106 protein-coding genes and 1 other RNA gene (2 of these 107 only partly in view) are annotated in these 114,828 nt (G+C 62.0%); 62 read left to right on the top strand and 45 right to left on the bottom strand.

Features of this window, described 5'->3' with window-relative positions:
* The 12 genes from lapB to gyrA form a co-directional block, all read right to left on the bottom strand.
* Nucleotides 1–37, bottom strand: partial view of a lipopolysaccharide assembly protein LapB gene (gene lapB, locus AB3X86_RS15820; protein ID WP_368596658.1) — the 5' portion only. 1,139 nt of this gene lie to the left of the window's left edge; only the first 37 of its 1,176 coding nucleotides appear in the window; it begins with the start codon at nt 35–37; the stop codon falls past the left edge of the window.
* A gap of 71 nt (nt 38–108) precedes the next feature.
* Nucleotides 109–402: a lipopolysaccharide assembly LapA domain-containing protein gene (locus tag AB3X86_RS15815; RefSeq protein ID WP_013090140.1), complete on the bottom strand. Its 294-nt coding sequence runs from the start codon at nt 400–402 to the stop codon at nt 109–111.
* Nucleotides 403–701: 299 nt separating this feature from the next.
* Nucleotides 702–1,025, bottom strand: coding sequence for an integration host factor subunit beta (locus AB3X86_RS15810; protein ID WP_006050255.1), 324 nt, complete (start codon nt 1,023–1,025; stop codon nt 702–704).
* 21 nt (nt 1,026–1,046) lie between these two features.
* Complete coding sequence (rpsA, locus tag AB3X86_RS15805) at nt 1,047–2,780, bottom strand: 30S ribosomal protein S1 (protein ID WP_008921410.1); 1,734 nt, start codon at nt 2,778–2,780, stop codon at nt 1,047–1,049.
* 161 nt (nt 2,781–2,941) lie between these two features.
* Nucleotides 2,942–3,628 (bottom strand): (d)CMP kinase, encoded by a 687-nt coding sequence (cmk, locus tag AB3X86_RS15800; RefSeq protein WP_368596657.1) that lies wholly within the window; start codon nt 3,626–3,628, stop codon nt 2,942–2,944.
* Between the two features lie 46 nt (nt 3,629–3,674).
* Nucleotides 3,675–4,979, bottom strand: coding sequence for a 3-phosphoshikimate 1-carboxyvinyltransferase (gene aroA / locus AB3X86_RS15795; protein WP_368596656.1), 1,305 nt, complete (start codon nt 4,977–4,979; stop codon nt 3,675–3,677).
* Nucleotides 4,980–4,997: 18 nt separating this feature from the next.
* Nucleotides 4,998–5,939, bottom strand: coding sequence for a prephenate dehydrogenase (locus AB3X86_RS15790; RefSeq protein WP_368596655.1), 942 nt, complete (start codon nt 5,937–5,939; stop codon nt 4,998–5,000).
* Nucleotides 5,940–6,000: 61 nt separating this feature from the next.
* On the bottom strand, nt 6,001–7,122 hold the full coding sequence (gene hisC / locus AB3X86_RS15785) for a histidinol-phosphate transaminase (protein ID WP_368596654.1): 1,122 nt from the start codon (nt 7,120–7,122) through the stop codon (nt 6,001–6,003).
* Nucleotides 7,123–7,203: 81 nt separating this feature from the next.
* Nucleotides 7,204–8,283: a prephenate dehydratase gene (pheA, locus tag AB3X86_RS15780; RefSeq protein ID WP_176105379.1), complete on the bottom strand. Its 1,080-nt coding sequence runs from the start codon at nt 8,281–8,283 to the stop codon at nt 7,204–7,206.
* Between the two features lie 63 nt (nt 8,284–8,346).
* A complete protein-coding gene (gene serC, locus AB3X86_RS15775; RefSeq protein ID WP_176105378.1) occupies nt 8,347–9,429 on the bottom strand; it encodes a 3-phosphoserine/phosphohydroxythreonine transaminase in 1,083 nt (360 codons plus the stop codon).
* Nucleotides 9,430–9,635: 206 nt separating this feature from the next.
* Entirely contained in the window at nt 9,636–10,241 is a 606-nt protein-coding gene (locus tag AB3X86_RS15770) for a DUF2059 domain-containing protein (RefSeq protein WP_176105377.1), read from the bottom strand.
* A gap of 124 nt (nt 10,242–10,365) precedes the next feature.
* Complete coding sequence (gene gyrA / locus AB3X86_RS15765) at nt 10,366–12,993, bottom strand: DNA gyrase subunit A (protein WP_368596653.1); 2,628 nt, start codon at nt 12,991–12,993, stop codon at nt 10,366–10,368.
* Between the two features lie 476 nt (nt 12,994–13,469).
* Between gyrA and ompA the strand changes: the two genes are divergently transcribed.
* The 4 genes from ompA (at nt 13,470) to ssrA (ending at nt 16,259) form a co-directional block, all read left to right on the top strand.
* Nucleotides 13,470–14,117, top strand: coding sequence for an outer membrane protein OmpA (gene ompA / locus AB3X86_RS15760; protein WP_026228725.1), 648 nt, complete (start codon nt 13,470–13,472; stop codon nt 14,115–14,117).
* Between the two features lie 235 nt (nt 14,118–14,352).
* The gene (gene ubiG, locus AB3X86_RS15755) at nt 14,353–15,051 is read left to right on the top strand and encodes a bifunctional 2-polyprenyl-6-hydroxyphenol methylase/3-demethylubiquinol 3-O-methyltransferase UbiG (protein WP_368596652.1); all 699 of its coding nucleotides are present in this window, start codon (nt 14,353–14,355) and stop codon (nt 15,049–15,051) included.
* 37 nt (nt 15,052–15,088) lie between these two features.
* Nucleotides 15,089–15,802, top strand: a complete 714-nt coding sequence (gene gph, locus AB3X86_RS15750; protein WP_176124352.1) for a phosphoglycolate phosphatase — start codon at nt 15,089–15,091, stop codon at nt 15,800–15,802.
* A gap of 87 nt (nt 15,803–15,889) precedes the next feature.
* Nucleotides 15,890–16,259, top strand: a transfer-messenger RNA (tmRNA) gene (gene ssrA, locus AB3X86_RS15745).
* 433 nt (nt 16,260–16,692) lie between these two features.
* On the opposite strand, the gene AB3X86_RS15740 is transcribed toward ssrA, so the two are convergent.
* Nucleotides 16,693–16,974 (bottom strand): hypothetical protein, encoded by a 282-nt coding sequence (locus AB3X86_RS15740; protein WP_145956369.1) that lies wholly within the window; start codon nt 16,972–16,974, stop codon nt 16,693–16,695.
* A 157-nt stretch (nt 16,975–17,131) separates the two neighbouring features.
* Between AB3X86_RS15740 and AB3X86_RS15735 the strand changes: the two genes are divergently transcribed.
* Nucleotides 17,132–18,526, top strand: coding sequence for a hypothetical protein (locus tag AB3X86_RS15735; protein ID WP_368596651.1), 1,395 nt, complete (start codon nt 17,132–17,134; stop codon nt 18,524–18,526).
* A gap of 88 nt (nt 18,527–18,614) precedes the next feature.
* On the opposite strand, the gene AB3X86_RS15730 is transcribed toward AB3X86_RS15735, so the two are convergent.
* The 7 genes from AB3X86_RS15730 to AB3X86_RS15700 all read right to left on the bottom strand — a co-directional run bounded on the left by AB3X86_RS15730 (nt 18,615) and on the right by AB3X86_RS15700 (nt 23,698).
* Entirely contained in the window at nt 18,615–19,055 is a 441-nt protein-coding gene (locus AB3X86_RS15730; RefSeq protein ID WP_368596650.1) for a LacI family transcriptional regulator, read from the bottom strand.
* Nucleotides 19,052–20,416: a recombinase family protein gene (locus AB3X86_RS15725; RefSeq protein WP_368596649.1), complete on the bottom strand. Its 1,365-nt coding sequence runs from the start codon at nt 20,414–20,416 to the stop codon at nt 19,052–19,054. The genes AB3X86_RS15730 and AB3X86_RS15725 overlap by 4 nt, the downstream gene beginning before the upstream one ends.
* Entirely contained in the window at nt 20,413–20,910 is a 498-nt protein-coding gene (locus AB3X86_RS15720) for a DUF2924 domain-containing protein (RefSeq protein WP_368596648.1), read from the bottom strand. The genes AB3X86_RS15725 and AB3X86_RS15720 overlap by 4 nt, the downstream gene beginning before the upstream one ends.
* On the bottom strand, nt 20,907–21,125 hold the full coding sequence (locus AB3X86_RS15715; protein WP_368596647.1) for a hypothetical protein: 219 nt from the start codon (nt 21,123–21,125) through the stop codon (nt 20,907–20,909). Before AB3X86_RS15715 ends, AB3X86_RS15720 begins: the two co-directional genes overlap by 4 nt.
* A 126-nt stretch (nt 21,126–21,251) precedes the next feature.
* Nucleotides 21,252–22,466, bottom strand: coding sequence for a hypothetical protein (locus tag AB3X86_RS15710; RefSeq protein ID WP_368596646.1), 1,215 nt, complete (start codon nt 22,464–22,466; stop codon nt 21,252–21,254).
* A gap of 3 nt (nt 22,467–22,469) precedes the next feature.
* Complete coding sequence (locus AB3X86_RS15705; protein WP_368596645.1) at nt 22,470–23,381, bottom strand: ImmA/IrrE family metallo-endopeptidase; 912 nt, start codon at nt 23,379–23,381, stop codon at nt 22,470–22,472.
* On the bottom strand, nt 23,378–23,698 hold the full coding sequence (locus AB3X86_RS15700) for a helix-turn-helix domain-containing protein (protein WP_124661103.1): 321 nt from the start codon (nt 23,696–23,698) through the stop codon (nt 23,378–23,380). The genes AB3X86_RS15705 and AB3X86_RS15700 overlap by 4 nt, the downstream gene beginning before the upstream one ends.
* Nucleotides 23,699–23,902: 204 nt before the next feature.
* Here AB3X86_RS15700 and AB3X86_RS15695 point away from each other — a divergent pair, with 204 nt between their 5' ends.
* The 15 genes from AB3X86_RS15695 (at nt 23,903) to AB3X86_RS15625 (ending at nt 36,743) form a co-directional block, all read left to right on the top strand.
* Nucleotides 23,903–25,132 (top strand): hypothetical protein, encoded by a 1,230-nt coding sequence (locus AB3X86_RS15695; protein ID WP_368596644.1) that lies wholly within the window; start codon nt 23,903–23,905, stop codon nt 25,130–25,132.
* Nucleotides 25,095–26,096 (top strand): hypothetical protein, encoded by a 1,002-nt coding sequence (locus AB3X86_RS15690; protein WP_368596643.1) that lies wholly within the window; start codon nt 25,095–25,097, stop codon nt 26,094–26,096. Before AB3X86_RS15695 ends, AB3X86_RS15690 begins: the two co-directional genes overlap by 38 nt.
* A gap of 183 nt (nt 26,097–26,279) precedes the next feature.
* Nucleotides 26,280–26,498: a helix-turn-helix domain-containing protein gene (locus AB3X86_RS15685; protein ID WP_368596642.1), complete on the top strand. Its 219-nt coding sequence runs from the start codon at nt 26,280–26,282 to the stop codon at nt 26,496–26,498.
* A gap of 10 nt (nt 26,499–26,508) precedes the next feature.
* Nucleotides 26,509–26,994, top strand: a complete 486-nt coding sequence (locus AB3X86_RS15680) for a hypothetical protein (RefSeq protein ID WP_368596681.1) — start codon at nt 26,509–26,511, stop codon at nt 26,992–26,994.
* A 2-nt stretch (nt 26,995–26,996) separates the two neighbouring features.
* The gene (locus AB3X86_RS15675) at nt 26,997–27,749 is read left to right on the top strand and encodes a Bro-N domain-containing protein (RefSeq protein WP_368596641.1); all 753 of its coding nucleotides are present in this window, start codon (nt 26,997–26,999) and stop codon (nt 27,747–27,749) included.
* Entirely contained in the window at nt 27,749–28,570 is an 822-nt protein-coding gene (locus AB3X86_RS15670; RefSeq protein ID WP_368596640.1) for an ATP-binding protein, read from the top strand. The genes AB3X86_RS15675 and AB3X86_RS15670 overlap by 1 nt, the downstream gene beginning before the upstream one ends.
* A 2-nt stretch (nt 28,571–28,572) precedes the next feature.
* A complete protein-coding gene (locus AB3X86_RS15665) occupies nt 28,573–29,199 on the top strand; it encodes a hypothetical protein (protein WP_368596639.1) in 627 nt (208 codons plus the stop codon).
* A 14-nt stretch (nt 29,200–29,213) separates the two neighbouring features.
* On the top strand, nt 29,214–29,678 hold the full coding sequence (locus tag AB3X86_RS15660; RefSeq protein ID WP_368596638.1) for a DUF6511 domain-containing protein: 465 nt from the start codon (nt 29,214–29,216) through the stop codon (nt 29,676–29,678).
* Nucleotides 29,675–30,412, top strand: a complete 738-nt coding sequence (locus AB3X86_RS15655) for a hypothetical protein (RefSeq protein WP_368596637.1) — start codon at nt 29,675–29,677, stop codon at nt 30,410–30,412. The genes AB3X86_RS15660 and AB3X86_RS15655 overlap by 4 nt, the downstream gene beginning before the upstream one ends.
* A 22-nt stretch (nt 30,413–30,434) precedes the next feature.
* On the top strand, nt 30,435–32,711 hold the full coding sequence (locus AB3X86_RS15650; RefSeq protein ID WP_368596636.1) for a phage/plasmid primase, P4 family: 2,277 nt from the start codon (nt 30,435–30,437) through the stop codon (nt 32,709–32,711).
* A gap of 141 nt (nt 32,712–32,852) precedes the next feature.
* Entirely contained in the window at nt 32,853–33,317 is a 465-nt protein-coding gene (locus AB3X86_RS15645; RefSeq protein ID WP_368596635.1) for a crossover junction endodeoxyribonuclease RuvC, read from the top strand.
* Between the two features lies 1 nt (nt 33,318).
* Nucleotides 33,319–33,534: a hypothetical protein gene (locus tag AB3X86_RS15640; protein WP_368596634.1), complete on the top strand. Its 216-nt coding sequence runs from the start codon at nt 33,319–33,321 to the stop codon at nt 33,532–33,534.
* On the top strand, nt 33,527–33,910 hold the full coding sequence (locus tag AB3X86_RS15635; RefSeq protein WP_368596633.1) for a DUF6362 family protein: 384 nt from the start codon (nt 33,527–33,529) through the stop codon (nt 33,908–33,910). Before AB3X86_RS15640 ends, AB3X86_RS15635 begins: the two co-directional genes overlap by 8 nt.
* A 195-nt stretch (nt 33,911–34,105) precedes the next feature.
* Nucleotides 34,106–35,494, top strand: coding sequence for a site-specific DNA-methyltransferase (locus AB3X86_RS15630; RefSeq protein ID WP_368596632.1), 1,389 nt, complete (start codon nt 34,106–34,108; stop codon nt 35,492–35,494).
* On the top strand, nt 35,487–36,743 hold the full coding sequence (locus tag AB3X86_RS15625) for a site-specific DNA-methyltransferase (RefSeq protein WP_368596631.1): 1,257 nt from the start codon (nt 35,487–35,489) through the stop codon (nt 36,741–36,743). The genes AB3X86_RS15630 and AB3X86_RS15625 overlap by 8 nt, the downstream gene beginning before the upstream one ends.
* A gap of 15 nt (nt 36,744–36,758) precedes the next feature.
* Here AB3X86_RS15625 and AB3X86_RS15620 read toward each other — a convergent pair whose 3' ends face one another.
* Nucleotides 36,759–37,271 carry a DUF3489 domain-containing protein gene (locus AB3X86_RS15620; protein ID WP_368596630.1) on the bottom strand — a complete coding sequence of 171 codons (513 nt, stop codon included), beginning with the start codon at nt 37,269–37,271 and terminating at the stop codon, nt 36,759–36,761.
* A gap of 122 nt (nt 37,272–37,393) precedes the next feature.
* On the opposite strand from AB3X86_RS15620, the gene AB3X86_RS15615 reads away from it, so the two are divergent.
* The 15 genes from AB3X86_RS15615 (at nt 37,394) to AB3X86_RS15545 (ending at nt 47,973) form a co-directional block, all read left to right on the top strand.
* On the top strand, nt 37,394–37,729 hold the full coding sequence (locus tag AB3X86_RS15615; RefSeq protein ID WP_368596629.1) for an HNH endonuclease: 336 nt from the start codon (nt 37,394–37,396) through the stop codon (nt 37,727–37,729).
* 213 nt (nt 37,730–37,942) lie between these two features.
* Entirely contained in the window at nt 37,943–38,407 is a 465-nt protein-coding gene (locus AB3X86_RS15610) for a phage terminase small subunit P27 family (protein ID WP_185733376.1), read from the top strand.
* A complete protein-coding gene (locus tag AB3X86_RS15605; RefSeq protein ID WP_368596628.1) occupies nt 38,407–40,119 on the top strand; it encodes a terminase large subunit in 1,713 nt (570 codons plus the stop codon). The genes AB3X86_RS15610 and AB3X86_RS15605 overlap by 1 nt, the downstream gene beginning before the upstream one ends.
* Nucleotides 40,116–40,268 (top strand): hypothetical protein, encoded by a 153-nt coding sequence (locus tag AB3X86_RS15600; RefSeq protein WP_368596627.1) that lies wholly within the window; start codon nt 40,116–40,118, stop codon nt 40,266–40,268. The genes AB3X86_RS15605 and AB3X86_RS15600 overlap by 4 nt, the downstream gene beginning before the upstream one ends.
* 15 nt (nt 40,269–40,283) lie before the next feature.
* Nucleotides 40,284–41,555, top strand: a complete 1,272-nt coding sequence (locus AB3X86_RS15595) for a phage portal protein (protein WP_368596680.1) — start codon at nt 40,284–40,286, stop codon at nt 41,553–41,555.
* Nucleotides 41,552–42,535, top strand: a complete 984-nt coding sequence (locus AB3X86_RS15590; protein ID WP_368596626.1) for a S49 family peptidase — start codon at nt 41,552–41,554, stop codon at nt 42,533–42,535. The genes AB3X86_RS15595 and AB3X86_RS15590 overlap by 4 nt, the downstream gene beginning before the upstream one ends.
* Nucleotides 42,536–42,609: 74 nt before the next feature.
* The gene (locus tag AB3X86_RS15585) at nt 42,610–43,908 is read left to right on the top strand and encodes a phage major capsid protein (RefSeq protein ID WP_368596625.1); all 1,299 of its coding nucleotides are present in this window, start codon (nt 42,610–42,612) and stop codon (nt 43,906–43,908) included.
* A gap of 18 nt (nt 43,909–43,926) precedes the next feature.
* Nucleotides 43,927–44,397, top strand: coding sequence for a hypothetical protein (locus tag AB3X86_RS15580; protein ID WP_368596624.1), 471 nt, complete (start codon nt 43,927–43,929; stop codon nt 44,395–44,397).
* A gap of 12 nt (nt 44,398–44,409) precedes the next feature.
* A complete protein-coding gene (locus AB3X86_RS15575) occupies nt 44,410–45,279 on the top strand; it encodes a phage head-tail connector protein (protein ID WP_368596623.1) in 870 nt (289 codons plus the stop codon).
* Nucleotides 45,280–45,289: 10 nt separating this feature from the next.
* Entirely contained in the window at nt 45,290–45,643 is a 354-nt protein-coding gene (locus AB3X86_RS15570; protein ID WP_368596622.1) for a phage head closure protein, read from the top strand.
* Nucleotides 45,636–46,196, top strand: a complete 561-nt coding sequence (locus AB3X86_RS15565; protein WP_368596621.1) for an HK97-gp10 family putative phage morphogenesis protein — start codon at nt 45,636–45,638, stop codon at nt 46,194–46,196. The genes AB3X86_RS15570 and AB3X86_RS15565 overlap by 8 nt, the downstream gene beginning before the upstream one ends.
* 9 nt (nt 46,197–46,205) lie before the next feature.
* Nucleotides 46,206–46,559: a DUF3168 domain-containing protein gene (locus AB3X86_RS15560; RefSeq protein WP_368596620.1), complete on the top strand. Its 354-nt coding sequence runs from the start codon at nt 46,206–46,208 to the stop codon at nt 46,557–46,559.
* A gap of 45 nt (nt 46,560–46,604) precedes the next feature.
* Complete coding sequence (locus AB3X86_RS15555) at nt 46,605–47,240, top strand: phage tail tube protein (RefSeq protein WP_368596619.1); 636 nt, start codon at nt 46,605–46,607, stop codon at nt 47,238–47,240.
* A gap of 38 nt (nt 47,241–47,278) precedes the next feature.
* Nucleotides 47,279–47,698 carry a hypothetical protein gene (locus tag AB3X86_RS15550; RefSeq protein ID WP_368596618.1) on the top strand — a complete coding sequence of 140 codons (420 nt, stop codon included), beginning with the start codon at nt 47,279–47,281 and terminating at the stop codon, nt 47,696–47,698.
* On the top strand, nt 47,695–47,973 hold the full coding sequence (locus tag AB3X86_RS15545; protein ID WP_368596617.1) for a hypothetical protein: 279 nt from the start codon (nt 47,695–47,697) through the stop codon (nt 47,971–47,973). The genes AB3X86_RS15550 and AB3X86_RS15545 overlap by 4 nt, the downstream gene beginning before the upstream one ends.
* A gap of 3 nt (nt 47,974–47,976) precedes the next feature.
* Here AB3X86_RS15545 and AB3X86_RS15540 read toward each other — a convergent pair whose 3' ends face one another.
* Nucleotides 47,977–48,246 (bottom strand): hypothetical protein, encoded by a 270-nt coding sequence (locus AB3X86_RS15540; RefSeq protein WP_368596682.1) that lies wholly within the window; start codon nt 48,244–48,246, stop codon nt 47,977–47,979.
* Here AB3X86_RS15540 and AB3X86_RS15535 point away from each other — a divergent pair.
* The 13 genes from AB3X86_RS15535 to AB3X86_RS15475 all read left to right on the top strand — a co-directional run bounded on the left by AB3X86_RS15535 (nt 48,148) and on the right by AB3X86_RS15475 (nt 67,772).
* Nucleotides 48,148–50,802, top strand: a complete 2,655-nt coding sequence (locus AB3X86_RS15535) for a phage tail length tape measure family protein (protein ID WP_368596679.1) — start codon at nt 48,148–48,150, stop codon at nt 50,800–50,802. The two genes, AB3X86_RS15540 and AB3X86_RS15535, sit on opposite strands and share 99 nt — an antisense overlap.
* 11 nt (nt 50,803–50,813) lie before the next feature.
* The gene (locus tag AB3X86_RS15530) at nt 50,814–51,437 is read left to right on the top strand and encodes a DUF2460 domain-containing protein (RefSeq protein ID WP_368596616.1); all 624 of its coding nucleotides are present in this window, start codon (nt 50,814–50,816) and stop codon (nt 51,435–51,437) included.
* A gap of 12 nt (nt 51,438–51,449) precedes the next feature.
* Nucleotides 51,450–52,532, top strand: coding sequence for a DUF2163 domain-containing protein (locus AB3X86_RS15525; RefSeq protein ID WP_368596615.1), 1,083 nt, complete (start codon nt 51,450–51,452; stop codon nt 52,530–52,532).
* Nucleotides 52,533–52,964 carry an NlpC/P60 family protein gene (locus tag AB3X86_RS15520; RefSeq protein ID WP_368596614.1) on the top strand — a complete coding sequence of 144 codons (432 nt, stop codon included), beginning with the start codon at nt 52,533–52,535 and terminating at the stop codon, nt 52,962–52,964.
* On the top strand, nt 52,965–56,108 hold the full coding sequence (locus AB3X86_RS15515) for a phage tail protein (RefSeq protein ID WP_368596613.1): 3,144 nt from the start codon (nt 52,965–52,967) through the stop codon (nt 56,106–56,108).
* 4 nt (nt 56,109–56,112) lie between these two features.
* A complete protein-coding gene (locus tag AB3X86_RS15510) occupies nt 56,113–57,501 on the top strand; it encodes a hypothetical protein (RefSeq protein WP_368596612.1) in 1,389 nt (462 codons plus the stop codon).
* A gap of 3 nt (nt 57,502–57,504) precedes the next feature.
* Complete coding sequence (locus AB3X86_RS15505; RefSeq protein WP_368596611.1) at nt 57,505–58,887, top strand: hypothetical protein; 1,383 nt, start codon at nt 57,505–57,507, stop codon at nt 58,885–58,887.
* 89 nt (nt 58,888–58,976) lie between these two features.
* Complete coding sequence (locus AB3X86_RS15500) at nt 58,977–59,162, top strand: hypothetical protein (RefSeq protein ID WP_172411512.1); 186 nt, start codon at nt 58,977–58,979, stop codon at nt 59,160–59,162.
* A 2-nt stretch (nt 59,163–59,164) separates the two neighbouring features.
* Complete coding sequence (locus AB3X86_RS15495; protein WP_368596610.1) at nt 59,165–59,668, top strand: glycoside hydrolase family 104 protein; 504 nt, start codon at nt 59,165–59,167, stop codon at nt 59,666–59,668.
* A gap of 38 nt (nt 59,669–59,706) precedes the next feature.
* Nucleotides 59,707–59,979: a hypothetical protein gene (locus AB3X86_RS15490; RefSeq protein WP_368596609.1), complete on the top strand. Its 273-nt coding sequence runs from the start codon at nt 59,707–59,709 to the stop codon at nt 59,977–59,979.
* 48 nt (nt 59,980–60,027) lie between these two features.
* On the top strand, nt 60,028–60,462 hold the full coding sequence (locus tag AB3X86_RS15485) for a hypothetical protein (RefSeq protein ID WP_368596608.1): 435 nt from the start codon (nt 60,028–60,030) through the stop codon (nt 60,460–60,462).
* Nucleotides 60,463–60,792: 330 nt separating this feature from the next.
* Nucleotides 60,793–63,861 (top strand): DISARM system SNF2-like helicase DrmD, encoded by a 3,069-nt coding sequence (drmD, locus tag AB3X86_RS15480; protein ID WP_368596607.1) that lies wholly within the window; start codon nt 60,793–60,795, stop codon nt 63,859–63,861.
* Complete coding sequence (locus AB3X86_RS15475; protein WP_368596606.1) at nt 63,861–67,772, top strand: DNA methyltransferase; 3,912 nt, start codon at nt 63,861–63,863, stop codon at nt 67,770–67,772. Before drmD ends, AB3X86_RS15475 begins: the two co-directional genes overlap by 1 nt.
* On the opposite strand, the gene drmC is transcribed toward AB3X86_RS15475, so the two are convergent.
* The 12 genes from drmC to AB3X86_RS15415 form a co-directional block, all read right to left on the bottom strand.
* Nucleotides 67,762–68,586 (bottom strand): DISARM system phospholipase D-like protein DrmC, encoded by an 825-nt coding sequence (gene drmC, locus AB3X86_RS15470; protein ID WP_368596605.1) that lies wholly within the window; start codon nt 68,584–68,586, stop codon nt 67,762–67,764. The two genes, AB3X86_RS15475 and drmC, sit on opposite strands and share 11 nt — an antisense overlap.
* 9 nt (nt 68,587–68,595) lie before the next feature.
* Complete coding sequence (gene drmB, locus AB3X86_RS15465; RefSeq protein WP_085546315.1) at nt 68,596–70,395, bottom strand: DUF1998 domain-containing protein; 1,800 nt, start codon at nt 70,393–70,395, stop codon at nt 68,596–68,598.
* A gap of 5 nt (nt 70,396–70,400) precedes the next feature.
* On the bottom strand, nt 70,401–73,832 hold the full coding sequence (gene drmA / locus AB3X86_RS15460) for a DISARM system helicase DrmA (protein ID WP_368596604.1): 3,432 nt from the start codon (nt 73,830–73,832) through the stop codon (nt 70,401–70,403).
* A complete protein-coding gene (locus AB3X86_RS15455; protein ID WP_085546314.1) occupies nt 73,825–75,048 on the bottom strand; it encodes a DNA cytosine methyltransferase in 1,224 nt (407 codons plus the stop codon). Before AB3X86_RS15455 ends, drmA begins: the two co-directional genes overlap by 8 nt.
* Before the next feature lie 20 nt (nt 75,049–75,068).
* Nucleotides 75,069–75,284: a helix-turn-helix transcriptional regulator gene (locus AB3X86_RS15450; protein WP_059538849.1), complete on the bottom strand. Its 216-nt coding sequence runs from the start codon at nt 75,282–75,284 to the stop codon at nt 75,069–75,071.
* A gap of 528 nt (nt 75,285–75,812) precedes the next feature.
* Nucleotides 75,813–76,694, bottom strand: coding sequence for a plasmid partitioning protein RepB C-terminal domain-containing protein (locus AB3X86_RS15445; protein WP_085546313.1), 882 nt, complete (start codon nt 76,692–76,694; stop codon nt 75,813–75,815).
* Nucleotides 76,691–77,593 carry a plasmid partitioning protein RepB C-terminal domain-containing protein gene (locus AB3X86_RS15440; protein WP_059671207.1) on the bottom strand — a complete coding sequence of 301 codons (903 nt, stop codon included), beginning with the start codon at nt 77,591–77,593 and terminating at the stop codon, nt 76,691–76,693. The genes AB3X86_RS15445 and AB3X86_RS15440 overlap by 4 nt, the downstream gene beginning before the upstream one ends.
* Nucleotides 77,590–79,155: a recombinase family protein gene (locus tag AB3X86_RS15435; protein ID WP_085546312.1), complete on the bottom strand. Its 1,566-nt coding sequence runs from the start codon at nt 79,153–79,155 to the stop codon at nt 77,590–77,592. The genes AB3X86_RS15440 and AB3X86_RS15435 overlap by 4 nt, the downstream gene beginning before the upstream one ends.
* A gap of 125 nt (nt 79,156–79,280) precedes the next feature.
* On the bottom strand, nt 79,281–79,727 hold the full coding sequence (locus tag AB3X86_RS15430; protein ID WP_368596603.1) for a hypothetical protein: 447 nt from the start codon (nt 79,725–79,727) through the stop codon (nt 79,281–79,283).
* A gap of 136 nt (nt 79,728–79,863) precedes the next feature.
* Entirely contained in the window at nt 79,864–80,172 is a 309-nt protein-coding gene (locus AB3X86_RS15425) for an AlpA family transcriptional regulator (protein ID WP_238326640.1), read from the bottom strand.
* Between the two features lie 666 nt (nt 80,173–80,838).
* The gene (locus tag AB3X86_RS15420; protein WP_368596602.1) at nt 80,839–81,105 is read right to left on the bottom strand and encodes a hypothetical protein; all 267 of its coding nucleotides are present in this window, start codon (nt 81,103–81,105) and stop codon (nt 80,839–80,841) included.
* Nucleotides 81,106–81,235: 130 nt separating this feature from the next.
* Nucleotides 81,236–82,315 carry a substrate-binding domain-containing protein gene (locus AB3X86_RS15415; RefSeq protein WP_368586787.1) on the bottom strand — a complete coding sequence of 360 codons (1,080 nt, stop codon included), beginning with the start codon at nt 82,313–82,315 and terminating at the stop codon, nt 81,236–81,238.
* Between the two features lie 134 nt (nt 82,316–82,449).
* Between AB3X86_RS15415 and AB3X86_RS15410 the strand changes: the two genes are divergently transcribed.
* From AB3X86_RS15410 to AB3X86_RS15395, 4 genes are read left to right on the top strand one after another with little or no spacing between them, the layout of a single operon-like run.
* The gene (locus tag AB3X86_RS15410) at nt 82,450–82,935 is read left to right on the top strand and encodes an NAD(P)H-dependent oxidoreductase subunit E (RefSeq protein WP_368596601.1); all 486 of its coding nucleotides are present in this window, start codon (nt 82,450–82,452) and stop codon (nt 82,933–82,935) included.
* Nucleotides 82,932–84,506 (top strand): formate dehydrogenase beta subunit, encoded by a 1,575-nt coding sequence (locus AB3X86_RS15405; protein WP_368596600.1) that lies wholly within the window; start codon nt 82,932–82,934, stop codon nt 84,504–84,506. Before AB3X86_RS15410 ends, AB3X86_RS15405 begins: the two co-directional genes overlap by 4 nt.
* A gap of 15 nt (nt 84,507–84,521) precedes the next feature.
* Nucleotides 84,522–87,488, top strand: coding sequence for a formate dehydrogenase subunit alpha (fdhF, locus tag AB3X86_RS15400; RefSeq protein WP_368596599.1), 2,967 nt, complete (start codon nt 84,522–84,524; stop codon nt 87,486–87,488).
* Nucleotides 87,489–87,496: 8 nt separating this feature from the next.
* The gene (locus AB3X86_RS15395; protein ID WP_176369260.1) at nt 87,497–87,751 is read left to right on the top strand and encodes a formate dehydrogenase subunit delta; all 255 of its coding nucleotides are present in this window, start codon (nt 87,497–87,499) and stop codon (nt 87,749–87,751) included.
* An 86-nt stretch (nt 87,752–87,837) separates the two neighbouring features.
* On the opposite strand, the gene AB3X86_RS15390 is transcribed toward AB3X86_RS15395, so the two are convergent.
* Nucleotides 87,838–89,532 carry an FAD-dependent monooxygenase gene (locus AB3X86_RS15390; protein WP_368596598.1) on the bottom strand — a complete coding sequence of 565 codons (1,695 nt, stop codon included), beginning with the start codon at nt 89,530–89,532 and terminating at the stop codon, nt 87,838–87,840.
* A gap of 189 nt (nt 89,533–89,721) precedes the next feature.
* Here AB3X86_RS15390 and AB3X86_RS15385 point away from each other — a divergent pair, with 189 nt between their 5' ends.
* Nucleotides 89,722–91,569: a tetratricopeptide repeat protein gene (locus AB3X86_RS15385; RefSeq protein WP_368596597.1), complete on the top strand. Its 1,848-nt coding sequence runs from the start codon at nt 89,722–89,724 to the stop codon at nt 91,567–91,569.
* 77 nt (nt 91,570–91,646) lie between these two features.
* On the opposite strand, the gene AB3X86_RS15380 is transcribed toward AB3X86_RS15385, so the two are convergent.
* Entirely contained in the window at nt 91,647–92,948 is a 1,302-nt protein-coding gene (locus AB3X86_RS15380) for an MFS transporter (RefSeq protein WP_184226321.1), read from the bottom strand.
* Between the two features lie 326 nt (nt 92,949–93,274).
* On the opposite strand from AB3X86_RS15380, the gene AB3X86_RS15375 reads away from it, so the two are divergent.
* Nucleotides 93,275–93,799, top strand: a complete 525-nt coding sequence (locus AB3X86_RS15375) for an N-acetyltransferase family protein (RefSeq protein ID WP_368596596.1) — start codon at nt 93,275–93,277, stop codon at nt 93,797–93,799.
* A gap of 180 nt (nt 93,800–93,979) precedes the next feature.
* Nucleotides 93,980–94,951, top strand: a complete 972-nt coding sequence (locus AB3X86_RS15370) for a hypothetical protein (protein WP_368596595.1) — start codon at nt 93,980–93,982, stop codon at nt 94,949–94,951.
* Nucleotides 94,952–94,980: 29 nt separating this feature from the next.
* Here AB3X86_RS15370 and AB3X86_RS15365 read toward each other — a convergent pair whose 3' ends face one another.
* Nucleotides 94,981–96,432, bottom strand: a complete 1,452-nt coding sequence (locus tag AB3X86_RS15365; RefSeq protein ID WP_368596594.1) for a gamma-glutamyl-gamma-aminobutyrate hydrolase family protein — start codon at nt 96,430–96,432, stop codon at nt 94,981–94,983.
* A gap of 127 nt (nt 96,433–96,559) precedes the next feature.
* Nucleotides 96,560–98,317, bottom strand: a complete 1,758-nt coding sequence (locus AB3X86_RS15360; RefSeq protein WP_368596593.1) for a cation:proton antiporter — start codon at nt 98,315–98,317, stop codon at nt 96,560–96,562.
* 213 nt (nt 98,318–98,530) lie between these two features.
* On the opposite strand from AB3X86_RS15360, the gene AB3X86_RS15355 reads away from it, so the two are divergent.
* The 7 genes from AB3X86_RS15355 to guaD all read left to right on the top strand — a co-directional run bounded on the left by AB3X86_RS15355 (nt 98,531) and on the right by guaD (nt 108,464).
* Nucleotides 98,531–99,907 (top strand): amidase, encoded by a 1,377-nt coding sequence (locus AB3X86_RS15355; protein ID WP_368596592.1) that lies wholly within the window; start codon nt 98,531–98,533, stop codon nt 99,905–99,907.
* A gap of 94 nt (nt 99,908–100,001) precedes the next feature.
* Complete coding sequence (locus AB3X86_RS15350; RefSeq protein ID WP_368596591.1) at nt 100,002–100,511, top strand: disulfide bond formation protein B; 510 nt, start codon at nt 100,002–100,004, stop codon at nt 100,509–100,511.
* A 321-nt stretch (nt 100,512–100,832) separates the two neighbouring features.
* Nucleotides 100,833–102,371 carry a xanthine dehydrogenase small subunit gene (gene xdhA / locus AB3X86_RS15345; protein ID WP_368596590.1) on the top strand — a complete coding sequence of 513 codons (1,539 nt, stop codon included), beginning with the start codon at nt 100,833–100,835 and terminating at the stop codon, nt 102,369–102,371.
* A complete protein-coding gene (gene xdhB / locus AB3X86_RS15340) occupies nt 102,371–104,860 on the top strand; it encodes a xanthine dehydrogenase molybdopterin binding subunit (RefSeq protein WP_368596589.1) in 2,490 nt (829 codons plus the stop codon). Before xdhA ends, xdhB begins: the two co-directional genes overlap by 1 nt.
* Nucleotides 104,841–105,857 carry a xanthine dehydrogenase accessory protein XdhC gene (gene xdhC / locus AB3X86_RS15335; RefSeq protein WP_368596588.1) on the top strand — a complete coding sequence of 339 codons (1,017 nt, stop codon included), beginning with the start codon at nt 104,841–104,843 and terminating at the stop codon, nt 105,855–105,857. Before xdhB ends, xdhC begins: the two co-directional genes overlap by 20 nt.
* 47 nt (nt 105,858–105,904) lie before the next feature.
* On the top strand, nt 105,905–106,966 hold the full coding sequence (locus AB3X86_RS15330) for an adenosine deaminase (protein WP_368596587.1): 1,062 nt from the start codon (nt 105,905–105,907) through the stop codon (nt 106,964–106,966).
* Nucleotides 106,967–107,099: 133 nt separating this feature from the next.
* Nucleotides 107,100–108,464, top strand: coding sequence for a guanine deaminase (gene guaD, locus AB3X86_RS15325; RefSeq protein ID WP_368596586.1), 1,365 nt, complete (start codon nt 107,100–107,102; stop codon nt 108,462–108,464).
* 23 nt (nt 108,465–108,487) lie between these two features.
* Here guaD and AB3X86_RS15320 read toward each other — a convergent pair whose 3' ends face one another.
* The 7 genes in view from AB3X86_RS15320 to AB3X86_RS15290 are tightly spaced (at most 5 nt apart) and all read right to left on the bottom strand, a layout consistent with a single transcriptional unit that may run on beyond the window.
* Nucleotides 108,488–109,732: an NAD(P)/FAD-dependent oxidoreductase gene (locus AB3X86_RS15320; RefSeq protein ID WP_368596585.1), complete on the bottom strand. Its 1,245-nt coding sequence runs from the start codon at nt 109,730–109,732 to the stop codon at nt 108,488–108,490.
* Nucleotides 109,729–111,009 (bottom strand): beta-ketoacyl synthase, encoded by a 1,281-nt coding sequence (locus tag AB3X86_RS15315; RefSeq protein ID WP_368596584.1) that lies wholly within the window; start codon nt 111,007–111,009, stop codon nt 109,729–109,731. The genes AB3X86_RS15320 and AB3X86_RS15315 overlap by 4 nt, the downstream gene beginning before the upstream one ends.
* Entirely contained in the window at nt 111,006–112,232 is a 1,227-nt protein-coding gene (locus AB3X86_RS15310) for a beta-ketoacyl-ACP synthase (protein ID WP_368596583.1), read from the bottom strand. Before AB3X86_RS15310 ends, AB3X86_RS15315 begins: the two co-directional genes overlap by 4 nt.
* A complete protein-coding gene (locus tag AB3X86_RS15305) occupies nt 112,232–112,957 on the bottom strand; it encodes a 3-ketoacyl-ACP reductase FabG2 (RefSeq protein WP_368596582.1) in 726 nt (241 codons plus the stop codon). Before AB3X86_RS15305 ends, AB3X86_RS15310 begins: the two co-directional genes overlap by 1 nt.
* Nucleotides 112,954–113,442 (bottom strand): hotdog family protein, encoded by a 489-nt coding sequence (locus tag AB3X86_RS15300; protein WP_368596581.1) that lies wholly within the window; start codon nt 113,440–113,442, stop codon nt 112,954–112,956. The genes AB3X86_RS15305 and AB3X86_RS15300 overlap by 4 nt, the downstream gene beginning before the upstream one ends.
* Before the next feature lie 5 nt (nt 113,443–113,447).
* Nucleotides 113,448–114,632: a beta-ketoacyl-[acyl-carrier-protein] synthase family protein gene (locus AB3X86_RS15295; protein WP_368596580.1), complete on the bottom strand. Its 1,185-nt coding sequence runs from the start codon at nt 114,630–114,632 to the stop codon at nt 113,448–113,450.
* On the bottom strand, nt 114,629–114,828 hold the 3' end of the coding sequence (locus tag AB3X86_RS15290; RefSeq protein WP_368596579.1) for an MMPL family transporter. The gene runs 2,332 nt beyond the window's last position; only the last 200 of its 2,532 coding nucleotides appear in the window; its start codon lies off the right edge, out of view — the gene reads right to left on this strand; it ends in the stop codon at nt 114,629–114,631. The genes AB3X86_RS15295 and AB3X86_RS15290 overlap by 4 nt, the downstream gene beginning before the upstream one ends.

The following is a 114,828-nucleotide window of genomic DNA, read 5'->3' as shown; positions in this document are numbered from 1 at the left end:
CGGGTACGACCAGCAGCCACCAGAAGTCTAGATCCATGCGATTAATGCAAATGTGCGGAAAAGCGAAAACGAAAAGCCACGCTCGGAGCGCGCGCGGCGCAAGACAGCTCAGATCAGCGGCGGCATCGGCGGCTGCTCTACCACGGCGGGAGTCTCGCGAGCCACGCGCAACTCGCGCCTGAGCCGGCCATTCTCCATGCGCAGACGCACGACGGCCGGCATCGCCGACACGAGCCCGGCGAGCAAGCCGATCACGAAAAACGCGAGGCCGATCAGAATCAGAGGCGCAGACCAGACGTAGCCGGCGAGGAAATTCAGCGTAGCGGGTTGCGTGTTGGAGAGCGCGAGCACGAGCAGCAGCACGAATACCAGCACACGGATCAGCCAGACGATAAATTTCATGAATATATCTCTTCACGGCAGTTGCGGGATGACGCCGGCTTGATGACGCGTCGCGCCACGGGGTTGCCCGCGCCGAAGTGACCCGTATTGTAATGGATGCCCTCGCGGCTGGGCAGCAAGTGGCGGGATGCCGGACTTACATGCAATTCGCGAAATGCAAAGGCCGCAGCGGAAGGCGCGACTTCTCAAATGATGGACGAAAAAAAAGCGCCCGAAGGCGCTTTTCCTGGTCTTTTGCCGACTGGCTTTGGCCGCTGACGCTAGCTATGCCACGCTGCAACACACACACAGCGGAGTCATTAAAGGTCGTCATCCGGCTCCTCGGCCTTCAGCGGCTCGCCCGCGCGACGATCCACCCGCTCGCGCAATTCCTTGCCCGGCTTGAAGTGCGGTACGTACTTCTCGGGTACCAGCACCTTCTCGCCCGACTTCGGATTGCGTCCGACGCGGGAGGGACGGCGGTTGAGGCCGAAGCTGCCGAAGCCACGAATTTCGATGCGATGACCTTTGGCAAGCGCCTCCGACATCGCATCAAGCATCGTCTTCACCGCGAAATCCGCATCCTTGAGAACAAGTTGCGGAAATCGCGTAGCCAGCTGGGCGACCAATTCCGATTTGGTCATACTGCAGCAGACCTCTCAGGCTTACTGGTTCTGGCCGTCGAGCTTGGCCTTCAGCAGCGCACCGAGGTTCGTCGTGCCGGTAGCGGCTGCACTCGAATCCGAAGCAGCGAGACCGCGGATGGCTTCCTGCTGCTCAGCCGAGTCCTTCGCCTTGATCGACAGGTTGATGCCGCGCGACTTGCGATCGATGTTGATGATCATAGCGTTGACTTTGTCGCCTTCCTTCAGCACATTGCGAGCGTCTTCCACGCGGTCTTGGGCGATTTCCGAAGCACGCAGGTAGCCTTCGACTTCGCCCGACAGCTGGACCACCGCACCCTTCGCGTCGACCGACTTGACGGTACCGTCGACGACCGAACCCTTGTCGTTCATTGCAACGTAGTTGCTGAACGGGTCACCTTCGAGCTGCTTGATACCCAGCGAAATACGTTCCTTCTCGACGTCGATGCCGAGAACGATCGCTTCCACTTCGTCGCCCTTCTTGTACTTGCGAACGGCTTCCTCGCCGGTTTCGCTCCACGACAGATCCGACAGGTGAACCAGACCGTCGATGCCGCCCGGCAGACCGATGAACACGCCAAAGTCGGTGATCGACTTGATGGCGCCGCTGATCTTGTCGCCCTTCTTGAAGTTGCGGCTGAAGTCGTCCCACGGGTTCGGCTTGCACTGCTTCATGCCAAGGCTGATACGACGGCGGTCTTCGTCGATTTCGAGAACCATCACTTCGACTTCGTCGCCCAGCTGGACAACCTTCGACGGAGCAACGTTCTTGTTGGTCCAGTCCATTTCCGACACGTGGACGAGGCCTTCGATGCCCGATTCCACTTCGACGAATGCGCCGTAGTCGGTGATGTTGGTGACCTTACCGAACAGACGCGTGCCCGACGGGTAACGGCGCGAGATGCCTTCCCACGGATCGTCGCCCAGTTGCTTGATACCGAGCGAAACGCGGTTCTTTTCCTGGTCGAACTTGAGGATCTTCGCGGTGACTTCCTGGCCAACCGACAGAACTTCGCTCGGGTGACGCACGCGACGCCATGCGATGTCGGTAATGTGCAGCAGGCCGTCGATGCCGCCGAGGTCCACGAACGCGCCGTAGTCGGTGATGTTCTTGACCACGCCTTCGACGATCGCGCCTTCCTTCAGCGTTTCGAGCAGCTTCGCGCGCTCCTCGCCTTGCGTTGCCTCGATGACAGCGCGGCGCGACAGCACGACGTTGTTACGCTTGCGGTCGAGCTTGATGACGCGGAATTCGAGGGTCTTGCCTTCGTACGGGGTCGTGTCCTTGACCGGACGCGTATCAACCAGCGAACCCGGCAGGAACGCGCGGATGCCGTTGACCATCACGGTCATACCGCCCTTGACCTTGCCCGTGATCGTGCCAGTCACGAGTTCATTGTTGTCCAGCGCCTTTTCCAGCGACAGCCACGAAGCCAGACGCTTCGCCTTGTCACGCGACAGGATGGTGTCGCCATAGCCGTTTTCCAGCGCGTCGATCGCGACGGAAACGAAGTCGCCCGCCTGCACTTCTACCTCGCCCGCGTCGTTCAGGAACTCTTCAAGCGGGATGTAGGCTTCGGACTTCAGACCAGCGTTCACGACCACGAAGTTGTGGTCGACACGCACGACTTCGGCGGAAATCACTTCGCCAGCGCGCATGTCCTGCTTGGTCAGCGACTCTTCGAACAGAGCCGCAAAAGATTCGGTATTCGGGGTAGAAGTTTGCAGGTCGGACATAAAAATCAAAGTTTGCATGGTCTTCGCAACGCCTGGCTCACCTGACCGGTCAGCAACTGCGGCAATACGCGAACGCCACGCGGGGTTAAAGGGTTAAAAACAACGCTTCGCGACCATTGCGAAGCACCTACCAACAACGGGACTGCCGCCGCTCGCCACTTCTGCGCGACCGTTTTCAATCACGCATGCGGGACCAGCGCTTCATACCATTGCACCACCTGCTCGACCGCCTGGTCGACCGACAATGCGGAGGTATCAAGCAGCTTTGCATCCGCCGCGGGCTTGAGCGGCGCGGCCGCGCGCTGACTGTCACGCTCGTCACGCTCACGCAAATCCCGGAGCAAGTCATCTATATTAGCAGAAAATCCTTTTTGGATCAATTGCTTATGCCGGCGCATCGCGCGGGCCTCGACGCTCGCGGTCATGAACACCTTCAGCGCGGCGTCCTGGAAGATCACGGTGCCCATGTCGCGGCCGTCGGCGACCAGTCCCGGTTCCTTGCGAAACGCCCGCTGGCGCGCCACCAGCGCGGTTCGCACCGGTGCGTGCACGGCGATCGCCGAAGCGCGGCTGCCTACTTCCTCGGCGCGGATTTCGGTCGATACATCGACCCCGTCAAGCTGCGCGAGCCCCTCGCGAAACGTGATATGGAGGTCATCGATCAGTTTGACAAGTGCGTCGATATCGTCCGCCGCAATGCCATAGCGCAGGCTCGCGAGCGCCGCGAGCCGATACAGCGCGCCGCTGTCGAGCAGGTGAAAGCCGAGGTTGGCGGCCACCATCGCGGCCACAGTGCCTTTGCCGGAGGCGCTAGGGCCGTCGATCGCAATGACGGGCGTCTGGTGAAAGGGACGGGTCGGTTTCATCTAAAAATGTCGCACATCGGGGATTCGCACGCGAATCCGGGTTGCATCAGGGTTGTGTGAGCGCCGTAAAGCGCTCGAAATAATCAGGGAACGTCTTGCCGACGCACTTCGGGTCGTTGATGCGGATCGGCACGCCGCCCAAACTCACGAGCGAGAAACACATCGCCATGCGGTGGTCGTCGTAGGTGTCGATCGCGGCATTCGGGAACAGCTTTTCGGGTGGCGTGACGACGAGGAAATCTTCGCCTTCCTGCACCTTCGCACCGACTTTGCGAAGCTCGGTCGCCATTGCGGCGATGCGGTCTGTTTCCTTCACGCGCCAGCTCGCGATGTTGCGCAGCGTGCTCGTGCCGTCCGCGAACAGCGCGGCGACTGCGATCGTCATCGCGGCATCGGGGATCAGGTTGAAGTCCATGTCGATCGGATCGAGCTTGCCGTGATCGTTGCCGACGCCACGCACTTCAATCCAGTCGTCGCCCATCTGAAGGTTCGCGCCCATCTTGATCAGCGCATCGGCAAATCCGACGTCGCCCTGGATGCTCGCGCGGCCCACGCCTTCGACTCTGAGCGGCCCGCCGCCGAGCGCGCCCGCGGCGAGGAAATACGACGCCGACGACGCATCCCCTTCCACCATGATCGTGCCCGGCGACTGATACCGCTTCCCGGCCGGCACCACGAACTGGTGCCAGCCGTGGCGCTCGACCTCGATTCCGAAGCGCGCCATCAGCTTGATCGTGATCTCGATGTACGGCTTCGAGATCAGCTCGCCGTCGACCTGCACGGTGGTGACGCCGCTCGCGGTGCGCAACAGCGGCAGCGTCATCAGCAGCGAGGTCAGGAACTGGCTCGACACGTCGCCGCGTACGCGGATCGGCGCGTCGGCCGTTATCTGGGCGGGACGGATGCGCAGTGGCGGATAGCCTTCGTTCTGCTCGTAGTCGATCTTCGCGCCGATCTGGCGCAGGCCGTCGACGAGATCGCCGATCGGCCGTTCATGCATGCGCGGCACGCCGTGAATGCGGTAGTCGCCGCCATTCACGGCGAGCGCCGCAGTCAGCGGGCGCACCGCCGTGCCCGCATTGCCGAGGAACAGGTCGGCCGTGCGCGCGGTGAACGCGCCGCGCGTGCCGGTCACGACGCAGGTGTCGCCGTCGCGCTTCAAACGTACGCCGAGCTTTTCGAGCGCGTCGAGCATCACGCGGGTGTCGTCGGAGTCGAGCAGGTTCGTGATCGTCGTCTCGCCTTCGGAGAGCGCGGCGAGCAGCAGCACACGGTTCGAGATGCTCTTCGAGCCGGGCAGACGAACCGTGCCGGACGCACGGGAAAAAGGTCCGAGATCGAGGAATTCCATGATGTGTCCAGTTTCCGGTTATTTCGACGCGTCGCCGCTGGCCACGCCAGCCGCGCGCTGCTCCTGCCACTGACTGCGTGCGACGCGCGAGCGCGCGAACACGGCTTCGAGCGCGGCGCCGTCGCCGGCTTCGATCGCCGTGCGCAGGCGCGCGAGTACCGCGGTGTACGCGTCGAGCTCGTCGAGCAGCGCCACGCGATTGGCGATACAGACGTCGCGCCACATCTCCGGACTCGACGCGGCGATGCGCGTGAAGTCGCGAAAACCGCCCGCCGCGAACGAGAACTTCAACGCAGCGTCGGGCGAATTGAGAATCTGCTCGACGAGCGCGAACGACAGCACGTGCGGCAGATGACTGACCGACGCGAACACGCAGTCGTGCTGCTGCGGCGTCATCTCCCGCACCAATGCGCCGGTGGCGCGCCACATCGCCGCGACGCGCTCTACCGCGTCCGGCGTATTCTCCGGCAGCGGGCACAGCACGACGTTGCGGTTCACGTACAGATCGGGCAACGCGGCATCGACCCCGCTCGACTCGCGACCGGCGATCGGATGGCCCGGCACGAACTGACCGATCCGGGCGCCGAGCGCCGCGCGGGCGGCGGCGACCACGTCGGATTTGGTGCTGCCCGCATCGGTGACGATCGTGTTGGCGTCGAGATGGGGCGCGATGCGCTCGAGTAGCGGCTGGGTCTGCGCGACCGGCGCCGCGAGCAGCACGAAGTCCGCGCCCGCGAGCGCGTCGCGCAGCGCGGCGTCGTCGGTGAGCGCCGCGGCGCCGTCGATCACACCAAGCGCCAACGCCCGTTCGCTCGACGCGGAGGTCCGTCCGAGCCCAACCACCGTGCGCGCCCCGCCAGCCTCGCCGCGTTCACGCAACGCGCGCGCGAGCGATCCGCCGATCAGGCCGACACCGAAAATCACCAGCTTGTTAAAAGAAAACGCGGCCACGTCGCTCACAAAATACGGACATTAAGCGCGCCACTCCTGGCGGTCGGCGCGCGGGGTCAAGGATCAAGGCTTACGCTGCGTCAGGCTCGGCAAGCGTCTTTTCGAGCGCCGCGAGGAACGCTTCGTTTTCCTCCGGCAAGCCGATCGTGATGCGCAGCCACTGCGGCAAGCCGTAGTTGTCGACCGGTCGCACGATCACGGCCTGCTTCAGCAGCGCGAGGTTCACCCGGGCGCCGGCTTTGTCGTCGCTGCCAACGCGCACGAGCACGAAGTTGCCTTCGGACGGCACGTATTCGAGGCCGAGCTTGTCGAACGCCTCCGTCAGAAGCGTATAGCCCTGCGCGTTCAGCGCCGCGCTTTTCTGCAGGAACGCGCTGTCGTTCAGTGCCGCGATCGCCGCGGCTTGCGCGAGCGTATTTACGTTAAACGGTTGACGCAGTCGATTCAGCAAATCGGTCAAGCCGGGCTGCGCGATCGCGAAGCCGATGCGCAAGCCCGCAAGCCCGAACGCCTTCGAGAACGTACGCGAAACCAGCAGGTTCGGATAGCGGCGCACCCAGTCAATCGAGTCATAGCGTTTGTCCGCCGACAGATACTCGGTGTACGCCTCGTCGAGCACGACGACCACGTGGCGCGGCACCTTGTCGAGAAAAGCCTCGAGCCTCGGGCCGTCGACGAACGTGCCGGTCGGATTGTTCGGATTCGCGACAAACACGAGACGCGTGTGGTCGTCGATTGCGGCGAGCATCGCGTCGAGGTCGTGACCATAGCGCACCGCCGGCACGGCGATGGCGCGCGCGCCGACGCCTTGCGTCGCGAGCGCATAGACCGCGAACGAATACTGCGAGAACACGACCGCCTGGCCCTTCTCGACGAACGCGTGCGCGGCGAGTTCGAGGATGTCGTTGCTGCCGTTGCCGAGCGTGATCCACTCAGCCGGCACACCGTAGCGCGCGGCGAGCGCCGCTTTCAGCTCGAAACCGTTCGAGTCCGGATAACGGCCGAGATCGGCAATCGCCTGCGCCATCGCGTGCTGCGCGGATTCCGGCATGCCGAGCGGATTCTCGTTCGATGCGAGCTTCACGATGCTCGCCTCGTCGAGACCGAACTCACGGGCCACTTCCGAAATTGGCTTGCCGGCGATGTACGGCGCGATCGCGCGCACATAGGAAGGGCCGAAAGACGCTGTCATGAAAATCTCCGAACGACGATGGATAGTGAAATCTGCGTTCGGGCAGCGCACGCGGCGCCGCCCGGACTGCGCTGCCAGCCCTTAGCGGGCGCGCGGATATGAGCCGAGTATTTTCAGGAACGCGGCCTTCTCGCCGAGACCGGCGAGCGCGGCAGCCACAGCCGGATCGTCGCGATGGCCTTCGACATCGATATAGAAGTAGTACTCCCACGTGCCGACGCGCGCCGGACGCGATTCGAAACGCGTCATCGACACACCGTGGCGAGCGAGCGGCTCGAGCAGCTTGACCATCGCGCCCGGTTCGTTCGCGACCGACACGATCAGCGAGGTCTGGTCGTAGCCGCTCGGACCGGTCGGCTCCTTGCCGATCATTACGAAGCGCGTGCGGTTGTGCGGATCATCCTGGATCAGCGCGTTGGTGACCTGCAGGCCGTAGTGGATCGCGGCGCGATCGCCGGCGATGGCCGCGACAGTCGGATCTTCGGCCGCCATCCGTGCAGCTTCGGCATTACTCGACACCGCCTGGCGCTCGAGATGCGGCGCATTGGTCGACAGCCAGCGCTGGCACTGCGCGAGCGCCTGCGCATGCGCGCATACGCGCGTGACGCCAGCGAGCCCGTTTTGCGTGAGCAGGTTGTGATGGATCGGCAATGCGAGTTCGCCGCCGATGGTCAGCTGGGTTTGCAGCAGCAGATCCAGCGTGCGCGACACCGCGCCTTCGGTCGAGTTCTCGACCGGCACGACGCCGTAGTCGGCGGCGCCCGCCTCGACCGAGCGGAATACTTCATCGATCGAGGGGCACGGCAGCCCTTCGATCGACTGACCGAAGTATTCGTGCATCGCCTGTTCGCTATAGGTGCCGACCGGCCCGAGATACGCGGCCTTGATGCTCTTTTCTAGCGCGCGGCTCGCGGCCATGATCTCGCGCCAGATCGCGCTGATGTGTTCGTCCGCGAGCGGCCCCGCGCTCATTTCCTGCAGGCGCGCGATCACCTGCATCTCGCGCTCGGGCCGGAACACCGGCGCGTTGAAATGCTTCTTGATCTCGCCCACTTCGAGCGCGACCGACGCGCGCTGGTTCAGGAGCGCGATCAGCTGCGCGTCGAGCGCGTCGATGCGATCGCGCAGAGGTTTGAGTCGTGTATTGAGTTCGTCGTCCATGCGTAAAACGGCTCTGCCGGGTAACTGCTGGAAAAGATGCGCACGCCTGCCGGTCAGTGTGACTCAGGCGCTGCGCTGTTCGAATTCCTTCATGTATTCGACAAGCGCTTTGACGCCTTCGAGCGGGACGGCGTTATAAATCGACGCCCGCATGCCGCCGACGGACTTGTGGCCCTTTAGCTGCACCAATCCCCGCGCTTTCGCGCCGGACAGGAAATCTTCGTTGCGCGACTCGTCGGCGAGGAAGAACGGTACGTTCATCCGCGAGCGCGAGCCACGTTCGACCTTGTTCAGATAGAAGCTGCTCGAGTCGATCGTGTCGTACAGCAGCTTCGATTTTTCGAGGTTGCGCGCCTCCATCGCCTGGAGGCCGCCCTGGTTCTTCAACCACTTGAACACGAGCCCGGCAATATAGATCGCATAGGTGGGCGGCGTGTTGTACATCGAGTTGTTCTCGGCGACGGTCTTCCATTCGAACGCCGATGGGCAAATCGGCATTGCGCGATCGAGCATGTCCTCACGCACGATCACGACCGTCACGCCCGCCATGCCGATATTCTTCTGCGCGCCGCCGAACAGCACGCCGTATTTGGCGATGTCCATCGGGCGCGAAAGGATGTGCGACGACGCGTCGGCCACGAGCGGAATATCGCCGAGGTCGGGAATCTCGAAGGTTTCAACGCCGTGAATGGTCTCGTTCGTGCACAAATGCACGTAAGCCGGATCGTCCGACAGTTGCCATTCCGCACGCGCCGGCGCGCGCGTGTAGCCCTCGGCCGTCTTGCCGGTCGCGGCAAGATGCACGCTGCCGTATTTTTCCGCTTCCTTGAACGATTTCTGCGACCACGAGCCGGTGACGACGAAATCCGCCCGCGGTTTCGAGCCGAGCAGGTTCATCGGCACGATCGCGTTCTCGCCGAGCCCGCCGCCCTGCAGGAAAAGGATGCGGTGACTTGCCGGCACTTGCAGCAACTCGCGCAGATCGGTCAGCGCTGCTTCGTGGATCGACATGAATTCCTTGCCGCGATGGCTCATTTCCATCACGCTCATACCACTACCTTGCCAGTTCAGCATCTCGTCGGCTGCCTGGCGCAGCACTTCTACGGGCATGGCCGCCGGGCCGGCGGAGAAATTAAAAACGCGCATGTGAGGTCCTGGAAGCGGGCTTGAAATAACGAAGTCGCGCGGGAATCGGCGAAAAGAACTGCGAAATGGCTCGCCGAAAAAGAAAATGGCCGTCTGCGCCAGTGCGCAAACGGCCATTATCGCATTGTCGCCGCCAACCCGCCACGCCGGGTGGCCCAACGGGCGCGGCGACAGGCCGGCTGATTAGCGCGGCCTGCGAGCGGAATTTACTTGGCAGCCGGCTTGACCGATGCGACTTCCTTGTCGGCCTGGTCACGCGTTGCCTTGATCGATTCCGGCATGTACTTCTGCATCAGACCATTCACGACGTCGCGGCCAACCTGGTCTTGCACCTGGATGAACTTGCGTCCGGTCGGGCTCTTGTAGAACGTGGTCAGGTCCTTGATTTCCGACACGCTGTAGTACTTCGCGTACGCATCGTACTGAGCTTGCATCGCGTCCTGACGGAAACCGTCAGTTGCGAAGACCTGACCTGCCGCGTCCACTAGCTTCGGCACCGCGTTCTTCTGCAGCGTCGGCACGGCGGCCTGCTTCTGCTTGTCCGTCATCGTCTTGTTCTCGGTCAGCGCGTCCGACAGGATTGCCGGCACGAGCTGCTTGGCCTGCATCTGCGCGCTATTGCCGATTGCGCCAACCAGCTTCTGCGCGTCGATGGCGTCGAGCAGGTCCTTGATGGCAGCTTGCTTGGCCGGATCAACCGGTGCTGCTGCGGCAGCCGGAGCTGCGGGCGCCTGGTTCTGCAGCGCTTGAGCCATGGCGAAGGTCGGCACGATGGCAGCCAGCAACATCAGTTGTTTGAATCGTTTTTGCATCATTACTCCCTAAGAGAAATTAACTTGAACCGCACGCCGCACGGGAAAGCGTACCGGCCTGATACGCGTTGACCCGCAGCGTAGCTTCAACGTATTAACTGAGACTGAAAGCCGCTGGCACGGATCAAGCCGCGCCGCCCTCACCGCCGTTATCACCTTCAGCGGAGCCGTCGGAATCGCTTTCCGACTCGCCCTCGGCCTCAGCTACCTGTTGCAGACCGGACAGCTTGGTCCCTTCGTCAAGGCTGATGAGTGTAACACCTTGCGTTGCGCGTCCCATTTCGCGAATTTCCGACACGCGCGTGCGAATCAGCACGCCCGTCGTGGTAATCAGCATGATCTGCGCTTCCGAATCCACTAGCGTCGCGGCAACGACCCTGCCATTGCGCTCCGACGTCTGGATCGCGATCATGCCCTTCGTGCCGCGGCCGTGACGCGTGTACTCGGCGATCGGGGTGCGCTTACCGAAGCCGTTCTCGGTTGCGGTGAGCACCGACTGCTGCTCATCGCCCGCCACCAGCAACGCGATCACGTTCTGGCCGTCCTCGAGCTGCATGCCGCGCACGCCGCGCGCCTCGCGGCCCATCGGACGCACGTCGTTTTCGTCAAAGCGCACTGCCTTGCCCGAATCAGAGAACAGCATCACGTCGTGCTGGCCATCGGTGATCGCGGCGCCGATCAGGTAATCACCCTCATCGAGACCGACCGCAATAATACCCTTGCGCAGCGGCCGGCTGAATGCCTCGAGCGGGGTCTTCTTTACCGTTCCTAACGCGGTTGCCATGAACACGAACTTGTCGGCCGAGAACTCCTTGACCGGCAGCACGACCGTGATCTTTTCGCCTTCCTGCAGCGGGAACATATTGACGATCGGCCGGCCGCGCGAATTGCGCGAGCCCTGCGGCACCTCGTAGACCTTGACCCAGTACACCCGGCCGCGATTCGAGAAGCACAGGATGTGGTCGTGCGTATTGGCGATGAACAGCGTGTCGATCCAGTCGTCTTCCTTCATGGAAGTGGCCTGCTTGCCACGACCACCGCGCTTCTGGGCCCGATATTCGGACAGCGGCTGCGATTTCACGTAGCCCGCGTGCGACATCGTCACGACCATTTCCTGCGGCGTGATCAGGTCTTCGGTGTTCAGTTCGGTCGCGTTCAACTCGATCTTCGAGCGACGCGCATCGCCGAATTCGGCCTTGATCGACGAGAGTTCGTCGACGATGATCGCCGAAATGCGTTCCGGGCGAGCCAGAATGTCCAGCAGGTCAGCGATCTGCGCCATCACATCGCGGTATTCGCCAATGATCTTGTCCTGCTCGAGACCGGTCAGGCGCTGCAGACGCATCTGCAGGATTTCCTGCGCCTGGGTATCGGACAAACGGTAGAGGCCATCGGCCTGCATGCCGAACGACGGGTTCAACCCCTCCGGACGATATGCATCGCGACCGCCCGCCGACGCGTTATCCGTCTCGGCGCGCGACAGCATTTCGCGCACGAGCGACGAATCCCACGAGCGCGACATCAGTTCCTGCTTGGCGATAGGCGGCGTCGGCGCGGCCTTGATGAGCGCGATGAATTCGTCGATGTTCGCGAGCGCAACCGCCAGACCTTCGAGCACATGGCCACGTTCGCGCGCCTTGCGCAGCTCGTAGACGGTGCGCCGCGTCAGCACTTCCCGGCGATGCGACAGGAAGCAGGTCAGCATTTCCTTCAGATTCAGCAGCTTCGGCTGGCCGTCGACGAGCGCGACCATGTTCATGCCGAACGTGTCCTGAAGCTGGGTCGCCTTGTACAGATTGTTCAGCACGACCTCGGGCACTTCGCCGCGCTTGAGCTCGATCACGACACGCATGCCGCTCTTGTCGGATTCATCGCGGATGTCGGAGATGCCTTCGAGCTTCTTCTCGTTGACGAGCTCGGCGATACGCTCGAGCAGCGAGCGCTTGTTCACCTGATACGGCAATTCGTCGACGATGATTGCCATGCGCTGGCCGCGGTCGATTTCCTCGAAGTGCGTCAGCGCGCGCATCACAACGCGGCCGCGACCGGTCCGATAGCCGTCGCGCACGCCGGCCACGCCGTAGATGATGCCGGCGGTCGGGAAGTCGGGGGCGGGGATGATCTCGATCAGCTCGTCGATCGTCGCTTCCGGGTTCTTCAGCAGATGCTGACACGCGTCGACGACTTCGTTGAGGTTGTGCGGCGGGATGTTGGTCGCCATGCCGACCGCGATGCCGGACGAGCCATTGATCAGCAGATTAGGGATGCGCGCGGGCAGGATGGCCGGTTCATTCTCGCTGCCGTCGTAGTTCGGCACGAAGTCGACCGTTTCCTTGTCGATGTCGGCCAGCAGTTCGTGGCCGATCTTCGCCATGCGGATTTCGGTGTAACGCATCGCCGCGGCGTTGTCGCCGTCGACCGAACCGAAGTTCCCCTGGCCGTCGACGAGCATGTAGCGCAGCGAGAAGTCCTGCGCCATCCGTACGATCGTGTCGTAGACAGCAGTGTCGCCGTGCGGATGGTATTTACCGATGACGTCGCCGACGATACGCGCCGACTTCTTGTAGGCGCGGTTCCAGTCGTTGTTCAGCTCATGCATCGCGTACAGCACGCGCCGGTGCACCGGCTTCAGGCCATCGCGGACATCGGGAAGCGCTCGCCCTACGATCACGCTCATCGCGTAATCGAGATACGAACGGCGCATTTCCTCCTCGAGGGAGATTGGCAGAGTCTCTTTGGCGAATTGATCCATTATCCGTATCTTTTACGTGCGAAGGCGGGGGTTCGCCGCAACTTCGCGTAAGCATTGCAGGCGCAACGCATCACGCGATTCTAACATGCCACGCATCCGCGCCCGACGCAGGTACGTATACATATTAGAGGGGCACCCGCCAACACCTCGCCGAACCCGCAATTTCAGGCTCACCAGGCTCGATTCCTGCGTAGGGCCAATTCCCCGCTCAGCCAGAGCCGGCGGACCGCTCAGACGAAAACATTTGTTGCGCATGCACCACATTTGGACGGGGATTTGAATGGGGGCAGATTTTTTTTTCGTCGGAGGGGAACGATATGGCAAAATGCCAACGCACAAAGAGTCAGACACTGCTCGAAGTCTATACAGCCGGTTTTTGTTCCGCACCAATGTTATACTTCGAGCAATGTATGACTGGTCATCCGTCAACAGGCTCGCAGTAAACCTGCGGTAATCTCAATTTCGAGAGGAGAAATATGAATAAACTTTCAAAGCTCGCGTTCATTGCAGCTACCGCAGTTATGGCTGCATCCGCCATGGCGCAGTCGGTGCCGGCGTCGCGACAAGCTACCAACGACAACTGGGTGAATGGTACTGGCGAATACGTGTGGATGAACGGCACGAACGAGCTTTGCTGGCGCGATGCATTCTGGACGCCCGCAACGGCTAACGCCAAGTGCGACGGCGCTCTGGTTGCTCAGGCTCCGACCCCGCCGGCACCGGTTGCTCCGGCTCCGGCAATCTCCAGCGAAAAGATTACGTATCAAGCTGATGCGCTGTTCGACTTCGACAAGGCAATCCTGAAGCCGGCTGGCAAGGAACGTCTGAGCGAACTGGCATCGAAGATCCAAGGCATCAACCTCGAAGTCGTCGTTGCTACGGGCCACACCGACCGCATCGGTTCGGACGCTTACAACGACCGTCTGTCGCTGCGTCGTGCTCAAGCTGTGAAGGCCTTCCTGGTCAGCAAGGGCGTCGAAGCCAACCGTATCTACACGGAAGGCAAGGGCCGCCGCAACCCGGTTACCACCGGTTGCAACCAGAAGAACCGCAAGCAACTCATCGCCTGCCTCGCACCGGACCGCCGCGTGGAAGTCGAAGTTGTCGGTACGCCGAAGCAGTAAGCTGGAAAATTACCGCAGTATCGAAAGCCCCGCTTCGGCGGGGCTTTTTTTATGTGCGGGTGCCGCAACGTGGCGTGATGCGCGGCGGAGGAACACCCCGTTCCGCTACTAGCGGCTCGCAGCACGGATTGGCAGCCGCTCGCTGGCGCGCTTTTGCCGCTCTTTCTCTTGCCCTATATACTCAGAGTTTATCCTCGAGCGTCCGCTCACCGCTTTCATCGAGGCAGCCTCCGCCATGACCAACGCCGATCCCCACGAACTACAGAAATTCAGCGACCTCGCGCATCGTTGGTGGGACCCGAACGCCGAATTCAAACCACTGCACGAACTGAATCCGATTCGCCTGCGCTGGATCGACGCGCACGCGCATCTCGCCGGCAAAAAGGTGCTCGATATCGGTTGCGGCGGCGGCATCCTGTCGGAATCGATGGCAGGCTTGGGCGCGCATGTTAAGGGCATCGACCTGTCGACGCAGGCACTCGGCGTCGCTGATCTTCACAGCCTTGAAAGCGGTGTAACTGTCGATTACGAAGAAATCGCGGCCGAGGCGCTGGCCGCGCGCGAACCGGGCTCCTATGACGTGGTCACCTGCATGGAAATGCTCGAGCACGTGCCCAGGCCGGCCGCGATCGTCGAGGCCTGCAAGAATCTCGTGAAGCCGGGCGGCTGGGTGTTTTTCTCCACACTGAACCGCAACATGAAGTCATATCTGTTCGCAGTAATCGGCGCCGAATACATCGCACGAATGCTGCCGAAGGGCACGCACGACTACGCGCGCTTCATCCGCCCGTCGGAACTCGCCGGCTTCGCGCGCGCCGCCGATCTGCGCACGGCCGACATCAAGGGCATCGTGTACAACCCGCTCAGCAAGCATTTCGCGCTGTCGCCCGACACGAGCGTCAACTACATGCTCGCCTGTCGCCGCGACGCCTGACCTGCCAGAACCCGATCCGCCGTATCCGAAACGAACAATGAGCGACCCGACTCCCCTGCCGCAACGCGAAGACAACGACGACACGCTCGGCTTTTGCCTCGCCGTGCTTTTCGACCTCGACGGCACGCTTGCCGACACGGCGCCCGACCTCGCGGCAGCCGTCAATAAAATGCGCCACGACCGGGGACTCGAGATGGTGCCGCTCGAGAAGTTGCGCCCGCTCGCCTCGGCCGGAGCGCGCGGACTGATCTGCGGCGCGTTCGGCATCGGGCCCGATCATCACGAATTCGCATCGATGCGCGAGGAGTTTCTCGCGAACTACGAAGCGGACCTGTGCATCGAGACGACGCTCTTTCCGGGCATCGCGGAAGTGCTCGACGAACTCGACGCGCGCGGCGTGCGCTGGGGCATCGTCACGAACAAGGTCGCGCGGCTCACCGAACCGCTCGTCGCGCAACTCGGGCTCGAGGAGCGCGCCGGCTGCGTGGTGAGCGGCGACACGACCCCACATTCGAAGCCGCACCCCGCGCCGCTGCTGCACGCGGCGCGTGAGCTGGACATCGCGCCGGAGCGCGTCGTTTATATCGGCGACGATCTGCGCGACGTGCAGGCCGGTTTTGCTGCCGGCATGAAGACCGTCGCCGCCGCGTACGGCTATTGCGGCAATGACATTCCGCCGTCACGGTGGCACGCGCAACACGTGGTGGAATCCACGGCCGAGTTGCAGACGCTGCTGCGCGACATTGTCTGACCAAGTCCGGCCAGCCAATGCGTGCGACGCGTGCCGTCGATCTATTGTAAAATCTCCTTTGGCTCATATATGTGAGCAACGAACCGCGGGGGCGACCTGGTTTCGACAGGGGTTGCGAAGCGGCTAGGGCATGTCGAGGACCCGTCACCTCGTTAATCAATGGGAAAAACGTAACTGCAAACGACGATACGTTCGCACTGGCAGCCTAAGGGCCGCCGTCCTCTGCCTAGTTCACTGACGGGCTAGTGTCGCAAGACCGGTAGCAATACCGACAGAGGTCATATACGTCAGTTAAGCCTTGGCGGCGTCACGACGTCCGGGTCGAAAATCTAGTGAATCGCCGCAGCGCAGCGTGTTCGTCCGCGTCGCTGCGGTTAAATCAAAAGACAGAACTAAACATGTAGAACTGGTCGTAGAGGACTTCTGGACGCGGGTTCGATTCCCGCCGCCTCCACCAATATTCGAACCCCAACCGCTCTCGGTTGGGGTTTTTTCTTGCCAGCTTGCCCCAGTCTCCGCGTGTTTGCGGGGATTCCTGCGAACGCCTGTGGACTTTGCCGGCCAGCCAGGCGGCCCGTTTCGGGCCACTTTCCACTCTCTCCCGGTCATTTCTCTCTACGGCTGCGCTCTCCCTGCCCCACAGGAAGTCCGCAAAGGCCGCGGGGCATTTCTTTGCAAATCAATGTGTTACGCGCGGACGAATCAAGCAGTTAATTTTCCAGCACTGGCGAATGAAAGGAGCTGAACCGCGCTTCAAGCGAAATTCAGACGTTGATCGGCAACGGAACGTCAGATTCGCCGGCTACCGACGGTCGTCGATATCGCAGTCGCGGCACCGCACGAAAGGCTGGGTGCCGCTTTCATCAGATAATTCAGAGTGAACTAAAGGGCTATTCGCGGCTGAAACCAGCTTCACTCAGGCACTCGTTCACGAGCGATTCCGCTTCCTTCGCTGCGCGAACGATGCTGATCTGATCGTTCTGGATCTTCGTCTTGACGCGCATGTACACGTTGTAGCTATCCCATGTTTCGCCAGCAGCATTCAGTTCTGCCTCAACGATCGCCCTAACGATCTGCGGGTCGCGATAGCGCTCGAGCAAACGATTGAAGGCCTTAGCTTCCAGCGCTTCCCCGGCAGTTCCGGAGACTGTTTTGACAACTTTGGTGAACATGATTTCTCTCCATTTCGATGAGTTGGACCAGCGCATGTGCGCCGTTGAGCATCTTGCATTCGACTAAAGCAGGTTAGTATCCCTGGATTGGAACCACCCAATCTCACCCTTGACAATGTCGACAATTTCAGAAACCGAGAGTGCGTCGATCGATCTGATGGATGCATACCTGCAGTTGCTGCTTACCGTCACATGGCAGCATGAGCAAGGCGACGGACTCGAACGCCTCGTCGAGCTGGCGGAATTGGTACGTCACAAAGTCGATGCGTGCGCAGATACTTTCGAATCGGATACCGAGCGGGCACTCGCTACCAACCAAATCCTAGATTCACTTCAGGACGCCAAGCGGCCGTCAGCGCCAACACGGCACCGGCATTCTTTGGGTGATTGGACATCGACCCCGGCAGGCGCTGATTTGCCGCGTCTGCACCGGGAAACCGAAGCGCCTTACTGGGTGGTCAGGCCCCTTGTGGCAGAGGCTAAACGCGACGTGGAAGCACGAGTACCACGACGCAACTTATCAAACCGCGTAAGCGGAACCATTCATGCGATTGGAAAAAAGGAGGGCTTCCCGTTTTATGTGCCAGCCTTGTCTGCTTGCATTGTGGATCTCGCCAGCCGACCTGGCCGTATTTCGGACAACGAAATGCGAACCGAAGTAGCACGCTATCAAGAGGTAGCGGAACGCTTGGCCGCAAACACAAAACTGATAGCACGGTCGCAAATCGTTGCTGAACTGCAGCCAGCCGCAGAGCAAATCCACCTTCAGATCGATCAGTGCTATTCGTGGGCCGATCTCGCTCGATACGCCGCGAAGGAAACCAGCCTGAAGGCTCTCGGCCTATACACGCAGTTGAACTTCTACGGTCTGGTCAAGGACGGGCACTTCTCTCCCGAAGCCGTAAAGACAAAGCTGATTCCAACCGCTGAGTTTCATCGGCACTTCAACCTATGGTTCGTCCGCGGTATGACGCTTTTATTGAACGGAGATGACCGCGAAACGAGAATCATGCGTCGTAGCATTGTCGACGCGGAGCGTGCAGATGTGCGCGTGTACGGCAAGCGCGTACAAGACTCGCTGGTGTTGCTCGTTCCCTGCGACGATGAAGCATTCGACATCGAGCGGCAACTGGCACTACTATTACTAAGGCTCAACTCGGTCCGGCGAAAACATAACATCGTCCCAGACAGGCCGGCCGAGTTTTTCGAAAGGCTGCCACAGAGTCTTCACCAACTTGTCGCCGATCATGGCATCCGACGCAAAGTCATCGGCACTAAAAAAACACTCCTGTTTTGCCTCGCGGGACTCATCGCCGAAAACGTGTACAAGTATCGGGGGCGACACGACACAGTGCTAGCTAACGGTAGGCGGCTCAAAACGCGTGAGGACGCCGACATGTATGTCGCAGGCTTGCTGAAGCAACATGGCTTTCAATACAGCGCGGAAACTCTGCGCAAGGGGCGCGCACGATTTCGCCGGGAATTTCTTGACCGTGTGCCGGTTATTTTCGGCCTCGATGAGCCTGTGCACTATGAGAACCCTGACCGGTGATGCGCTTACGTTGCTAGCGACCGCTCCGTCCGGGAAACGGCCGTCACTTATACCGGGCTGCATGAGACTGCCGTTAGGCCGCGGCTAGTCACTCCACGGCTCTGATTCGCTCTCGTTGCTGCTCCCACAGAGCGGGTGGATCGACGGCTAGATCGAACAGCGTGATGTGGTCCGGCAGTGCGTCATCAAGGACGGCTGCAACAATGTCGGGTGCTAGCGAGGTCAGGTTGACCATGCGGCTCACATAGCTGGGGTCGACGTTTTCGCGGGCAGCAATTTCCTTGAGCGACTGCACTTCGCCCGACGTCAGCATCCCCAGCCAGCGGTGACCTCGGGCCAACGCCAACTGCAGCGGCGTGGCCGTGGTGTTGTCCCAAGGTCGAGGTTTCATGGCTTCACCGCTGGGCAGCGTGACTAATTTGCGGCCGCTACGCCGCTTGATCCGGATCGGCACATACAAGGTCAGACGGCCGTCGCTTGCTTCTACGACGGTTGGCTCCCCTGCCTGCTGGATCGACATCTTACTCATGCCATGACCTCCTCGGCCCCACCATCGGTCGCCGGTCGCAATTCAAGGACCAGGCGCTCGATGCCGTTCGCGCGCAACCGCACTTCCAGATCATCGGGCGACACGATCACCTTCTCGACCAGCAATTTGACGATCCTGGTCTGCTCTGCCGGGAACAGCTGGTCCCAGATCGCATCGAGACGGGTCATCGCCACGGTGACCATGGCCTCGTCCAAGTTGGGGTCGAGTGCGATAGCCCGAGGCAGCATATCCCCGATCAGGCCCGGTGACCGAAGGATCGCCCGTAGTTGATCCAGCACCGCTGCCTCGAGTTCGGCCGCCGGCAAGGTAGGCAGACCCGACGCACCGGCATGCTCCTTTTTCTCGCGCTGAGGGACGTAGTAGCGATATCGACGCCCGTCTTTCTTCACGGTGGAAATTGGCGACAGCGCCCGGCCGTCGCTTCCGAACACCATACCCCTGAGCAGACAATGCACCTTTGCCAACTTCGCCCGTGTGGCGCTCGCGCGCGCACGACCATTGGTGGACAGGATTGCATGAACTCGGTCCCACAGCTCCCTATCGATGATCGACGGATGCTCTCCCGGATACCATTGGTCCCGATGGCGCAATTCCCCGAGGTAGGTACGGTTGTGCAGCAGTTTGTAGATCAGCGCCTTGTCGATCGGCCGCCCCTTACGGACTTTGCCATCCTGCGTGGTCCAGGCCTTCGACGTCACGCCATCGAGTCTCAACTCCTTGACCAAGAGGGTGCTCGATCCGATTTCGACGAAACGCCGAAAGATGTGGCGCACGAGTTTTGCCTCGCCGTCATTCAACACCAGTCGCCGATTCACGACGTCGTACCCGATGGGTGGAATACCGCCCATCCACATGCCCTTGCGTTTGCTGGCAGCGATTTTGTCGCGAATCCGCTCCCCGGTGACCTCGCGCTCGAACTGGGCGAAGGACAGCAGGATGTTCAGCATCAGTCGGCCCATCGAGGTCGTGGTGTTGAATTGCTGGGTGACCGAAACGAACGAGACGCCCTGACGCTCGAACACATCGACCATGCGGGCGAAGTCAGTCAAGCTGCGCGTCAGCCGGTCGATCTTGTAAACCACCACGATGTCGATCTTGCCCGCCTCGATGTCTGCCATCAACCGTTTGATCGCAGGACGGTCCATGTTCCCGCCCGAGTATGCCGGATCGTCGTAGTCATCGGCGACGGGAATCCAGCCCTCGGCACGCTGGCTCGCGATATAGGCGTGTCCCGCATCGCGCTGCGCATCGATCGAGTTGTACTCCTGGTCCAGCCCCTCGTCGGTAGATTTACGCGTGTAGACGGCACAGCGCAGGCGCCGTATCAGTGAATCGCTCATTTCCGCCCCCGCTGTTTCACACCCTTCCGCTTTCCCGGCTCCGTGAGACCAAAAAATACGGGACCTGACCAACGGGTCCCGGTAATTTCACGGGCAATCATCGATAGGCTCGGGTATAGCCGACCTTCAAACTCATATCGGTCGTCCGCAATGACCGTCACGCGATACTCGACCTTCTGGTATTCGCGAGTCAGCACCGTCCCCGCTGGCGGACGGAACGATCGCGCCTTCTTCGTGAGCTTGCCGGTTTCTACCAGATTGGCAATGCGGCGCTTGTTCCTCTCAAGCAGGTTTGGATCGACCTTGCGAAACTCGACTTCCTGCAGTCGGTAGGCAATGCGGCGCTCGAGAAACTGCCGGTTGTGCGTGGGCGTATCGCCCCCGATCAGTCTGCGCCAAAGCGCCTTGATTTCTGCCATGGGCAGATCAGGCAATCGGGCGATTTGCGCAGCCACCGACGCTGGCGTCGTGTATGCACGCGGGCTCGTACTCATCTGGACTCCGTATTTTTGTTGTTGACGGGGTCTGTATGAACGCGCTGGCGTCCAGATAAGGCAAGCTCAAACTCACTCTCCGGCAGGCGCTTCGTGGACTGTGAAAAATGGCTGACGCGCAGGCGCACAAGCCCGTTGGCCAGCAGCGACGCGACTTCGAGCCGGCGCTGCTCCGGGGTCATCCGTTCGGGGGAAATCTGGTTTATCTCGTGCATCGGTACCGGCCCTCTCCGTCAAACTCGCCTTGAAAGCGAAATTTTCCAGACGAACCGTCACCGACACCATGAGGGAGTTTCGTATGCGCGCATACGGATGCAGGCTATCGCAAAAACGCGACTGAATCAGACCGCGAGATGATGGGCCAGAACGGTCTTCATAAACTGATTGCCTGCGGGCGTAGAGGCCAGCAGATCCCGGATCTGGGTCTTGACCTGCCGAATATCCATGCCTTCCGTTGATGCGGCCTTCAGCACGGCAGAATACGCATCGAGTACATCGGTGCCCGTGATTTCATAACCATGGCCAAGCGAAATCCATCGCAATGAAGCAAGTCCGGCAGCAACCGCGAACCCAGGCTGAAGCTCGGCAAAATCTCTTGCTGCGCGCGCCAGTGTGCGCGGGGCGGTCGGGCTGCGCGTGACCAACTCGATGGCAACGTCGAACAGGCCAGCATCCTTCGCGGCGGCGAACCACTTGCCTTCAGCACCGGGAGTGCTGGCAACCAAGTCGCGCAGGATCTGCTCCGGCGGCATGTTCGGGTATTTTTTGGCGATGGCGCGAAAGGTGGCGAGATTGGTCGTGCCTTGATTGGCTTCGATCGCATAGCGTCGATATGCATCCTCCGCCATGCCCGACGACAACAGAAGGGCTTCGCAGGCTTCGGCAATCTGCCAGCTAGGGTCGTTCAAGCCGCGCGATTGCTCTGCATATCGAATCGCCTCCGCCTTCTTCCCCATCGCTGCGAGCGCCTTTACGCCCCATTGGCGGTAATGCCACCACTTGAACGGCGCCCGCTCCAGCAACGCGAGCAGTTGTTCATGGCGACCGGCGGCGTACAACGAAGCAAGGCATGCACCCGTCCCCTTGAAAAAACCGTGACCGGAGGATTGGGAACCCCAGACATGTTCGACCAGCGGCAAGAACTCATCGACCCACCGGGCAGCAATCTCTCGGGTGACGCACAATTCGCCCCAGTGCTCCCCGAGCGATTCGATGTAGGGCATCTCATCGTCCTGCAAAGCCTGCCACAGGCGTTCGACCCAACGCTGCCGAACGCACGCGTCGACATCCGCCTTCGCAATGATCGGCACCAGTGTTTCGATGGCCTTGTTGACCGCAGTGCCCAAGGCGCCCGAGGAACTATCGACCTGCTCCAGCGCGGGCGACAGCTTTTCGAGGAGCAGCACCGCCCCCTCGGCCGCAACCACTGGCTCCTTACGTGCGACCGCCTTGATTTCTGAAAGCGCTTCCTTGATACGCTGAATCGGCGTGTCGGATCGCCAGCCGAAGGCGTTGCGGCGGAAACGCGAACTGAACTGCCATTTGTACGCGCTCATGATCTACCGCACCGGGTACTGTCCGTTGCGGACGAACCGGTCGAAGCTGTCCTCCTCGGCCTCTTCATCATCGTGCCGGGGCCGTTGCCATTCCGCGTCGGGCAACGACAGCAGCGTCAACGTATAGTCGTACTGCCCTGCCACCCGGGTCATTTCGGTAACGGGCATGCTGGCAGGTTCATGTGGAAACCAGTGCTGCGCTCGGCCCGTCCGCTGATCGCCTGCTCTCCAGCCGTTATCGCTGTGGGCAAGCGCCTGACGAGGCAACTCGATGGTGTTCCTGCGCGTTGCAAAATATGCCCCCGATTTGAACGCCGCATCGTTCGATTTCGCCCATAGCATATGGTCGTCGCGACTGGCCACGAGCACGACACGCTTCTGCGCGATTTCGGTCCAGCGCAAAGCTGCCGCTGTCAGAGAAACACCGTAGCGATCAGCGCAGTGACCGAGCAGATCAAAGCTGACCGGCTGCCCGTCCACCTGTCGCCGGAAATCATCCAGCGGCATGAGCAGGGTCGAGGCGAAGACATCCGCCTCAGCCTCGATATCGCGCCCATTGTTGTCGCCCGTCTCAATGTCATCGGTGCCGCACTCAAAACGGTCCTGCTGATGGCGATGCAGCAGGTAGTGGGCAAATTCGTGAGCGACGGTGAAGCGCTTGCGCCCCTCCGATCGCACGGCGCTGTTATAGACGATGAGCCATTTCGACCGTGCCTTGTTCGCAGCCAGCATGCCTTCAAAATCATCCATGTCCTCGCCGACCACCTTGTCGATCGGCGAATCTGCGAAGCACTGCCGTGAATACTCCAGCGTCAGTTCATCGACCTTGACCGGAAAACGGTCCACGCCGAGCACGGCGTTCAGCATCGACGAAATCTGATTAGCTGCCGCCTTCGGCTTTTTCACAGCCGTCATTCGTCCTCCCAGGCATCCAGGATCTTGCGGATCTTTTTCTTGTCCGGCTCGGACATGCTCTTGTATTTGCGGAAGAAAGCCTCGTCGACCACTTCCTCGTCTGGAGTCGTCGTGGACTCGTTCAGCAGAAATTCCGTCGTCACATCGAGCACGGCTGCGATCTTCCCGATCTTCTCAGCCGACGGCTTCGGATCGTCCTTGTTTTCCAGCTCCCAGATATAGCTCTTGCTGGAATCGGTCAGCTCGGCCAGCTGCTCAAGGCTAAGCCTTTTTTCCTTGCGGCGCGCACGGATCTTGTCACCCAGAGGGGATGGCACTGAATTCTCCTGATCGTTCCGGTTTACCCAGAAAATGATACCACCCGACCGAACGAATTCGTAACTGCTTGACAAACCCCTCTCTGTCCCGAAATAATCATATCCGTTCGGTAAACCGAACGCCATCGGTCTGTACACCCCGATAAAAAACAGGGCCACACAGACCGAAGCCAGCCTGATCCACACGTTGAGAAAGGGGTAGCGATGAACGATGCAGAGAATCTGTCGAAATTGCTGGGCCATGTGACGCCGGCCGTGTTCCACGAATTCATGGTCGAAAAATTCGGCCTGGATTTGGTGGATCTGGATGACGACCAGACCAAGCGGGACCAGCGGGCGGCGATGGAAGCCGAACTGACGAGCCTCGATGTCGGGGAACGGCAGCAGATCGAGGAGGTCGCCGAACGCATCGTGTTGCTGTCCGATGGTCCTGGGCAGGACGTCATTGACGGGATCAGCCAGGACATCTTCGATGAACAGGACCAAGCGGCGTTTTCCGCAATCCGCAACCAATACGAACGCGCCATCTGGCTGTACCGCCATGCTCCGGCGCTTTTCGATGACGCGCTGAATGCCCGGCAGGCGGACGTATTCCGCCAAAGTGCTACCTGCTATTCGGGGTACTTGGCCCCCAAAGATCTCGCAGTGCTGGACGATGTGGAAGCGCGTCAGTCCTTCCACAATGCAGTGGCCGAGCAGCTTGGCTGTGCAGCGACAGACGTCGCCGTACAGGTGTTCAAGCGACTGCGCCCGGACACACAGACCGGCGAGGACATCGAGCTGTATCAGATCAGTGTCCACCACAACCGCCCGCCCGAAATCGTCGATTGCGTCCAGGACAGTGAACTGGTGCCGCAGGAGGTCGTGCGTGCCGTGTCCTCGCACGTCACCTACGAGCCGGCGAACGGTCACCTGGAAGTCCTGTCGAAAGACACCGACGGCCGTGAATCGCTGGCGCGCATCGCAGCAGACTCGTTGCTGCAGTCGCCGATCACCGGCGAGAAGGTCCCGCTCAAGCAATACGATTACCAGAGCCTGGCAGCGCGCCGGAATTTCGACATCTCCGGCGAAAACGTCGCATCAGTCAAAGTGATCGAGCTCGGCTATGCATCCGAAAACCACCGATCACTGTTGGTAAAAATTTGGGCAAAGGACACCGACGACATCTACACGGCCGCCCGCTCCCTGATCTCCCCGACCTTCGATTTCCGTGACCACCACCTCAATTACGCGAAGCTTTCCATTCGCATCAAGAAGGTCGGCACGGATCGCGCACGCACGATCACCATCATTCTGCGCGACGAGAATCGCTGCAATATCAAGACCAAACGCGAAAAAGATCGGGCGATGTGCGACCGCCTGCTGGCCAAGTGGCATCTCGTGAAGGAGATCGGTGATGCGGACGACGCCCCTGTCGACGCGCTCGCTGCTTGAGCTGCTCGCACTGTTCGAACAATCGAACCAGCCGATCCCCGACGCGGACGGGCAACGTCTGCAGGGCGTGCCCGGATGGAGCCTGTCGCGCACGACGGCCCTGTCCCGGCGTGATCTTGACACATGGACCGAGTGCATCGGATACGCCGGTGGCTACCCGGCTCCCTGCGGCGATGAAACTGTCATGGTCGATCTCGAGGAAGATGAACCCGGACGGTATCGCTATCGCTGTCCCGAAACCTTCCGCTCCAAATACGTGTCGGCTGATCTCGCGTCGGTTCATGCTGTTTCGGACACCAAGGTGTTGAACTATCTGGCGGACCTGCTGGGAATTCCACAGGCTCACCGTCGTGGCGTCACGACGCCTGCCATTGGTGGCACGCTCTGGAATCTCGGCAAGATGCGCATAGCCGACGCGCAGGTCGATGTATGGCTGACACGAGGACTGTCTTCATCCATCGATCAGGTCTTCGACCATTTCCGTGCTGCGTCGCTACCCGAACAGGGCTTGATCTTCACAACAGGCCAAGCCCTGCCCGACATCGTGCCTCCGCCCCGGAGCTACCGCATCGTTCCGATCTCCAACGTTCTAGTGGACTACGTGGTCAAGCCACAGGTCGACACCGACCTGATCCATCGCCTGCTGGTGGCCCCGACAGGCAGCAAGGAGGAAAAGTCGCTCCCGGTTCGCTTCGACCCGTACACCAATACGCTGGTCATCGCCACCAAGGCGGACAAGCCTTGGACAATCAAGGGTGCCAAGCAGGTCGCCGTGGTGAAGTATCTGGTCGAACAGTTCGAAAACGGCCGTACTCGCGTTTCTGCCGGTGACATTCTGGTTGCCGCTCACGGCTCACGGGAGGCAGCACGCGGCAAGCGCGTTCCGAGCATCTTCAGCAGCAACAACCAGTGGCTCGACTACCTTACACATGACGACGCCGGGTATGGCATCAAGCTGGAATAAACCGGCGCTGACATTCGACTTCACGCACAACCGCCTTCGGGCGGTTTTTTGCTTTCTGGGCCCAGCTTTTTCTTGCTCCGTCTGAGCCCGTACAGCGGCCCGTACATGTCGTTGGCTGACGCCCGTACATCCCGAATTCGAACATGACCTCACGTTTTCGCAACCACCCGAAAGGAGAAAAACGTGAGTATCAAACACCTCAATCAACGCGATCTGGCTGAACGCTGGGACGTTAGTGAAGCCACGCTTGAGCGCTGGCGCTCAGACGGTATCGGCCCGGTATTCCTGAAGTTGCAAGGCCGCGTGCTCTACCGCCTCGAGGATGTCGAATCGTTCGAGGCCGAGAGTCTGCGCAAGAGCACGTCCGAGCGCGCAGATGCTCAAACCGCCGTCGGTCAGTGAGGGGAAAGCCATGAGCGACATGACGATCCTCCCGGCCGATCTCATGGCCATGTCTGTGGCCCAGATCGCAGCCTTGCCTGCAGCCCAGAAAGCCGCAATTCATCGCAACGTGATCGATGCGAGCGAATGGATCAAGGCCACTCGCACGAAGTTTGACGCAGCGCTCGACGCTGCCTATGGCGAGCAGGCACGTAACGCACTGCGTGACTCCGGTCGTGATTACGGCACCACGCATGTGTCCGACGGTCCCCTGCGCATCACGTTCGAACTGCCACGTCGCGTGTCATGGGACCAGCAGCGTCTTTCCGAAATAGCCTCGCGTCTCACTGCTGCTGGTGAGCGCATTGAGGACTATCTCGACGTCGAGTTCTCGATCGCTGAATCGCGTTTCAACAACTGGCCACCGGCACTGCGCGAGCAGTACTCCCCTGCACGCACCACCAAACCCGGCAAGCCGGCGTTCCGCCTGGCCCTCATCGATGACATCGGAGCCTGAGCATGACGAACATTCTGCCGTTCGAATTTGAGTCCCATGCCGTGCGCGTCAACGTCGACGACGCAGGCCAGCCGTGGTTCAACGCCAACGATGTGTGCGCCGTGCTCGAGTTCGGCAATCCGCGCCAGGCTGTCGAATCGCACGTCGATGACGATGATGTCCAGAAATTGGACACCATCGATGCTATCGGTCGCACGCAACGTACCAACCACGTCAACGAGTCAGGGCTGTACGCCCTGATCATCGGCAGCACCAAGGACGCGGCAAAACGCTTCAAGCGCTGGGTCACGAGCGAGGTGCTGCCAGCGATCCGCAAGACCGGCAGCTACAACGCCGTCGCCAGCCTGCCCGCACCGACCCAGGACCGCGTGTCGTCGATCCTGCTGATCGGCGAGGCCGTGGCGAAGGTGCCTGGCGTCAAGGCCGGCATTGCGATGGCTGCAACGCTGACCTGTATCCACGAGAACACCGGTATCGCCGTCGAAACGCTGCGCCGCGCGTTGCCTGCTGCGGATACGCCCATCTGCTCGCTCAACGCCACGCAGGTTGGTCAGCTTCTGAGCATCTCGGCGAAAGCGGCGAACCAGCGCCTTGCGCGTCACGGTCTGCAGGCGCGCAATGACCGCGACGAGTGGGAACTGACCGTGGCGGGCGAGGCCTGGGCCGAGGCTATGCCCTACTCGCGCAACGGTCACTCCGGCTACCAGATTCTCTGGAATCCGGCTGTCGCCGAGCTGCTGAAGGAGGCTGCGTGATGGCTCTGCCCATTATCACAGCCGATCAGCGGCTTGCCGAACGTCAGGGCGTCAAGATCGCCGTGCTTGGCAAGAGCGGGATTGGCAAGACCAGCCTGCTGAGAACGCTGCCCGAGGCCTCGACGTTGTTCGTCGATCTCGAGGCCGGCGACCTCGCGGTACGCGACTGGCAGGGCGATTGCATGCGCCCGGCTACCTGGCCGGAATTCCGCGACCTCGTCGTGTTCCTCGCAGGCCCCAACCCGGCCCTGCCACCGGAGGTGCCGTTCTCGGACGCGCATTTCCGCCATGTATGCGAACGCTTCGGCGATCCGGCGCAGCTGGTCCGCTACGACACGTACTTCGTCGATAGCATCACGGTGCTCGCGCGCCTGGCACTGATCTGGGCCAGAACCCAGCCGCAGGCCGTGTCCGATCGCACGGGCAAGCCCGACATGCGTGGTGCCTATGGCCTGCTCGGCACCGAAATGCTCGCGGCACTGACCCACCTACAGCATGCGCGCGGCAAGAACGTCGTGTTCGTCGCGATTCTCGACGAGCGCGTCGACGATTTCAACCGCAAGGTGTTCGCCCCGCAAATCGAAGGCTCGAAGACTGCCGCCGAGCTGCCCGGCATCGTCGACGAGGTTGTCACGCTCGCCGAGATCAAGGCTGACGACGGCACAGCGTACCGCGCATTCGTCACCCACACGCTCAATCCCTACGGCTATCCGGCCAAGGATCGCTCTGGTCAGCTCGACCTGCTCGAGCCGCCCGATCTCCACGCACTGATCCGCAAATGCGCAGCCGCAGCTACCCAATCTACGACGACGAGGAAGTGATCATGTCCCAATGGAACGACTTCAACGATGCCGATGCACAGCACACTGGCTTTGAACTGATCCCGAAGGGTACCGTCGTGCCGGTTCGCATGACCATCAAACCCGGTGGCTACGATGATCCCGAGCAGGGCTGGACCGGCGGCTACGCGACCGAATCGTTCGAGACGGGCTCGGTCTACCTGGCCTGCGAGTTTGTCGTGACCGACGGCCCGTATGCCAAACGCAAGATGTGGACGAACATCGGCCTCCACTCCCGCAAGGGGCCGACCTGGGGGCAGATGGGGCGCAGCTTCATCCGGGCAATTCTCAACAGCGCTCGTCACGTCCATCCGCAGGACAACAGTCCGCAGGCATCGGCTGCTCGCCGTATCGAGAGTTTCGCCGATCTCGATGGCATCGAGTTCATCGTGCGCGTGGACGTCGAGAAGGATGCGCGCGGCGATGACCGCAACGTCGTACGCATGGCAGTCGAACCGGATCACGCCGATTACGCCGCGTTCACGAGCATTGCCACGAAGTCTCCCAGCTCTGGTGGCCAGTCGGGCGCGCCGGCACAGACCGCGCCGACTTTCCGTCCCGCGCCGACCACGACCCGACCGGCACCGGCGGGGAAACCTGCCTGGGCCTGACGCGGAGATCCTCAATGAAATGCTGGGTCTGCACCCGTCAGGCCCGGGGACTCACGCATGCCGATACCCGTCACGGTATCGGCAATCCCCGGCGCTACCCGATTGACTGGGCGTTCTGCTCGCGACGCTGCCAGGACACGTTCCATGCGCTGTACGGCACGAGGCTTCGTGCCCTGGACGACGGCGCAACCATTGCGGAGAACACAATGATTGATCCGACTGAAGTCGAACGCGCCGCAATGAAGCGGTGCCTCAAGGCGTTCGGCGAAGCTGCTGGTGAGATCGGTTTCGACAAACCCCTCGGCGCCTACGCCGAGGAAGAAGCCCTGCGCGTGATTTACGCGATCGTCACCTGCTGGACGGAACAGATGGTCTCGCACCACGAGGCGACGCGCCAGCCAGCTTTGCGTGGTACGACGCCTCCACTCGATCCGTTTGCCGACATGGCCGACGACCTGCCGTGGGAGGTCGCGCAATGATGGATTTCAACTCATCGTCCACCTTGTCGGATCGGATTATGGCGTTGATCGATTCCGGCATGCAGCGCACGAGCAAGCGCCAGGGTACCAGAACGTATCTCGGCGCCTCGCGTCTGGGAGCCGCTTGCGAACGCGCATTGCAATACGAGTACGAGCGTGCCGCCGTCGACCACGGTCGCGACGTGCCGGGCCGCATGCTGCGTATTTTCGAGCGTGGTCATGTGATGGAGGACCGCATGGCCGCGTGGTTGTGTGACGCTGGATTCGATCTGCGCACGCACAAGACCGATGGCGAGCAGTTCGGCTTCTCGGCACTCGATGGTCGGCTGCAGGGGCACATCGATGGTGTGCTCGTCGGCGGCCCCGACGACGTCAGCTATCCGGCGCTCTGGGAAAACAAGTGCCTCGGCGGCAAGTCGTGGCGTGAATTGCTCAAGCACCGGCTCGCCGTCGCCAAACCCATCTATGCCGCACAGGTCGCGCTCTATCAGGCCTATCTCGGTCTGCACGAGCATCCTGCCGTGTTCACCGCGATCAACGCCGACACGATGGACCTGTACATCGAGCTGGTTCCGTTTGATGCGGTGCTCGCCCAGCGCATGTCCGACCGTGCCGTGACAGTGATCGGCGCGAGCGATGCCAGCGAGCGACTGCCGCGCGGATTCAACGACCCCACTCACTTCGAATGCCGGATGTGTGCGTGGCAGGACCGCTGCTGGAACACACGGCCATGACCACAATCGGGGAGAACTCAAAATGATCGATTTCAACGACATCCCGTCCTCCGTACATGAGGACACGAACCGTGACGAAATCCGCGCGACATTGATTGCCCGTATCGAATCGGTCCTCACCGTCCTGTACCCGGCAGGCAAGCAGCGCCGGGGCCTGTTCCTTGTCGGTGACGTATTGGGTAGCCCGGGTGACAGCCTGGAAATAGTGCTCGCCGGAGAGAAGGCCGGATTGTGGACCGACCGCGCTACCGGTGACGGCGGCGACATCTTCGATCTGATCGCGGCATGGCTCGGTGTCAACGCTCACGTCGATTTCCCGCGCGTGCTGCAGGAGGCACGCGAGCTGATTGGACAGAGCGCCCTCACGCCGAAACGACGCACGAAAAAGGAAGCGCCGATCGACGATCTTGGCCCGGCCACGGCGAAGTGGGACTACCTTGATGCCAGTGGCCAGCTGATCGCTGTCGTCTACCGCTACGATCCACCGGGCCGGAAGAAGGAATTCCGGCCGTGGGATGCGAAGCGCCGCAAGATGGCCCCGCCCAATCCGCGCCCTCTCTACAACCAGCCGGGCATGGTCGCCGCCTCGCAGGTGGTCCTGGTCGAGGGCGAGAAATGCGCGCAGACGCTGATCAACGCAGGCATCGTCGCTACAACGGCGATGCACGGTGCGAACGCGCCCGTCGAGAAGACCGACTGGTCTCCACTCGCGGACAAGGCCGTGCTCATCTGGCCCGACCGCGACAAACCCGGCTGGGAATACGCCACGCAGGCAGCACAGGCCATCCTCACGGCAGGCGCAAAATCCTGCCACATCCTGTATCCGCCCGAGGAAGCATCAGAAGGATGGGATGCAGCGGATGCAGTGGCTGAGGGTTTCGATCTCGCAGCCTTTCTCGCCCACGCCCCGCGTGCCCAGATCTACAACATCGACGTCGAGCAGGAACCCGCCGTCGGCAGCGACGAATCCGTGTGGGGCACGGAAGACGCGCTGGCGCTGGCCTTCACCCGCCGTTACTACCGCGACTGGCGCTACGTGTCCGCATGGGGGCGCTGGATGATGTGGGATGGCCATCGCTGGCGCTCCGAAGACACGCTGGCCGCTACCGACCTGATCCGCAGCGTTTGCCGTCACACGGCCGTCCGTGCGGAAAACCCGAAGATTGCCGCCAGGCTCGCCAGTTCTGGCACGGTCGCTGGTGTCGAACGGCTGGCTCGATCGGATCGCCGGCATGCGGCCACCACCGGCGAATGGGACGCCGACCCGTGGCTGCTCAACACGCCAGGTGGCGTGGTCGATCTCACGACGGGCAGGCAACGTGCGCACGACCGCACCGACCGGATGACTCGGGTCACCACGGCGACCCCGGGTGGCGACTGTCCGACCTGGCGGCAGTTCCTCACCGAGGTCACTGGCGGGGATATCGATCTACAGGCCTATCTACAACGGACGGCGGGCTACGCGCTCACCGGTTCGACGCAGGAACACGCGCTGTTCTTCCTCTACGGCACGGGCGCGAACGGCAAGTCGGTGTTCGTCAACACACTGGCAACGATCCTCGGCGACTATGCCACCAACGCGCCGATGGACACATTCATGGAGACGCGCAACGACCGGCACCCGACCGATATGGCGAGCCTGCGTGGCGCACGCTTCGTGTCGGCCATCGAAACAGAACAGGGACGGCGCTGGGCCGAGTCGAAGATCAAGAACCTCACGGGTGGCGACAAGATCTCCGCGCGCTTCATGCGGCAGGACTTCTTCGAATTTCTTCCGCAGTTCAAGCTGTTCGTTGCCGGTAACCACAAGCCTGCGATCCGCAACATCGACGAAGCGATGAAGCGGCGGCTGCACCTGATCCCCTTCACGATCACCATACCGCCCGAGCGTCGCGACAAGCTGCTCCAGCAGAAGCTTCTCGCCGAGCGCGACGGCATCCTGGCGTGGACTGTTCAGGGCTGTCTGGACTGGCAACGCCTCGGGCGGCTTGATCCACCGCAACAGGTGAAGGATGCGACCGAGGAGTATTTCGAGGCCGAGGACGCACTAGGCCGCTGGCTCGACGAACGCTGTGTGCGCGAGGCCAACGCGAAGTCACTGACTGCGGAATTGTTCAACGACTGGAAGCAATGGGCCGAATGCGCCGGGGAGTTTGTTGGATCACAACGACGGTTTTCCGATCTGCTGATCACGCGTGGATGCGAGCAGTGGAAAAACGCCGCAGGTCTGCGCGGTTTCAGGGGCATCGACCTCAAGCACCCGCATACGCCCGCATACACCCCATACGCCGACAACTGAGTCGCCATTCGAGCATGCCGAACGGCGCAGCCGGCGCATTACAACGTAACTCTTATACGCGTGCGCGTGCGCGCGCACACGAAGATATTACGTTTTGCTCTGCCGGCTGCGCCGTTCCTCCCAACAGGAACGACTGCAATCATGATCACGACGATTCTCGCCCTCGATCTGGGCACGACCACCGGCTGGGCGCTGCGCCGGTTTGATGGCGGCATCACGAGCGGCGCGCAGCACTTCCGGCCGCAGCGCTTCGAGGGGGGTGGCATGCGCTTCCTGCGCTTTCGTCGCTGGCTCTCGGAACTGCACGGCAGCGCAGGGGATATTCACGCTGTGTACTTCGAGGAAGTGCGCCGTCATGCCGGTGTCGACGCAGCACATGCGTATGGCGGATTCCTCGCCGCGCTCTCGGCATGGTGCGAGCACCACCGTATCCCGTACCAGGGTGTGCCTGTGGGCACGATCAAGAAACACGCGACTGGCCGGGGCAATGCTAGCAAGGATGAAGTCATCGCCGCGATGCGCGCGCTCGGACATGCCGTGACCGACGACAACGAAGCCGATGCGCTGGCGTTGCTGCACTGGGCGGCTGACACGCAGGGGGACTGAGATGAAGATCCCGGTTCCGCACTCCCCGTCCTCGCTTGCCCGCCATCAACCCATGGCCGTGGATCTTGAAGCGACCAAGCGCGATGGCTGGCAGCAGCAACGCATCCTCGTCATCGCCGAGCATGACGAGCGGCTGGATTTCATCGAGCGTGAGTTCGTGCGCCGGATCGGCAACCGGCTCTATGGGCCGCCCGGCCACGGAGGTCGCCATGGCTGAGTGGAGCGTCGATGTTGTGGCAGCACGCTTTGTCGAGGCAGCGGAAACCAGCCACCGTCTGCCGCCCGTGCGTGTTCAGGGCTACTTCAACGTCTGGCCGGAATTTGTGCGGCGCGAATGGGAAGCACTCGCGAACGAAGATCGCGAGTACCGTCCGTTGCCGCCGTCGCCATCTGCGGTCGACCGGATGCTGGAAACGATGCGCTGGGTGCAGTGGCTCGAAGAGGAACAGCGGCATCTTGTCTGGATGCGTGCCGAACGGCATCGCTGGGACGACATCGCAAAGCGCTTCGGCTGCGTCGCGCGGACTGCCCAGCGCCGGTGGGATAACGCCATACAGCACATCGTCCAGCAACTCGATGCAGGGAATCAATAGAGGTTGACTGTCGTTCAGGTTTCCCTCGAACTCGTGCCAACAAATGCAAGGATCCCTCGCCCATCATAGGTGTCGCGTTTTGAGGATATTTCGCTAAGATTCCGGCTATGGTTGCGAGAGGTGGATCTCGCACCGCCTCCTCCTCTCTTGCCCGCGATGAGCCTCGCTCGCGCGGGTTTTTTATTTCCGCTCCCGATGCTGGCCCTTCAAATCGACTATCGTCCGATCGAGTCGCTGATCCCGTATGCCCGTAACGCGCGCACGCACAGCGATGAACAGATCGCGCAGATTGCGGCGAGCATCCGGGAATTCGGCTTCAACAACCCGGTGCTGGTCGATGGGCACCGCGGCGTCATCGCTGGCCACGGTCGCCTCCTCGCTGCGCGCCAGCTTGCGATGACCGAGGTGCCCGTGATCGAACTCGCGCACCTGTCCGAGACGCAGAAGCGTGCGTTCATCCTCGCGGAGAACAAACTCACGGAACGCGCGGGCTGGGATGGTGAGCTGCTGTCGCTCGAGCTGGCCGATCTGCAGGCGGCCGGGTTCGACCTCGATCTGACCGGCTTCGACGACAGCGAGATTGCGGAGCTGCTCGGGGACAGCGAATCCGAGTTGGTCGACGGCGACGACGCCGCTGACGATGTGCCGGAGGCACCGACCACGCCGGTCACTCGGGCTGGTGATGTCTGGCAGATCGGCACGCATCGGCTCACCTGCGGTGATGCCACCGATCCGACGGTCATCGCGACGCTGATGGGCGAGGATCGCGCGTCGTTGTGCTTCACCAGCCCGCCCTACGGCAGCCAGCGCGACTACACGAACACGATCGTCGATTGGGACGGCTTGATGCGCGGAGTGTTTGCCACGCTACCGCTGGCCACCGACGGCCAGGTGCTCGTCAATCTCGGCCTGATCCATCGCGACAACGAAGTTATCCCCTACTGGGACGGCTGGCTGCAGTGGATGCACGCATCCGGCTGGCGGCGCTTCGGCTGGTATGTGTGGGATCAGGGGCCGGGAATGCCCGGTGACTGGAACGGCCGCCTCGCACCGAGCTTCGAGTTCGTTTTCCATTTCAACCGCGAAGCACGGCGTCCGAACAAGATCGTACCGTGCAAGCACGCCGGCCAGGAATCGCATCTCCGTGCCGACGGTTCGTCCACCGCAATGCGCAAGAAGGATGGCGAGGTCGGCGGCTGGTCGCACGCCGGCGCGCCAACGCAGGACACCCGCATCCCAGACAGCGTGATCCGGATCATGCGTCACAAGGGCACGATCGGCGAAGGCATCGATCACCCGGCGGTGTTTCCCGTCGCGCTGCCTGAGCACGTGATGCTGGCGTTCTCCGATGCGAGCGACGTAGTGTTCGAGCCGTTCAATGGCTCCGGCACGTCCCTGCTCGCGGCGGAACGCACGCGCCGTCGCTGCCGTGCAGTCGAGATCGCACCCGAGTATGTGGATGTTGCGATCCGCCGCTTTCTGCAGCACTACCCGGACGCCGAGGTGACGCTGGCGAGTTCCGGACGATCCTTTGAGCAGGTCGAAGCTGAACGTGTCAACCTCGACGAGGTCGCCCATGCGTAACCCGGTCGCGGACGTCAAGATCGAGTTGCGACCGGTCGACGTGCTGATCCCGTATGCGCGGAACGCCAAGCAGCATTCCGATGCACAGGTGGCGCAGATCGCCGCGAGCATCATCGAGTTTGGCTGGGGTGCGCCGATCCTGGTCGATGGCCAGAACAACGTCATCGCCGGCCACGGTCGTCTGCTCGCGGCGCGCAAGCTCGGACTCACCGAAGTGCCGGTGGTGCCAATGACGCACCTGACCGACATCCAGCGTCGCGCGCTGATCCTGGCCGACAACAAGATCGGCGAGAACGCATCGTGGGACGATGAGCTGCTGGGTCTCGAACTTGCCGAGCTGAAAAATGCCGGCGTCGATCCCGCACTCACAGGCTTCAGTGCCGACGAGTGGGATGCGCTGATCGCCGGCGACGAGCCGGATCGCGCCGGACAGACCGATGAAGATGCGGTCCCGGAAATCGACGAGATCCCGGTGTCGCGCACCGGTGATATCTGGCTGCTTGGCGAGCACAAGCTGCTGTGTGGCGATGCCACGAAGGCTGAATCCTACCGTGCCCTGCTCGGCGACGAACTTGCCGACATGGCTTTCACGGATCCGCCGTACAACGTCAACTACGCGAACACCGCGAAGGACAAATTGCGTGGCAAGAATCGCCCGATCCTGAACGACAATCTCGGTGACGGCTTCGAGTCCTTCCTCACAGCCGCGTGCCAGAACCTGCTCGCGGTCACCAAGGGCGCCGTGTACATCGCGATGTCGTCGAGCGAGCTCGATTCATTGCAGTCGGCATTCCGTTCCGCCGGCGGTCGCTGGTCGACGTTCATCATCTGGGCCAAAAACACCTTCACGCTCGGCCGCGCTGACTACCAGCGTCAGTACGAGCCGATCCTCTACGGCTGGCGCGACGGTGCCGATCACTTCTGGTGCGGCGCACGCGATCAGGGCGATGTCTGGCAGATCAGAAAGCCCACGAAGAACGACCTGCATCCGACGATGAAGCCGGTCGAGTTGGTTGAACGCGCGGTGCGTAACAGCAGTAAGACGCGCGACATCGTGCTGGACCCGTTCGGTGGCTCGGGCACGACGCTGATCTCCTGCGAGAAATCGGGACGACGCGCGCGACTGATCGAACTCGATCCGAAGTACGTCGACGTGATCGTGCGCCGCTGGCAGGACTATACGGGCGCTGAAGCGACACACGCCCACGATGGGGCGCGCTTCGGTGAGATTTTGCAGGAGCGTCAGTGAGGCATTTCGGGGACATCAGTCGGCGATCCGGTAGATGCGTTCCTCGCCCTGCTTGTCGGATGTGACGTTGAGTCCGAGTTTCTTCTTGAGAGCGCCGGCCAGCGTGCCTCGCACCGTGTGGCTTTGCCAACTGGTCGCCTCGCAGATCTGCGCGATCGTGGCGCCTTCCGGTCGGCGCAGCATCGCGATCACTAGCGCCTGCTTGCTCTTCTCGCGCGTGCGACGCGGTGCCTTGATTCCCAGGTTTGCTTCGGCAGTTTCGACTGCGGTCTCCATCTCGGGGTCGGCAGGATCGACGGGCGCGACCAGTTCAGGGCGCGGTACCCCCAGCGCATCGTAACCCTCGGCAGCCACAAACCAGTCGGTTCCGTCGGTGGTGATCAAGGCGCGGTTCAACAGGCCGTCGATCACCTTCTTGCGAGCGCCGCCCTTGATGTTGTCGGGAAACCAGTCGATCTTGCCGCTGGTGTGGTTGATCGCGTAGGCGAGGATCGCATGTTGCGCGGGCGTCAGTTCGATGGTGCTCATGGTCGTACTCCTCTCGTGATGGATAACGACTCCATGAACACGCTGTTCAATCATGAAGCCAAGCGGAAGATGTGATGCCACGTGGAGCGCCGACGCCGTGCCGGTTCCCAGGATGCGCGGCTGTGCTTGCGACGCCCGGCTTCTGCGCCACACATCGTGGATGGACGCATCGCGATTACGGCCGCGCCCGGCGCACGTTCGATGCGGAGTTCGGCTTCTACAAGTCGATGGCCTGGCAGCAATGTCGCTCGGCTTATCTGCGATCGCATCCGCTGTGCGCGCACTGCTCGGCGCGTGGTCTGACCGTCGCCGCCCGTGTCGTGGATCACGTCGTGCCGATCAAGGATGGTGGTGCGCGCCTCGATTGGGCCAACCTGCAGTCGTTGTGCACGTCGTGCCATAACCGCAAGACCGCGAGGGAGACGGCTCAGCGCACCCGCTGTCGGACGACTTTCTGAAATCTGCGCCGTGCGCGCCTCACTGCCCGGCTGAACGAAACAGATGCCTGCGCGCAAACGGGCGCGACGTGTGGCGTTGTCGCAGTCCACGGCGGCAACGATGGCCCCCCCGGGGGGATCAGATCTCTGGCGCTTCCGGCCGCCGGATCGTGCGCGTGCCAGGATTTTCGCGCGTGCAAAATGAAAAACTTTTTTTGATGCTCGACGACCCCCATGGCCGGCCGTAAGCCGCTACCCGCTGCCGTCAAGAAGGTCAAAGGCACACTGCAGAAATGCCGGATCAATCCGCACGAGCCGCGCCCGACCGGGAAGCTCGGTGAGCCACCCGAGTACATGTCGGATACCGCCAAGGAAGCGTGGCGCTACGCGATCGAGAATGCGCCGCCGGGACTGCTCTCGTCGCTCGATGCCGCCGTGCTGGAACGCTGGGCCAACTGCGCCGGCCTCTATCGGGAGGCGCTGGCCAAGATCAATCGCGCTGGCGTGGCCGGCATGATCATCAAGACGCCGAGCGGCATCCTGCGTCGCTCGCCGCTGATGGACGTGATTCGCGATCTCGCGCTCGAGATGAAAAGCTACGAATCAGAAATGGGCTTCACCCCTGCTTCGCGCTCGCGGGTACAGATTGCACAGGAGCCGACGAGCGCGCACGATCCGTGGTCGGAGATCGCCGGCTGATGGCAACGTCAAGCTACGCGATGACTGCCCGACGGTATGCCGAGGCCGTCGTAGCGGGCAACGTCCCCGCGTGCCGCTGGGTCAAGCTCGCCTGCCAGCGGCAACTGAATGATCTGGCTCGCTTCAAGGGTAAGAGCAGTCCCTATCGGTTCAATCCGAAGCTCGCCGACAAGTCCGGCAAACCGTTTGCGCCCGCAGATAACCTGTGCGCGTTCATCGAGCGGCTGCCTCACGTCAAGGGGCCGCTCGCCGGTGAGCCAATCACACTGGAGCCGTGGCAGGTGTTCATCGTGACCACCGTGTTCGGCTGGGTGCATGCCGACGGTCGGAGGCGTTTCCGGCGCTCATACATTGAAGTGCCGCGCGGCAACGCCAAATCGACGCTGTCGTCCGCAGTGGGCCTGTACATGCTCGCGGCCGACGGCGAAGGCGGCGCAGAGGTGTATTCGCTGGCGACGACACGCGACCAGGCGCGCATCGTGTTTGGCGACGCACAGACGATGGCCCGGCGAAGCGCCGGGTTCCGTTCGCGCTTTGGTGTCGCCGTCGGTGCGCACAACATGAATGTGCTGGCGTCCGGCTCCAAGTTCGAAGCGCTTTCCGCCGAGGGTTCCACGCTCGACGGCCTGAACATCCACTTCGGCTGCGTCGATGAACTGCACGCGCATAAGACGCGCACCGTCTATGACGTGGTCGAAACGGGAACCGGAAAACGGAACAACTCGCTGCTGTGGGTGATCACGACGGCGGGCAGCAACCGTGCCGGCATCTGCTACGAGATCCGCACCTTCGTCACGAAGCTGCTCGAGGGCGTGTTCGAAGACGACAGCCAGTTCGGCATCGTGTACGGCCTCGACGACGGCGACGACTGGACGACCGAGGAAGCGCTGATCAAGGCGAATCCGAACTGGGGCATTTCGGTCCAGCCCGAGGTGCTGGTGCCGCTGCAGGCCAAGGCCATGCAATTGCCGAGCGCGGTCAACAACTTCAAGACCAAGCACCTCAACGAGTGGGTCAACGCCGACACCGCGTGGATGGATATGCGGGCGTGGGACCGATGTTCCGATGCTGCACTCGATCTCGATACGTTTGCCGGACAGCCCTGCTGGATCGGACTCGACCTCGCGAGCAAGACGGATATCGCCGCGCTAATGTTGTTGTTCACGCATCCGGAGATCGAAGGCGGATACACCATCTTCGGTCGTTACTACCTGCCCGAGGACACCGTGATGGCGACCAGCAACAGCCAGTACGCGGGCTGGATGCGTAATGGCCGGCTCACCGTCACGCCCGGCAACGTGATCGATTTCGGCTGGATCGAGGCCGACCTGATCGAAATGTCGAGCCGCTTTCAGGTACAGGGCGTGGCATTCGACCCGTTCCAGGCGACGCAACTGTCCACGCGAATGCTGGCTGAGGGTCTGCCGATGATCGAGGTGCGCCCCACCGTGCTGAATTTCTCCGAGCCGATGAAGGCACTGGAAGCACTCGTGCTACAGGGCAAGCTCGTCCACGACGGCGATCCGGTATTGAGCTGGATGGCGAGCAACGTGGTCGCTCACCTCGACGCAAAGGACAACATCTACCCGCGCAAGGAGCGTCCGGAGAACAAGATCGACGGCATTGTCGCGCTGATCATGGCGCTATCGCGCGCGCTCGTCGGTGACGGCACCCCGAAGATGCCCGACGACTACACCTTGATGATCGTATGAGCCCGCTGACCTACAACGCTTCCCTGCTGACCGGTATTGCCCTGATCGGCTCGGGCCTGGCGCTTATCAGCATTCCGGCGGCGCTGGTAGCGGTTGGCACGCTTGTGCTCGCGTTCACGGTGTTCGGCGCACTTATCGCGAGGAACTGATCCGTGCTGCTATCGATGCGCCTGAACGCGGACACCGGTGACCGGTCTCCGTGGGGCGATTTCTGGTTCTCGCCGGTGCCGTTTCGGGGCACGCCGCACTCGGTCAACGCCGATGCGGCAATGCGGCTCACGGCCGTATTCGCCTGCGTGCGTGTGCTCGCCGAATCCGTCTCAACACTGCCGTTCATGCTGTACCGCGAGCGACATGATGGACGGAAGACGCCGTTGCGCAACCACTGGCTTTACCGGCTGCTCGCCGTAAGGCCCAATGATTTCCAGAATCCGCTGGAATTCCGGGAGATGCTGCAGGGACACTGCACACTGCGCGGCAATGCATTCGCGCAGATCGTCTCGAACAGCCGGGGCGAAGTAACAGACCTGCTGCCGCTGCATCCGGATCGTGTGACGATCGAACTGCTGTCCGATACGCAGTGGCGCTACCGGTATTCGCGCCGTGACGGCAGCGAGATCGTGCTCGCACGAAGCGAAGTGTTCCACCTGCGCGGCCTGTCGCCGGACGGCATCGTCGGCTACAACCCGATTACGGCCGCACGCGAGGCAGTTGCCGGTGGACTCGCCGCGCAGGACTACGGTATGCGTTTTTTCATGAACGACGCGACGCCGGGTGGCTGGATCGAGATGCCGAATGCGTTCCCGTCCGACGAGAAGCGCCGTGAATTCCGCGAGGCATGGCAGCGGCAGCAGACCGGCCGCAACCGGCACAAGACGGCCATCCTCGAGTTCGGCATGAAGTACCACGAACTCGGCCTCAAGAACGAGGACATCCAGTTCATCGAAACGCGCAAATTCTCCGTCTCCGAGATCGCGCGCCTCTTCCGCATCCCGCCGCACATGATCGGCGACCTGGACAAGGCAACCTTTTCGAACATCGAGCAGCAGTCGCTTGAGTTCGTAATCCACACCCTGCGTCCGTGGCTCGTGCGCTGGGAAGAAGCGATCCGCTACTACTTCCTCGGCGAGGACGAGGGTCTCAACGTCGAGTTCCCGGTCACGGCACTGCTGCGCGGCGATGCGCAGGCGCGGGCCATGTACTACCACAACGGGATTCTAGATGGCTGGCTGACGCGTAACGAGGCACGCCGCATGGAATCGCTTGATCCGCTCGACGGGCTCGACGAGCCGCTTCGACCGCTCAATATGGTCGAGGAAAGCGATGCCAGCGATCCGGATGCTGTGGGTGTTTCACAGTCCCCGGCGCAGTCATCTCCCGGCGAACATGACGATGACCCAGACGATGAATCCGACGATGGCGGGAATAACGAATGAAGCATGCGCTCCTCATCTCTGAATTTCTCTCGACGCCATGGGCCGTCATGCCCGAACGGCTGTCGGCGTTTGCCGGCGTCATCGCGCGCTGGTCGCTCGGCGGCGTCGCCGATGCCGACACGATGGCACAGGTCCGGGCTGATGCCGCTACCGTGGCGGCACGGCGTGGCACAAGCGCACGAGCAGGCAACGGCTCGATCGCCGTGCTCCCGATGTACGGCGTCGTTACGCAGCGCGGAAACATGGCAGAAGACATCTCCGGCCCTGGTTCGATGAGCACGCAGCTATTCGTGCAGACCCTGCGCTCGACGCTCGCGGATGACTCTATCGACGCGATCCTGATCGATGTCGATTCGCCAGGTGGCAGCGTCTACGGCGTGCAGGAACTGGCCGACGAGATCTACCAGGCACGTGGGCAGAAGCCGGTTGTCGCAATCGCGAACAGTCTCGCCGCAAGTGCCGCGTACTGGCTCGGGAGTGCCGCGAGCGAGTTCTATGTAACGCCTGGCGGCGAGGTTGGATCGATTGGCGTGTGGTCGGCGCACGAGGACTGGTCAAAGGCGCTGGCAGATTCCGGCGTCACCACCACGCTCATCTCCGCTGGCAAATACAAGACCGAAGGCAACCCGTACGGTCCGCTTTCCGCCGATGCGCAGGCGTTCATGCAAAGCCGGGTCGACGATTACTACGGCGCATTCACGAAGGCCGTAGCCCGCAATCGTGGCGTACCGGTTGCAACTGTGCGCGATGGCATGGGTCAGGGGCGCGTGCTCGGCGCACAGGCCGCAAAAGACGCGGGCATGGTCGATGACATTGCCACCTTCGATGACGTGATCCGGCGCATGTCAAAAAACCTACGCCAGTCTGCGAAGGCAAAGGCAGCCGATTTTCCGGCTGCTCCTCAGGCCCAGCCCGCAGTCACCGAAGGCACGGGACGCATCGCGTGCCGTCGGCGTCTCCTCGATCTGATCGGCACGTAATCCCAACCCGTCTCATCTCTCGACCTCGCTGCAACTCTCATTGCAGTGAGGTTTTTTCATTTCTGGAGCCTGTTATGAGCAAAACCCTCCGCACCCTGCAGCAGCGCAAGGCTGCACTGGTGGCCGACGCGCGCAAGCTGGTCGACGCCGCCCACGCCGAAGATCGTGACCTGAACGAAGCCGAAGCGACGCAGTACGACACGCTGATGGCATCGATCCAGTCCACGCAGCGCCAGATCGAGCGCGAGGAAGCGCTGATCGAGGCCGAACGCACCGCAGGTGTGACGATTCCCGAGGGGGCACGCATCAGCGTGTCAGAGAACGTCGAGCAGGATCCGAAGCGCGGCTTCCAGACGCTCGGCGAGTTCGCCCGCTCGGTGCATATGGCCACCGTCAACCCGATGCGCGCCGACGACCGGCTTCGGTTCGGCGGCATTGGCGCGGTCGCACCGACCACCTACGGCGGCGAAGGCTCGGGGCCGGATGGCGGCTTTCTGATTCCGCCAGAGTTTTCGCGCGACATCTTTACGCTGTCGCTGGGCGAGGATGCTCTGCTGCCGTACACCGACGACTACGACATCGAGGGTAACTCGATGGTGTTCCCGAAAGATGAGACCACACCATGGGGTACCGACGGGATCCGCGCGTACTGGCAGGCCGAGGCCAACACCGGCACGGCGACCAAGCCCAAGCTGTCGGCCACGACGCAGTTCCTGCACAAGATGATGGCGCTCGTGCCGCTGACCGATGAACTCATCGCGGACGGCCCAGCCCTCGGCCAGTATCTGAACCGCAAGATCGGCGACTCGATCCGCTGGAAGACCAACGATTCGCTGCTGTTCGGCGCCGGCAACGGGATGCCGATCGGCGCACTACAGGGCAATGCGGCGATCGTGGTTTCGAAGGACTCGGGTCAGGCCACGCAAACGCTGACCATCTCGAACCTCTCGAAGATGATATCGCGTTTGCCGCCGGGCTCGTTCGGTCGCGCGATCTGGCTGGTGAACAACGATGTACTGCCCGCGCTCTTCACGCTCACGCTCGGCAACTACCCGATATACCTGCCAATCTCGGCCGGTGCCCAGGAATCGCCCTACGGGATGCTGCTCGGCCGTCCGGTTTTCGTCTCGCAGCACGCGAAGAGCTTCTCGTCGCAGGGAGACGTGATCCTGCTCGACATGTCGTACTACCGCACCATCAAGAAGGCCTCGGGCATCGAGACGGCGACGTCGATGCACCTCTATTTCGACGCGGATGCGATGGCGTTTCGCACGGTGTTTCGTCTGGACGGTCAGCCGACCATCGTCAATCCGATCAAGCCCGCGAATGGGACGAACAATCTGTCGCCGTTCATTCAGTTGGCTGCTCGCTAATCTCTCGAGGACCCGATCATGTTGCCCAATCTGAAACCGACTGATTTTGAAGCGCTGCTGACCTCGGTGGATCCCGCTAATCAGCCTGCCGGCACGGTCGCCACGGCCTGGATCCCGGTGCAGAATTTCCACACGTTCCTCGCCCTCATCGGCACCGGGACAATGGGCACGAATGCCACGCTCGACGCCAAAATCCGCCAGGCACAGGATGCGAGCGGCACGGGCGCGAAGGATCTGCCCGGAAAGGTAATTGCCACGATTCAGGCAGCATCCGGCGCGAACGTGCAAGCGCTTATCAACTTCCGCAGCGGCGACGTCGATACGAACAACGGATACGCGTTCGTCCAACTGTCGCTGACGGTCGGCACGGCGGCGTCGTTTGTCGCCGCGTACCTGTTCGGCGTCGGCGGCCGCTTCGATCCGCCGGTGGATGCGTCAGCTGCGATTCCGGTCAATCTCGGCGACGCGAGCGTCGTGCAGATCATCTGACAGCGTTAGCTGATGCCTGAGATCCTGCTGCAACGGCCAGTCGGCGAGCCCGTTGATCTGGCCGAGGCAAAGCTGCACCTGCGCGTGACCGACGATGCGCAGGATTCGCTCATCGCCACGCTCGTGATGACGGCGCGGATTGCCGCCGAGACGATCACGCGCCAGCAGCTGCTCCACGCACGCTATCAGCTCGTGCTGGACCGGTTCCCGATGGCGGGCGTTGGCACGCCGCTGCCGTTCGAGCATGTGATCAACTATCCGGCCTTTGCGATCGTGCTCCCTCACGCGCCGCTCGTCGATGTTGTCTCGATCAACTATCTCGACATGAACGGCACGCCCCAGACGATGGATCCGGCCGACTACGTGGTCAACTCGGCGCTGATGCCCGCGATCATCACGCCCGGATTCGGAAAGATCTGGGCGATCCCGCTGCCACAGATCGGCGCGGTCACCGTGACCTATGACGCCGGCTACATGTCGGTGTGCACGATATCGGGCAGTCTCCCCTCGACGCAGATTCAGGTACGTGGACCCGTCACGTGGGCCGTCGGCAATACCGTCCGGTTCTTCAATTCGGGCGGAGCACTGCCGACGCCATTACAGGTTGAGGTCCCGTACACGGTGACGGCTGCAAACGCGGGCCTCTATGCCCTGCAGGATCCCGGCGGCAACCCGGTCACCCTGTCGGACGCAGGCAGCGGCACGAGTTATGTCTATGGTGGTCCGGAGCCGGTGCCCGAGGGCATTCGCAACTGGATCCTGCTGCGCACTGGCTCGCTGTACGAGAACCGCGAGGAAGTGGCCATCCTCAACCGGGGCAAGGTCGAGGAACTGCCGTTCGTGGCTGGTCTGCTCGATCCCTACCGGATGTCGCTGCCATGATGAGGTTGCCGTGACCACGCAGATGCGTGCGGGGCAGCTGAACCGCCTGGTGGCCGTCCAGCAACGCAGCACGGCCCGGGACAGTTTTGGTCAGCAGGTCGAGATGTGGACGACCATCAAATCGGTCTATGCGTACATCGAGGCGCTGAGCGGCAGCGAGCGTGCCGCCGCGCAATCGATCTCAACGGATGTCTCCCACCGTTTCACGCTCCGGTACGACGCGATCTTTGCTGATCCTCGCGTCGTAGCCACATACCGCATCGTCTACGCCAGCCGAATCTTCGACATCAATGCTGCGCTGAACATCGATGAATCTAACCGGACCGTCGAACTGCTCGCGAGCGAGGGACTGACGAATGGCTGAACTCCGCTGCATCAAGGGGCTGGACGAGTTTGCCAAGGCGCTCGAGCAGCTGCCCCGAAATATCGGTCGCAACGTGCTACGCGGCGCGGTCAATGCAGGCGCCACCGTGCTGCGCCAGCAGGCGGTCGTGTTTGCGCCGGTCTACGAGGGTGACGACCCGCGTCAGGATCCCGGACGCATCCGGCGCGCGATCTACCAGAAGCAGATCCCCGAGCGCTCGAACGATCTGTTGCAGGTGTTCTACGTCGGCGTGCGGCGCGGCCGGAAGAACCAGGTCAAGGTTGTGCGCGGTCGGGTCACGAATCTCGACGCCTACTACTGGACGTGGCTCGAGTTCGGCCACGCGTATGTTCCGCCGCGCCCGAAGGGCATGACGCTGAAGGCACATCGGACGGCCATGAAGGCCGCACCCGGCGCAATCTGGGTCGAGCCCCGCTCGTTCATGCGGCCGGCGTTCGCCTTAGCGAAGGACCAGGCGATTCAAGCCATGATCGACTACCTCGAGACCCGCATTCCAAAGGAAGCGGCAAACCTCGGTCTGTTGATGAAGTAACTGCGTGAAATGACCACGATCCAGGAGCAGGTCGCGGCACTGCTGCAACCCCTTTCCGCCGGTGGAGCCTCACCCCAGGTGCAACTGCAGGACAACACCTACCCGTACATCGTCTACCGGCGCCTCGCGAGTCCGGTCTGCAACACGCTTTCCGGCAACGGCTCACCACCGATCAACAACACGCTCTTCGAGATCTCCTCCTGGGGCTACACGTATGCCGATGCCGTAGCGACCGCTTCGGCCGTGGCCGCTGCGTTCCAGTCGTGGAGCATCCAGAACGTCCTGCAGCATGAGCAGGACCTGTACGAATCCGACGTCAAGGCTTTCCGTGTCGTGCAGACGTTTTCCGTCTGGCACGACTGACCTGCTTCTGCTTCCTCTGTTTTCCTTCTCTCTGGAGTCACATCCATGACCTCGACTGCCATTTCGTCGCAGGGCTCGTCGTTTGCCGTGTCGGGCGGCACCGGCGCCGCCGTCAGTATCACCGGAATCATTCTCGGCTACCCCACCATCATTGAGGCGACCGCGCACGGTTTCACGAACGGCGACGTGGTGTCGTTCGCCGGCGTCGGCGGCGAGACGGGTCTCAACGGCCAGTCACTCGTCGTGACCAACGTGACGCCGAATACGTTCGCCGTCAACTACAACTCGACGGGCGGAGCATCGTGGACCTCAGGGGGCACGGCCGCACCCGTTGCCTGGACGCCGATCGGCAACTTCAAGACCATCAAGGGATTTGACGGCAAGACCTCGAAGCTCGACGCAACGAACCTGGCGTCGCTCGCAAAGGAATACCGCGCGGGTCTGCAGGATCCGGGCAACTTCAGCTTTGACGTCGATATCGACCTCGCCGATGCTGGCCAGCTTGCACTACAGACGCTCAAGGCGAGCAGCGCGCTCGCGAATTACCGGCTCACGCTGCCCAACGGCCACACCGCGACCTTCACCGCATTCGTCGAATCGTTCCCCTGGGATGGCGGTGTGGACAAGCTGCTGACAGCCACTGTCAATCTGATCATCACCGGGCCGATCACGATTGCATGATCTCCGGTTGCTTTCTGTCACCTCACCACGGAATTGCCATGTCCACGATCCTGAACCGTGCGGCCATCCTTGCCGCCAATGACCTCGCAACCGTCACCGTCGACGTATCCGAATGGGGCGGCGCCGTCATCATTCGTTCGATGACGGGCACGCAACGCGACGCCTATGAAACCAGCCTCATGACGAAGGATGACTCGGGTCGGTACACGATCGATACCGAGAACATGCGCGCGAAGCTCGTGATCTTCACGGCGGTCGATGAAACCGGCACACCGCTCTTCACTTTGGACGACCTGCCTGCGCTCGCAAGCAAGAACGCCGCCGTGATCGAGCGCCTGTTCGTCGCCGCGCAGCGCATCAACGGCCTGTCGAAGGACGCCGTGGCGGACGCGGAAAAAAACTCGTTGAGCGGCCAGCCCGACGCTTCTGCTTCCGGCTCGCCGCAGCCCTCGGCATGACAGTTCGGCAACTGCTGGCCAATCTCGACAGCAGTGAACTGACCGAATGGATGGCTTTCGAGCGCCTTGAGGCCATCGGCGAAGCCCGCTCCGACCTGCGCGCCGGCATCATCGCCGCTGCCGTCGGCAATCACGGCAACCGGATCCTGCCCAAACCCTACCGGGCGAGCGATTTCATGCCCTACCTGCCCCGCGCCGAGGAGAAACCGATCTTCTTCGAAGACCCCGAGAAGCAGTCCGCCACGATCCTGAAACTGGTATTCAACCGCGAGTAGTCTTTAACCATGTCGCTCGGCTCCCTCGTTCTCGAACTGCAGGGCAATGTCGCTCGCACGCAGGAAGACATGGGGCGCCTGCAGCAGATCGTCGAGTCTGCGATGCGCCGCATCGATGCGGCCGCCTCCCGTACCTCCGACAACATCCAGGGCCTCGCCACCGCTGGGCGTGCGATCCAGCGCGTACAGGGCGCTGAAGAAGCCGCAGCCAGCATCGACCGGGTTGGTCACGCGTCGGTCGGCGCACGCCGCGAGATGTTGGTGCTCGCTCACGAACTGGCGACCGGCAACTTCAAGCGCGCGGCGGGTTCACTGATGGTGCTGGGCGAGCGCATCGACATCATGTCGAAGCTCGCCTCGCCAGCCGGCCTCGCGATTGCGGGTCTGGCCGCTGCTGTCGCCGGTTTCGCAGCCATGGCGATCAAGGGCGCGATGGAGTCGGCCGCGTTTGCGCACTCGATCATGCTGACCAGCAACTACGCGGGCCAAACCGAGGCGAGCTATAACCGGCTGTCGCGCAGCGTGGCCGATGCCACTGGCGCCACAATTGGCAATGCGCGCGAGGTCACGCAGGCACTGATTTCATCGGGGCGCGTCAGTTCCGGCGCCCTTGAGTCCGTGGCACTGGCTGCCAACCGGCTGCAGGTCATGACTGGCCTGAGCGCGCAAGAGATTGTCCGTCAGTTCTCCGGAATGTCAGACGGCGTCCTGAAATGGGCACTCGAGGCGAACAAGCAGTATCACTTCGTCGACGGCGCGCTGTACGATCACGTCAAGGCGCTCGAGCAGGCCGGCCAGCAGGAAAAGGCGATGGAGGTTGCTTCGACCGCACTCTACCAGCACCTTCGCAGTGCCGCGACGGAGAACCTCGGGTATATCGAGCGCGCCTGGCGCGGGGTGAAATCCGCGATCAGCGATGCCGCCGACGCGCTGATGTCAGTCGGTCGCGCCGAAACGGCAGCGGAAACGGCGGCGCGCATCAATCGCACGCTCGCTGCGAAGCGCTCGGGGCAGACCGACACATCCTATGCACTTGGCGTTGGCGAGGGACTCGGCGGGCTTGAAGCGGGCGGGAGTTACGACGACCTGACTCGCCAACAGTCGGCGGCCACATCACTCGCGCGTCGCCAGCAGGATGCGGCGTCACTGGCGGCCTACAAGGCGCACACCGATGAGATGGTCGTCGCGGCGAAGACGCGCTGGGACGAGCTCGCGAAGGCGCACAAGGTCGGCGCGGAACGCCTGAAGGAAGAACTCGACGAAGCCGCTCGTGTCGGCCAGCAGGCCAGGGCCTCGCCCACCGACATCGCCGCGATGCAGGAGCGTATTCGCAAGGAATACAGCCACGGCACCGGTGGCGCAGGGTTGGACAAGGCCAATCTCGATGCACAAACCCAGCCGCTTCAGGAACAGATCACCGCGCAGGCCCGGCTGCTGCAGAATAGGCAGAAACAGCTGGAACTCGCGTACCGCGATGACCACCTCAGCGCGCAGGCGTACTACGACCAGTCGAAAGCGGCGATCGAGCAGTACAACGCTCAGATCCGTACGCTCTATGACCAGCAGATCGCGATCGTCGAGAGCGCGGCAAAGCGTGTGGTCGATGCACGGACCCGCGTCACGCTGACGAACCGGGCAAACGCGCTGCGCAACGACGAACAGCAGGCGCTCCTGCAGTCGTCGGAGCGATTGTCAGAACTGACCGAGAGGCAGACCGAGGATACGCGTAAATACCGGGACGAGGTTGAGAAGCTGAACTCGGAACTCGGCAAGCTCGAACGTGATCCGGGGCGGACGGCGGGTGCCGACTTCGATCGTGAGCATGGTCATCTGCAGCGGCAAGCCACGCTTGCCGGCGATACCGACACGCTTGCCACGCTCGCGCAAGCGCGCAACGCAGCGGTCGCCCAGGCGCAGATGAATTCGCTGAAACAGGAAGCCGAGCAGATCACCCAGCGGCTCACGCTCGCGGAGAAGGAGCTGGCCCTCGCACAGGAAACCGGAGAGAAAGGTGCTGTGGCCGGCATGATCGAACTCGGCCAGCTACGCCAACAGGCCGCGCAGCAGCTCGCACAGATCCAGCAGCAGATGCAGGGCATCGCCTCAAACTCGGGCCTTCCACAACTTGATCTTCAGGCGCAGCAATTCGGCCTGCAAGTCCAGCAACTGTCTGCATCGAGCAACGTGCTCGGCAAGTCGATCACCGACGTCTTCGCCAACTCGTTCGCAAATATGCTCGATAACACGATCACCCGGACAAAGACGCTGCGGCAGGAATTCCTCGATATGGCCAACAGCATTGAGCAGGCCATCACGCGGATCATTGCGCAGGATCTGACGAACCAGTTGTTCGGAATTGGTTCGGGCTCCGGTTCCGGAAGTGGTTCGGGCGGGTGGCTGGGTCAGCTATTCAGCTGGGGCATGGGACTGCTCGGGCTGACGGGCGGCAGTGCGATGTCGTTCTCGACCGATGTCATGCCCTCGGGCCTGATGGGATTGACGCCGGATTTCAGTGTCGGAGCAGATGATATCGGAAGCCTGCTGACCTACCCGTTTCATATGGCCTCCGGCGGCGATACGTCGCCCGGTGGCCTCTACGAGGTCAACGAGAAAGGCCCGGAGCTGCTGACCGTCGCAAACCGCACGTTCCTGATGATGGGCAATCAGGGCGGTACGGTTACGCCGGGTGGTTCGTCTGGTCCCTCGCGCAGTGGCCACACGTTCAACCTTAACATCGCGGTGCCGCCAGGCACCACGCGTCAGACCGCGCAACAACAGGCGCAGGCCATCATGCGGCAGGCGAACATCGCGATGGCCCGCAACGGTTGAATCTCCCATAGATGACCACGTTTCTCGAATCTCCCCGCTTTCCGGACAACATTGCTTTCGGTGCCACGGTGGGCCCCACGTACCTGACCGTCGTCAATCAGGTCTACAGCGGGCGCGACGCGCGCATTCCGGCCTGGACGCAGGCGCGCATCCAGTTCGAGGTCGGACGCCGGGCGATGAACGCCGCCGACACCGCAACACTTGATGCGTTCTTCCGAACGGTCAAGGGCCGTGCGTACGGCTTTCGCATCAAGGACTGGACCGACTTCACGGACGGTGGCGTCGGCGCACTGGTTGCGACCGCAACGAGTGGCGTCTACCAGATGACGAAGCTGTATGCGAACGGCGCGCTCACGGAATTGCGGCTGATCCAGAAACCAGTTGCGGGCAGCGTGCAGATTTTCAAATCCGGCGTGCCCCTCACGACCGGCGTCACGCTGGACACGACCACGGGGCTGATGACGATCACGCCGCCACCGACAGGCTCGCCCACGCTCACATGGATCGGGCAGTTCGATGTGCCTGTGCGCTTCGATGTCGACCAGATGAAGAAGCAGATCATGGACCGCAATGGAGCGCTCGGCGATCTGCTGGTCGACTGGGGCTCGATACCACTGATAGAGATCCGCCCGTAATTCGGCATCTTCATGCGTTCGATTCCCGCCGCCCTCCTCGCCACGCTGCAGGCCGAGGTGCAGACCGTCTGCACGCTCTGGAAAATCACCCGAACCGACGGACAGGTGTTCACATTCACCGATCTCGACCAGTCTGTCACCTGCGGCGGACTCACGTATCAGTCTGCGGGCGGTTACACCCATTCGCAGATCGACAGCACGAGCGACCTCTCGACCTCGAACCTCGAGGTTCAGGCCGTGTTTGACAATTCGGCCATCACGCAGGCCTCGCTCGAGTCCGGACAGTGGGATTTCGCGCAGGTGACCTGCATGCTGGTCGACTACACAAACCCGTCGGCGGGTGCCATGACACTGGCAAGCGGCACGCTCGGTCAGGTGACGATCACGAACGGCGCTTACCAGGTCGAAATGCGCGGGGTGGCCCAACCAATGCAGCAGGAACAGGGGGACGTGTACAGCCCGACCTGCCGCGCGCAGCTGGGCGACGCCAAGTGCATGGTCGATCTGACGTCGCTCACCTTCAACGGCACGGTCGCGAGCGTGAACAGCGCGATCAGCTGGAGCGATCCGGGCCTCACGCAGACCGGGCCGGTCGTCGCCTATACGGATACGACCGGTCACAAGATCCCGACGCGCTCTCCGTTCACGGTCCAGGTCGTGCCACCGAATGGTGGTGCATTCGTCTCGACGATCTCGGTCGTCGATTCGTATGGCAGCTCGTATAGCGTCGGCAACGGGTCCGGGCAGTACACGGTCAATGCTTCCGGCCTCTACACATTCAACAGCGCACAGGCCGGCGGCGAGATCTTCATCAGCTACAACTACACGGTCGGGTATTTCGCGTTCGGCAAGGTCAAGTGGCTGACCGGCCAGAACGTGGGCTTCGTCATGGAGGTCAAGGCGTTCGCGCCGGGCGTCGTCACGCTCGCGATGGCGATGCCGTCTTCGGTGGCGGTCGGCGACACATACACGATCACGGCGGGCTGCGACAAGCAGCTTGGCACCTGCTACGCGCGTTACAACAACATCGTCCATTTCCGTGGCGAGCCCTATATCCCCGGCCCCGACCTCCTGCTCTCGCCTCAAGGGAACTGAATGGAAGGTGATGCAGTGGTGACCATCACGCGCGAGCAGTTCGTCGTCGAAGCCCGCGACTGGCTCGGCACGCCGTACCAGCATCAGGGACGCTTGAAGGGCACCGCCTGCGACTGCATTGGTCTTGTGATCGGTGTGACGCGCGCAGTCGGCCTCGATGTGCCAGATGCCCCGGATTACGGGCGCCGCCCTGACGGACGGCTGCGTGGAACACTCGAAGCGCATCTATCGCGGGTTCCGCTTGCAGATGCGCAAGGCGGCGACGTGCTGCTGTTCGCGTGGCACGCGACGCCGATCCATGTGGCGATACTGACCGACCCGGATCACTTCATCCACGCATATCTGCCGAACCGGTGCGTGGTCGAATCGCGTCTCGATGAGAAAACCCGGCGCAACGTGATCGCGGCTTACTGCATCCCTGGAGTCGTCTGAATGGGCCAGCTTGTCCTGTCCGCTGCCGGCGCCGTGGTTGGTGGTGCGGCTGGATTTCTGATCGGCGGTCCTGCCGGCATCGCAGAAGGGGCGGAACTCGGCTGGATGGCGGGCGGCATCGCTGGCGGCCTGCTGTTTCGCCAGAAGGGACCGCAGCCCGCTGATATCCGCATACAGGACAGCGCTTATGGCAAGCCGATCCCGCTCGCCTATGGCATCTACCGGATCGCCGGCAACATCATCTGGGCCGGCCAGCCTTACGTCGCCAGCAGCGGCGGTAAAGGGGCGGGTGGCAAGGGGCCGCAGCAGCAGAAAGTATCCATGTCGTTCGCCGTCGGCCTGTGTGCGGGTCCGATTACGGCCGTGCGGCGCATCTGGGCCAACGGCAAGCTGATCTACGACGTGTCCAATCCGTCGAATTTCCAGGCGATCAGTGGTTCGAACCAGATGGTGACGAATTTCACCGTCTACCCCGGCGACGAAAACCAGCTGCCCGATCCGGTGATGCAGGCCGCGCTCGGCGTGAACAACACGCCCGCGTACCGGGGACTGGCGTATGTCGTGTTCAATGAGCTGGATCTCTCGCGGTGGGGAAACTATCTGCCGTCGCTCTCATTTGAGGTCATCACGGCACCGGCCGCGCTCGCCACTTCCAACTCGGCCTCGACATACAAGTACTCGACCTCGCTCGGAACGTTCTTCATGGCGCCATGCCTGTCGGCCTCGGGCGGCATCGCGATGGGCTACGGGTACTACTTCGGCTACAACGGCGTGACGGTTGCGAACCTGAGCGCCTATGGTGCCGTCCAGACGCAGCTGATTCCCTGGAGCGGCAACCGGGGGGGCATCAACATGCCGCTCGGCTACAGCGACGTGCCGGGCATCTATACCTGGCCCGGGTGGCTGCATCCGGACGGCTCGTATGACGACATGAGCCTGACGGGCAGCATGGACCTCGGGTTTGGCGGCGATGAGGCCTGCTTCTGGCGCAACGGTGCCGACCTCTTCCTGAGCTCGTTCTATACGACGAGCGGCCGCCCGATTTACCGGTGCGACCTGTCGCAGCAGGGGTTGATCGTCGCGCAGAGTACCCAACTGGGCGAATGGCACATCCTCGGCGGCTCGGCCACGCATGTCTATGCATTCGACGACCTGACCGGACATCTGTTCCAGTTCGACCGCGATACGCTAGCCGTCACCGCGACCTATACCGGCATCAATTTCAATGCGAACACCGGGTATGTGCTGACGGACGACTACATTTACACGGTCGGCGACAACCTCGCCGTGTCGCTGTTCCGGCCATCGCAGAACACCTACACGGTACTCGGTTATGCCCCGTTCGGCGTCTCGACGATGGTGGCCATCAACGAGAATTTCTTCGTGTTTGCCTCGGGTGCGAACCTCAGCAGCATCTCGCTCGGTTACATGTGGATTTCGCAGGGGCAGACTTTCACGACGGTCGGCAATGCCGTCGCCGACCTGTGCAGTCGAGCAGGCCTGGCAGCGTCGCAGGTCGATGTCTCGCAGCTTACCGACGTGATGAACGGCTACTGCGTGACGAACCATTCGACCACGCGCAGCAACCTCGGACCGCTCATGTCCACGTACTTCTTCGATGCGTGCGATTCGGGCGGCGTGATCCGGTTCGTGAAGCGTGGCGCACAACCGGTCGGGACCTTCCTGTACGCCGATCTCGGTGCCTCGCCAAATCTGGGCGACACAGCAAACACGACGCCGGTCACCGAGACGATCGCGCAGGAGGTCGATCTGCCTCGTTCGATGCAGCTGACTTACCCGGAACTCGGAGACGACTACAACCCGAACACACAGCGCGCGATGCGCGCATACACGAACTCGAACCGCGACACCGTCATGCAGGTGCCGATCGTGCTCGCGGGTTCCGATGCGCTTGCGCGTACCCAGGCGATGTTATGGGCGGCATGGGTTGGCCGAAAGACCTTTCAGTTCACGACAGGCCTCGCTTACCTGCAGTACGAGCCGGGCGACGTGATGACACTGCAGGGCGCGAATGGCGAGAGCTGGACGGTGCGCATCACGCGTTGCCAGTATGACGGACAAGGGTCGCTCCTCTGGGCCGCCGCGCTCGAGGAACCCGATATCTATCCAGGCAGCTCCTACACGACGCAGGGCGGCGCAGCGCTTGGCTTTGCCAGCCAGCAGATCGATTACAGCGGGCCGACCATCCTCTCGGTGCTCGACATTCCGCCGCTGCGCGATGCGGACAGCACACCGGGCGTCTACATTGCCGCGTGCGGGATGGCTTCCTCGTGGCCCGGTGCGGCGATCGACCTGTCGCGCGATGACGTGACGTTCACACAGTTCGCGCAGATCACCCATGCGTCCGTCATGGGCTACGCGGCTGGTGCCCTGTCGTCGTTCGGCGGCGGCAACCTCCCGGACGAAATCAACACGGTCAGTATCGTGCTCTATGAAGGGGCGCTCGCTTCGTGCAGCTATGCAGATTTCCTCGCCGGCGCCAATGCGGCGTGGCTGGGTGGCGAAATCCTGTTTTTCCGCAACGCGACGCAGACGGCGGCCAACACCTGGACGTTGTCCGGTCTGTTGCGGGGGCGCGGTGGCACGGAAGCCGCCATGACGACCCACGCCGCTGGCGAGCGCTTCGTGCTGCTCGATCATGCTGCGGTCATATCCATGCCGATCCAGACCACGGATTTCGGCTCGATGCTCTACTTCGAGACGTTTCTGCTTAACCTGTTCTCGGGCTCGCCCGGCGCGCAGGTCAGTCTCATGCCAAAGAATGGTCGGGTCATGCCTCTCTCGCCGGTGTATTTCACGGCCGCGCACGGCAGCGCGTCGAGTACCTCCGACATCTCGCTGTCATGGATCCGACGCGCCCGCGTGCGCGCCCAGTGGCTCGACGGCGCCGATGTTCCGCTCGATGAGTCGGCCGAGAACTACACACTCACGATCCTGAACGGCTCGACCGTGGTTCGGACCGTCACGGTTGCCGGCAATGGTGCGGGCGGCACCTGGACGTATAGCGCAGCCAATATCACGGCAGACGGCATCTCAACGGGCGCGACGATCACCTTCCGCGTGCAGCAGAACAGCGATCAGGGCGTGCTGGGCACCTCTGCCACGACGACCATCACGAGGTAACCCGATGTCCAACAGCACAACGCTGCTCGACACCATCGCGACAAATCAGGCGGCCAAGGAAGTGATCGCCAATGCCCTATTCGATGCGGCCAGTCCCGCGATGATCTGGGGCCGGCGCGCGAGCACGACGAGCGGCCTGACCTGGGGCTACTATGGCGGCACGTATATGGTCGGTACGACCGCCAATGCGATCACGAACGGCACCGTCACGCTCACCGCGAGCACGGCCAACTACGTGTATGCGAGCGCCACGACCGGCGCCGTGTCGGTGAACACTACGGGTTTCCCCGCCGGGTCGATTCCCCTCTACCAGATCGTGACCAGTTCGACCGGCATCTCCAGCTACACGGACTGCCGCAGCTACCAGCCCAGCGCGATCGCGGGCACCGTGCGTAGCGCGACGAGCGAAGGCAGCGGAATACCCATCCTGGATGCGGCGAATTCGACCGCGCAGACACTCGCGTTCAAGTCACTGATCGGCGGCGCCGGTGTCACCGTCACCGACGGCGGATCAAACGGGCTCACAATCAGCACGAGCGGTACGAGCGGCACCGTCACGGGCGGCAGCAACGAAGGCAGTGGGGTCGGCGTGCTCGACACTGCCTCCACTACGTCGAGCAACCTCGCGTTCAAGACACTGGTCGCCGGCAGCGGCATCACGATCACCGATAATGGATCCGCCGGCATCGCAATCGGCGCAAACGCGGCCGCTGCCGTTGCGCCGGCGATCCAGCAGAACGGGACGACGGTCGTCAGCGCGGCGACGCAGCTCAATTTCCAGGGGGCGCAGGTCACGAATTCTGCCGGATCGCAGGCGCAGATCGCGCTGTTCTCGGGTTTCGGCACGCCAGATCAACCGCCGAACCTGTCGAATTTCACGTGGGTCAACCAGGGCAGCGCCACCGCGCTGCAGGAACCCTGGGGTATCAGCCTGTCCACGCCGAAAGCAGGCAGTGAAAACTGCGCGTGCCTGGTCGTGGCCGCGCCTTCGACGCCTTATCAGGTCGTCGCCCGCATGCGCGCGTTTCCGGCCAGCTCCAGCTACATCAAGTGCGGACTCGTCTGGCGCAACAGTTCAAGCGGCCTGCTGCAGGTCGCAGGCCTGCTGTATCAGAGCGGATTCCAGTACGGCATTGGCAACTTCAACAGCCCGACCTCGTGGAACGGATTTCAGGGCTCGCAGTACGCGATGACCTTCTGGCCGGACTGGCACCGGATCCGTGACGACGGGACGAACCGGTATTACGACGTGTCGCCGGATGGTGTCACGTGGGTCAACATGTATTCGTTTTCGCGCACGACGTTTCTCACGCCGGACCAGGTGGGATTCTTCGCCGATCCAAACGGGCAGGCCGTCGGCCTGTCGCTGTTCTCGTGGTACGCCGGAGCATAAGGCATGTCGAACAGCTCGACCCTGCTCGATACGCTATCCGCGGCTTCCTCGACAAAGGAGGCGACGCTCAACGCGCTGTTTGATGCCGCCAGCCCACTGATGTTGTGGGGCCGGCGTGCGGCAACGACGAGCGGCCTTGTCTGGGGCTACTACGGCGGCAGCTATGCGAACCCGGCGGGCGTCATGCAATCGGTACCCGACGGAACCCTGGCGCTTGCCGCGAGTGCGACGAACTATATCTTTGCGGACCCAGTGACGGGCGCCGTCAGCACCAACACGACGGGCTTTCCGGCTACCTCGTTCCCGCTGTATCAGGTCGTGACCGGCACATTGACGGCGTCGAGCTACACGGACATGCGCAGTTACCAGCCGAACGCGATCAGCGGGTCTCTACGCGGCGGCGTGAACGAAGGAGGCGGCGCCGGCCTGATCGATACATCGTCATCCACGGCTGCGAGTCTCGCCGTGAAAACGCTGGCCGCAGCTGGGAATTTCTCGATCACGGACAACGGCGCAGGAAGCCTGGTGCTGAACTGTCCCGGTGGCACGGTCACCGGGGCATCGAATGAAGGCAGTGGTGCTCCGATTCTCGACATAGCAAATTCGACCGCGCAATCACTCGCCTTCAAGTCGCTCTCGGGTGGCGCGAACCTGCAGGTCATCGAAGGCGGCAAGCTCGGAGCTGGGCTGTCTCTTGTCGGCACGCTCAGCGCGGTTGAACAGGGCGGCATCATCAAGGCCGTGGCGCCGGGGGCGCTGAATTTCACGAACGCAAGCGTGACAGCGACGGGATCAGGCGCGACGATCACACCGAATTCATCACACGGCGCGACGGACACCGTGCCGCAATTGTCCGGCTTCACACTGCGTAATCAGGGGGCGACGGGCGCCATTGCGACGCAGTATCCGTGGGGCATTGGCATTGTCACTCCGCATTCAAGCAGCGCGCAGGCATTCGTCCTCACGCAGCCGATACCATCTGGGACCTTTCAGGTGGCGATGCGCTTGCGCGCTGCTCCACTGAATGCCAACTACGGTTGTGTTGGGCCGTGCCTTTACGACAGCGCGAGCGGAAAGCTGAAACTCTTTGAGCTCGCGTATCAGAACCAGCTCGGCTACTGGGTCGGCAACTTCAGCAATTTCTCGTCGTGGGGCGGCAACCCTTTCTCCACGAATCTCGGTGCCGTTCCGGAATGGATGCGAATCCGTAGCGACGCGACGAACTGGTATTACGAAGTGTCGGGCGACGGTTCATCGTGGCAATCGCTTTTCAGCGAGGCGATCAACTCATTTCTCACGCCCGATTCGTGCGGGTTCTATGCATTCCAGCCGCAGGTGGCCCCCGATCTCGCGTTAGCTGTCTTTTCCTATTACTGCGGCCCTTAGGCTGAACCTGGCCTCGCAGGCATCCGTCGCCGCCCTCCGGGGCGGTTTTTCATTTCTGGAGCATGCCCATGAACGGCAATGATCACGTCATGGAATCGATCAAGGTGTCGATCGCGTGGGTTGGCGGCCTGATCGGCACGCTGTTGGGCCAAGTCGCGGCGTACCTGACGCTCTCGAACGTTGTGCTGTCGGCCACCCTCGTCTACACAGTTCTTCAGATTTTCATCCTGGCGCGCGACAAGATTTTTCGCCGCCGCACAAGCACGGAGGATTGACCATGCCCGTCATCACCGCACAGCAGGCCGGCGGCCCCAACCGGACTGCGTTTCTCGACATGATTGCGTGGAGCGAAGGAACATCGCGCATCCCCGAATCCGACGACGGCTATCGCGTGCTCGTCGGCGCGACGCCGGACAAGCCGCTGACGTTTTCCAGCTACTTAATGCACCCCGACATCCTCAACTCCACGTTCAATTCGACCGCCGCCGGCCGGTACCAGCTGCTCTATCGCTACTGGCTCGCGTATCGGCAGCAGTTGAAGTTGCCGGATTTTTCGCCGCTCTCGCAAGACCGGATCGCGCTGCAGCAGATTCGCGAGAAAGGTGCGCTGCCTTTCATCGACGTTGGCAATTTCACGAAGGCGGTCCAAATCTGCTCTGGCATCTGGGCCAGCCTGCCCGGCAACGACTACGGGCAGCACGTCAACACGATCGCCGCATTGCAGACCGCCTACGTCAATGCGGGTGGCGCAATTCTGCACGGGGCAACCAACCTCGCGTAATCCGTTCGATTTTCACCACTACGACCAAGGAGTCGACCATGAATCAAGTCTCGTCCCTCGTCACCGGCGGAACGACCATCACGGCTACCACGCTCGCGCCCATGCTGCAGTGGCTGCTGGCTGGATGCCCATTGCCCATTCCGGAAAGCCTGCCGTATTTGGTTGCGGCGCTGATCGTGACCGGCGTACATGCGATCGGAAACTGGTGGGCGAGCTATCAGGCCGCGAAGACCGATGCGCCCACACCTGCGGTAGAGCCTGCTACCCCAGCTCCGACTGTGGCCCCTGCCCCGGCCACCCCGCAGGCGTAATTCCCCCGTTGTTTTCCTCCCGCCGCGTTCGCGGCAATCTCCACGAAGGTGTCCATCATGAAGAAACTGCTTCTCGCGGCGGGTCTTGCCACGCCCATTGCATTCGTTGCCTGCACGACAGCACAACAGCAACCGGCAACGACGATTGCGACCACGTTTCAGACCCGTGTCGAACAGGCCTGTGCCGTGGTTCAGCCGGAGCTGAATAGTCTGGCGGCGCTTGCATCCGACGGCAACACGTTGCTTGCCCCGCAAGCATCGGCACTTGCCGCGCTCGCGACCGATAGTACAGCCGTCTGCCAGGCAACCACCAGTGTCGATACCGCATCGGTGCAATCGCTCATCAATACGTCGATTCCGGCGGCGCTGGCGATCGCCAACGATTTGCCGCTCGACGACCAAGCCAGACTCGCTGTACAGGCTGGATTGATTGCTTTCCAGGCGGCGCTGTCGGTAGCACTGGCGGCACAAACTCCAATCTGACGCACACCGTCGGATGCGATTCGCGACATGCGATCGCTGAATATTTCAGGAACTTCGTCGGCGGACCGTTCACGAACGCGGTAGCGGCCGCCGCCGGCCATCCGCTAAATCTACCTACCGTCACTCGACCTTGGGTCGTTGGCCACGCTGACGCTTGGCATACTGCTAGGCTTGGGCGGGCTGCATGTGACCAAACGCGTCAATGGGGTGCAAGCGCGCCTACAGAGATCAACGCTCTGGCCGATGGCACACAAGCGAAGTCAAGCTTTCGCATACATGATATCGCAGATATAATCAAGACATTTCACTCGAAAAAGCGAACAAGTATATATGACGGCCAAAGGGGCAGGACCGGAGCAGGGGCAGATCGTTAAATTGCGCCACAAGATATGGGCGGTCACGGCTGTTAGTAAAACCAAAACACAATCAACTCAGGCTATCCATAGAGTAGCGTTAGAGTGCCTAAGCGATGATGCTCTTGGAGAAAATATTCAGGTTATTTGGGAACGTGAAATTGCTCCGCATTTTATTCAGTCTACCTCACTACCAAGCATCACGGACCATGATGAGCCAGAGCTTTTTGATGCGTTTATCAGATCACTGCAATGGGGTTCCAGCTCATTAGCTGTAGGCGATATGCTCCAAGCCCCCTTCAGGGGTGGGGTGCAAATGGAAGAATATCAGCTGGCTCCCGTAATTCGGGCAGCCGATATGCCCCGGGTACGTCTTTTGCTCGCTGATGATGTGGGTTTGGGCAAAACCATTGAAGCCGGCCTTGTCGCGCAAGAGCTTATCCATAACCACAGGGCAAGCCGAGTCTTGATCGTCTGCCCAGCTCATTTAAAGATCAAATGGGTTGATGAATTGGCCGAAAAATTCGGTCTCGAGTTTAAAATCATTGACCGGGATTCCGTTCTTAAAATGAGAAAGGAGTACGGCCCCGGCATTAATCCGTGGGCCAGTTTCCCCCGCTTGGTTACATCAATTGACTACCTGAAGACCGAACACCCTCGTCGGTTATTTGATGAGTACGTCAGGCGTAGGCATGCGGAAAGCCCGAACAATCGCCCATGGGATCTGCTGATTCTCGACGAGGCCCATAACGCAGCACCTTCCGGGAAGAAACAGTACGTTCGGGATTCGGAGCGCACATCATTACTTCGCGCGATATCCGAGCAATTCGAGCACAAAATGTTTCTTACTGCCACCCCCCACAATGGTTATCGGGAGAGTTTCACCGGCCTATTGGAGATCTTGGACAATCTTCGATTTTCGCGTGGCACCGACCTAGATAAGGCACAACTTTCCGCCGTTACCATTCGGCGATTAAAGCATGAAATTGCGAATCCGGATGGGACGCCACGGTTCCCTAAACGAGTGATTCTTCCTCGTAACGAGACAAGCGATCCACATCTGTATGTCAAATTGGAGGGCGATGAGCAACGCCTATTTAATCTGCTTAACGCTTACACAGACAGCCGATTAGCCTCCACTGATAAACGATCAGAGCGACCACTTCAATTCATTCTTACTCTTCTGAAAAAACGAGCATTGTCATCACCCTTGGCATTGCGAGAGAGTCTCATCGTTCACACAACGAATGCCGGCATAAAAGGAGAGCTGGGCATTGGTGAGTCTCTGTTTAATAGCTTCGAGCAAAGGGAATCAGAAGACTGGAGTGATGATGAAGATAAAGAAGACAACCTGGAGGCTGCTACCAGCGCCGCATCCAGACTCATCACTGAACTAACAGATGATGAGAAAAGCATGCTACAGCGCATGTTTGAAATTGTTGACCGTAAAGCATCCCACTTTTCCATTCAGGAAGACAGCAAGGCAGCGGCTCTAATTACGTGGATTAACCGCAACCTGCGCAATGGCGACCAGTGGAATGGTGAGCGCGTTATTATTTTTACTGAGTACAAACACACACTCAACTATCTTGAACGCATCCTGGAAAAACATGGTCTTATTGATGCAACAAGAACAATTATTGGCGGCATGAGTGACGTTGACCGACAAAAAATCAACGACGAATTTCAATCGCCGAATAGCGAAACCAATGTACGCATTTTGCTGGCCACCGATGCTGCCTCAGAAGGCGCAGACTTTCAAAAATATTGCCGCAATCTTATTCACTATGAAATTCCGTGGAACCCAATCCGCCTAGAGCAGCGCAACGGCCGTGTTGATCGTCACGGTCAAAAAGCAAATGAGGTTCGCATCCATCATTTTGTATATAAAAACCAAGAGGACTCCGAGTTCCTCAAACATATTGTCGATAAAGTTGAAACCATCAGAAATGACCTCGGCAGCGTTGGCGCCTTGATCGCGGACAATGTCCGAAGGAAAGCCCTAGGTCAGGCAGTGAATCTTGCTGCAATCGATGATGACGCCCGCAGGAAGCTTGCTCGTGAAGAAATGGCAATTGAAGCGCGAGAGAACGAAGGCGTCGCGCAAATGGTCGAAGCGTTGAACCGAGCTCGGAGCGCGCTTGATATTTCCGATAGTAATCAGCTTGAATTGTTGAAGCAGGCATTAAGACTGGAGGGGTGCACCGATGCCATCAGCGATCTCGGCAATGATGAATTTTCGTTATCCCGCGTTCCAACTGCGTGGACCGAATGCAAAGCCTACGTCGGTACAGACTATTTGCAGAAGCGCCTCTCGTTTAATCGCGTTAAAGCGAGAGAAGACGATGCAGTGGGAATCATCCACCTCGACCACCCTCTAATGCGACGAGCAATTTCCACCTTTCGCATCCAGATGTGGGGGACGCAATCTTCGCGTAGCGGTCTGAACAGAGTGGTCATATCAAAGTCTGCTCAGGTTACAGCACCATCTGTCATCGCTTGGGGGCGGCAGGTTTTACTGGGACCTGAACATAACCGTCTTCACGAGGGTTTGGTACGTTGTCAGCTATCTATTGAAGATGAAACAGTCGTAAAGAAGGAAGTTATTCGTCCAGCAGATGCCAACATCTTTGACGGCAACATAGAGGATGTTCAGGCACTGATTGCACCGCACGTTGATGCGATCATGCAGCAACTATCTATCAACGCCGAGACAGAGGCCAAAACATTGATTGCAACCCTGCATGATCGGGGTGAAGTGGCTCGGAAGCACGCGCAGGGTCTGGCCACCGAGCGGATTACGGCCATCAGGAATGCCATCAAAGATTGGCAAAAGCGCTCCGCAGATTTTCAGATGCAATTTGCATTTGATGATGAAGAGCAGGAACAACGTGAGCAGGATTTTCTTTCGCTTCAACGCAGGCTCGAGCAGCTTCAAAAAGAGCGTGAGACCGAGCCAAGACGCCAACGAGATCTATATAAAGTGACGGACCAAAGAATGTATCCAGTTGCTCTGGAAATCATCCTTCCTACGCGGGGCAACTGATGGCCACCAATAAACGTGTCGCAATCCGCCAGCACCGCTGGCTTTCTAGCGTCGAAATAACAGGTGTTGTATTAAGCGAGCCCGTGCTGGCTGATGCGGGCAACTTCCGGTCGCTCGATAAAGCTGAAGTCGCTGCTTTCCGAAAACAACGAGAAATCTGGAATCTACCCAAGGGCATGGTTGAAGGTAATGGCCAACCTGCCTGGGTCAACTTTATCCTCGAAGACTTTCTGGGCCTGAAGGACAAGGAATACTGGCAAGTTGGTGCATCCATTCCTGCCGACAAAGTAGTTAACTTGCACGAACAAGGGGAAACTCTACGCCCCAGCCGCGTACTGCTCGACGAAGGCCGCGCCGTTATGCTGGTACTTGAAGTGCCGCGCGAGCAATCACTGGATAAACCATGGATTCAAGATAAAGGTCGCTGGAAGGCATCGCCCACTACTAAGCTTGAGCGCTTGCTGCGTGAGACCGGTGTAGAGTTAGGCATACTAACGAATGGCGAAGCTTGGCGCCTGGTGGTTGCATCACCTTCTGAGACTACGTCCTGGATGACTTGGACAGCGCAGACCTGGAACGATGATCCACTGACGCTTGCTGCTTTTAAGGATTTACTGGGCGAGTCTCGTTTCTTTGCTGGGCCAAGAGAACAGGTCATCCTTGAACTTATCAAGCAGAGTAGACAACGGCAACTGGATGTCGCTGATCAGTTAGGCAATCAGGTCCGTGAGGCCTTGCAGATACTTGTGCACGAATTGGACAGAGTGGATGCAGAACTAAGTGCCCAGTACCTTCTTGGATATGGCGAAACGGAAATATTTGAATCAAGCGTCGCATTCATCATGCGCCTGCTGTTTACGCTCTATGCCGAAGAGAACGGCTTGCTGCCGCACGGTAACGTCACCTACGACCGAGCCTATGGCGTACTGCACCTGCTGACCGAACTGGAGGAAACCCGACGACTCGCTCCAGAAAAGCTCAAGCATTCATATGCGGCATATGCCCGGTTACTTGCGAGTGCACGCCTGTTGCATGACGGCAGTATCGACTCCGACATCCGCATTGCTGCTCATGGTGGTCAGCTGTTTGATCCAAACCGATACCCACTTCTTGAAGGCCGCGCAAAAAATGGTGAGTGGCCAAACGAGGTGCACGAACCTCCCAGAGTCAGGGACTCCGTCATTCGCGATATTTTGCGCAGCCTCAAGTACGCCAAAGCTGATGGCGTGCGCCAGCTCGTGAGCTATCGCACGCTCGCCGTCGAACAAATTGGCCATATGTACGAGGGCTTGCTGGATCGTCGCGTTGCTAGAGCCCCAGCCAACCAAACGCTGCTGCTGCTGCAGGGGGGGCCGAAAATTTCGGAGCCAGAACCCGTCAGTGCCAGCGAATTTTCTGGGCTTTCAGAAGCGGCGCTTATCAAAGCGATTGCGCTCCACACCAGCAAAACAGCGGGCACAATCAAGAAAACAATAGAGCGCGATGAAGAGCGTCATTCGCAACTCAATTTAGGTACTGACGACCCAGAGTTACTGGCTCAGGCAAAGGCAGTCGAGCGTTTCTTGCTGCCTTTAGGTGTCGTTCGCCCCGGCGGCCTTTACGTGACCCACGGGCAAGACCGTCGATCCAGTGGAGCTCACTACACCCCCCCTACGCTCACCGAGCCGGTGGTGCGTCGCACGCTGGAGCATCAGGTCTACGTGAATGTCGACGGAAAACCAGGATTATTGGTAGAGCCCAAACTGATCAAGACGCCGCGGGAAATTCTAGCCCTCAAGGTTTGCGACCCTGCCATGGGCTCCGGTGCCTTTTTGGTGCAAGCAACCCGATATCTGGCAGAACGGTTGGTAGACGCTTGGGAACGCATGGTTGCCGAGCAGCCGGGCGCCATTTTGACCATGCCGTTTGGAACTCCCTCGCAAGGAGAAGCCACCGAGAACCTGATGCCGGAATCCCGCGAGGAGCGGATCGTGTTTGCTCGGCGCTATGTTGCTGAGCGCTGCGTCTATGGTGTGGATATGAACCGGTTGGCGGTGGAGATGGCCAAGCTGTCCCTCTGGCTGACCACACTTTCCACCGATCGCCCCTTCACCTTTGTGGATCATGCACTCAAGCACGGCAACTCATTGGTTGGCCTTTCACTTGCTCAAATCCGCAACTTTACGTGGAAACCCATCACCAATGATTTTGGACCACTGTTTGCTAAAGAGACAGAAGACCAGGAAGTAAAAGAAGCTGAACAGCACCGTGAAGCCATACATTCCATCGCGGATCACAACTTTGTTGAAAAAGAAAAAGAAAACCGCATTGCGGAAGAAGTGCTGGCAAGCATCCGTTTGAAAGCAACGCTTGCTATAGCCGCCTTTTTTAACGGGACTAACACCAAGCAGAGAGAAGCCAAGCTCCTTGAATATCGCTACTGGCTTGAGCGTTTAGCGGTCGATGAGAAGGCCCCTATCGAGATATTGACCACCGTTAATCACCTAACAAACTCGGGTAGACCCATTTCCCCTTTCTGTTGGGAAATGGAATTTCCAGAGGTTTTTCATAGGATCAATAGTGGGTTTGATGCAATTATTGGAAATCCACCGTTTCTCGGCGGCCGCCGCATCAGTATGCGCCTTGGCGGGGAAATACTGGATTTCCTAAAATTAAATCATCCAAATAATGCAGGATCTGCAGACCTATGCGCCTACTTCATACGCCAAGCTATTACGTTATCCAATGAAAGAGGAGCATTCGGGTTTATCTTGAGCGACGTCGTCTCGCAAGGGGACTCCAGGGAAGTAGGCTTAGGATATGCCACAAACAATGGCATTGATATTTTTTATGCAATCCGAAGCATGGATTGGCCCGGCTCGGATGCCGGGATAAAAATTGCAATCGTATGCTCAAGTAAATTCAAATTCAACGGAGTAAAGGAACTTGGTGGCAAGGAATGTCTACGCATAAGTAGCAGCCTGACAATGGGCGCCGACATCGAAATAAAGTCCTTAACCGAAAATAATGGAATATGCTTCTCTGGACATTATTTAGGCAGTACGGGTTTTGTAATTAACGATGAATCCACATCTCAGCTCAGGGAGTCATCCGAAGGATGCATATTTCCATATTACAAGGGTGAAGATGTAAATAGCAATCCACAGATTTGGGCTGGAGAATATGCAATATACTTCAACCAAATGGATCTTGATGAGGTTAAAGAAAAATACCCGGAAGCACTTTCTTTTGTGCAAACTCATGCCAAGCCAGACAAGGACAAGGCCACTCGAGATAGAGTTCGAGAGTTTTGGTGGCAGTACAATGAAACGAGGCCCGGACTTATGGCCGCAATTAAGAATCTTGAGCATGTAATAGTTCAGCCTTTTACATTCAAATACCTATGCCCAACACTCGTCCCCAGCGGATGCATCTACGCCCATCCCATGGTCGTTTACACCAGAAATGATGTCGGATTTTTGGGGATTCTTTGGAGCAGCATTCATTGGCTATGGACAAACATTAATTGCTCAACCAGCCTAAACCTTTACAGATATACAGCATCATCGATCGTAGACACATTTCCAATTTTCGACTGCGCCGAAAACGAAAATGTAATATTGTCATCAAAATCATTCACCCAAAAGATGACGGAATTCAGAATCAAAAATAATTTATCGCAACTTGATTTATTAAATTGGTTTAACGATCCAGAAAGGTCTGAGGACGAGATAATAAGTCTTCGCCTATTAAGGAACGAGATCGACTCGTCCATACTTGATCTGTACATGGACGATACCTCTTCGATATCGTACGAATTTCATATCGACAAAGATCGTGGAATTCCCCATTACACGCTCGATGAGCAATCGCGGCAAGTCGTATTTGAGCTGCTAAAACTAAAGAATGGAGAAAAACAAACTACTGCGTGACGCCATAGGGCACAATTACTTGATGTTGTTCAAGTAACTCAAATTGCAGGGCAATCCGCGCACTGGGTTGCCCTTGTGCCCTGACACCCATTTCCATGTTACGGTCCAGCGCGTACATAGTTAGGTTGGCCGAGGTGACCAGCGCATCGTGACGATCGGCCACCAAGACTTTGGCATGTAGTTTCAGATGTTTATCGTCGGGCGGGATTTTCCAAGTCAAAAGCTTTGGCTGCGGAATGTCTTTTGGCCAAAGCGCGATCAGGGTATCCCGGTTATTCTTACCATAACCCTTCTCACCTTCATCGAGCACCATGGTGACCTTAACCCCACGTGCAACAGCATTGGCCATTAATTCGACAATGTCGTTAATAATTCCTTCGTAATCTTCCTTGCCCGCTAGCCAATAGCCAACCACCAATAGCTCGGCTTGGGCCGCGGAAATAATATCCTGCACGACTTGGCGCGTAGCACGAAGATAGGATCCTTCTACTTTTGGCCCAGTCCACACAACTTCGGTCTGAGTGGCCTCACTTTCCGTTTGTGCTATAGCGTCTTTGATTGCCGAGAGCTGCAGGGCAAAGGCTGGATTTCCAAGTACGGCAAATTCACGTGCCCAGGTGGCAATCAAACTTGTCAGCGCACCTTGCACTGCACTTCGTCCGGCGGCTAACTTGGCAATACTCGCAGCGCCGGATTGTGCGGTTAACGCATGTGACTCCACGGCCACAATCACTTCGGAAAATGTACCGGCATTGATCAACTGGCGCACACTGTGCGCCAACGTATGTGCGGTTTTATCCCTGGTAGCAGACATGGCCACTCCTTATTTGAAATGTGCCATGTCGGTGTAGGCCATGGTCGGTACCAGGAAATTACGATCCAAAAAGCGGTTAAAAGCCTCGCAAGAAGTTTCTGGCGCCAATACACAGGCGTGGCACGCTGCACCATTGATGGTCGCATGTACATCCGGCTGATGATCGGCACAGAGTGGATCTGATGAGCAGCGCTTGGCATTTTCCAGTGCGCTGTGAATCAAATTTGGAAACCGATCTTTGGTGCCTAGATCCACTAACCCACCCAAGCTGCCCTCGGAGTCCGCACTGGCGGTATACAACAAGATTCCCGCCATTTTTCGCTGCGGATCGGTGCTGCTATAGATGCGTTCGCGAACAGCAGATTCGGAGTAGCCACAATCCAACGCAAGCTGACGCATCAATACATGCGCAAGGCTGTGAAGCAGCACGTAACGCGAGCCGGGGAAATCATCCGCATTGACACCGCGCTCGTCTGCCCACTCTTTGTACTTTTGCTTGATCGCTGCGGCCCGCTTCTTTACAGGGGGCTTTGCTTCCCATTCTGCCAGGGCTTCTTCTTTCAGCTCGATAAAAATACCTTCACCGCGCACTTCAACCGCGGGCAGCCAGTCTTGGCGTTCTTTGTAGATAGGAGCTCGCGAGGCCCCAATCCCATCGTCATCCATGCCCGAGGCGTAGTCAATACGAGTAAAACTCGTTAACGCACGCACTTCCAGCAGTTTCCTGGCCAGAACAATGCGCTCGATTTTGTCGGTTAGAAAATCTGGGACTTCGCCAGCTTCAAGGAAAAAATCGGATTGATCTCCTTGATTGCTACCTTCAATATCTCGGAAAGCTTTCCACTCCGGCAAGCGCAAATCGATCTCATCGGTTTCGATTTCGCCACGTTCTTTAAGCAAGGTTTGCCAAATATCCTCGGCCTTGAATTCCGCCAAGGTCGGGAACATTTCCATATCCAACAGTGTTTGCAGCTTTTCCGGCGAGTCGATCTTCTCGACTTGGTGCTGCGGGCATTTTTTTAATGCCTGCCCTATTGGACTGGCAGCCTCTTTGATGGACAAGGCGCTACGCACAAGCGGAAACCAGCCATTGGTGGCGCCGCGCTGAATGGCGCGGACTTGCCCCGCATGTTTGCATTCGTGTGGATCTTTGTTTTTGATTCCGAGCCAAGGCCGCTTCCGCGTGCACTCACCTAAAGCGATGCCGCGGCTTTCACCAAAGGCATCACTGACGCTACGTTTAGCGTCGCAGGCGCAATAGATCCAAATATCCGATACCGAACCGGTGGTGCCGGAATAAACCAAGCGCATACGCTTTTTACAGCTCGTGTTAGCGTCTCGGTGCACATAAGCACGCCAGGGGAAATCATCGATGTGGCCGCTTGGACAAGCGACAACAAATGGAGCCGGGATGGTGGGAGCACGATATTTGCCTCTACCTTTGCAGTTGGGTGCCTTGCACTCCATTTCCTGTGTTTTTTCGTTGTACTCAACCAACTCTTCACCGGGCTCAGATAGTGTTGCACATTCAGGATGGGTGCAGACCTGATAACGAGGAAAGAGAAAGGTTGGTACCGTTCCTTGCTTGGTGAAATAACTACCACTGGCCGGCTCAGCAGAAAAGAAGCGCTTCACCTTCAGGGCGCGCTGTAAACGCGGCTCGTGAATGACCAAGTTTTCATCAAGTCGCCAGCCATCGATTCCCGCAACAATAACCGACAACGTTTGCAAGTCTACAATGGCTCCGGGACCAAAAGTTGTAATCACCTGGCTAGGACGAACGTCTCCAATTGCCCTTTTGCTCGACATCCGTGTTACTCCTCATCACTCAGATAAAATGCCGCTGTTGGTTCAACCTCTCGCAAGGAGCCGGGTGTCGACCATTGACCTTCGTTGTCTGTACCCGACGTTTTCAGCAGTACGCGGGCGTTATTAGGTGGACGCTCACCACTCTTTAGCCAGGAATAGCGCAATAGATCATCAGCATAGTGAGCCCAGTCGTCGCGGCTAGACATCAAGCGTTCATTAACCAACTTCGCGTTTTTTTTGCCCACCAAATCGGTTGCCCGCAATGTAATGTTGGTGATCATCAAATCAGTGCTGGGCAATGCCGGATCAAAATTTTGGGCCTGTACTTCACGTGCCATATTCTGTCCACCTAATCGCTGCATGGCAGCAAAGGCACCGCGCAAGCCTCTGTCTAATGCGCGCGACGAGAAGGGAGTAACGCTGATAGCCTCCACATACCGATAAAGGGCCGCATGGTAACTTCTGAAATGCTCGTAATGAGAAAGATCTCGTGCTCCCAGCCAGTTGTACATGGTGATAACTAGGCCTGGGTGCTTCCGACCCACACGGCTGGTCGCCTGAATGTATTCAGCGGTACTTTTCGGTTGGCCAGTCACTACCATTAGGCCTAAACGGTCGATGTCCACACCCACGGAAATCATATTGGTGGCCAGCAACACATCGACGGGGTATTGCTTACCTTGCTCACGCGGGAACTTATTATCCAATCGCTTTAGCAGGCCGGGAATACGCCATGAATCGAGACGACTGGTTAGTTCATCAGGGTCATTGATATAGCGCCGCGGAAAACCTCGTTGCTGGGCTAAGTAACGCAAGCGCTTTTTAATGTCGTCTTCCACAAGGCGGCGTGCACCGCCGAGTGCACGCAAGCTGTTAAAGTAACCCACAACCGTCGCGTAAGGGTCCGCAGCTTCTGGGTCGCGAGTAATTTCTGCTTCGCCGGCCGCAAGCAAGGCTGCGTAGACACGAACCAGTAGTGTCTTGGTGCTGGAGCCGGGTGCGTTCATACCCACATACAGCCGACCGGCCGTCTTATCATCGTCCTCTTTCATTTCCTGCTCTTTGGCAAAGAAAGAATCTTTGGATGACAAACCACTTGGCGGGAATACTCTAGCTTCACGGTTGTAGAGCTGTCGTATCTGCTGATGAGCTCGGCGTATGGTCGCTGTGGACGCAATAATTTTTGCTGGGATAGATACCCCAGTCTCAACTTGAACGCGGGCCAGAAAGTCAACAGCGGTTTCATACAGCCCGACCATGGTACCTAGTGGGCCGGAGATCAGGTGCAGTTCGTCCTGAATGATCAATTCTGGCGGGACTAAGCGGCGTGCCGGTTGATCGTCTTTCACTACTCTTTGATTTGGTTTTTCACCATGACCGGGCGTTAAGTGGCCATAAGTTGGGCTGTATCGATCGCGCAAACCAAACAGCGCCTGAGTTTCTCCCTTGAATGGCATGCGAGCAAATTTATCCACCGTGGCAATAACCAGTGATGGACACTCGCGATAAATCTCATCGTCCACCACAACCACCGGCAGGCCCTGATCGTTAGACTTGCGGGCGCAAAACTCACATTTCGGATTAGGGCAGCGAACAAGAGTTCTCAGTCTGGCGTTATCGAAGTCGTATGTCTGGTTTTCAGGTTTTCCCTGCGGAGTTACCAATGCGGTGCCACAGCGAGGACAAGAAACCAATTGCACTGGGCTACCATCGCGTGGCTTTTTGCCTTCGTCCAGATCTTCCAGCGCCTTGCCAGACGCCTTTGCGTCATTAGGAGTTGTGGCCTTACCTACCCATAGTCCGATTTTGAACGGTTCTTGGCCCCACTTTTCAGGATTGCTCTTGCGGACTAACTCGCAGGCACAGATCAGCGCGGTTGCGCGTTGGAATTGCTGCACGGTCAGTAGCCGCAGGGTATAGCGCATGATAATGGCCACGCCTGCGCTGGAATCCAATCCATTCACATCACCACGCAAGCGACGGTATGCCAAAGTGAACGCAGCGAGGCCGAGGTAGGCTTCAGTTTTACCACCACCTGTAGGGAACCATAGTAGGTCCACTAGATTTCTATCCGATGCAACTTTTTCTCCGGCCTTGGGCTTATTCACCATACTTGCAATGTTGAGCAAGATGAAACCCATCTGGAACGGGCGCCAGGTGTGGTTGTTAGGCGAGCGAAAGTCGTCAGGTCGGCCTACGATTTCACCCTTGTCACGGTTTCGAGCTGCCCATATCCCATGTATGCGTTGATCCCACATGACATAGTTGGCAAACAGAAAGGCTTCAAAGGCTTTCGGTTCATCCCGGATGAGTTCCAAACCTTCGCGCATTCTTCGCGCTGCGTCTTCGCAAGCTTCTATGATTACTTTTACAGTATCCTTATTTTCCGGCGTTGAGCTAAACGGTACGCCTTGCGCCTCGATCTTTCTATCAGCAACCCATTGCTCATAAGCCAATACCAGAGGTTCTATAGCGCCGAATATATCATTGGGAGTTGCACATTTGCTCAGCTCCAACATATCCAGGTTTAGGCCAGGAATGGCACCACTTTGGGCAATCAAGCTTGGCACTTCGAAGTTGGGGATGAAATCGGTGAACAATACACTGGCACGATCACGCGTGGCGTTTACTCCATCCCATCCTGCCGCGACCCCATGACCCGTTGCAAATTCTTTCGCATCTCGGTAGAGAAGATTAGCCGTAGCAATTTCTGTGTCTTTTGATATGTCCTTGTCAAAATCTTTGGCGATGAATATGGCGCTTTTGTCAGCGCCAAATACCTCTAGCTTCGGCTGCATTAGCCATTGCTGGTCTTTTGCCTTGTCGGAATCTTCGCCTTTAGGGCGTCTGTTCACCAGAAATAAGCTGACAGCTTTGGCTCCATCAATATGATGAACTACGCCTTCGAGGAATACCTGAGCATCTCCGTCGCTATCTTCTCCTGGCCTTCTAAAACCGTCCGGTGTGACGATAACCGACGCAGGAGCATTTGACTTGGATAGAGAAATCGGGCTGATCTTGCCGACTGTGTCAACCGGTATGCCCTCGACCAAAACGGATCGCTGATAACGTTGCCAAAAGGTACCGCCTTCCGATTCATCTTTTTCTCGGCGATAATCACCCCAGGCAGCATTAGCATTTATTGTTTTGGTATCCTGATTTACTAAAAAAGAAAGCCCCATGGATGAAGGACTAAAACCCACGATGAGTGGTGGCTGAGGCTCATACTCACCGCCCTCATCGTCGTCATTGCCTGCTGCAAACTGGTCATTCTCCAGCTCTGGAATTTCCGACTCTAAGGGCGCTAGTCGACCAACAATATAGCGCGTGGTCGGAAATTCAGTGATGGATTCATCAGCTGACGTCGGGCCCATCAACTCTCTCTCGAGAGCCTCAAGAATTCGTGAGCGCGACTCTCGTTTGCTGCTATCAGGCATTGACATGCTCCTTCTGTTCGCGTCTTTGTGCTCCTGGACCTTTCCCTGTTCCGGGGTGGGCATCGTGAGCACCACTTAACGGCAAATACTTTTTTGGTACGGCTTTGGGTTTTTCCGGCGGTGGGCAGTCAGTTCTTTTTTCAGGAATAAGCTTCAACTTTCTGCGGACACGCTCGCCAGAGAATTGACGTCGGATTTCCAGACCAAGAAACTCTCCAATCGCTGGAGGAACCGCATTACCAATCTGCATGTGCGCGACACGTCTATCACCTGCAAATTGGTAGTTATCTGGAAAAGTTTGCAACCGAGCAAGCTCGCGAACAGAAAGCAGCCGTCCCTTCCAATGGAAAGGACCTGTCGCAGGCCCTGGCTGTGCCTGGATGGTCCAGCTTGGCTTATCCTTCGCGAGCTTAAGAAGAAATGACCAAAACCGGGTCCTCCATCCAAATAACGGTAATCCACCCATTTTTTTGGTATGCCAGAGATAGTTTTGACCTTCAGGAATTGTTGGCAGAAGGTCTGCCCATTTACCTGAGGGTTTAACTTCATCTAGCCAGATATCGACATCCAAATCACCGATAGCATCCCATGCAGTTAAGTGAGGTAGGCCTTTACCCTGATATTTCTCAGGATCGAAATGCGTTGGTTCAGGCAGGTCGAATTGCTTTCCATCTCTGCTGGCGATGATGAATACGCGCTCCCTTGACTGCGGAACACCGTAATCAGCGGCGTTCAGCGCTATTATGCAAGGTTGGTAGTTAGTTTTTTTGGCTCTATTGATTTTGTTCAGTTCATCGACCAAAAGCTGCAAGCCTTCGTCCTTTTCCGAAAATGCTATTCCTTTGACATTCTCCAGTAAAATCACTTCCGGTTGGCCTTCGCGGACAATATCCAAATAAGCTTTCAAAGTTTTTGCCCGGGGGTCCGTTAGGCGATCAGTATCACCTGTAACCCAGTAACCGGATTTGGAGAACGGCTGGCATGGTGGACCACCCGCAAGGAGCGTAAGTTCTCCAGGCTCAACTCCTGCTTGCTTTAGCAACTCAGTAGGTGTTATCGCATGGATATCGCCAGGGCAAGCCAACTTCCAATTTGGATGATTAATAGCAAGGGTTTGCCGGGCTGCTTCATCAATCTCAACGCACAACTTGTTCCGAAAACCTGCTTCGGCCAACCCAATATCTAATCCCCCAGCGCCGCTGAAGAGGGAAATCATTGTATTCGTGGGCTTGCTACTCACGCACTCGTCTCGCTTTTTTGGTATTCAAGCAGTTCACCCACGGAAACCGATAGGTACTCACAAAGTGTGTTGATGGTTTCCAAGTCAATTCGCACAAGCGTCTCGTGGTACATCCTGGTCAATGTCCCCCTATTGATTCCAGTATCTCTTGCGACATCGGAAATCTTGAGCTTCTGCTCTCCGAGTACTTTTGAAAAATGACACTTGATCATCTGGGGATGCCAAAATGCTCTACAGGAGGTTATTTTGAACTTAATCTATAGCACATTGTACACTTAGACTGCCAGTTAAATCCACTCCGCTGGGTGACTTCGTCTGTTGAAATTGTGGCGGGGAACCGGAAAGCTCCGAGGCTTGGCGCGTGGTTCCAGGCCGGAGGGTGACGGCGCGGCGAGCGCAAAAATTCGATCCACGGCTTTGACAGTGAGCGCAAGCTCGGCGGCGCCGAGTGCCAGCGGCAAGAACGCACGGTGACAAAGTGCCACTATTCGTCCACTGGTTCAGGGCGCCACAAATGGGCAGACCAGCGTCTTGGCCGCCGCACCCGCCACATTACAGACACCGGCTCTTTGACGTGGTCACAACGACCCCAAATCATCCAGATTGAAAGGATCCGTGTATCGCTCGGTATCGCTCACACCAGGCCAGCGCTGCGACCCTCCTGATAGGGGGAGGTAATCTCTGATCCAACGAAGTCAGCTCGCCAATGAACTCGAACTGGACCAAATCCAGACGCATTTCTATTTGTCGAGCGACACCGTCTGCACGATGTCTTCGAACTCTGCGAACATGTCGGGCTGGTACTTCGACAGAAAGCGCACGACGGCGTCATTGTCGAGCAGCTTGGCAATGTAGCCCTTGGCGAGCACGAGATTGAGCACGTCCTGCCCATACGACTGCTCGATTAACTTGAACTGGCCGTGGACGTTGCCCATCTCGCGCTCCATGCGCGCCATTTGATCCGCAGTTACGCCGCCCATCTTCTTCGGCTTCGCCTCTCCTACAAGCATCTCCGGCGGTGTCGCCGCGAGCAGCGCCTGACAATACGCTACCGTAATATTGTTCGCCGCGAGCATCAGCTCCACAGCCTCGATCTGCCGCGTTGGCTTCATCTTACGCAGCACGGCGCCGAGGTTTGCCGAGAACTGCTGGTCCTTCAGCAACTCGGCGGCTTCTTGGCAAAGCCCGTCAAGCAGATGCATTTTCTTGATGATGTGGCTAATGTCGACGCTCAGGGCCCGGGCCAGCCGTTCGGGCGTTACACCCCGATCAACCGCACGCCGGATCATGAAGTGCTCCTGGATCGTGGACAGGCGGTTGATCCGATTGTTATACGTATAGCTCTCGTCATCGATTGCGACGAAACACGGCGCATCGACGAATTCAAGTTGCCGGAGCGCGAGCATCCGGATATGCCCATCGAGCAAGACATGTTGGCCTGTTTTCGGATCCGATTTGCTGATTGTGAGCGGTTCGATCAGGCCGACCTCCTCGATCGACGACAGAATCGTTTTGAATTTCTTCGACTCGAGAACGCCATCAGGCGTTTTGCGCGATGGCAGAATCCGGTCGAGCGTGACGACGACGGGCTCGGGAACAAATCCAATGGGCGGCTGGCTCATACGACATGACTCCCTTCCCAGACCCGCTCGGCCAAATATTTCGGCAGCGTCTCCAGACCTTCTGCACGCAGAAGATTGGTGAAATTTTCATCTTCAAGTAACTGACGCAAGGCTTCGACGATGAATAGCAGCCGCTGTTGGGTCATTTCCGCCTTCCGGATCATCAGTCGCTGACGTTCGACCTCATTCTGGTAGTTTCGTACCAGGCTCGATGGCGTCACCTCGGTCTTTTTGCGCGAGGCGCCCCGAGCGAGCGACCGGCCTTGCGTCCGCCGCCGCTCAATAACGCGCCGTGCCTGAATCAACTGACTCCCGCGCAATGTTCCCGCCTCATAGGCATCTTGCAACGCGGCCTGAATGGCCTTATCGTCGTTGCCGGCACCCGCGATGGTCATCGCGGCATTGAGCGGAATACGCCCACGTTGGACTGCAGCCAACAGACGCTCTTCGCCATTCTTGAGCAGGTACAGGATCCCCTGGATGTATTCAACGCTCAGGCCGGTTTTTTCGGCGATAGCCTTCTTGTCGTACCCCAGATCGCGCAGGCGTTCGATGCCGCAAAGTAGCTCAAGCGGCTGATACTGGCGTCGCGCGATGTTCTCCGACAGACTCATGATGAACGCCTGCTCGTCGTCCACATCCTCGACAATCGCCGGAATGTGCGACTCGCCAAGCACCTGGAATGCCTTGAGACGTCCCTCTCCGCAGACCAGCAGGTAGCGCCGCGCCCCACCCGGACCGTTGCGTGGCGCCACTCGGATCGGTTTTTTCAAGCCGACTGCCCGAATGTTCGCGACGATTTCATTGAACACCCTGCTATTGCGCTCGCGCGGATTGAGCACGTCGATCAGGTCGACCGGGATCATCTGCAGGTCGATCGCGGAATGTTCCTTGTTCATGCGGCCCTCCGGAGGCGATAGCGTTCGGCCATGCCATATAGGTAGTCCAGGTTCTCGAAGCGGTAGCTCTCGTACTCGATGCGGTTGTGATCGGCAAGCGATATCCCGGGCTGCCCGAAGTCGAGACGAGGCAGTAGGTAATAATCCAGTGGGTTCTCGTTGGATTCGTCGAGCCGAACTGCGACCGTAATGTCAGGCAGCAGGCTCGCGTCGAAGCGCACCTTCCAGCGCCGCCGGCCGTTATCCAGAACAAGACAGCGCGCAAGCACCATCGACACGGTGAATTCACGGTTCACATCGAGCAGGTCGGTCGCGAGATCCCGCTGGACCGAGCCGCCCAGGTCAAGGATCATGCGCTCGGTCTGACTGATGATTTCCGGATGCAGCCGGCGTAGGAACTGGTTGACCTCGAGGAACCGGTAGTCGCGGTCAGGCGTGAATCCAACCGCCTCATAGGCGCGCAGCAGGCTGCCAAAACGGTGGATGTATGCTGCCGTCGACGGCATACCCTCGGCCTCGTCAATAATGAGCCCAGACAAGACGCCGCGCTGCCTAAACAGATTTCGCAGCTTCTCGAGCAATTCCTCGTTGCTATACCGGTGCGATCTCGCCCGGAGGATGCCTTGCGCGGTGTAGAAAATGTCGGGCGGAACGATCGCCTCGAACGCGCCGTCCTTGCGGATCCACATCTCCGGCTCGTTGACCACGCGGTGCTTCTTGAGCTTGTATGAGATCCGGTTGTAGATGTTGTTGCCAATGTATTTCTCATTGCTGAGCACCTGCCGCACCGTCGCCCTCGTCCACTCTCTCCCGAGATCCGTGGGAATACATCCTGCGTTCAGCCGCGAGCCGATTTCCGATTCGGTGAGCCCGTCGTCGACGAACCATCGGTAGATCTGATTAACGGTTGCGACCTCCTGCTCGGGCCCTGGCATCAGGATCACGCGATCGGTCTGCAGGCTCTTGTGCTCGCCACGCGTTAGCTCGCCCTTGAACGTGCCGCTCTGATCGACGAGGACACGCCGCAAGCCGTAGCCAGCCGGACCACCCTGACGATATCCGAGCTCGATCAACCGGCACTGCCCCGCGAACACCTTGGCCGACAGTTCCCGGCTGTATTCGCCGGCCATCGCGCGCTTGACTCCCTTGACGATGGTCGAGACCGGTGAACCATCGTTCTCAAACTGCTCCGCACAGTACGTGACCTGGATACCGGCACGCTTGCAGATGTATTCGTAATAGGCACTCTCATCGGCGTCCTGGAAGCGCCCCCACCGGCTCACGTCATAAACGAGGATCGCGTTGAAATCGGCCTGGCCGGATTCCACATCCCGGATCAACTGCTGCAATGCCTGTCGACCGTCGATACTGAGCCCGCTCTTGCCTTCGTCGGCGTAAGTCCGGACGATCTGGATGCCGCGACGCTCGGCATATTCCCGGATCTTGTCCGCCTGATTCTCTGTCGAGTATTGCTGATGCTCGGTGGACATTCGGACATATTCCGCTGCCCGGTAGGTCACGGATGAGGGCGAAGCATCATTGGGGGGATTTTCCTGCCACATGGTGACCGGTCGCCTGATCGAGAGGGTTGCTGTTCCCGGACATCCCGCCGGGGGCCGGCGTGACGGGCGATCCAGCCCCGTCACGGTCTCCGGGAAACGGTAAGTGGCGAGCTTTTTTGTGTCGATCACGTCCTCTCTTTGCACGCGTCCATCTTGCGCGGACATGTATCGCACACAGGCGTGATCTCGACTAGCCAGGAATCCGTCGAAGCTCCTGTTGGCGGAGAAATTGGCGTGAGCCGGTACACGCCGGACGGCGCGATGCACACGTCCATCTTTGCAACGCTGACAGAGGCCGCGAACGGCTGGCCTCGTTGCCGGGCGCGGCCGCTGGTCACATAATCCGAGCGGTCACGCCGGTACTGACGCCAGTAATCCGGGTTCTGGCTCAACCACGCGCGCTGCGCATCACGCTGGTTGTCGCGGTAGTCGGAGTCGGTGCGGAGTTTCTCGCGCTGCCACTGACGCTTGCGGGCGCGCTGGCAAGCGGTCGACGAGCAGTAGGCCTGATGGGGCGACTGCGGACGCGGCTCGAACAAATCGCCACAGCAGACGCAAAGCTTGTGTGCCATCGAGAATCCCCCGAGCGGAACGCAATCGGGGGAAATTGTCTACGGTGATGGCTTACTTGCGGAGAATGGAATCCGAGATGTCATCGCCGCCAGTTAGCACGAGTACACTTGAATTCTCTGCCACCGGGCGCTGGGCTCAGTCCTGTGCCCGGACAACTTTGTACCAGCGTGGTACAGGCCCACTCGGTGCCGGGGCCTCGACATTGCGGCCAGACAAAGGCTGCCCCGCAGAAGTGCCCTGCGCAGGAGTCTTTGATTTGTCCGATGTCGACGACATCAGACATGACTCCTCGAAGGCTTCGACGTCCACGTGGCGATACACTACCCGGCCGCACAGTTTCAGGTATTTCGGTCCAATTCCATCGCTGCGCCAGCGTTCTAGAGTGGCTTCGCTGACACCCCAGCGCGCAGCCAGTTGGCGCTGATTGAAATGAACAATGTCCATCTTGGACTCCCTTCGAATGGGTTGGTGGGAGTCCATGAAGGCGCTGTTTCGTCCGCAAGCCAAGCCGGATTAAGGACATCGGTTCGATTCCTCATTGGGAATCGAACTGGCTCCCGATGCAAATCTGTAGCACCTTTCCCAGCGCGCATGTCCAGACGATGGGCGCATTTCGCAATTCGTGGAGTTGACGTGTCAACCCCACTTTTCGAGACAGTTCGCGGCATTTGGCGACTTGCCTAGATTTCGGTCTGGCGCGTGTCAGACGGCGGTTTTAAATAGGGTGCGACACTACCACCAAACACCTGGCACGTTCGCAATGAACGGCTCCGAAAAACCCCGGTAGCTTCACGCTGCCGGGGTTTTTTATTTTCGGTACCGTCCGCGACCAACAACATGACCCGGTAGCACCGCCGGCTGCATGAGCAACTGGCCGGCGGCCACGGCGGCGCCGACCGACAGGCCGTCGGACGACTGGACTCCAATCCCGAGCTCGGACGGCAAGCAGCGATGGGCGTACAAGCAGGCCGGCGAGGCAAGGGGGACGACTTCAAGGACGCAGCCGGTCCGCAAACTGCGCCACCATCGCACCCGCCACAAAGCACAACGCCGGCCCAAGGGCCGGCGTTGCGTCAAACCTCGAAGCTCGGGCGAAGCCCGCGCCGTTCCTTAGTCGTCCTTCGGGCACTGCAGATTGCAGCCACTCGGATCGCCCATGTCACCGCGCTTGCGCGCTGCCGATCGTTTGCCGTGCTGATACTTGTCCGACGGCGCGGACGCGGCGAACGGCATCTGCGGATGCTCGTTGAGGCGGAATTCATCGTTAAGGATGCCCCCCGGCACGCCAGGCGAGTTTTGCGCGTAAGCGACGGAGACGGTGGCACAGAGCACACCAGCCGCGGCAACGGCGGCGCATGCGTGGAAAAGAGCTTTCATGTTGGTTCGGCGCGGCTTGCCGCGCGGTTAGAGCGGATACGAAGCCAAGAGAGTAGCCGAAACCGGCTTGCCGCGCAGCAGCGCGCGCCGAGCGCCATCGAGTTTCTGATTACGAGCTCTTACGCCGCCGTTAAGCTAGCGCGCCGCCGAGCCCCTCGTCGAGATCGACGAGCCTGCCGCAGTCGCACGGATCGTAGCCGGCGAGCTGCTCGACACGATGGTGAAACGCGCTGCCGCGCAACAGATTGATCACCGTCGCGAGCGGCGCGCGTGACAGGTGCGCGCGGTCGCACGCGAAGTAATAGTCCTCGTCGACGATCGGAATAAAGTCGAGCCCGAAATGATGCGCGGCGGGCTGCACGCCGAAGCCTATGTCCGCCATGCCGCTCGCGACGAACGCCGCGATCGCGGAGTGCGTCAGCTCGGTCGACGCATAGCCGTTCACGCGGTCCGGGTCCACCCCGATCTGTCGCAACGAAAGATCGAGCAGCATCCGCGTACCCGAGCCGGGCTGGCGGTTGACGAAACGGATGTCATCGCGTGCCAGATCGCCGAGCCCACCGATTCCCTTGGGATTGCCCTTGCCGATGAAGAGCCCTTGCTTGCGGCGGGTCAGATGCACGAGCACATGCCGTTGCGGATCGAGCCAGCGCCGGTAGGTATCGGCGCACACCGCGCGAAACTCGCCGAGCGGCAGGTGAAAACCCGCCAGATCGCACTCGCCGCGCGCGAGCGCGCTGACCGCGTCGGCGCCGTCGCGGTATTTGATCTCGACCGGCAGATCGTTGGCGACTAGTGCAGTCACGAGCGCGGCCACCGCATAACCGTGCGACGCGTGGATGCGCACGTTATCGGTGGGGGGCGCGAGCCAGCGGTTCAGATCGCTCGCCACTTCGCTCGCGAGCGCCTGCAGATTGCCGTCGAGCCGCTCACCGCAGAGCCGTTGTCCACGCAGCACCGCGTGTCCGAGGTCGGACAAAACCGAGCCGCGCCCCCGCTCTTTCGCTATCAGCGGACCGCCGAGCCGCTCCTCGATGCTTCGCAGCAAACCCCACGCGTGCCGGTAGGACAAACCCTTAAGCGCCGCGGCCTGCGCAATGCTGCCGGATTCATCGACAAGGGCGAGTAACGGCACCACGTCAGACAGGCTGGCCTCGCGGCCGTCCGCCCCCTTCACGACCAGCTCGACCTGACATTCGATCCTGACCATATATGTTTGACCGTTTCCTATTGCACGCGCCGATTAGCCCGCCTATCTTTCGGCTATACCATATCGAATAAGCGAAGCATACGTGCACGTATTATGAATAACAAGTGCATATATCGCTTTGAGGAGCCCCCACTTTGGACGATTCTCTCGCCACGGCGCCGGATCAGCTCGTGCAACGACACGCGCAACCGGGCCGCACGCTCATGACGATCCTGCATGCGATCCAGGACGAACTGGGCTTTGTGCCACCTGCCGCAGTCGGACCGCTCGCCCGCGCGTTGAACCTGTCGCGCGCGGAAGTGCACGGCGTCATTACCTACTACCATCACTTCCGCACCACGCCGGCCGCGCCCGTCACGGTACAGCTGTGCCGCGCCGAAGCATGCCGCAGCATGGGCACCGAGGCGCTCGCCCAGCACATCGAGGCGCACACGGGTTGCCGCTTTGACACCGGTCAACACGACGACGCGACGGTAGAACTCGAATCGGTGTACTGCCTCGGCCAATGCGCGCTGTCGCCGGCGATGATGCTCAACGGCACGCTGCACGCACGCGTTACGCCACAGAAATTCGACGCGCTGCTCGCCGCAGCCAGCAAACGCGTGGAGGTGCCGGCATGACGCGCATCTATGTTCCGCGAGATTCGTCGGCGCTCGCGCTCGGCGCCGACGCGCTGGCCGAAGCCATCGCCAGCGAAGCCGCGCGCCGCGGCATGGCGATCGAACTGATCCGCAACGGTTCGCGCGGCTTGCTGTGGCTCGAACCGCTGGTCGAAGTCGCGACGCCCGAAGGCCGCATCGGCTATGCGAATGTCGACGTGGAAGACGTCGCTGCGTTGTTCGACGCGGGCTTCGTCGACGGCGGCGAGCATGCGCGGCGCGTCGGCGTGGTCGACGAGATTCCGTATCTGAAGAAGCAGCAGCGCCTGACCTTCGCGCGGATCGGCATCACCGACCCGCTGTCCATCGACGACTACGTCGCACACGGCGGCCTCGAAGGCCTACGCAACGCGCTGCAAACCGACGGCGATGCCGCCTGCGAAGCGCTGATCCAATCCGGCCTGCGCGGCCGCGGCGGCGCGGCCTTCCCGGCCGGCATCAAGTGGCGCACGGTGCGCGGCGCGAAGGCCGCGCAGAAGTACGTCGTCTGCAATGCCGACGAAGGCGATTCGGGCACCTTCTCCGATCGCCTGGTGATGGAAAGCGATCCGTACGTGCTGATCGAAGGCATGATCATCGCGGGCATCGTGACTGGCGCAACCGTCGGCTACATCTATGTGCGCAGCGAATACCCGCACTCGATCGCGACGCTCGAAGCGGCCATCGCCCGCGCGCGCACAGCCGGCTGGCTCGGCGACAGCGTGCTCTCGAGCGGGCAGCGCTTCGAGCTGTTCGTCGCGAAAGGCGCGGGCTCGTACGTGTGCGGCGAAGAAACCGCGATGCTGGAATCGCTCGAAGGCAAGCGCGGCATCGTCCGCGCGAAGCCGCCGGTGCCCGCCCTCGTCGGTCTCTACGGCCAGCCCACCGTGATCAACAACGTGATCACGCTCGCCACGGTGCCGATCATCTTCGCGCGCGGCGCGGCGTTCTATAAGGACTTCGGCATGGGCCGCTCGCGCGGCACACTGCCGTTCCAACTGGCCGGCAACATCAAGCGAGGCGGCCTCGTCGAACTCGCGTTCGGCGTGACATTGCGCCAACTGCTCGACGACTTCGGCGGCGGCACCGCGAGTGGCCGACCGGCGCGCGCAGTGCAGGTCGGCGGTCCGCTCGGCACATATTTGCCGGAAAGCCAGTGGGACATCCCGATGGACTACGAAGCGTACGCGGCAGTCGGCGCGGTGATCGGCCACGGCGGTCTCGTCGTGCATGACGACACGTCGAACCTGGCCGAGCTCGCGCAATACGCGATGCACTTCTGCGCGCTCGAATCGTGCGGCAAATGCACACCGTGCCGGATCGGCTCGACGCGCGGCGTCGAAGTGATCGCGCGGATTCGTAATGGCGATACCTCGACGCGTCAAGTGCAACTGCTGCGCGATCTGTGCGACACGATGGTGTCCGGTTCGCTGTGCGCGATGGGCGGCATGACGCCGTTCCCGGTGCTGTCCGCGCTCGATCATTTCCCTGAAGACTTCGGTCTCGCCGCCGATCCCACCGCCGACCGCGCCAGCAAAGCGGCCGCGGCCTGACACGAGGAGTTCACCATGTCCGATCAGTTCAACTCTCCCGTCCCCCTGGGGGGCGGCTGCGGCTCAGGCAACTGCGCTTGCAAGTCGCAAGCGCAGGCACGCGCCGCCAACCCATTCTTCGACGACACCGACTACGGCACCCCCGCGCGTCACTCGGACATCGACGTGACGCTCGAAATCGACGGCCAGGCGGTGACCGTGCCCGCCGGCACGTCGGTGATGCGCGCGGCGGCCGAAGCCGGCGTCAACGTGCCGAAGCTGTGCGCGACCGATTCTCTCGAACCGTTCGGCTCATGCCGTCTGTGTCTGGTCGAAATCGAAGGACGGCGCGGCTATCCGGCCTCGTGCACGACGCCGGTCGAAGCCGGCATGAAGGTGCGCACGCAGACCGACCGTCTGCAGACGCTGCGTCGCAACGTGATGGAGCTGTACATCTCCGATCATCCGCTCGATTGCCTGACCTGCCCCGCCAACGGCGACTGCGAACTGCAGGACATGGCCGGCGTGACGGGCTTGCGCGAAGTGCGCTACGGCTTCGACGGCGAGAATCATCTGAAGGACAGGAAGGACGAATCGAATCCGTACTTCACGTACGACCCGTCGAAGTGCATCGTCTGCAATCGCTGCGTGCGCGCGTGCGAGGAAACCCAGGGCACGTTCGCGCTGACGATCACCGGACGCGGCTTCGAATCGCGCGTCGCGGCGAGCGAGAACCAGCCCTTCATGGAATCGGAGTGCGTGTCGTGCGGCGCGTGCGTGGCCGCGTGCCCGACCGCGACCTTGCAGGAAAAGACCGTCGTGATGCTCGGCCAGCCCGAGCACTCGGTCGTCACCACTTGCGCGTATTGCGGCGTCGGCTGCTCGTTCAAGGCCGAGATGAAGGGCAATCAGGTCGTGCGGATGGTGCCGCACAAGAACGGCCAGGCCAACGAAGGCCATGCATGCGTGAAGGGCCGCTTCGCGTGGGGCTACGCGACGCACAAGGACCGCATCACCAGGCCGATGATCCGCGCGAAGATCACCGACCCGTGGCGCGAAGTCAGCTGGGACGAAGCGATCTCGTACGCGGCATCGGAATTCCGTCGCATCCAGGCCAAGCATGGGCGCGATTCGATCGGCGGCATCACGTCGTCGCGCTGCACGAACGAAGAAACGTACCTCGTGCAGAAGCTCGTGCGCGCCGCGTTCGGCAACAACAACGTCGACACCTGCGCGCGCGTCTGCCATTCACCGACCGGCTACGGCCTGAAGACGACGATCGGCGAATCGGCCGGCACCCAGACGTTCGCGTCGGTCGATAAGGCCGACGTCATCATGGTGATCGGTGCGAATCCCACCGACGGCCATCCGGTGTTCGCCTCGCGTCTGAAGCGCCGCGTGCGCGAGGGTGCGAAGCTGATCGTGGTCGATCCGCGCCGCATCGATATCGTCGATACGCCGCACGTGAAGGCGTCGCATCATCTGCAATTGCGGCCCGGCACCAACGTCGCGATCGTCAACGCGCTCGCGCATGTGATCGTCACCGAAGGCCTGCTCGACGAAGCGTTCATCGCCGAGCGCTGCGAAACGCGCGCGTTCGAGCAGTGGCGCGATTTCGTCGCGCTGCCGGAGAACTCGCCGGAAGCGACCGAAGCGGCAACCGGCGTGCCCGCGCAACAGGTGCGCGAAGCCGCGCGCATCTACGCGAGCGCCGGCAACGCCGCGATCTACTACGGCCTCGGCGTCACCGAACACGCGCAAGGCTCGACGATGGTGATCGGCATCGCGAACCTCGCGATGGCGACCGGCAACATCGGCCGCGAAGGTGTCGGCGTGAATCCGCTGCGCGGCCAGAACAACGTGCAGGGCTCGTGCGACATGGGCTCGTTCCCGCACGAGCTGCCCGGCTATCGGCACATCGGCGATCCGCTCGTGCGCACGCAATTCGAAAACGCATGGAACGTCACGCTGCAACCGGAACCAGGCCTGCGCATTCCGAACATGTTCGACGCCGCGCTGCACGGCAGCTTCAAGGGCCTGTACTGCCAGGGCGAGGACATCGTGCAGTCGGACCCGAACACGCATCACGTGGCGGCGGCGCTGTCGTCGATGGAATGCATCGTCGTGCAGGACATCTTCCTGAACGAGACCGCCAAGTACGCCCACGTGCTGCTGCCCGGCTCGTCGTTCCTCGAAAAGGACGGCACGTTCACCAATGCCGAGCGCCGCATCTCGCGCGTGCGCAAGGTGATGCCGCCGCTCGGCGGGTACGCGGACTGGGAAGTCACGCAGCTGCTGTCGCGCGCGCTCGGCTACGAGATGGACTACACCCATCCGTCCGAGATCATGGACGAAATCGCACGGCTCACGCCGACCTTCCACGGCGTGTCGTTCCAGAAGATCGACGAACTGGGCAGCATCCAGTGGCCATGCAACGAGGACGCGCCCGACGGCACGCCGACGATGCACGTCGGTACCTTCGTGCGCGGCAAGGGCAGGTTCGTGATCACGAAGTTCATCGCCTCGCCTGAGAAGGTCACGCGCAAGTATCCGCTGCTGCTGACGACCGGCCGCATCCTGTCGCAGTACAACGTCGGCGCGCAGACGCGCCGCACCGACAACTCGCTCTGGCATGACGAAGACCGGCTCGAACTGCATCCGGACGATGCGGAGGAACGCGGTATCAAGACCGGCGACTGGGTCGGCATCGAATCGCGCGCGGGGCAGACCGTGTTGCGCGCGAAGGTGACGGAGCGCATGCAGCCGGGCGTCGTCTATACGACGTTCCACTTCCCCGAATCGGGCGCGAACGTGATCACGACCGACAGCTCCGACTGGGCGACCAACTGCCCCGAATACAAGGTGACCGCGGTGCAGGTGATGCCGGTCGAGCAGCCGTCGGAATGGCAGAAGGACTATTCGCGCTTCAGTAGCGAACAGCTCGATCTGCTGAAACGGCGCGAGCAGGCCGATTCGGCCGCGGCCGTTACCGCGGGCAAGTGAGGCGAGCGATGGACAATCGGAATCTGATCGACATGGCGAACCGGATCGGCGACTTCTTCGAGTCGATGCCCGACCACGAGGAAGCGCTGACCGGCGTCGCCGAACACATCCGCCGCTTCTGGGAGCCGCGCATGCGGCGTGCGCTGCTCGCAACCCTCGACGAAGCGCCGGACACCTATGGCATCGCGCTAACGAACTTCACGCGCGAGGCGATCGTCAGGTATCGCGAGAAGTTGACGCCGGCCCAGGCGTCGGCGGCTTAGGCTTAGACTTAGGCCATTTTCTCAACCACCGTGGCACGGCGGCGAAATCCGCTGCCGCGCACGTGTCACGCAACAGGCGACCCTGATCACAGCGTCGCCTGCTCGTGTATCTCTCCCCCCACCGCAAACCACGCCTCGCAGTGCCGTACGAGACCGTGCAGGTCCGAGCCGGTGCGTCCGCGCGCGCTGATATAGCCGTCGGGCCGCACCAGATAAAACGACGGCCGCGTACGCCCATACGATTCGGACAGCGCCGGGCCGCCGTCGCCGCTCGTATCGGTGACGCGCCAGATCCGCACCGCGTTCGGCAGCAGCCGCTCGACCTCGGCGGCGAGCTTTTCCACCTCCGAGTCCGGCGGCGCCGCATGCTTCGCGGCCGGATCGAGCGGCGTGCCATCGACGGGCAGCGGCGGCACCAGCAGAAACAGCGAGAAGAACGCCGGATCGTGCAGATCGAAAATGCAGCCGACGCCGGGCGCGCGCCCGAGCGGACCGTCGACGACATGCACCAGCGCATCGGGCGCGCGCTCGCCCGCGCGCGGGCCGCCGTCGAGCACGCGTTCGAGCGTCAGCGGACTGCGCCGGTACTGGATCGCCAGCTCGCTGATCGTCGCGCGCGCGGCATCGCGCAGCGGCCCCAGCGCGGCCAGCACCGGCATCACGCGCTCGCGCAGCAGCTTCAGCGGACCGTGATCGGCCTCGGCCATCTGCGTGATGAAGCCGGTCTGGCGCAGCACGTCGCGCTCGATCGGATGCCGTTCGGCGTGGTACGTGTCGAGCAGGCGATCCGGCGCTGCGCCGCCGATCACACGCGCGAGCTTCCAGCCGAGATTGAGCGCTTCCTGGATGCCGGTGTTCATGCCCTGCGCGGCCGCGGGGCTGTGCACGTGCGCGGCATCGCCGGCGAGGAAGATGCGGCCCACGCGCAGCCGATCGACCATCCGGCTATTCACGTGGAAATACGCCGACCACGCGAGATCGGACACGTCGACGCGCTCGCGCACGCGTCGCGCGATCAGCGCCTTGCATTGTTCGAGCGACGGCACTGCGGGGGTGGCGGGCGGGGCGGCGCTGCCGGACGGCTCGACGGCATGATCGGCGATCAGTCGATGACGGCCGTGGCCCATCGGAAACAGCGCGACGAGACCGTCGCCCGACGCGAAGATATGGAACTCGTCGTCGGGCCAGTCGGTTTCCGCGTGCAGGTCGGCGAGCAGGAAGGTCTGCTCGAAGGTCTTGCCCTCGAAGTTCAGGCCGAGGCGATGGCGAATCGAGCTATGCGCGCCGTCGGCGGCGATCATGTATGACGGGCGCATGCCTTCCGTACGGCCGTCCGCGCGGCGCAGGGTCGCCTGAATGCTCGCGGAGCCTTGCATGAACGCCATCAGTTCGATGCCCCGCTCGACCTTCACGCCGAGCGTCGCCAGATGCTCGGTGAGAAGCCGTTCGGTCACCGACTGGTCGAGAAACAGCAGATAGGGATAGCGCGTGTGCAGCGGGTCGAAATCGAGCTGCGCAAGCCGCATGCCGTTCGAAAACAGATTCGCGACGCGCGCACGATGGCCGAGTTCGAGAAACGGCTCGATCAGCCGATGCTGCTCGAGCAGCTCGAGCGTGCGTGCCTGAATGCCGATCGCGCGCGAGTAAGGGTTCGGCTGCGGCGCCTTGTCGATCAGACGCACGGGGATATGAGCACGCGCGAGACTCATCGCTGCGGCAAGTCCAGTGGGACCGGCCCCGACGATCAGCACCGGCGACGCGTCGTAGGCGGCAGCGTCCATGCGGAACTCCGGAGGCAACAATGCGTTCTAGTGTACGCCGCCCCTCTCGCGCACACCGGTGCGCTGCATCAATCGCGCAGAAGGAGCCCCCGTCGCTGCAAAGGCGCCGCGAGCCGCGTAAATCCGGGCCCCTTGCGCAAGTATGGGAAAATGCGGCCCAGTCTGATTGATCCGAATGCCCTCCCCGTCATGCAACCTGTATTTGACCGCGCGTTCGCGGCGCATCGTGACGGCCGCCTCGACGAGGCCGAACACGGCTACCGCGCCACGCTCGACCACGACCCCAGCCATGTCGATGCGCTGCATCTGCTCGGCGTGCTGCGCCACCAGCAGGGCCAGCACGCCGAAGCCGCGGCGCTCGTGCGGCGCGCGGTCGACCTGCGCCCCGAAGACGCGGCGCTGCAGCTGAACCTCGGCAATGCTCTGAAGGCGCTCGGCCAGATCGACGCCGCGATCGAGCAGTTCCGCAACGCGCTGACGCTCGCGCCGACGTTCCCGATGGCGCACTACAACCTCGGCAACGCCTACGCGTCGCTGGGCCGTCACGAAGACGCCGCCGATGCGTTCGAACGCTCGCTGCGCCTGCAGCCGGATGACGCGTCGTCGCACAACAATCTCGGCAATGCGCTGCACGCGCTCGGCCGTCACGCGGACGCGATCGCGTCGTTCCGGCGCGCGCTCGAACTGCGCCCCGGTCACGCCGGCGCGCTGAACAACATGGGCATGTCGCTGAACGCGCTCGATCGGCCGAACGAAGCGGTGCCCTGCTTCGAGGCCGCGCTCGCCGCCGAGCCGCGCTTCGTCGCCGCGCACTTCAACCTCGCGAACACGTTCGATGCGACCGGCCGACATGCGCAGGCAGTCGCGTCATTCGAAGCGGCGCTGCGGCTGCAGCCGAACCTGCCGCCCGCGATCTACGGCATGGGCAACGCGCTCGCGGCGCTCGGCCGGGCCGAGCAGGCCTTGCCGTATCTGGAGCGCGCGGTCGGGCTCGATCCGCAATTCGCGCTCGCGTGGCTCGCGCTCGGCACCGCGCACCAGGCGCTCGGCGCGCACGCGGCCGCGGTGCGCGCGCTCGATCAGGCGTTGCGGCTGCGCCCCGACCTCGCGTCCGCGCATATGAACCGAGCGCTCGCGTGGCTTGCGATGCGAGACTTCGAGCGCGGTCTGCCCGAATACGAATGGCGCCTGCAAACCGTCGCGCAACCGGCGATCCAGACGCTGCCGCGCTGGCACGGCGAGTCAATCGACGAGTACACGCTGCTGATCCATGCCGAACAGGGTTTCGGCGACACGCTGCAATTCGTGCGCTTCGTGCCGCTCGCCGCGCAGCGCGCCGCGCGCGTCGTGCTCGAAGTGCAGCCGCAGTTGGTGCCGCTGCTCGCGCCCGTCGCGCAGGCGTGGCGCGTCTCGCTGATCGCGCAAGGTCAGCCGCGCCCCGCTGCCGATCTGCAGATTCCGCTGCTGAGCCTGCCGCTCGCGCTCGGCACGCGCTACGACACGATCGACGCGCGCACGCCCTATCTGAGCGTGCCGCCGGCCTATCGCCGCAAATGGCGCGGCTCGCTCGGCGGTCAGGCGAAGCGCAAGATCGGGCTCGCGTGGTCGGGGCGCATCCAGCGCAACGAAACCCGCACGATGCCGCTCGCCGCGCTGGAGCCGCTGTTCGCGCTCGACGGCATCGACTGGATCGTGCTGCAGCCCGATCTGTCCGAAGACGAGCGCGCGGCGCTCGACGCGCATCCGCGCGCGGCCGCGATCCATCGCTTCGACCAACGGATCGGCGACTTCGCGGATACCGCTGCGATCGTCGAGCGGCTCGACGCGGTGGTGTCGATCGACACCTCGATCGCGCACCTTGCCGGCGCACTGCGCAAGCCGCTGTGGCTGATGCTGCCGTTCGCCGCCGACTGGCGCTGGTTCGACGGCGACACGCGCAGCCCGTGGTATCCGGGCGCGACGCTGGTGCGTCAACCGCAGCCGGGCGCGTGGGATGAAGTCGTCGAAGTGGTCGCCAACGAATTGCGCCACGGGTAGCGACGGACCACGCTCCGCCAACAAGCAAAAACCCCGCTTGCGCGGGGTTTTTGCTTTCAGAACATCGGGCGAACCCGTCAGGCCGCCCGATACTGATTGCGCGCCTCCGGCGTGCGATACAGGAACAGCGTCGCGAGCAGACCGCAGATCGCCGCTACGCCGAGGACGAGACCCGGCGCCGCCTTGTTGTTGGTCACGTGGATCAGCAGCGTGGCGATGGCCGGCGTGAAGCCGCCGATCGTCGTCGCGAGACTGTACGCGAGCGAGAAGCCGGCGGTCCGCACTTCGACCGGCATCACTTCGGTCAGCGCGACGACCATCGCGCCGTTGTAGCAGCCATACAGGAACGACAGCCACAGCTGCACGGCGAGCAGACGCGCGAACGACGGCTCGGCGACGAGCCATTGCAGCGCCGGATACGCGGTGAGGATCGTCAGGATCGTGAACGCGAGCAGCACCGGACGGCGGCCGATGCGATCCGACAACGCGCCCGACACCGGCAGCCAGATCAGGTTCGAGATACCGACGCAGACGGTGACGACCAGCGCGTCGATCGCCGTCAGCTTCAGCACCTCCTTGCCAAAGGTCGGCGTATAAGCCGTGATCATGTAAAACGACACGGTCGTCATGACGACCATGCCCATGCCGCCCAGCACTACGGGATAGTTCGCGGCCATCGACTTCAGGATCTCGCCCATGCCCGGACGATGCTTGCGAGCCGTGAACTCCTCGGTCTCCTGCAGCGAGCGGCGGATGATGAACAGGAACGGCACGATCAGACAGCCGATCAGGAACGGCACGCGCCAGCCCCACGCGAACATCTGGTCGGCGGGCAAAATCTTGTTGAGCCCCACGCCGATCAGCGCGGCGAATACCACCGCGACCTGCTGGCTGCCCGACTGCCACGAGCAATAGAAGCCCTTGTTGCCCTTCGTCGCGATCTCTGACAGATACACCGACACGCCGCCGAGTTCGGCGCCGGCCGAGAAACCTTGCAGCAGCCGCCCGAACAGCACGAGCACGGGCGCCACTAGCCCGATGGTCGCGTAGCCCGGTATCGTCGCGACCGTCAGCGTGCCGAGCGCCATCAGGCTCAGCGTGAGGATCAGGCCTTTGCGGCGGCCGTGATGGTCGATGTAGGCGCCGAGCACGATCGCACCGAGCGGACGCATCAGGAAGCCCGCGCCGAATACGGACAGCGACAGCATCAGCGACGCGAAATCGCTGCCGCTCGGGAAATAGGTCTTGGCGATCGCGGAAGCGTAGTAGCCATAGACCATGAAGTCGTACATCTCAAGAAAGTTGCCGCTGACGACGCGGAACACTGTCTTGACCTTGGATTCTTCGGTTCTGGAAGCGGCGTGGGTCGCGGTAGACATGACACTCTCGGAGAGGCCCGCCGCCCAGTCGGACGGATCGACGCGGACGGTGACGAGCGGGCAGTTGGAACGATCCACCGCGATTGGCAAGCGGATCCCGCAGTCGGACACGCGGTTATCGATTGGCGAAGCGCGCCCGGGGGCGCCGCATTCCGCTGCCCACGGCGTTCATCCGAGATTAGGGTAAACGCTGAGCTTGATGCGGGGCCGATGCCACGTAATGTTACTGCTGATAAGGTCGACGCGAAACGCATGCAGTTTGCTTACGCGCGACACCTGCGGGCGGCGGTAGACTGCCCGCGCAAGCCATTCAGTTGATTACTCCGATGCAAACCACCCCTGCTCTTTCCCTGCGCCCCGCCACGCTCGAGGACGCCGCGCTGATCGCGTCGATCCACAGCGCCAGCTGGCAGGCGACCTATCGCGGTCTGTTGCCTGACGCGTTCCTCGACGGCGAAGTCACGCGCGAACGCGCCGCCTATTGGGAAGCGCGCCTCGGCGCCCCGGGCGGCGACCGCCGCATCGTGCTGATCGCCGAATTGGCCGGCGAGCCGATCGGCTTCGTGTGTGTCGAGCGACAGCCCGAGTCCGCATGGGGCGTGCTGCTCGACAACCTGCATGCGCTGCCCGGTTATCAGGGCATCGGCGTCGGCAAAACGCTGATGCACGCAGCCGTTGACTGGACCCGCGCGCAAGGCGAGGCCCAGCTGTATCTGTATGTGCTCGAGGGCAATAAGGCGGCGATCGGCTTTTACGAGCGGCACGGCTGGCAGTTGGTCGGCGCGGAGCCCGACCATATGGGCGGCGTCGATATCACCGCGCTGCGCTACGTGTACCGGTTGAAGTCCTGAGCACCGCAGTTGGGCTGCGCGAAGCGAACACCCGTGATGTCCCCGTTTTCGGAGTCATCTGAAGGGTGGACAGGGTAGTTTCGAGGCACGATATTCTGTCGCCGATGCCTTCATCGGTCCCCTACAGATTCCGTCACTGCCTCACCGGTAGTCCTTGTCACGAGGCACCGGCAGAAACCGATGACCAGCACGCCGCTCACCTTGATCGAAGGCGCATTCGCCCTTCCCCCTCTCCGTCCGCTCAATCAACTGTCCGAACCGTTCGGCCGCGATTGGGCGTTGCTGCCCGACACTCACTGCTTGCGAGCCGGATTCGATTCGCTATATGCCGCGCTGCTGCGCACCGTCTGCATCAGGGATCAGCCGTTGCTGTCGTATGGGCAGTGGGTGTCGATCGAGGGCGCGCTGAGCGGCGTGAAGCGTCCGGCCGAGGCTCCGGTCGCGGACGCCACGCAGCATGCCGCGGAAGCGGCGCATACCGCGACGGTGACGCGTCCCGCCATGCAACGGAAGGTGCCTCAGGGTCCAATGCGTATCGCGCTCACGGCCCGCTCGCCGCGAATCGCGCAACGGCGCTCAGTTTGGAATCGACGTGCGGTCGCGGCGAGTGCCGGGGTAGTCGGCTGCGTCGCGGCGCTAGTGTGGTGGATCGTCGATCAGCCTCTGGCGCCGCGGCACATGGCCTCCGAGATGCTGAAGTCGGCGCAGGCTTTGATGCCGCGTCGCGATGCGCCGGTGATTGCCGAGGCCGTCACACCGGCTGCTGTGCTTCCGCCATTACCTGTCGACGTGGCCGCCGCTGCACCCGCCCCCATAGCGGCTTTGCCTCAGCGCAACACCACGCGAAATCCGCGCACGCCGCGTGATGCGATTCACTCCTCGCCTGCGCGTCGTGCGCTTCGCGCGCAAACGCGTCCGCTTTCGGTAAATCGCCATGCCGCAAACGAGTCGTCGCATGAAGCGCGCGTTCGAACCCGGTTCGGCGATGACGAATACGCCGACGTGACGACCCTCGCGATGATGTCTTCACGCGACGCCGCGCCGCTGCCGCGCTCCACCGTGTCGAACGATCGGCCGGCGGACAGCTCCGAGTGGATGAATCACATATCGCAGCGACGCGTCACCGAAATCCCGGAACAATTCGCGCAATAATCGCCGCCAGCCACATAGCGTGGCCCTGCTCAAAACCGCGTCTCCCGCGCGACCCGCAGGAACGTATCGAGCAACGGCGTGCAATCGAGCAGCTCCGGCCCGCCCGCGCGATGAAACTCCGGATGCCACTGCACGCCCATCACGAACGGCGCGCGCCGATAGCGCACGGCCTCGATGATGCCGTCCGACGCCGACACCGCCTCGATATTCAGATCGCGGCCCAGTGTCTTCACCGCCTGATGGTGGATCGAGTTGACGATCGCGTCGCGTCGTCCGGGGAACATGTTCAGCAGCGTCGAACCGTCGGGAAAATGCACGCCGTGCCGGTGCTGATCGTAGTTCTCGTTGACGTGGGCGTTCGCGGTAGGCACATCGGTCGCGATGTCCTGATACAGCGTGCCGCCGAACGCGACGTTGATCAGCTGGCAGCCGCGGCACACGCCGAGCACCGGCTTGCCGGATTCGACGAACTCGTGCAGCAGTTCTAGCTCGTACATGTCGCGCACGCGGTCACCGGGCCATTCGTGACTGCTCGCCGTTTCCGCGTAGGTCTGCGGCGATACGTCGGCACCGCCTTGCAGCAGCAGGCCGTCGAGATGCTTCGCATAGTCGCGCAGACGGATGTTGCTCGGGTGCAGCATGCCCTGATGACCGACGGTCGGGATCATGAATACCAGCACGTCGCGCGACATCACCCAGTGCGCGATCGACTCCTCCAGATACTGCAGCGTCTTGCCGCGCAAGCCCTTCGCGCCCGGTTCCGGGTGGAAGATGCGCGCCGACACGCCGATGCGCAGCGTGCGCTGCGTGATCCGCTGTCCCGCGCGATCGAACAGCTGCCGCGCGCGCGCCGCGACGATACGGCCGAACACGCTCCACGCCGAATCGCTCTGCTTCAGATAACGCGGCGGCGACGGCGGAAGCGCGTTGGGCGGCGGCGGATTGGTGGCGCTGAAATCGGGTGCCGCGCCGAATCCGGGAGGCGGCGAGCCGGGCGCGCGCGCCGCGCGCGCGGCGGTTTCCTCGGTGGCGATCTCGCCGTCGGTGGCGACGTCCGCGGCGCTGAGGCCGCCACCCACTAGAGGCTCGCCGGCGGCTGCGGTCGGTTTGACGGCTGGCTCGGGTTTCAGCGTGGTCGCGCCGCCGGGGCGCGTACCGGCGCGCCGCGCTTCGCGCTCGTGCACCGCGGCTTCCTGGCGCGCGGTCGATTCGGCGGCGGCGCTGCGTGCCTCCATCGCGTCGCGCAGCCGGGCCGTGCGCGGATCTTCGCGAGTAACGGACGATGCGCTGATCGGATCGTCGGTCGACGACCGCGCGGTCGCCTCCTCGGTGGCCGGGCTCGTATCTTTGGCGGCCGACTGGGTGGCATCTTCATGCGACGGAGGAAGCGAGGGGGCCGGTGCGGCCGGCGTGCCGCTCTGCGCGGGCGAGTTCGGCGGTGGACTGCCGGTCGTGCCGGCGTTTTCGGGTTTGTCGCTCATGACTGTCGGACGGGCGCCTTCCGCGCGAACGAATGAATATGCCCTGATTATCCGTCAGTGCAGCAGGCCCGGCAAACCCGCAAACAATTACTCACATTGTTGCGAAGCTTTACACAAACCCTCTGAATCAAGGGTCCGGCCGCTCGTCGAAAGTCTCCCGCAACGCGATCTGCATCGACGCGTGAATCTTCACGCACCATCGCCACACGAGCGTGAGCAGCAGCGCGGCGCACGCGAGCACCGCGACGAGCAGGCCCGTCGGCGGCAGGATGCTGCCCGACAGCGCCGCCACCAGCAGAAACACGCCGATCATCGACACGATCGGCACGAGGTCGGCGATCGCGTGACGCAGCGCGCTGGTGAAGCGCCCGGCAGCGGTCGGCAGCACGCTGACTTCGGCGAGCAGCAGCGCGAGCGACTTGGTCTTGCGATACACGGCCACGAGGAACGGCAGCGACACCACCAGCGCGACACTCCACTGCACGACGCGTTGCAATGGCTCATCGTCGAGCCAGTGCGCGAGCAGCCGGCCGCTATGCGGCGCGCTATATGACACGACCAGGAAAATCGCCGCGACGAGCGCGAGATTCACCGCGATCTGCAATACGATGCGCCGCGTCATGCTGATCAGCGTCGGCTCGCCGCGCGCCGCGACCAAACTGCGCAGCCATTGCCCGTACATGCCGAACGCGTTGGATAAGGTGGCGGGCATCGCATTCGCGATGCGGCGCGTCAGCGGATCGGCGACGCGGATCAGATAGGGGGTCGTCAGCGTGGTCAACGCCGACACGGCGACCGCGATCGGATACAGAAACCCGCTCGTTACCTTCAACGTCAAACCGAGCGTCGCGATGATGAACGAGAACTCGCCGATCTGCGACACGGTCATGCCGACGCGCATCGACGTGCGCCCGTCCTGCCCCGACAGAAACGCGCCGAGCCCGCACGACACGATCTTGCCGACGATCACCGCGAACGTGATCACGGCGATCGGCCATCCGTAGTCGAGTATCACGGCCGGGTTCAGCATCAGTCCGATCGTCACGAAGAAGATCGCGGAAAACGCGTCCCGCAGCGGCGCGATCAGATGCTCGATCCGATGCAGATGGCGCGACTCGGCCATGATCGCGCCGATCAGAAACGCGCCGAGCGCGATGCTGTAATCGAGCTTGACGACCAGCAGGCAGAAGCCGAAGCAGAAGCCGAGCACGGACACGAGCATCATCTCGTTGCTGCCGGTGCGCGCGACGTAGTTCAGCGCGCGCGGCACGAGCAGCACGCCGACGAGCAGCGACACCGTCATGAACAGCAGCAGCTTGCCGAGCGTGACGGCCGCGAGCCCGGCCGACAACTGCCCGGTCTGCGCGATGCCGGTCAGCAGCACGAGCATCGCGATGCCCAGAATGTCTTCGACGATCAGAATGCCGAACACGAGCTGCGCGAAGCTTTCGCGTTTGAGTCCGAGGTCGGACAGCGCCTTCACGATGATCGTGGTCGACGAGATCGCGAGGATCGCGCCGAGGAAGAGCGAATCCATCGGGCTCCAGCCGAATGCATTGCCGATCGCGTAGCCGATCCACAGCATCAGCACGATCTCGGACAGCGCGGCGACGATCGCCGTCGCGCCGACCTTGAACAGCTTGCGCAGGCTGAATTCGAGCCCCAGCGAAAACATCAGGAACACGACGCCCAGCTCGCCGAGCGTCTGAATCGTCTGTTCGTCATGGATCAGCTGGAACGGCGGCGTGTACGGTCCGATGATCACGCCGGCCACGATATAGCCGAGCACCACCGGCTGCTTCAGGCGATGGAACAGCACGGTGACGACGCCCGCCAGCGCCATCACCACGGCCAGATCCTGGATGAAGCCAATGCCATGGTGCATGAGCGTTTTCCTTACAAACGGTAATCTCGGAAGGCGCAGTGTAACAAACGGGCCGGCGATGTTTTTGGCGAATTCGCGCGCCGCGCCGCGCCGGCCCTGGCAGGCCGCTCGGCCGCAAAACCTTGCTCTACAATGCGGACGGACCTTTCCGTTGGCTCGACACCGCCCCGCTCATGCGCCCGAGCCGCGCTCAACCGGATCTCTACCGACATCATGGCCACTGACTTCGCTCCGTTCCCGCCGCTTGCCCAGCTTGCCGCCGATCTCGCCGCCGGCCGCACCACCAGCCGCGCGCTCGTCGAAACCGCGCTCGAGCGGATCGCCGACCCCGCCGGCCAGGGCGCCGCCGTCTTCATGCACGTCGACGCCGACGCCGCGCGCGCCGCCGCCGACGCGCACGACCGCCTGCGCGCGGCCGGCACCGTGCTGTCGCCGCTCGCCGGGATTCCGGTATCGGTCAAGGACCTGTTCGACGTCGAAGGCCAGCCGACCCGCGCGGGCTCCGTCGTGCTCGCCGATGCGCCAGCCGCGAAAGCCGACGCGGTCGCGGTCGCGCGGCTGAAGCGGGCCGGCGCCGTGATCGTCGGGCGCACCAACATGAGCGAGTTCGCGTTTTCCGGGCTCGGCCTGAATCCGCATTACGGCCATCCGTTGTCGCCGTACCGGCGCGGCGTGAAGGGCGACGAGCGGGTTTCGGGCGGCTCTTCGTCGGGCGCGGCGGCATCGGTCGCCGACGGCATGGCGGCGGTCGCGCTCGCCACCGACACCGGCGGCTCGATCCGCATTCCAGCCGCGTTGTGCGGGCTGACCGGCTTCAAGCCGACCGCCGCGCGCATCCCGAAGCAGGGCGGCGTGCCGCTGTCGTCGACGCTCGATTCGTTCGGGCCGATCGGTGTATCGGTCGCCTGCTGCGCGCTGGTCGACCGGATGCTCGCCGGGCTCGAGCCGCGCATCCCGGCCGCGCGGCCGCTCGAAGGCGTGCGCCTCGGCGTGCTGACCAACTTCGTGACCGACGGCGTCGAGCCCGAAGTCGCGCGCGCGATCGACACCGCGCTCAAGCACCTGGAGGCGGCCGGCGCGATCGTCAGCGAGGTGCGCTTCGCGCCGCTCGACCGCCTGCCGGAAATCAACCGCTTCGGCTTTGCGCCGATCGAGGCGTATGCGTGGCATCGCCCGCTGCTCGACAAGCATCGCGAGCAGTACGACCCGCGCGTGCTCGTGCGCATCATGAAAGGACAGCCGGCCACCGCGGTCGACTATCTGGACCTGCTCGCCGAGCGCGCGGCGATGCTCGACGAAGCCGCGCGCACGCTGTGGCAGCGTTTCGATGCGGTCGTCGCGCCGACGGTGCCGGTCGTGCCGCCGCGCCTCGCCGACCTGCTCGACGACCACACGTTCAGCCACACTAACGCGCTGATCCTGCGCAACCCGAGTGCGTTCAACTTCCTCGATAGCTGCGCGCTGTCGCTGCCGTGCCATCTGCGCGGCGACGCGCCGGTCGGCCTGATGCTGGCGGGCGCGCCGTACGCCGACGACGCGCTGCTCGCAATCGGCCGCGCGGCCGAGGCGGTGTTGAAAGCGATCCGTTAAGGCGCGGCAATCGTCAGGCGATAAGCGGCGCGAAAGGCGTTCGCGCTAGAATCGCCGGCACCCGCTCTACCGTCTCCAGACCAATCGAAGATCCATGACTAACGACTCCGCGATGCTGCGCCGCGAGCGCACCCTGCTGAATCTGCTCGGCCTGATCTGTCTCGCCCTCGTGGGCGGTGCGCTGTACCTGCAGTTCGGCCTGCGCGAAGACCCGTGTCCGCTGTGCATCATCCAGCGCTATTTCTTTCTGCTGATCGCGATCTTCGCGTTCCTCGGCGCGCGCTTCAAGAACTGGCGCGGCGTGCGCCTGCTCGAAGTGATGGCGGCGCTGTCGGCGCTCGCCGGCATCGCGACCGCCGCGCGCCATGTGTACATCCAGGCGAATCCTGGCTTCAGCTGCGGCTTCGACGAACTGCAGCCGATCGTTGACAGCCTGCCGCCCGCGCACTGGCTGCCGAGCGTGTTCAAGGTCGCGGGCATGTGCGAAACCGCATATCCGCCGATTCTCGGGCTGACGCTGCCAATGTGGTCGGGGGTCGCGTTCATCGTCGCGTTCGTCGCGCTGGTGCTGAGCCTGGTGCGCAATCGCCATCGGGTGTCCTGACGACCGATCCGCATTGCCAATGACGCCGGACTTCGTGTCGCCCATGCTTGGGCCACCGGAGTCCGGCGTTTTTTTCTGCGCGATGTCCACCGATCGCGCATCATTGTCGTCGCTCCCCGCCCCGCGCACGCAACTTCTCGCTGCCGCGCGAATCGTACCAGGATCATGATCGCCGCCGCATGAGCTTCATGCGACGCGGGAAATATTTTCGGGCCGGGGTAGTGCTATCTTCGGGTATGGATGGCGATCTACGTGCGCGAGGCCGGCTTTTGCGACCCCATGCGTAACGCGCGCCCGGTCCGCACTGTCTTCCGATCCGCCATGACAACGCAAACCATCCGCTTCTATCACCAGGGGTCCGTCCGCGAGGTCGCGGGCGTTCCGGCGGCGCGCACCGTGCTGCAGCACCTGCGCGAGGATCTGCGCTGCACCGGCACCAAGGAAGGCTGCGCGGAGGGCGACTGCGGCGCGTGCACAGTCGTGATCGGCGAACTCGACGCGCGCGGCGAGCTCACTCTGAAGGCGGTCAACGCCTGCATCCAGTTCCTGCCGACGCTCGACGGCCGCGCCCTCTTCACCGTCGAAGACCTGCGCGCCGCGAACGGCGCGCTGCATCCGGTGCAGCAGGCGCTGGTCGACTGTCACGGTTCGCAATGCGGCTTCTGCACACCCGGCTTCGCGATGTCGATGTGGGCGCTCTACGAGAACCAGCCCGCCAGCGCAGGCCTGCCGACCCGCGACGAAATCGACGCCGCGCTGTCCGGCAATCTGTGCCGCTGCACCGGCTACCGGCCGATCATCGATGCCGCGCAGAAGATGTTCGACTACGCGCAGCATCCGCGCGTCGCGCTCGACCGCGATGCGATCGCGGCCACGTTGCGCACGCTGCAACGCAAAGACACTTTCGAATACAGCGCGCCCGACACCCGTGGCGCCGCGTTCGGCTCGCCCACCTTCCACGCCCCGCTCACGCTCGACGCGTTCGCGACGCTGCGCGCGCAGCATCCGCACGCGCGCATCGTCGCGGGCAGCACCGACGTCGGCTTGTGGGTCACCAAGCAGTTTCGCGATCTCGGCGACCTGCTGTACATCGGCAACGTCGCCGAGTTGAAGACGATCGCGCGCGACGCGCAAACGCTGACGATCGGCGCGGCGGTCACGCTCGAAGACGCGTACGCGGCGCTCACCGCCGACTACCCCGAGCTCGCCGAACTATGGACGCGCTTCGCCTCGCTGCCGATCCGCAATGCGGGCACGCTCGGCGGCAACGTCGCGAACGGCTCGCCGATCGGCGATTCGATGCCGGCACTGCTCGCGCTCGGCGCCGAGGTCGAACTGCGCCGCGATCGTACGACCCGCACGCTGCCGCTCGACGCGTTCTACCTCGGCTATCAGAAGACCGCGCTCGCGGCCGGCGAATTCGTCAGCGCGCTGCGCGTGCCGCGCCCGGCAGGCGCGCTGCGGTTTCGCACCTACAAGGTGGCGAAGCGTTACGACCAGGACATCTCGGCGGTGTGCGCGGCGTTTGCGCTGCACGTCGCGCAAGACGGCACGATCCGCGCGGCGCGCGTCGCGTTCGGCGGCATGGCGGCGACACCGAAGCGCGCCGCGCATGCCGAAGCCGTGCTCGACGGTGCGGCGTGGAACGAACAAACCGCCCGTCGCGCGATGGACGCGCTCGCCGCCGACTACCAGCCGCTCACCGACATGCGCGCATCGAGCGCGTATCGGCTGAAGGTCGCGCGCAATCTGCTGTGGCGCTTCTACCTCGAAACGCGCGACGACGCGCCGCTCGCGCTCTGCGATGTCAACGCGTTCGCGTTCGAAGCGGACACAGCCGTCGCGAAGGAGTCGCCGTGATGAACCGCACCGATGCCTTTATGGAACGCGCAGTCGAGCGTGCCGAACATCGCGACAGCGCGTCGATCGGCGTGCCGCTGCCGCACGAATCCGCCGCGCTGCACGTGAGCGGCGAAGCGACCTACACCGACGATATCGCCGAGCTGCACGGCACGCTGCACGCGGCGCTCGGCCTATCGCGCCATGCGCATGCGCGGATCGTGTCGATGGATCTCGCCGCGGTCAGAAACGCGCCCGGCGTGATCGCGGTGCTGAGCGCCGACGATATCCCCGGCGAAAACAATTGCGGCCCGGTGCTGCACGACGATCCGATTCTCGCCGACGGCGAGGTGCTGTACCTGGGCCAGCCGGTCTTCGCGGTGATCGCCGAAACTCACGAACTCGCCCGCCGCGCGGCCGCGCTCGCGAAAAGCGACGACGTGATCCGCTACGAGCCGCTCGACGCGATCCTCACCGCCGCCGATGCGAAAGCCGCGAAGCAGTTCGTGCTGCCGCCGCTGCATCTGCGGCGCGGCGATCCGGACGCGAAGATCGCCGCCGCGCCGCATCGGCTGGCCGGCACGTTCGAGGTCGGCGGCCAGGAGCAGTTCTATCTCGAAGGCCAGATCGCCTATGCGGTGCCGAAGGAGATGGACGGCATGCTCGTCTACAGTTCGACGCAGCATCCGAGCGAAATGCAGCAGGTGGTCGCGCATATGCTCGACTGGCCCGCGCATAACGTCGTGTGCGAATGCCGGCGCATGGGCGGCGGTTTCGGCGGCAAGGAATCGCAATCGGCGCTATTCGCGTGCGTGGCCGCGCTCGCGGCGCAACGCTTGCGTCGGCCGGTCAAGCTGCGCGCCGATCGCGACGACGACTTCCTGATCACCGGCAAGCGCCACGACGCGGTCTACGAATACGAGGCAGGCTTCGACGATCAGGGCCGCCTGCTCGGCGTGCGCGTCGAAATCGCGCTGCGCGCCGGCTACTCCGCGGATCTGTCGGGCGCGGTCGCGACGCGCGCCGTATGCCACTTCGACAACGCGTACTACCTGCCCGACGTCGATATCGTCGCGCTGTGCTGCAAGACCAATACGCAGTCGAACACCGCGTTTCGCGGCTTCGGCGGACCGCAGGGCGCGCTCGTGATGGAGGTGCTGCTCGACGGCATCGCGCGCGAGTTGCGGCTCGATCCGCTCGACGTACGGCTCGCGAATTACTACGGCATTGGCGAGCGCGATACGACGCCGTACGGACAGCGTGTCGAAGACAACATCATCGCGCCGCTGACCGACGCGCTGCTCGCTTCGAGCGACTACCGCGCGCGGCGCGCGGCGCTCGCCGAATTCAATGCGAAGAGTCCCGTGCTCAAACGCGGCCTCGCGTTCTCGCCGGTCAAGTTCGGCATCTCGTTCAACGTGCCGTTCCTGAATCAGGCCGGTGCGCTCGTGCACGTGTACAAGGACGGCTCGGTGCTCGTCAATCACGGCGGCACCGAGATGGGCCAGGGGCTCAACACGAAGGTCGCGCAAGTGGTCGCGAATCAGTTCGGCTTGCCGCTATCGCGCGTGCGGGTGACGGCGGCCGATACGTCGAAGATCGCCAACACCTCCGCGACCGCGGCTTCCACCGGCAGCGATCTGAACGGCATGGCAGCCGAAGCGGCCGCGCAGACGATCCGCGCACGTCTCGCCGAAGTCGCGGCGCGCCAGCTCGGCGGCGACGCGAGCGACGTGCAGTTCGCGCGCGGCAGCGTAGCGGTGAACGGTGGCGCGCTGCCGTTCGAACAGCTCGTCAACGCCGCGTATCTCGCGCGCGTGCAGTTGTGGTCGGACGGCTTCTACGCGACGCCGAAAGTGCATTGGGATGCGAAGACGCTGACCGGTCATCCGTTCTATTACTTCGCGTATGGCGCGGCGGTGTCGGAGGTCGTCGTCGATACGCTGACCGGCGAGTGGAAGCTCGTGCGCGCGGACGTGTTGCACGACGCGGGCCAATCGATCAATCCGGCGATCGATCTCGGCCAGATCGAAGGCGGCTTCATTCAGGGCATGGGCTGGCTCACCACCGAAGAGCTGTGGTGGAACCGCGACGGCCGCCTGATGACGCACGCGCCGTCGACATACAAGATTCCCGCGGTCAGCGACACGCCCGCCGCGTTCCACGTGCGGCTCTACGACAACAGCAATGCGGAGCCGACCGTGTTCCGCTCGAAGGCCGTCGGCGAGCCGCCGTTGCTGCTGCCGTTCTCGGTGTTTCTCGCGATTCGCGACGCGATCGCAGCCGCGGTGCCGGGCGCACAACATGCTCCGCTGTTGCGCGCGCCCGCGACGCCCGAGGCGATACTCGACGCGCTGGACGCGTTGAGCGCGTCGGACGCGTCGCAGCACGCAGATCCGACCGAAGCCGCCGCGCACCCCGACAGCGCCGACATCCACACGCCACCCGCCGCGCCGACAAGTGACGCGGCCCCGCAAGGAGAATCGCCGGATGCAAGCCTGGCTCACTGACCTGCAACATCTGCTCGCGCATGGCGACGCCGCCGTGCTGGTGACGGTCGCGCGCGTCGAAGGTTCGGCGCCGCGCGAAGCCGGCACGAAGATGATCGTCACGCGCGAGGCGGCCAGGCATACGATCGGCGGCGGCCACCTCGAATGGAAGGCGATCGAGACCGCGCGCCAGGTGCTGCGCGACGGCATGCGCGCACCGCACATGCGGCGGCTCGAACGCTTCGCGCTGGGGCCGAGCCTCGGGCAGTGCTGCGGCGGCGCCGTGGTCCTCGCATTCGAGCGGCTCGACGTCGGCGATCTCGGCTGGCTCGCCTCGCTCGCCAAGCGCCTCGCGGCGGGGCAATCGACGGTGCGTAGCGTATCATTCGGCCCCGCGCCGGATGCGGTGATGCTGTCCGAGCCCGAGCCCGGCATCGACGGAGCCGACTGTCTGCTGTGGGACGGCGCCGGTTTCGACGACAGCAGCGCGTTGCTGACCGAAACCATCGCGCCGGGCGAATTCGCCGTCGTGCTGTTCGGCGCCGGTCACGTCGGCGCGGCGCTCGTGCGCGTGCTCGCGACGCTGCCCTGCACGGTGCGCTGGGTCGACGAGCGCGACGCGCAGTTTCCGCCGCTCGATACGCTGCATGCGCCGAACGTGACGATCGACGCGAACGACGCACCCGACGAAGCGATCGATCAGGCCGCGCCGAACACGTACTTCATCGTGATGACGCACAACCACGCGCGCGATCTCGACCTCGCCGAGCGCATCCTGCGGCGCGGCGATTTCGCGTTCTTCGGCATGATCGGCTCGCACACCAAGCGCAAGCAGTTCGAGCACCGGCTCGCGGCGCACGGCATCGATCCGGCGCGGATCGCGCGGATGAAGTGTCCGCTCGGCGTCGAGGGCATCGTCGACAAGTCGCCCGAGGTCATCGCGATCTCGGCGGCCGCGCAGGTATTGCAGGCGGTCGAGGCGAACGCGGGCGCGCGCCACGCGACGCAGTCGGCCTGATCCGCGAGCCGCACCGCTCACTACCCCATACACAATTCCAAATCACCATGAATACGACAACCGCTACCCCCGTTTCCACCGCTACGCTCGCCGAGAAAACCGCGCGCGCGCCGAAGGCCGAGTTGCATATCCACATCGAAGGCTCGCTCGAACCCGAGCTGATTTTCGCGCTCGCGCAGCGCAACGGCGTGAAGCTCGCCTACGACTCGGTGGAAGCCTTGCGCGCGGCTTATGCGTTCACCGATCTGCAATCGTTCCTCGACATCTACTACGCGGGCGCGAGCGTGCTGCTGCACGAGCAGGACTTCTACGACATGACGATGGCCTACGTCGAGCGCTGTGTCGCCGACAACGTCGTGCATAGCGAAATCTTCTTCGACCCGCAGACGCACACCGAGCGCGGCGTGCGGATCGCAACCGTGGTGGCCGGCATCGAACGCGCGCTGGCCGACGCGGAAAAGCGCGGCATCACGAGCAAGCTGATCCTGTGCTTCCTGCGCCATCTGTCCGAGGAGGATGCGCTCGCCACCTTCGACGAAGCGCTGCCCCTCTTCGAGCAGTACAAGCATCGGCTGATCGGCGTCGGGCTCGATTCGTCGGAGCGGGGTCATCCGCCGTCGAAGTTCGAGCGCGTGTTCGCGAAGGCCCGCGCGTTCGGTCTGAAGCTCGTCGCGCATGCGGGCGAGGAAGGCCCGCCGTCCTACATCTACGAAGCGCTCGATGTGCTGAAAGTCGACCGCGTCGATCACGGTGTGCGCAGCATCGAGGACCCGGCGCTCGTCACGCGCCTCGCCGACACGCGCGTCGCGCTCACCGTGTGCCCGCTGTCGAATCTGAAGCTATGCGTGTTCGACGACCTGACCAAACACACGCTGAAGGAGCTGCTCGATCGCGGCGTCGCGGTGACCGTCAATTCCGACGATCCGGCCTATTTCGGCGGCTACGTGAACGCGAACTATCTGGCGACGATCGACGCGCTGAAGCTCGACGACGCCGAGGTCTACACGATCATCCGCAACGGCTTCGAGGCGTCGTTCGTGACGCCCGAGGAACGCGCGATGCTGATCGCTAAGCTTGACGCGCACTGGCGGCAGCAAGCCACGCGTTAATGGATTTCAACTGACCGGCCTCGACTGACGTCGGCGGCCAGCGGTTTCGCTTCGTTCGGGGATCGGTAAGACCCCGAACCGGGAAACCGTTGCCTGCGCCGCCCAGCTTTCAACATTCGGAGACAGCTTTTCCATGACTGAATCGGCTCATACCGCGCAAGCGGCACAAACTGCATTCCGTGCGCCGCTGCTGACCTTCAACGGCGATCCGGCGCACGCGCCGAACGCCGCTGTGTTTCACGAGGACGGTCTGTTGATCGTCGAAGACGGCCGCGTCGTCGCGGCCGACGCGTATGCGGCGCTCGCATCGCGGCTCGCGCCCGGCACCCAGATCGTGGAGCGACGCGACAAGCTGATCGTGCCGGGCTTCATCGATACGCACATCCACTTTCCGCAGACGGACATGATCGCGTCGCCGGCGCCGGGTCTGCTGCCGTGGCTCGATACGTACACGTTCCCGACCGAGCGCCGCTTTGCCGACATCGACCACGCGCGCGACACCGCGAGCTTTTTCGTCGATGAACTGCTCGCCTGCGGCACGACGACCGCACTCGTGTACTGCACGGTGCACAAGGAATCCGCCGATGCGCTGTTCGCCGAGAGCGAAGCGCGCAATCTGCGCATGGTCGCGGGCAAGGTGCTGATGGACCGCCACTGCCCCGAGTTCCTGCGCGACACCGCGCAATCTGGCTACGACGACAGCGCCGAGCTGATCGGCCGCTGGCACAATCGCAGCCGCCAGATGTATGCGCTGACGCCGCGCTTCGCGCCGACCTCGACCGAGGCGCAACTCGAAGCATGCGGCGCGCTCGCGCGACTGCATCCGGACGTGTTCATCCAGAGCCACGTCGCGGAAAACACCGACGAAGTGAAATGGGTCGCCGAGCTGTTCCCCGGCCACCGCAGCTATCTCGACATCTACGATCACTACGGCCTCTTGCGCCGTCGCGCGGTGTACGGCCATTGCATCTACCTCGACGACGAAGACCGCAAGCGCATGGCGCAAACCGGCGCGCTCGCGTCGCACTGCCCGACGTCGAACCTGTTCCTCGGCAGCGGGCTGTTCGACTTCGAGAAGGCCGACTCGGCCGGCATGCCGATCGCGCTCGCGACCGACGTCGGCGGCGGCACGTCGTTCTCGATGCTGCAGACGATGAACGAAGCGCATAAGGTTGCGCGCCTCGGCGGCCATCATCTGACGGCGACGCGGATGTTCTATCTGGCGACCGCCGGCGCAGCAGAAGCGCTCGATCTCGGCGACAAGGTCGGCACGCTGAGGGACGGCTCGGAAGCGGATTTCGTCGTGCTCGATCCGCAGGCGACGCCGCTGCTCGCGCGCCGCACCGCGCGGCGCGAATCGCTCGAAGAGTTGTTGTTCGCGTTTGCGCTGCTCGGCGACGATCGCGCGGTGTATGAAACGTATGCGGCCGGCAAGCGCGTGCATCGCCGCGACGACGCGCGCCAGCACGTGCCAGGGCGCGCGAAGATCGCGGCCTGAGGATGGCTCGGTTGGGCGGCGCCTCAGCCCGCCTTGCACACCTCGTGCAAAGCGTTGAGCCGCCGCGCCGGGTCCGCGACATACGGATTCGACTCGTCCCACGCATAACCGGCGAGCACCGCGCAGATCATCCGACGGATCGGCGTCACCTGCTCCGGGTAGTAGATGATGTCCTGCAGCTCGCCCGTGTACCAGCGCTCGACGAACGCGCGGAACGTGTCGATGCCCTTGCGCAACGGCACGTCGTAAGCGGCTGACCAGTCCACCTTCTCGCCGTCGAGCTGCCGGTTCAGCGCGCGCGCCGCCAGATGCGCGGAGCGCAGCGCGATCGTCACCCCCGACGAAAACACCGGATCGAGAAACTCGCCCGCATTGCCGAGCAGTGCATAGCCCGGCCCGTGCAGACTCGCGACGTTCGCCGCGTAGCCGCCGATTCTCCGCACCGGCATCATGAACGGCGCCTGTCCGATCAGCCGGTTCAGCGTCGGCTCATGCTGGATCAGTGCTCGCAGCGTCGCCTCGCGCTCGCCTTCCGGCACGTCGAGAAAGCTCGCCTCGGCGACACACCCCACCGAAGAACGGCCGCCCGCGAGCGGAATCATCCAGAACCACACGTCGCGACGCTCGGGATGCGTCGCGATGCAGATCTTGTTGCGATCGATGACGTCGAGCGCGAGGCCGTCGCGCACGTGCGTGAACAATGCGGCGCGCGTCGGCATGCGCGTCGGGGTCTCCAGCTTCAGCAGGCGCGGCAGCACGCGCCCGAAGCCGCTCGCATCGAGCACGAAACGCGCTTCGACCGGGTACGCGTGCCCAGCTTCATCGGCGACGTCAAGCACCGGCGCCGCGCCCGTCCGCACCGCGCTAACCGTGTGGCCGAAGCGCACGTCGGCGCCCTGCGCGGCCGCGCAGCGAATCAGCACGTCGTCGAACAGCGCGCGTTCGACTTGGTACGTGGTGCCCCAGCCCGGCGAATGCTTGTCGCGGAAGTCGAACGACGAGGTCTGGTCGCGATACACGAAATACGCGCCGTTCTTGTACTGGAAACCCGCCTCGACGACGGCCTGCAGCATGCCGGCCTCTTCGAGGTACGCCATGCTTTGCGGCAACAGGCTCTCGCCGATCGAGAAGCGCGGAAAATGCTGACGCTCCAGCACTAGCACCGAGCGGCCGGCCTTGCGCAATAGCGCGGCAGCTACCGCGCCGGCCGGACCCGCGCCGATGATCGCAACGTCGACCACTGTCCGCTTTGAAGAATCGCTGTTCAAATCACTCCTCCAACGGTTTGCATGGGCGGCCGCGCCGTATGCGGACCGCGCCACGCTTCGAACATCAGGCTCGCGCAACTACCGCCGAACCCGAATGAAACCGACATCGCCGTGTCGATGCGCGCGTCCCGCGTGACGCGCACGAGCGGCATGTCACGCACTTGCGGCTCCGGCGTATCGACCAGCGCCGTGCCCGCGATAAAGCCGTCGCGCATCATCAGCAGCGTATAGATCGCCTCGTGCGCGCCGCACGCGCCGAGCGAATGCCCTGTCATGCCCTTGGTCGACGAAAACGCGGGCACGCCTTGCGCCGATGCACCGAACACGTCGCGCAATGCATGCAGTTCTTCGAGATCGCCGAGCGGCGTAGACGGCGCATGCGCGTTCACGTAGTCGGGACGGCGGCCCGCCTGCGCGAGCGCGCCGCGCATCGCGCGCCCGATGCCGGCCGCACGCGGCGCGACCATGCCCGCGGGATCGGTACAATCGTCGAAGCCGCTCAGCTCCGCGTAAATGCGCGCGCCGCGCGCGAGCGCACGATCGAGCGCTTCGAGCACCAGCACGCCGCCGCCCGACGCGATCACGAAGCCGTCGCGCTGCGTGTCATACGGACGCGATGCGCTCAGCGGCGTGTGGTTGAAACGGCGCGATAACGCGCCCATCGCGTCGAACATCAGCGTCGTGTTGTCGTGCAGCGCTTCGCTGCCGCCCGCGAGCACGATCTGCTGGCGGCCGGTCTGGATCAGCTGCATCGCCTGCCCGATCGCGAGCGCCGACGTGGTGCATGCCGACGACGGCGAATAGCTGACGCCTTCGAGCCCGAACATCTGCGCGACGTTCGCCGACGCGGTGCTGCTCATCGCCTGCGGCACCGTGTACGGCGGTACCTTGTCGACGCCGCGCGTTTGCGCAATTGCGAGCGCCGCGTCGTAGCTCGCTAACGTGCCGACGCCCGAACCGATCACGACGCCCGCGCGCGGCGACTGCAACGAAGCGAGGTCGAGCCCCGCATCGGCGATCGCGCGTTGCGCCGCGTGGCACGCGAAGCGCGCGGTGTCGCCCATGAAGCGCTCGAGCTTGCGCTCGAACGGCGCCTCGTGCGCGACCGACGCGACGCCGGCAACCTGCGATGCAAACCCGCGCTCGCGCCACGCGTCGATACGCTCGATGCGCGAGCGCCCCGCACGCAATGCAGTGGAAACTCCGTCGAGCGTATTGCCGAGACACGACACGATGCCCATGCCGGTCACGACCACGCGTTGCAGGCCGCCGCTCATCGAACGCGCCGGAAAATCAGCGACGTGTTGATGCCGCCGAACGCGAAGTTGTTGCTCATCACGTACTCCGCGTCGATCTCGCGCGCGCCGCCGACGATGTAATCAAGCGGCGCGCAAGCCGGATCGACGTGATCGAGATTCAGCGTCGGCGCGTACCAGTTGCGCTTCATCATCTCGATCGTCCACCATGCTTCGATCGCGCCGCACGCGCCGAGCGTGTGGCCGACATAGCTTTTCAGCGAGCTGATCGGCGTGCGCGCGCCGAAGGTCTGCGCGGTCGCATGGCTTTCGGCGATATCGCCGCGATCGGTCGACGTACCGTGCGCGTTCACATAGGCAATCGCTTCGGGCGCCAATTGCGCGTCGCGCAGCGCGAGCTGCATCGCGAGCGCCATCGTGTCGGCGGTCGGTTGCGTCATGTGCGCGCCGTCCGAGTTGCAGCCGAAGCCGACCACCTCGGCATGAATCCGCGCGCCGCGCGCCACTGCGTGCTCGTACTCTTCCAGCACCAGCGTCGCCGCGCCCTCGCCGACCACGAGGCCGTCGCGCGCGGCATCGAACGGACGCGGCGTCAGATGCGGCTCGTCGTTGCGCGTGCTGGTCGCGTACAGCGTATCGAACACGGCGACTGCCGGCCCCGACAACTCTTCCGCACCGCCCGCCAGCATCAGCGTCTGTTTGCCGGACTGGATCGCCTCGTACGCATAGCCGATCGCCTGGCTGCCCGACGCGCACGCGCACGAGGTCGGGATGATGCGACCTTTGAGGTCCCAGAACAGGCTCACGTTGACGGCGGCCGTGTGCGGCATCATCTGCACGTAGCTGTTCGACGTGACGTTGCTCATCGAGCCGGTTTCGAGCATCGTGCCGAACGCGCGGATCGGCTGCACCGAGCCCGACGACGAACCGTACGCGACGCCCATGCGGCCGTCGGCGATGGCCGTGTCTTCGGCGAGCCCCGCATCGGCGAGCGCAAGTTCGCTCGCGCGCACCGAGTACAGCGACACTGGGCCCATCGAGCGGACCTTCTTGCGCGGGTAATGCGCGGGGGTTGCGAACTCGGGCAGCGGACACGCGAGCCGCGTATGCAGCGACTCGAAGTAGTCCCACTCGGGCATGCGGCGCACCGCGTTCTCGCCGCGCTTCAGGCGCGCTTGAACCGCGTCCCAGTTATCGCCGAACGCGGTCACGCCGCCCATGCCGGTGATGACGACACGCTTCATCAGACCATCCCGCCGTTCACGCCGATCACCTGGCGCGTCACGTACGACGCGCCATCCGACATCAGAAAGCTCACCACCGACGCGACCTCCGCCGGCTGGCCGACGCGGTTCATCGGCACGGTCTTCAACGCGTGGTCGACCGTGACCTGTTCGAGCATGCCGGTTTCGACCAGCCCGGGCGCGACGCAATTGACGGTGATATTGCGCGACGCGAGTTCGACCGCGAGCGCCTTGGTCGCGCCGATCAGCCCCGCCTTCGCCGCGCTGTAGTTGACCTGGCCGCGATTGCCCATCACGCCGGACACCGAAGCGATCGTGACGATGCGGCCGCCCTGACGCGCGCGCACCATCGGCATCGTCAGCGGATGCACGACGTTGTAGAACGCATCGAGGCCGGTTTCGATCACGACGTCCCAGTCTTCTTCGGTGAGCGCCGGAAACGCCGCGTCGCGCGTGACACCCGCGCTGCACACGATGCCGTAGTACGGACCGTGCGCGGCGACGTCGGCTTCGAGCGCCTCGCGGCACGCGGCGCGCTCGCGCACGTCGAACTGCAGCACGCGCGCCGTGCCGCCCTGGGCGGCGATGCCCGTCGCGACCGCGTCGGCTTCGCTGCGTCCGGTGCGGCAATGCACGGTCACGGCGAAACCGTCGGCGGCCAACTTGTACGCAATCGCTCGGCCGATGCCGCGGCTTGCGCCGGTAACCAGAACTCGCCGGCTCATGTACTGATACTCCCTTCGATGAATGACTGGAAATCGGGCGGTTGAAACACCTTGATCACGGCTTCGGCGCAGCGCGTCTCGCCGTCGTCGATCGTGCATTCGTAGGCGCTGTGACCTGCGTCGCTGCGCAGCAGTTCGCTCACGTGAACGCGCAAGCGCGCGCCGCTTTGGAACACCGGCTGCAACGCCTGATAGCTGCGCGAACCTAGCAGCACGCCGTGACGCGCATGGCCGCCGCCGCGCATCGCGACGAGCGCGATGTGCGCGGCGATCGCCTGCGCCATCACCTCGATGCCGATCCACGCGGGCATTGCGCCGGCGGCGTCGGCATACCATGCGTGCGGATCGACGCGGGCGAACGCGCTGAGCGCGGAGTCGGCGAATGTATCGATCGCATCGAGCAGCAGCATGCTGCCGCGATGCGGGATGATCGCTTCGATCGGCTGACGCACGAGTTGCTCGATGGTGAGTGGCGGAGTCGTCATGCGCTTTACCGGGCGAGGATCAGGCTGACATTGCTGCCGCCGAACGCGAACGAATTGCTCATCGCGTACTGCGTGCCCGTGCCGCGCGGCAAATGGCGCGCGCCGGCGACAAGATCGAGCGCGGGCAGCGCGGGATCGGCTTCGCCGTCCCACAGATGCGGCGGCAGCGTCGCGTTCTCGTGCGCGAGCGTGAGCCACGCGAAGCCGAGTTCGGTCGCGCCGGCCGCGCCGAGCTGATGGCCGGTCAACGGCTTGGTGCCGCTCGCGGCGACGCCGTCTGGGAATACGCGCGCCATCAGATGCGCTTCCATTTCGTCGTTCTTCTGCGTGGCCGTTGCGTGCAGATTCACATAGCCGACCGCCGACGGCGCGACGCCCGCGTCCGCGAGCGCGTCGCGAAGCGCGAGTTCGCCGCCGACGCCCTGCGGGTCCGGCGCCGAAATATGATGCGCGTCGCTCGATTCGCCGACGCCCGCGAGCCGCACCGCCGCTTCGTCGCGGCTCATCAGGAACACGGCCGCGCCCTCGCCGACGTTGATGCCGCGGCGATTGCGGCTCATCGGATTGGTGCGCGTGCCGCTGGTCGATTCGAGCGACGCAAAGCCCTGCACCGTCAATTCGCAGAGCGAATCGACACCACCGACGACGACCGCATCGCACAGCCGCAATTGCAGCAGCCGGCGCGCCGACGCGAACGCCTTCGCGCTCGACGTGCACGCGGTCGAAATCGTAAACGCCGGCCCGTGCACACCGAGCGCGGCGGCCGCGAATGGCGCGGCGGTGCCGATTTCCATCTGCCGGTAGTTGAAGCTCTCCGGCAGCTCGCCGGCTCGGGCGTGATAGACGAATGCGGTTTCGGCCGCTTCGATGCCCGACGTGCTGGTGCCGAGCACGACGCCGATCCGCTCCGGGCCATAGCGCTCGCGCGCGGCTTCGATCGCGGGCGCGATCTGCGCCAATGCCGCGAGTAGCAGCCGGTTGTTGCGGCAGTCGTAGCGCGCGAGATCGGCGCGCGGCGCGAGATCGAGCGGCGCGAGCACGCTGCCGACGAACGCGTCGCCGATGCCGGTATGCACGTTGCCCATGCCGGGCGAATTCGCGGCGGCGAGCGCCGGCACGATCTGGCCGACGTCGCCACCGAGCGCGTTGATCATGCCGAGCGCGTGCAAATAAACTGTTGGCGCTTTCATGCCGCTCTCCGTGAATCCGATGATTTATCCGATGACTGCGCCGATGACTGCGCCGATGACTGCGCCGATGACTGCGCCGATGACTTAGCCGATGACTTAGCCGATGACTTCGCCGATGGCATGCCGATAGGCGCGAGCAACACGGCAACCGCGATGCCGAGCGCGAGCGTGGTGCCGAAACTCCTGAGCGCGGGCA

The sequence above is a fragment of the Paraburkholderia sp. BR14374 genome, from assembly GCF_040948685.1.
GTDB lineage: Bacteria > Pseudomonadota > Gammaproteobacteria > Burkholderiales > Burkholderiaceae > Paraburkholderia > Paraburkholderia youngii.
This window is presented reverse-complemented; position numbering and strand designations above follow the sequence as displayed.

Excerpts from the sequence above, each read along its gene's own strand:
- AB3X86_RS15815 (WP_013090140.1), bottom strand. The coding sequence starts at position 402 with ATGAAATTTATCGTCTGGCTGATCCGTGTGCTGGTATTCGTGCTGCTG.
- AB3X86_RS15810 (WP_006050255.1), bottom strand. The coding sequence starts at position 1,025 with ATGACCAAATCGGAATTGGTCGCCCAGCTGGCTACGCGATTTCCGCAA.
- rpsA (WP_008921410.1), bottom strand. The coding sequence starts at position 2,780 with ATGCAAACTTTGATTTTTATGTCCGACCTGCAAACTTCTACCCCGAAT.
- cmk (WP_368596657.1), bottom strand. The coding sequence starts at position 3,628 with ATGAAACCGACCCGTCCCTTTCACCAGACGCCCGTCATTGCGATCGAC.
- aroA (WP_368596656.1), bottom strand. The coding sequence starts at position 4,979 with ATGGAATTCCTCGATCTCGGACCTTTTTCCCGTGCGTCCGGCACGGTT.
- hisC (WP_368596654.1), bottom strand. The coding sequence starts at position 7,122 with ATGACAGCGTCTTTCGGCCCTTCCTATGTGCGCGCGATCGCGCCGTAC.
- pheA (WP_176105379.1), bottom strand. The coding sequence starts at position 8,283 with ATGGACGACGAACTCAATACACGACTCAAACCTCTGCGCGATCGCATC.
- serC (WP_176105378.1), bottom strand. The coding sequence starts at position 9,429 with ATGCGCGTTTTTAATTTCTCCGCCGGCCCGGCGGCCATGCCCGTAGAA.
- AB3X86_RS15770 (WP_176105377.1), bottom strand. The coding sequence starts at position 10,241 with ATGCAAAAACGATTCAAACAACTGATGTTGCTGGCTGCCATCGTGCCG.
- gyrA (WP_368596653.1), bottom strand. The coding sequence starts at position 12,993 with ATGGATCAATTCGCCAAAGAGACTCTGCCAATCTCCCTCGAGGAGGAA.
- ompA (WP_026228725.1), top strand. The coding sequence starts at position 13,470 with ATGAATAAACTTTCAAAGCTCGCGTTCATTGCAGCTACCGCAGTTATG.
- ubiG (WP_368596652.1), top strand. The coding sequence starts at position 14,353 with ATGACCAACGCCGATCCCCACGAACTACAGAAATTCAGCGACCTCGCG.
- gph (WP_176124352.1), top strand. The coding sequence starts at position 15,089 with ATGAGCGACCCGACTCCCCTGCCGCAACGCGAAGACAACGACGACACG.
- AB3X86_RS15740 (WP_145956369.1), bottom strand. The coding sequence starts at position 16,974 with ATGTTCACCAAAGTTGTCAAAACAGTCTCCGGAACTGCCGGGGAAGCG.
- AB3X86_RS15735 (WP_368596651.1), top strand. The coding sequence starts at position 17,132 with ATGGATGCATACCTGCAGTTGCTGCTTACCGTCACATGGCAGCATGAG.
- AB3X86_RS15730 (WP_368596650.1), bottom strand. The coding sequence starts at position 19,055 with ATGAGTAAGATGTCGATCCAGCAGGCAGGGGAGCCAACCGTCGTAGAA.
- AB3X86_RS15725 (WP_368596649.1), bottom strand. The coding sequence starts at position 20,416 with ATGAGCGATTCACTGATACGGCGCCTGCGCTGTGCCGTCTACACGCGT.
- AB3X86_RS15720 (WP_368596648.1), bottom strand. The coding sequence starts at position 20,910 with ATGAGTACGAGCCCGCGTGCATACACGACGCCAGCGTCGGTGGCTGCG.
- AB3X86_RS15715 (WP_368596647.1), bottom strand. The coding sequence starts at position 21,125 with ATGCACGAGATAAACCAGATTTCCCCCGAACGGATGACCCCGGAGCAG.
- AB3X86_RS15710 (WP_368596646.1), bottom strand. The coding sequence starts at position 22,466 with ATGAGCGCGTACAAATGGCAGTTCAGTTCGCGTTTCCGCCGCAACGCC.
- AB3X86_RS15705 (WP_368596645.1), bottom strand. The coding sequence starts at position 23,381 with ATGACGGCTGTGAAAAAGCCGAAGGCGGCAGCTAATCAGATTTCGTCG.
- AB3X86_RS15695 (WP_368596644.1), top strand. The coding sequence starts at position 23,903 with ATGAACGATGCAGAGAATCTGTCGAAATTGCTGGGCCATGTGACGCCG.
- AB3X86_RS15690 (WP_368596643.1), top strand. The coding sequence starts at position 25,095 with ATGCGGACGACGCCCCTGTCGACGCGCTCGCTGCTTGAGCTGCTCGCA.
- AB3X86_RS15680 (WP_368596681.1), top strand. The coding sequence starts at position 26,509 with ATGAGCGACATGACGATCCTCCCGGCCGATCTCATGGCCATGTCTGTG.
- AB3X86_RS15675 (WP_368596641.1), top strand. The coding sequence starts at position 26,997 with ATGACGAACATTCTGCCGTTCGAATTTGAGTCCCATGCCGTGCGCGTC.
- AB3X86_RS15670 (WP_368596640.1), top strand. The coding sequence starts at position 27,749 with ATGGCTCTGCCCATTATCACAGCCGATCAGCGGCTTGCCGAACGTCAG.
- AB3X86_RS15665 (WP_368596639.1), top strand. The coding sequence starts at position 28,573 with ATGTCCCAATGGAACGACTTCAACGATGCCGATGCACAGCACACTGGC.
- AB3X86_RS15660 (WP_368596638.1), top strand. The coding sequence starts at position 29,214 with ATGAAATGCTGGGTCTGCACCCGTCAGGCCCGGGGACTCACGCATGCC.
- AB3X86_RS15655 (WP_368596637.1), top strand. The coding sequence starts at position 29,675 with ATGATGGATTTCAACTCATCGTCCACCTTGTCGGATCGGATTATGGCG.
- AB3X86_RS15650 (WP_368596636.1), top strand. The coding sequence starts at position 30,435 with ATGATCGATTTCAACGACATCCCGTCCTCCGTACATGAGGACACGAAC.
- AB3X86_RS15645 (WP_368596635.1), top strand. The coding sequence starts at position 32,853 with ATGATCACGACGATTCTCGCCCTCGATCTGGGCACGACCACCGGCTGG.
- AB3X86_RS15640 (WP_368596634.1), top strand. The coding sequence starts at position 33,319 with ATGAAGATCCCGGTTCCGCACTCCCCGTCCTCGCTTGCCCGCCATCAA.
- AB3X86_RS15635 (WP_368596633.1), top strand. The coding sequence starts at position 33,527 with ATGGCTGAGTGGAGCGTCGATGTTGTGGCAGCACGCTTTGTCGAGGCA.
- AB3X86_RS15630 (WP_368596632.1), top strand. The coding sequence starts at position 34,106 with ATGCTGGCCCTTCAAATCGACTATCGTCCGATCGAGTCGCTGATCCCG.
- AB3X86_RS15625 (WP_368596631.1), top strand. The coding sequence starts at position 35,487 with ATGCGTAACCCGGTCGCGGACGTCAAGATCGAGTTGCGACCGGTCGAC.
- AB3X86_RS15620 (WP_368596630.1), bottom strand. The coding sequence starts at position 37,271 with ATGAGCACCATCGAACTGACGCCCGCGCAACATGCGATCCTCGCCTAC.
- AB3X86_RS15610 (WP_185733376.1), top strand. The coding sequence starts at position 37,943 with ATGGCCGGCCGTAAGCCGCTACCCGCTGCCGTCAAGAAGGTCAAAGGC.
- AB3X86_RS15605 (WP_368596628.1), top strand. The coding sequence starts at position 38,407 with ATGGCAACGTCAAGCTACGCGATGACTGCCCGACGGTATGCCGAGGCC.
- AB3X86_RS15600 (WP_368596627.1), top strand. The coding sequence starts at position 40,116 with ATGAGCCCGCTGACCTACAACGCTTCCCTGCTGACCGGTATTGCCCTG.
- AB3X86_RS15595 (WP_368596680.1), top strand. The coding sequence starts at position 40,284 with ATGCGCCTGAACGCGGACACCGGTGACCGGTCTCCGTGGGGCGATTTC.
- AB3X86_RS15590 (WP_368596626.1), top strand. The coding sequence starts at position 41,552 with ATGAAGCATGCGCTCCTCATCTCTGAATTTCTCTCGACGCCATGGGCC.
- AB3X86_RS15585 (WP_368596625.1), top strand. The coding sequence starts at position 42,610 with ATGAGCAAAACCCTCCGCACCCTGCAGCAGCGCAAGGCTGCACTGGTG.
- AB3X86_RS15580 (WP_368596624.1), top strand. The coding sequence starts at position 43,927 with ATGTTGCCCAATCTGAAACCGACTGATTTTGAAGCGCTGCTGACCTCG.
- AB3X86_RS15575 (WP_368596623.1), top strand. The coding sequence starts at position 44,410 with ATGCCTGAGATCCTGCTGCAACGGCCAGTCGGCGAGCCCGTTGATCTG.
- AB3X86_RS15565 (WP_368596621.1), top strand. The coding sequence starts at position 45,636 with ATGGCTGAACTCCGCTGCATCAAGGGGCTGGACGAGTTTGCCAAGGCG.
- AB3X86_RS15560 (WP_368596620.1), top strand. The coding sequence starts at position 46,206 with ATGACCACGATCCAGGAGCAGGTCGCGGCACTGCTGCAACCCCTTTCC.
- AB3X86_RS15555 (WP_368596619.1), top strand. The coding sequence starts at position 46,605 with ATGACCTCGACTGCCATTTCGTCGCAGGGCTCGTCGTTTGCCGTGTCG.
- AB3X86_RS15550 (WP_368596618.1), top strand. The coding sequence starts at position 47,279 with ATGTCCACGATCCTGAACCGTGCGGCCATCCTTGCCGCCAATGACCTC.
- AB3X86_RS15545 (WP_368596617.1), top strand. The coding sequence starts at position 47,695 with ATGACAGTTCGGCAACTGCTGGCCAATCTCGACAGCAGTGAACTGACC.
- AB3X86_RS15530 (WP_368596616.1), top strand. The coding sequence starts at position 50,814 with ATGACCACGTTTCTCGAATCTCCCCGCTTTCCGGACAACATTGCTTTC.
- AB3X86_RS15525 (WP_368596615.1), top strand. The coding sequence starts at position 51,450 with ATGCGTTCGATTCCCGCCGCCCTCCTCGCCACGCTGCAGGCCGAGGTG.
- AB3X86_RS15520 (WP_368596614.1), top strand. The coding sequence starts at position 52,533 with ATGGAAGGTGATGCAGTGGTGACCATCACGCGCGAGCAGTTCGTCGTC.
- AB3X86_RS15515 (WP_368596613.1), top strand. The coding sequence starts at position 52,965 with ATGGGCCAGCTTGTCCTGTCCGCTGCCGGCGCCGTGGTTGGTGGTGCG.
- AB3X86_RS15510 (WP_368596612.1), top strand. The coding sequence starts at position 56,113 with ATGTCCAACAGCACAACGCTGCTCGACACCATCGCGACAAATCAGGCG.
- AB3X86_RS15505 (WP_368596611.1), top strand. The coding sequence starts at position 57,505 with ATGTCGAACAGCTCGACCCTGCTCGATACGCTATCCGCGGCTTCCTCG.
- AB3X86_RS15500 (WP_172411512.1), top strand. The coding sequence starts at position 58,977 with ATGGAATCGATCAAGGTGTCGATCGCGTGGGTTGGCGGCCTGATCGGC.
- AB3X86_RS15495 (WP_368596610.1), top strand. The coding sequence starts at position 59,165 with ATGCCCGTCATCACCGCACAGCAGGCCGGCGGCCCCAACCGGACTGCG.
- AB3X86_RS15490 (WP_368596609.1), top strand. The coding sequence starts at position 59,707 with ATGAATCAAGTCTCGTCCCTCGTCACCGGCGGAACGACCATCACGGCT.
- drmD (WP_368596607.1), top strand. The coding sequence starts at position 60,793 with ATGACGGCCAAAGGGGCAGGACCGGAGCAGGGGCAGATCGTTAAATTG.
- AB3X86_RS15475 (WP_368596606.1), top strand. The coding sequence starts at position 63,861 with ATGGCCACCAATAAACGTGTCGCAATCCGCCAGCACCGCTGGCTTTCT.
- drmC (WP_368596605.1), bottom strand. The coding sequence starts at position 68,586 with ATGTCTGCTACCAGGGATAAAACCGCACATACGTTGGCGCACAGTGTG.
- drmB (WP_085546315.1), bottom strand. The coding sequence starts at position 70,395 with ATGTCGAGCAAAAGGGCAATTGGAGACGTTCGTCCTAGCCAGGTGATT.
- drmA (WP_368596604.1), bottom strand. The coding sequence starts at position 73,832 with ATGCCTGATAGCAGCAAACGAGAGTCGCGCTCACGAATTCTTGAGGCT.
- AB3X86_RS15455 (WP_085546314.1), bottom strand. The coding sequence starts at position 75,048 with ATGATTTCCCTCTTCAGCGGCGCTGGGGGATTAGATATTGGGTTGGCC.
- AB3X86_RS15450 (WP_059538849.1), bottom strand. The coding sequence starts at position 75,284 with ATGATCAAGTGTCATTTTTCAAAAGTACTCGGAGAGCAGAAGCTCAAG.
- AB3X86_RS15445 (WP_085546313.1), bottom strand. The coding sequence starts at position 76,694 with ATGAGCCAGCCGCCCATTGGATTTGTTCCCGAGCCCGTCGTCGTCACG.
- AB3X86_RS15440 (WP_059671207.1), bottom strand. The coding sequence starts at position 77,593 with ATGAACAAGGAACATTCCGCGATCGACCTGCAGATGATCCCGGTCGAC.
- AB3X86_RS15435 (WP_085546312.1), bottom strand. The coding sequence starts at position 79,155 with ATGTGGCAGGAAAATCCCCCCAATGATGCTTCGCCCTCATCCGTGACC.
- AB3X86_RS15430 (WP_368596603.1), bottom strand. The coding sequence starts at position 79,727 with ATGGCACACAAGCTTTGCGTCTGCTGTGGCGATTTGTTCGAGCCGCGT.
- AB3X86_RS15425 (WP_238326640.1), bottom strand. The coding sequence starts at position 80,172 with ATGGACATTGTTCATTTCAATCAGCGCCAACTGGCTGCGCGCTGGGGT.
- AB3X86_RS15420 (WP_368596602.1), bottom strand. The coding sequence starts at position 81,105 with ATGAAAGCTCTTTTCCACGCATGCGCCGCCGTTGCCGCGGCTGGTGTG.
- AB3X86_RS15415 (WP_368586787.1), bottom strand. The coding sequence starts at position 82,315 with ATGGTCAGGATCGAATGTCAGGTCGAGCTGGTCGTGAAGGGGGCGGAC.
- AB3X86_RS15405 (WP_368596600.1), top strand. The coding sequence starts at position 82,932 with ATGACGCGCATCTATGTTCCGCGAGATTCGTCGGCGCTCGCGCTCGGC.
- fdhF (WP_368596599.1), top strand. The coding sequence starts at position 84,522 with ATGTCCGATCAGTTCAACTCTCCCGTCCCCCTGGGGGGCGGCTGCGGC.
- AB3X86_RS15395 (WP_176369260.1), top strand. The coding sequence starts at position 87,497 with ATGGACAATCGGAATCTGATCGACATGGCGAACCGGATCGGCGACTTC.
- AB3X86_RS15390 (WP_368596598.1), bottom strand. The coding sequence starts at position 89,532 with ATGGACGCTGCCGCCTACGACGCGTCGCCGGTGCTGATCGTCGGGGCC.
- AB3X86_RS15385 (WP_368596597.1), top strand. The coding sequence starts at position 89,722 with ATGCAACCTGTATTTGACCGCGCGTTCGCGGCGCATCGTGACGGCCGC.
- AB3X86_RS15380 (WP_184226321.1), bottom strand. The coding sequence starts at position 92,948 with ATGTCTACCGCGACCCACGCCGCTTCCAGAACCGAAGAATCCAAGGTC.
- AB3X86_RS15375 (WP_368596596.1), top strand. The coding sequence starts at position 93,275 with ATGCAAACCACCCCTGCTCTTTCCCTGCGCCCCGCCACGCTCGAGGAC.
- AB3X86_RS15370 (WP_368596595.1), top strand. The coding sequence starts at position 93,980 with ATGACCAGCACGCCGCTCACCTTGATCGAAGGCGCATTCGCCCTTCCC.
- AB3X86_RS15365 (WP_368596594.1), bottom strand. The coding sequence starts at position 96,432 with ATGAGCGACAAACCCGAAAACGCCGGCACGACCGGCAGTCCACCGCCG.
- AB3X86_RS15360 (WP_368596593.1), bottom strand. The coding sequence starts at position 98,317 with ATGCACCATGGCATTGGCTTCATCCAGGATCTGGCCGTGGTGATGGCG.
- AB3X86_RS15355 (WP_368596592.1), top strand. The coding sequence starts at position 98,531 with ATGGCCACTGACTTCGCTCCGTTCCCGCCGCTTGCCCAGCTTGCCGCC.
- AB3X86_RS15350 (WP_368596591.1), top strand. The coding sequence starts at position 100,002 with ATGACTAACGACTCCGCGATGCTGCGCCGCGAGCGCACCCTGCTGAAT.
- xdhA (WP_368596590.1), top strand. The coding sequence starts at position 100,833 with ATGACAACGCAAACCATCCGCTTCTATCACCAGGGGTCCGTCCGCGAG.
- xdhB (WP_368596589.1), top strand. The coding sequence starts at position 102,371 with ATGAACCGCACCGATGCCTTTATGGAACGCGCAGTCGAGCGTGCCGAA.
- xdhC (WP_368596588.1), top strand. The coding sequence starts at position 104,841 with ATGCAAGCCTGGCTCACTGACCTGCAACATCTGCTCGCGCATGGCGAC.
- AB3X86_RS15330 (WP_368596587.1), top strand. The coding sequence starts at position 105,905 with ATGAATACGACAACCGCTACCCCCGTTTCCACCGCTACGCTCGCCGAG.
- guaD (WP_368596586.1), top strand. The coding sequence starts at position 107,100 with ATGACTGAATCGGCTCATACCGCGCAAGCGGCACAAACTGCATTCCGT.
- AB3X86_RS15315 (WP_368596584.1), bottom strand. The coding sequence starts at position 111,009 with ATGAGCGGCGGCCTGCAACGCGTGGTCGTGACCGGCATGGGCATCGTG.
- AB3X86_RS15310 (WP_368596583.1), bottom strand. The coding sequence starts at position 112,232 with ATGAAGCGTGTCGTCATCACCGGCATGGGCGGCGTGACCGCGTTCGGC.
- AB3X86_RS15305 (WP_368596582.1), bottom strand. The coding sequence starts at position 112,957 with ATGAGCCGGCGAGTTCTGGTTACCGGCGCAAGCCGCGGCATCGGCCGA.
- AB3X86_RS15300 (WP_368596581.1), bottom strand. The coding sequence starts at position 113,442 with ATGACGACTCCGCCACTCACCATCGAGCAACTCGTGCGTCAGCCGATC.
- AB3X86_RS15295 (WP_368596580.1), bottom strand. The coding sequence starts at position 114,632 with ATGAAAGCGCCAACAGTTTATTTGCACGCGCTCGGCATGATCAACGCG.